Annotated in this window: 105 protein-coding genes, 40 tRNA genes, 4 rRNA genes, 1 pseudogene, 1 riboswitch and 1 other annotated feature (2 of these 152 only partly in view); of the genes and pseudogenes, 40 read left to right on the top strand and 110 right to left on the bottom strand. The window is 38.4% G+C overall.

All coding sequences use genetic code 11. The features are described from left to right. Positions 1 to 2,101, bottom strand: partial view of a leucine--tRNA ligase gene (gene leuS / locus MKY08_RS16680; RefSeq protein ID WP_069513881.1) — the 5' portion only. 317 nt of this gene lie to the left of the window's left edge; only the first 2,101 of its 2,418 coding nucleotides appear in the window; its start codon is at positions 2,099 to 2,101; its stop codon lies off the left edge, out of view. 91 nt (positions 2,102 to 2,192) lie between these two features. Continuing rightward, positions 2,193 to 2,412 (bottom strand) — a binding site (T-box leader). A gap of 251 nt (positions 2,413 to 2,663) precedes the next feature. Between leuS and MKY08_RS16685 the strand changes: the two genes are divergently transcribed. Further along, the gene (locus MKY08_RS16685) at positions 2,664 to 3,248 is read left to right on the top strand and encodes a transposase (protein WP_069513884.1); all 585 of its coding nucleotides are present in this window, start codon (positions 2,664 to 2,666) and stop codon (positions 3,246 to 3,248) included. Positions 3,249 to 3,299: 51 nt separating this feature from the next. Here the strand turns inward: MKY08_RS16685 and sulP are convergent, their stop codons facing one another. The 3 genes from sulP to MKY08_RS16700 all read right to left on the bottom strand — a co-directional run bounded on the left by sulP (position 3,300) and on the right by MKY08_RS16700 (position 6,779). Then, positions 3,300 to 5,039, bottom strand: coding sequence for a sulfate permease (gene sulP, locus MKY08_RS16690; protein WP_069513887.1), 1,740 nt, complete (start codon positions 5,037 to 5,039; stop codon positions 3,300 to 3,302). A 75-nt stretch (positions 5,040 to 5,114) separates the two neighbouring features. Beyond that, positions 5,115 to 5,462, bottom strand: a complete 348-nt coding sequence (locus MKY08_RS16695; protein WP_069513889.1) for a metalloregulator ArsR/SmtB family transcription factor — start codon at positions 5,460 to 5,462, stop codon at positions 5,115 to 5,117. A 144-nt stretch (positions 5,463 to 5,606) separates the two neighbouring features. Next, on the bottom strand, positions 5,607 to 6,779 hold the full coding sequence (locus tag MKY08_RS16700; RefSeq protein WP_069513892.1) for an MFS transporter: 1,173 nt from the start codon (positions 6,777 to 6,779) through the stop codon (positions 5,607 to 5,609). A 292-nt stretch (positions 6,780 to 7,071) separates the two neighbouring features. Between MKY08_RS16700 and MKY08_RS16705 the strand changes: the two genes are divergently transcribed. Then, positions 7,072 to 8,028, top strand: a complete 957-nt coding sequence (locus MKY08_RS16705; RefSeq protein ID WP_069513893.1) for a TIGR01212 family radical SAM protein — start codon at positions 7,072 to 7,074, stop codon at positions 8,026 to 8,028. Then, positions 8,025 to 8,651 carry a class I SAM-dependent methyltransferase gene (locus MKY08_RS16710; RefSeq protein ID WP_069513896.1) on the top strand — a complete coding sequence of 209 codons (627 nt, stop codon included), beginning with the start codon at positions 8,025 to 8,027 and terminating at the stop codon, positions 8,649 to 8,651. Before MKY08_RS16705 ends, MKY08_RS16710 begins: the two co-directional genes overlap by 4 nt. A 41-nt stretch (positions 8,652 to 8,692) precedes the next feature. Here the strand turns inward: MKY08_RS16710 and MKY08_RS16715 are convergent, their stop codons facing one another. After that, positions 8,693 to 10,201, bottom strand: coding sequence for an alanine/glycine:cation symporter family protein (locus tag MKY08_RS16715; protein WP_069513899.1), 1,509 nt, complete (start codon positions 10,199 to 10,201; stop codon positions 8,693 to 8,695). A gap of 129 nt (positions 10,202 to 10,330) precedes the next feature. Further along, positions 10,331 to 11,137, bottom strand: coding sequence for an alpha/beta hydrolase (locus MKY08_RS16720; RefSeq protein ID WP_069513902.1), 807 nt, complete (start codon positions 11,135 to 11,137; stop codon positions 10,331 to 10,333). 135 nt (positions 11,138 to 11,272) lie between these two features. On the opposite strand from MKY08_RS16720, the gene MKY08_RS16725 reads away from it, so the two are divergent. Further along, positions 11,273 to 11,785 carry a gamma carbonic anhydrase family protein gene (locus MKY08_RS16725; RefSeq protein ID WP_024363704.1) on the top strand — a complete coding sequence of 171 codons (513 nt, stop codon included), beginning with the start codon at positions 11,273 to 11,275 and terminating at the stop codon, positions 11,783 to 11,785. Positions 11,786 to 12,140: 355 nt separating this feature from the next. Here MKY08_RS16725 and metK read toward each other — a convergent pair whose 3' ends face one another. Further along, positions 12,141 to 13,337 (bottom strand): methionine adenosyltransferase, encoded by a 1,197-nt coding sequence (gene metK / locus MKY08_RS16730; protein WP_025220354.1) that lies wholly within the window; start codon positions 13,335 to 13,337, stop codon positions 12,141 to 12,143. Between the two features lie 257 nt (positions 13,338 to 13,594). Continuing rightward, positions 13,595 to 13,713: riboswitch (SAM riboswitch) on the bottom strand. A gap of 202 nt (positions 13,714 to 13,915) precedes the next feature. Here metK and pckA point away from each other — a divergent pair. Next, complete coding sequence (gene pckA, locus MKY08_RS16735; RefSeq protein WP_069513905.1) at positions 13,916 to 15,502, top strand: phosphoenolpyruvate carboxykinase (ATP); 1,587 nt, start codon at positions 13,916 to 13,918, stop codon at positions 15,500 to 15,502. 76 nt (positions 15,503 to 15,578) lie between these two features. Here pckA and MKY08_RS16740 read toward each other — a convergent pair whose 3' ends face one another. From MKY08_RS16740 to MKY08_RS16750, 3 genes are read right to left on the bottom strand one after another with little or no spacing between them, the layout of a single operon-like run. Next, complete coding sequence (locus MKY08_RS16740; protein ID WP_069513908.1) at positions 15,579 to 16,355, bottom strand: prolyl oligopeptidase family serine peptidase; 777 nt, start codon at positions 16,353 to 16,355, stop codon at positions 15,579 to 15,581. Then, positions 16,339 to 16,806 carry an NUDIX domain-containing protein gene (locus MKY08_RS16745; RefSeq protein WP_069513911.1) on the bottom strand — a complete coding sequence of 156 codons (468 nt, stop codon included), beginning with the start codon at positions 16,804 to 16,806 and terminating at the stop codon, positions 16,339 to 16,341. Before MKY08_RS16745 ends, MKY08_RS16740 begins: the two co-directional genes overlap by 17 nt. 58 nt (positions 16,807 to 16,864) lie before the next feature. Then, the gene (locus tag MKY08_RS16750; protein WP_024363699.1) at positions 16,865 to 17,425 is read right to left on the bottom strand and encodes an XRE family transcriptional regulator; all 561 of its coding nucleotides are present in this window, start codon (positions 17,423 to 17,425) and stop codon (positions 16,865 to 16,867) included. Between the two features lie 227 nt (positions 17,426 to 17,652). Here MKY08_RS16750 and MKY08_RS16755 point away from each other — a divergent pair, with 227 nt between their 5' ends. After that, the gene (locus MKY08_RS16755) at positions 17,653 to 19,119 is read left to right on the top strand and encodes an L-lactate permease (RefSeq protein ID WP_069513914.1); all 1,467 of its coding nucleotides are present in this window, start codon (positions 17,653 to 17,655) and stop codon (positions 19,117 to 19,119) included. 48 nt (positions 19,120 to 19,167) lie between these two features. Here the strand turns inward: MKY08_RS16755 and MKY08_RS16760 are convergent, their stop codons facing one another. Further along, positions 19,168 to 19,485 (bottom strand): hypothetical protein, encoded by a 318-nt coding sequence (locus tag MKY08_RS16760; RefSeq protein ID WP_024363697.1) that lies wholly within the window; start codon positions 19,483 to 19,485, stop codon positions 19,168 to 19,170. 133 nt (positions 19,486 to 19,618) lie between these two features. Here MKY08_RS16760 and ytzI point away from each other — a divergent pair, with 133 nt between their 5' ends. The 4 genes from ytzI (at position 19,619) to MKY08_RS16780 (ending at position 21,404) form a co-directional block, all read left to right on the top strand. After that, a complete protein-coding gene (ytzI, locus tag MKY08_RS16765; protein ID WP_103976058.1) occupies positions 19,619 to 19,765 on the top strand; it encodes a YtzI protein in 147 nt (48 codons plus the stop codon). 70 nt (positions 19,766 to 19,835) lie between these two features. Then, positions 19,836 to 19,997, top strand: a complete 162-nt coding sequence (locus tag MKY08_RS16770; RefSeq protein ID WP_162832724.1) for a hypothetical protein — start codon at positions 19,836 to 19,838, stop codon at positions 19,995 to 19,997. Further along, positions 19,994 to 20,227, top strand: coding sequence for a membrane protein insertion efficiency factor YidD (gene yidD / locus MKY08_RS16775; protein ID WP_069513917.1), 234 nt, complete (start codon positions 19,994 to 19,996; stop codon positions 20,225 to 20,227). Before MKY08_RS16770 ends, yidD begins: the two co-directional genes overlap by 4 nt. 106 nt (positions 20,228 to 20,333) lie before the next feature. After that, positions 20,334 to 21,404 (top strand): zinc ABC transporter substrate-binding protein, encoded by a 1,071-nt coding sequence (locus tag MKY08_RS16780; protein WP_069513920.1) that lies wholly within the window; start codon positions 20,334 to 20,336, stop codon positions 21,402 to 21,404. A gap of 22 nt (positions 21,405 to 21,426) precedes the next feature. On the opposite strand, the gene MKY08_RS16785 is transcribed toward MKY08_RS16780, so the two are convergent. From MKY08_RS16785 to MKY08_RS16810, 6 genes are all read right to left on the bottom strand, one after another. Continuing rightward, complete coding sequence (locus MKY08_RS16785) at positions 21,427 to 22,602, bottom strand: transglutaminase domain-containing protein (RefSeq protein ID WP_069513923.1); 1,176 nt, start codon at positions 22,600 to 22,602, stop codon at positions 21,427 to 21,429. Positions 22,603 to 22,893: 291 nt separating this feature from the next. After that, on the bottom strand, positions 22,894 to 24,333 hold the full coding sequence (locus tag MKY08_RS16790) for an o-succinylbenzoate--CoA ligase (protein WP_069513926.1): 1,440 nt from the start codon (positions 24,331 to 24,333) through the stop codon (positions 22,894 to 22,896). Between the two features lie 334 nt (positions 24,334 to 24,667). After that, on the bottom strand, positions 24,668 to 25,486 hold the full coding sequence (gene menB / locus MKY08_RS16795; RefSeq protein ID WP_024363692.1) for a 1,4-dihydroxy-2-naphthoyl-CoA synthase: 819 nt from the start codon (positions 25,484 to 25,486) through the stop codon (positions 24,668 to 24,670). A 63-nt stretch (positions 25,487 to 25,549) separates the two neighbouring features. Further along, complete coding sequence (menH, locus tag MKY08_RS16800) at positions 25,550 to 26,359, bottom strand: 2-succinyl-6-hydroxy-2,4-cyclohexadiene-1-carboxylate synthase (protein WP_069513929.1); 810 nt, start codon at positions 26,357 to 26,359, stop codon at positions 25,550 to 25,552. Continuing rightward, complete coding sequence (gene menD, locus MKY08_RS16805; RefSeq protein WP_069513932.1) at positions 26,347 to 28,071, bottom strand: 2-succinyl-5-enolpyruvyl-6-hydroxy-3-cyclohexene-1-carboxylic-acid synthase; 1,725 nt, start codon at positions 28,069 to 28,071, stop codon at positions 26,347 to 26,349. The genes menH and menD overlap by 13 nt, the downstream gene beginning before the upstream one ends. Continuing rightward, the gene (locus MKY08_RS16810; protein ID WP_069513937.1) at positions 28,064 to 29,449 is read right to left on the bottom strand and encodes an isochorismate synthase; all 1,386 of its coding nucleotides are present in this window, start codon (positions 29,447 to 29,449) and stop codon (positions 28,064 to 28,066) included. Before MKY08_RS16810 ends, menD begins: the two co-directional genes overlap by 8 nt. A gap of 353 nt (positions 29,450 to 29,802) precedes the next feature. Here MKY08_RS16810 and MKY08_RS16815 point away from each other — a divergent pair, with 353 nt between their 5' ends. After that, complete coding sequence (locus MKY08_RS16815) at positions 29,803 to 30,723, top strand: 1,4-dihydroxy-2-naphthoate polyprenyltransferase (protein ID WP_069513940.1); 921 nt, start codon at positions 29,803 to 29,805, stop codon at positions 30,721 to 30,723. A gap of 172 nt (positions 30,724 to 30,895) precedes the next feature. Here MKY08_RS16815 and MKY08_RS16820 read toward each other — a convergent pair. From MKY08_RS16820 to MKY08_RS16955, 28 genes and pseudogenes are all read right to left on the bottom strand, one after another. Next, positions 30,896 to 31,822, bottom strand: a pseudogene (locus MKY08_RS16820) (dipeptidase). Positions 31,823 to 31,877: 55 nt separating this feature from the next. Next, positions 31,878 to 32,327, bottom strand: a complete 450-nt coding sequence (locus tag MKY08_RS16825) for a TraR/DksA C4-type zinc finger protein (protein ID WP_069513943.1) — start codon at positions 32,325 to 32,327, stop codon at positions 31,878 to 31,880. A gap of 73 nt (positions 32,328 to 32,400) precedes the next feature. Then, entirely contained in the window at positions 32,401 to 33,162 is a 762-nt protein-coding gene (locus MKY08_RS16830; protein WP_069513946.1) for a MerR family transcriptional regulator, read from the bottom strand. 180 nt (positions 33,163 to 33,342) lie between these two features. Then, positions 33,343 to 34,116: a hypothetical protein gene (locus MKY08_RS16835; RefSeq protein ID WP_069513949.1), complete on the bottom strand. Its 774-nt coding sequence runs from the start codon at positions 34,114 to 34,116 to the stop codon at positions 33,343 to 33,345. Positions 34,117 to 34,250: 134 nt separating this feature from the next. Then, positions 34,251 to 34,481, bottom strand: a complete 231-nt coding sequence (locus MKY08_RS16840; protein WP_069513953.1) for a S8 family serine peptidase — start codon at positions 34,479 to 34,481, stop codon at positions 34,251 to 34,253. A 346-nt stretch (positions 34,482 to 34,827) separates the two neighbouring features. Then, positions 34,828 to 36,039, bottom strand: a complete 1,212-nt coding sequence (gene dpaL / locus MKY08_RS16845; RefSeq protein WP_069513956.1) for a diaminopropionate ammonia-lyase — start codon at positions 36,037 to 36,039, stop codon at positions 34,828 to 34,830. 169 nt (positions 36,040 to 36,208) lie between these two features. Next, positions 36,209 to 36,280, bottom strand: a tRNA-Glu gene (locus tag MKY08_RS16850). Between the two features lie 2 nt (positions 36,281 to 36,282). Beyond that, positions 36,283 to 36,373: transfer RNA gene (locus MKY08_RS16855), tRNA-Ser, on the bottom strand. Positions 36,374 to 36,386: 13 nt separating this feature from the next. Continuing rightward, positions 36,387 to 36,463: transfer RNA gene (locus tag MKY08_RS16860), tRNA-Asn, on the bottom strand. A 4-nt stretch (positions 36,464 to 36,467) separates the two neighbouring features. Next, positions 36,468 to 36,544: transfer RNA gene (locus tag MKY08_RS16865), tRNA-Ile, on the bottom strand. Between the two features lie 2 nt (positions 36,545 to 36,546). Continuing rightward, positions 36,547 to 36,620: transfer RNA gene (locus MKY08_RS16870), tRNA-Gly, on the bottom strand. Positions 36,621 to 36,625: 5 nt separating this feature from the next. After that, positions 36,626 to 36,701: transfer RNA gene (locus MKY08_RS16875), tRNA-Phe, on the bottom strand. Between the two features lie 28 nt (positions 36,702 to 36,729). Continuing rightward, positions 36,730 to 36,805: transfer RNA gene (locus MKY08_RS16880), tRNA-Asp, on the bottom strand. A gap of 3 nt (positions 36,806 to 36,808) precedes the next feature. Then, positions 36,809 to 36,883, bottom strand: a tRNA-Met gene (locus MKY08_RS16885). Between the two features lie 53 nt (positions 36,884 to 36,936). Next, positions 36,937 to 37,029, bottom strand: a tRNA-Ser gene (locus MKY08_RS16890). Positions 37,030 to 37,044: 15 nt separating this feature from the next. Further along, a tRNA-Ile gene (locus MKY08_RS16895) sits at positions 37,045 to 37,121 on the bottom strand. Positions 37,122 to 37,128: 7 nt separating this feature from the next. Next, positions 37,129 to 37,202: transfer RNA gene (locus tag MKY08_RS16900), tRNA-Met, on the bottom strand. 26 nt (positions 37,203 to 37,228) lie between these two features. Then, a tRNA-Ala gene (locus MKY08_RS16905) sits at positions 37,229 to 37,304 on the bottom strand. Between the two features lie 22 nt (positions 37,305 to 37,326). Beyond that, positions 37,327 to 37,403: transfer RNA gene (locus MKY08_RS16910), tRNA-Pro, on the bottom strand. 9 nt (positions 37,404 to 37,412) lie between these two features. Continuing rightward, positions 37,413 to 37,489, bottom strand: a tRNA-Arg gene (locus MKY08_RS16915). Positions 37,490 to 37,498: 9 nt separating this feature from the next. Next, a tRNA-Leu gene (locus tag MKY08_RS16920) sits at positions 37,499 to 37,587 on the bottom strand. Between the two features lie 4 nt (positions 37,588 to 37,591). Continuing rightward, positions 37,592 to 37,666: transfer RNA gene (locus tag MKY08_RS16925), tRNA-Gly, on the bottom strand. Positions 37,667 to 37,713: 47 nt separating this feature from the next. Then, a tRNA-Leu gene (locus tag MKY08_RS16930) sits at positions 37,714 to 37,798 on the bottom strand. A gap of 23 nt (positions 37,799 to 37,821) precedes the next feature. Then, a tRNA-Lys gene (locus MKY08_RS16935) sits at positions 37,822 to 37,897 on the bottom strand. 6 nt (positions 37,898 to 37,903) lie between these two features. Continuing rightward, positions 37,904 to 37,979, bottom strand: a tRNA-Thr gene (locus MKY08_RS16940). Positions 37,980 to 37,982: 3 nt separating this feature from the next. Next, positions 37,983 to 38,058, bottom strand: a tRNA-Val gene (locus MKY08_RS16945). A 10-nt stretch (positions 38,059 to 38,068) separates the two neighbouring features. Beyond that, positions 38,069 to 38,184: ribosomal RNA gene (gene rrf / locus MKY08_RS16950) — 5S ribosomal RNA — on the bottom strand. A 628-nt stretch (positions 38,185 to 38,812) separates the two neighbouring features. Then, complete coding sequence (locus tag MKY08_RS16955) at positions 38,813 to 39,901, bottom strand: cysteine desulfurase family protein (RefSeq protein ID WP_069512164.1); 1,089 nt, start codon at positions 39,899 to 39,901, stop codon at positions 38,813 to 38,815. Between the two features lie 99 nt (positions 39,902 to 40,000). On the opposite strand from MKY08_RS16955, the gene nadB reads away from it, so the two are divergent. The 3 genes from nadB to nadA are packed head-to-tail and all read left to right on the top strand — an operon-like array spanning position 40,001 to position 43,494. Beyond that, on the top strand, positions 40,001 to 41,587 hold the full coding sequence (gene nadB, locus MKY08_RS16960) for an L-aspartate oxidase (protein ID WP_069512159.1): 1,587 nt from the start codon (positions 40,001 to 40,003) through the stop codon (positions 41,585 to 41,587). Continuing rightward, positions 41,544 to 42,404 carry a carboxylating nicotinate-nucleotide diphosphorylase gene (nadC, locus tag MKY08_RS16965; RefSeq protein WP_069512160.1) on the top strand — a complete coding sequence of 287 codons (861 nt, stop codon included), beginning with the start codon at positions 41,544 to 41,546 and terminating at the stop codon, positions 42,402 to 42,404. The genes nadB and nadC overlap by 44 nt, the downstream gene beginning before the upstream one ends. Beyond that, positions 42,391 to 43,494 (top strand): quinolinate synthase NadA, encoded by a 1,104-nt coding sequence (gene nadA, locus MKY08_RS16970; RefSeq protein WP_069512162.1) that lies wholly within the window; start codon positions 42,391 to 42,393, stop codon positions 43,492 to 43,494. The genes nadC and nadA overlap by 14 nt, the downstream gene beginning before the upstream one ends. 101 nt (positions 43,495 to 43,595) lie before the next feature. Here the strand turns inward: nadA and MKY08_RS16975 are convergent. The 24 genes from MKY08_RS16975 to MKY08_RS17090 all read right to left on the bottom strand — a co-directional run bounded on the left by MKY08_RS16975 (position 43,596) and on the right by MKY08_RS17090 (position 51,693). After that, positions 43,596 to 43,667: transfer RNA gene (locus MKY08_RS16975), tRNA-Glu, on the bottom strand. A gap of 2 nt (positions 43,668 to 43,669) precedes the next feature. Further along, positions 43,670 to 43,760 (bottom strand) — tRNA-Ser (locus tag MKY08_RS16980). 13 nt (positions 43,761 to 43,773) lie between these two features. Beyond that, positions 43,774 to 43,850 (bottom strand) — tRNA-Asn (locus MKY08_RS16985). A 4-nt stretch (positions 43,851 to 43,854) separates the two neighbouring features. Then, positions 43,855 to 43,931 (bottom strand) — tRNA-Ile (locus MKY08_RS16990). Positions 43,932 to 43,933: 2 nt separating this feature from the next. After that, positions 43,934 to 44,007 (bottom strand) — tRNA-Gly (locus tag MKY08_RS16995). A 5-nt stretch (positions 44,008 to 44,012) separates the two neighbouring features. Next, a tRNA-Phe gene (locus MKY08_RS17000) sits at positions 44,013 to 44,088 on the bottom strand. A gap of 28 nt (positions 44,089 to 44,116) precedes the next feature. After that, positions 44,117 to 44,192 (bottom strand) — tRNA-Asp (locus MKY08_RS17005). A gap of 3 nt (positions 44,193 to 44,195) precedes the next feature. Then, positions 44,196 to 44,270 (bottom strand) — tRNA-Met (locus tag MKY08_RS17010). 53 nt (positions 44,271 to 44,323) lie between these two features. Continuing rightward, positions 44,324 to 44,416 (bottom strand) — tRNA-Ser (locus MKY08_RS17015). 15 nt (positions 44,417 to 44,431) lie between these two features. Continuing rightward, a tRNA-Ile gene (locus tag MKY08_RS17020) sits at positions 44,432 to 44,508 on the bottom strand. A 7-nt stretch (positions 44,509 to 44,515) separates the two neighbouring features. Next, a tRNA-Met gene (locus MKY08_RS17025) sits at positions 44,516 to 44,589 on the bottom strand. A gap of 26 nt (positions 44,590 to 44,615) precedes the next feature. Next, a tRNA-Ala gene (locus tag MKY08_RS17030) sits at positions 44,616 to 44,691 on the bottom strand. A gap of 22 nt (positions 44,692 to 44,713) precedes the next feature. After that, a tRNA-Pro gene (locus tag MKY08_RS17035) sits at positions 44,714 to 44,790 on the bottom strand. 9 nt (positions 44,791 to 44,799) lie between these two features. Beyond that, positions 44,800 to 44,876, bottom strand: a tRNA-Arg gene (locus MKY08_RS17040). Between the two features lie 9 nt (positions 44,877 to 44,885). Continuing rightward, positions 44,886 to 44,974, bottom strand: a tRNA-Leu gene (locus MKY08_RS17045). 4 nt (positions 44,975 to 44,978) lie between these two features. Next, positions 44,979 to 45,053, bottom strand: a tRNA-Gly gene (locus MKY08_RS17050). A 47-nt stretch (positions 45,054 to 45,100) separates the two neighbouring features. Then, a tRNA-Leu gene (locus tag MKY08_RS17055) sits at positions 45,101 to 45,185 on the bottom strand. A 23-nt stretch (positions 45,186 to 45,208) separates the two neighbouring features. Continuing rightward, a tRNA-Lys gene (locus MKY08_RS17060) sits at positions 45,209 to 45,284 on the bottom strand. Positions 45,285 to 45,290: 6 nt separating this feature from the next. Continuing rightward, positions 45,291 to 45,366, bottom strand: a tRNA-Thr gene (locus MKY08_RS17065). A gap of 3 nt (positions 45,367 to 45,369) precedes the next feature. After that, positions 45,370 to 45,445 (bottom strand) — tRNA-Val (locus tag MKY08_RS17070). Positions 45,446 to 45,455: 10 nt separating this feature from the next. After that, positions 45,456 to 45,571: ribosomal RNA gene (gene rrf, locus MKY08_RS17075) — 5S ribosomal RNA — on the bottom strand. A gap of 109 nt (positions 45,572 to 45,680) precedes the next feature. Next, positions 45,681 to 48,608: ribosomal RNA gene (locus MKY08_RS17080) — 23S ribosomal RNA — on the bottom strand. 364 nt (positions 48,609 to 48,972) lie between these two features. Beyond that, positions 48,973 to 50,524 (bottom strand): 16S ribosomal RNA (locus MKY08_RS17085). The 16S, 23S and 5S rRNA genes sit together here with 20 tRNA genes alongside, the layout of an rRNA operon. A 269-nt stretch (positions 50,525 to 50,793) precedes the next feature. Next, positions 50,794 to 51,693 carry a DMT family transporter gene (locus MKY08_RS17090; RefSeq protein WP_069509707.1) on the bottom strand — a complete coding sequence of 300 codons (900 nt, stop codon included), beginning with the start codon at positions 51,691 to 51,693 and terminating at the stop codon, positions 50,794 to 50,796. A gap of 131 nt (positions 51,694 to 51,824) precedes the next feature. On the opposite strand from MKY08_RS17090, the gene MKY08_RS17095 reads away from it, so the two are divergent. Together MKY08_RS17095 and MKY08_RS17100 are read left to right on the top strand one after the other, a co-directional pair. Next, the gene (locus MKY08_RS17095) at positions 51,825 to 52,547 is read left to right on the top strand and encodes an MgtC/SapB family protein (protein ID WP_069509711.1); all 723 of its coding nucleotides are present in this window, start codon (positions 51,825 to 51,827) and stop codon (positions 52,545 to 52,547) included. A 12-nt stretch (positions 52,548 to 52,559) separates the two neighbouring features. Continuing rightward, on the top strand, positions 52,560 to 53,543 hold the full coding sequence (locus MKY08_RS17100; protein WP_069509716.1) for a cation diffusion facilitator family transporter: 984 nt from the start codon (positions 52,560 to 52,562) through the stop codon (positions 53,541 to 53,543). A 61-nt stretch (positions 53,544 to 53,604) separates the two neighbouring features. On the opposite strand, the gene MKY08_RS17105 is transcribed toward MKY08_RS17100, so the two are convergent. The 7 genes from MKY08_RS17105 to pruA form a co-directional block, all read right to left on the bottom strand. Beyond that, positions 53,605 to 54,294, bottom strand: a complete 690-nt coding sequence (locus MKY08_RS17105) for a hypothetical protein (RefSeq protein ID WP_069509719.1) — start codon at positions 54,292 to 54,294, stop codon at positions 53,605 to 53,607. A gap of 202 nt (positions 54,295 to 54,496) precedes the next feature. Next, the gene (locus MKY08_RS17110) at positions 54,497 to 55,660 is read right to left on the bottom strand and encodes an iron-containing alcohol dehydrogenase (protein ID WP_069509722.1); all 1,164 of its coding nucleotides are present in this window, start codon (positions 55,658 to 55,660) and stop codon (positions 54,497 to 54,499) included. Between the two features lie 67 nt (positions 55,661 to 55,727). Then, entirely contained in the window at positions 55,728 to 56,840 is a 1,113-nt protein-coding gene (locus MKY08_RS17115; RefSeq protein ID WP_069509725.1) for a response regulator, read from the bottom strand. Next, a complete protein-coding gene (locus tag MKY08_RS17120; protein ID WP_069509729.1) occupies positions 56,837 to 59,884 on the bottom strand; it encodes an ATP-binding protein in 3,048 nt (1,015 codons plus the stop codon). Before MKY08_RS17120 ends, MKY08_RS17115 begins: the two co-directional genes overlap by 4 nt. Before the next feature lie 713 nt (positions 59,885 to 60,597). Continuing rightward, positions 60,598 to 61,842 (bottom strand): Glu/Leu/Phe/Val dehydrogenase, encoded by a 1,245-nt coding sequence (locus tag MKY08_RS17125; RefSeq protein ID WP_069509732.1) that lies wholly within the window; start codon positions 61,840 to 61,842, stop codon positions 60,598 to 60,600. Between the two features lie 82 nt (positions 61,843 to 61,924). Continuing rightward, positions 61,925 to 63,118 (bottom strand): ornithine--oxo-acid transaminase, encoded by a 1,194-nt coding sequence (locus tag MKY08_RS17130; RefSeq protein WP_069509735.1) that lies wholly within the window; start codon positions 63,116 to 63,118, stop codon positions 61,925 to 61,927. Positions 63,119 to 63,349: 231 nt separating this feature from the next. Further along, complete coding sequence (pruA, locus tag MKY08_RS17135; protein WP_069509738.1) at positions 63,350 to 64,894, bottom strand: L-glutamate gamma-semialdehyde dehydrogenase; 1,545 nt, start codon at positions 64,892 to 64,894, stop codon at positions 63,350 to 63,352. 148 nt (positions 64,895 to 65,042) lie between these two features. On the opposite strand from pruA, the gene MKY08_RS17140 reads away from it, so the two are divergent. Then, the gene (locus MKY08_RS17140) at positions 65,043 to 66,350 is read left to right on the top strand and encodes a sigma 54-interacting transcriptional regulator (RefSeq protein WP_069509741.1); all 1,308 of its coding nucleotides are present in this window, start codon (positions 65,043 to 65,045) and stop codon (positions 66,348 to 66,350) included. 52 nt (positions 66,351 to 66,402) lie between these two features. Here MKY08_RS17140 and yugI read toward each other — a convergent pair whose 3' ends face one another. From yugI to MKY08_RS17155, 3 genes are all read right to left on the bottom strand, one after another. Continuing rightward, positions 66,403 to 66,780, bottom strand: coding sequence for a S1 domain-containing post-transcriptional regulator GSP13 (gene yugI / locus MKY08_RS17145; RefSeq protein WP_069509744.1), 378 nt, complete (start codon positions 66,778 to 66,780; stop codon positions 66,403 to 66,405). An 88-nt stretch (positions 66,781 to 66,868) separates the two neighbouring features. Continuing rightward, the gene (locus tag MKY08_RS17150; RefSeq protein ID WP_069509748.1) at positions 66,869 to 68,527 is read right to left on the bottom strand and encodes a hypothetical protein; all 1,659 of its coding nucleotides are present in this window, start codon (positions 68,525 to 68,527) and stop codon (positions 66,869 to 66,871) included. Continuing rightward, entirely contained in the window at positions 68,520 to 69,068 is a 549-nt protein-coding gene (locus tag MKY08_RS17155) for a sigma-70 family RNA polymerase sigma factor (RefSeq protein ID WP_069509750.1), read from the bottom strand. The genes MKY08_RS17150 and MKY08_RS17155 overlap by 8 nt, the downstream gene beginning before the upstream one ends. Before the next feature lie 244 nt (positions 69,069 to 69,312). On the opposite strand from MKY08_RS17155, the gene MKY08_RS17160 reads away from it, so the two are divergent. Further along, positions 69,313 to 70,653, top strand: a complete 1,341-nt coding sequence (locus tag MKY08_RS17160) for a sodium-dependent transporter (RefSeq protein WP_069509753.1) — start codon at positions 69,313 to 69,315, stop codon at positions 70,651 to 70,653. 109 nt (positions 70,654 to 70,762) lie between these two features. Here MKY08_RS17160 and MKY08_RS17165 read toward each other — a convergent pair whose 3' ends face one another. Next, positions 70,763 to 71,023, bottom strand: a complete 261-nt coding sequence (locus MKY08_RS17165) for a DUF1871 family protein (protein ID WP_081327878.1) — start codon at positions 71,021 to 71,023, stop codon at positions 70,763 to 70,765. Positions 71,024 to 71,096: 73 nt separating this feature from the next. Between MKY08_RS17165 and MKY08_RS17170 the strand changes: the two genes are divergently transcribed. Continuing rightward, on the top strand, positions 71,097 to 72,266 hold the full coding sequence (locus MKY08_RS17170) for a MalY/PatB family protein (RefSeq protein WP_069509758.1): 1,170 nt from the start codon (positions 71,097 to 71,099) through the stop codon (positions 72,264 to 72,266). Between the two features lie 146 nt (positions 72,267 to 72,412). Here MKY08_RS17170 and MKY08_RS17175 read toward each other — a convergent pair whose 3' ends face one another. Further along, positions 72,413 to 72,622 (bottom strand): hypothetical protein, encoded by a 210-nt coding sequence (locus MKY08_RS17175; RefSeq protein ID WP_025220379.1) that lies wholly within the window; start codon positions 72,620 to 72,622, stop codon positions 72,413 to 72,415. Between the two features lie 24 nt (positions 72,623 to 72,646). Continuing rightward, positions 72,647 to 73,234, bottom strand: a complete 588-nt coding sequence (locus MKY08_RS17180) for a peptidylprolyl isomerase (RefSeq protein WP_024364876.1) — start codon at positions 73,232 to 73,234, stop codon at positions 72,647 to 72,649. Between the two features lie 348 nt (positions 73,235 to 73,582). Here MKY08_RS17180 and MKY08_RS17185 point away from each other — a divergent pair, with 348 nt between their 5' ends. Next, complete coding sequence (locus MKY08_RS17185; protein ID WP_069509762.1) at positions 73,583 to 75,433, top strand: transglycosylase domain-containing protein; 1,851 nt, start codon at positions 73,583 to 73,585, stop codon at positions 75,431 to 75,433. Between the two features lie 147 nt (positions 75,434 to 75,580). On the opposite strand, the gene MKY08_RS17190 is transcribed toward MKY08_RS17185, so the two are convergent. After that, complete coding sequence (locus MKY08_RS17190; RefSeq protein ID WP_069509765.1) at positions 75,581 to 76,144, bottom strand: DUF5366 family protein; 564 nt, start codon at positions 76,142 to 76,144, stop codon at positions 75,581 to 75,583. 154 nt (positions 76,145 to 76,298) lie between these two features. On the opposite strand from MKY08_RS17190, the gene MKY08_RS17195 reads away from it, so the two are divergent. From MKY08_RS17195 to mnhG, 7 genes are read left to right on the top strand one after another with little or no spacing between them, the layout of a single operon-like run. Beyond that, positions 76,299 to 78,716 (top strand): Na+/H+ antiporter subunit A, encoded by a 2,418-nt coding sequence (locus MKY08_RS17195; RefSeq protein WP_081327879.1) that lies wholly within the window; start codon positions 76,299 to 76,301, stop codon positions 78,714 to 78,716. After that, entirely contained in the window at positions 78,703 to 79,125 is a 423-nt protein-coding gene (locus tag MKY08_RS17200) for a Na(+)/H(+) antiporter subunit B (protein WP_024364872.1), read from the top strand. Before MKY08_RS17195 ends, MKY08_RS17200 begins: the two co-directional genes overlap by 14 nt. Continuing rightward, positions 79,125 to 79,466, top strand: a complete 342-nt coding sequence (locus MKY08_RS17205; RefSeq protein ID WP_069509767.1) for a Na(+)/H(+) antiporter subunit C — start codon at positions 79,125 to 79,127, stop codon at positions 79,464 to 79,466. Before MKY08_RS17200 ends, MKY08_RS17205 begins: the two co-directional genes overlap by 1 nt. Beyond that, positions 79,459 to 80,946: a Na+/H+ antiporter subunit D gene (locus MKY08_RS17210; RefSeq protein ID WP_069509770.1), complete on the top strand. Its 1,488-nt coding sequence runs from the start codon at positions 79,459 to 79,461 to the stop codon at positions 80,944 to 80,946. The genes MKY08_RS17205 and MKY08_RS17210 overlap by 8 nt, the downstream gene beginning before the upstream one ends. 4 nt (positions 80,947 to 80,950) lie before the next feature. Beyond that, entirely contained in the window at positions 80,951 to 81,430 is a 480-nt protein-coding gene (locus MKY08_RS17215; protein ID WP_069509773.1) for a Na+/H+ antiporter subunit E, read from the top strand. Next, positions 81,427 to 81,708 (top strand): Na(+)/H(+) antiporter subunit F1, encoded by a 282-nt coding sequence (locus tag MKY08_RS17220; protein ID WP_024364868.1) that lies wholly within the window; start codon positions 81,427 to 81,429, stop codon positions 81,706 to 81,708. The genes MKY08_RS17215 and MKY08_RS17220 overlap by 4 nt, the downstream gene beginning before the upstream one ends. Next, positions 81,692 to 82,060, top strand: coding sequence for a monovalent cation/H(+) antiporter subunit G (gene mnhG, locus MKY08_RS17225; protein WP_024364867.1), 369 nt, complete (start codon positions 81,692 to 81,694; stop codon positions 82,058 to 82,060). The genes MKY08_RS17220 and mnhG overlap by 17 nt, the downstream gene beginning before the upstream one ends. 414 nt (positions 82,061 to 82,474) lie before the next feature. On the opposite strand, the gene cysC is transcribed toward mnhG, so the two are convergent. The 4 genes from cysC to MKY08_RS17245 are packed head-to-tail and all read right to left on the bottom strand — an operon-like array spanning position 82,475 to position 86,026. Next, a complete protein-coding gene (gene cysC / locus MKY08_RS17230) occupies positions 82,475 to 83,068 on the bottom strand; it encodes an adenylyl-sulfate kinase (protein ID WP_069509776.1) in 594 nt (197 codons plus the stop codon). Continuing rightward, positions 83,065 to 84,204, bottom strand: coding sequence for a sulfate adenylyltransferase (gene sat / locus MKY08_RS17235; RefSeq protein WP_069509778.1), 1,140 nt, complete (start codon positions 84,202 to 84,204; stop codon positions 83,065 to 83,067). The genes cysC and sat overlap by 4 nt, the downstream gene beginning before the upstream one ends. Positions 84,205 to 84,246: 42 nt before the next feature. Further along, positions 84,247 to 85,311 (bottom strand): inorganic phosphate transporter, encoded by a 1,065-nt coding sequence (locus tag MKY08_RS17240; protein WP_069509782.1) that lies wholly within the window; start codon positions 85,309 to 85,311, stop codon positions 84,247 to 84,249. A gap of 13 nt (positions 85,312 to 85,324) precedes the next feature. Beyond that, positions 85,325 to 86,026, bottom strand: a complete 702-nt coding sequence (locus MKY08_RS17245) for a phosphoadenylyl-sulfate reductase (RefSeq protein ID WP_069509786.1) — start codon at positions 86,024 to 86,026, stop codon at positions 85,325 to 85,327. A gap of 514 nt (positions 86,027 to 86,540) precedes the next feature. Between MKY08_RS17245 and MKY08_RS17250 the strand changes: the two genes are divergently transcribed. From MKY08_RS17250 to MKY08_RS17265, 4 genes are read left to right on the top strand one after another with little or no spacing between them, the layout of a single operon-like run. Further along, complete coding sequence (locus tag MKY08_RS17250; RefSeq protein ID WP_069509789.1) at positions 86,541 to 87,593, top strand: sulfate ABC transporter substrate-binding protein; 1,053 nt, start codon at positions 86,541 to 86,543, stop codon at positions 87,591 to 87,593. Between the two features lie 11 nt (positions 87,594 to 87,604). Continuing rightward, positions 87,605 to 88,438, top strand: coding sequence for a sulfate ABC transporter permease subunit CysT (gene cysT, locus MKY08_RS17255; protein WP_069509792.1), 834 nt, complete (start codon positions 87,605 to 87,607; stop codon positions 88,436 to 88,438). 9 nt (positions 88,439 to 88,447) lie between these two features. Then, a complete protein-coding gene (cysW, locus tag MKY08_RS17260; RefSeq protein ID WP_081327880.1) occupies positions 88,448 to 89,323 on the top strand; it encodes a sulfate ABC transporter permease subunit CysW in 876 nt (291 codons plus the stop codon). Positions 89,324 to 89,338: 15 nt separating this feature from the next. Continuing rightward, entirely contained in the window at positions 89,339 to 90,409 is a 1,071-nt protein-coding gene (locus MKY08_RS17265) for a sulfate/molybdate ABC transporter ATP-binding protein (RefSeq protein ID WP_069509795.1), read from the top strand. 151 nt (positions 90,410 to 90,560) lie between these two features. Here the strand turns inward: MKY08_RS17265 and cysI are convergent, their stop codons facing one another. From cysI to MKY08_RS17300, 7 genes are all read right to left on the bottom strand, one after another. After that, positions 90,561 to 92,282, bottom strand: coding sequence for an assimilatory sulfite reductase (NADPH) hemoprotein subunit (gene cysI, locus MKY08_RS17270; protein ID WP_069509798.1), 1,722 nt, complete (start codon positions 92,280 to 92,282; stop codon positions 90,561 to 90,563). A gap of 16 nt (positions 92,283 to 92,298) precedes the next feature. Next, positions 92,299 to 94,083: an assimilatory sulfite reductase (NADPH) flavoprotein subunit gene (locus MKY08_RS17275; protein ID WP_069509802.1), complete on the bottom strand. Its 1,785-nt coding sequence runs from the start codon at positions 94,081 to 94,083 to the stop codon at positions 92,299 to 92,301. Between the two features lie 28 nt (positions 94,084 to 94,111). Further along, complete coding sequence (locus MKY08_RS17280) at positions 94,112 to 94,261, bottom strand: YezD family protein (protein ID WP_080653410.1); 150 nt, start codon at positions 94,259 to 94,261, stop codon at positions 94,112 to 94,114. Continuing rightward, positions 94,261 to 95,010 carry a sirohydrochlorin chelatase gene (locus MKY08_RS17285; RefSeq protein ID WP_069509805.1) on the bottom strand — a complete coding sequence of 250 codons (750 nt, stop codon included), beginning with the start codon at positions 95,008 to 95,010 and terminating at the stop codon, positions 94,261 to 94,263. The genes MKY08_RS17280 and MKY08_RS17285 overlap by 1 nt, the downstream gene beginning before the upstream one ends. Positions 95,011 to 95,022: 12 nt before the next feature. After that, entirely contained in the window at positions 95,023 to 95,799 is a 777-nt protein-coding gene (gene cobA / locus MKY08_RS17290) for a uroporphyrinogen-III C-methyltransferase (RefSeq protein WP_069509809.1), read from the bottom strand. Between the two features lie 305 nt (positions 95,800 to 96,104). After that, positions 96,105 to 96,323, bottom strand: coding sequence for a uroporphyrin-III methyltransferase (locus MKY08_RS17295; RefSeq protein WP_069509812.1), 219 nt, complete (start codon positions 96,321 to 96,323; stop codon positions 96,105 to 96,107). A 65-nt stretch (positions 96,324 to 96,388) separates the two neighbouring features. Then, positions 96,389 to 97,897 (bottom strand): leucyl aminopeptidase, encoded by a 1,509-nt coding sequence (locus MKY08_RS17300; protein WP_069509815.1) that lies wholly within the window; start codon positions 97,895 to 97,897, stop codon positions 96,389 to 96,391. A gap of 124 nt (positions 97,898 to 98,021) precedes the next feature. Here MKY08_RS17300 and MKY08_RS17305 point away from each other — a divergent pair, with 124 nt between their 5' ends. Further along, on the top strand, positions 98,022 to 98,504 hold the full coding sequence (locus MKY08_RS17305; protein ID WP_036205676.1) for a divergent PAP2 family protein: 483 nt from the start codon (positions 98,022 to 98,024) through the stop codon (positions 98,502 to 98,504). 63 nt (positions 98,505 to 98,567) lie between these two features. On the opposite strand, the gene MKY08_RS17310 is transcribed toward MKY08_RS17305, so the two are convergent. The 3 genes from MKY08_RS17310 to MKY08_RS17320 form a co-directional block, all read right to left on the bottom strand. Beyond that, positions 98,568 to 98,897, bottom strand: a complete 330-nt coding sequence (locus MKY08_RS17310) for a YuiB family protein (protein WP_024364851.1) — start codon at positions 98,895 to 98,897, stop codon at positions 98,568 to 98,570. A gap of 139 nt (positions 98,898 to 99,036) precedes the next feature. Then, positions 99,037 to 99,534, bottom strand: coding sequence for an NUDIX domain-containing protein (locus MKY08_RS17315; protein ID WP_069509818.1), 498 nt, complete (start codon positions 99,532 to 99,534; stop codon positions 99,037 to 99,039). A gap of 132 nt (positions 99,535 to 99,666) precedes the next feature. Next, a complete protein-coding gene (locus MKY08_RS17320; RefSeq protein WP_256093132.1) occupies positions 99,667 to 100,116 on the bottom strand; it encodes a MarR family transcriptional regulator in 450 nt (149 codons plus the stop codon). A gap of 144 nt (positions 100,117 to 100,260) precedes the next feature. Here MKY08_RS17320 and MKY08_RS17325 point away from each other — a divergent pair, with 144 nt between their 5' ends. Together MKY08_RS17325 and MKY08_RS17330 are read left to right on the top strand one after the other, a co-directional pair. Next, positions 100,261 to 100,752 carry a CarD family transcriptional regulator gene (locus MKY08_RS17325; RefSeq protein WP_069509824.1) on the top strand — a complete coding sequence of 164 codons (492 nt, stop codon included), beginning with the start codon at positions 100,261 to 100,263 and terminating at the stop codon, positions 100,750 to 100,752. A gap of 272 nt (positions 100,753 to 101,024) precedes the next feature. Then, on the top strand, positions 101,025 to 101,588 hold the full coding sequence (locus MKY08_RS17330) for a hypothetical protein (RefSeq protein ID WP_069509827.1): 564 nt from the start codon (positions 101,025 to 101,027) through the stop codon (positions 101,586 to 101,588). 294 nt (positions 101,589 to 101,882) lie between these two features. On the opposite strand, the gene MKY08_RS17335 is transcribed toward MKY08_RS17330, so the two are convergent. Beyond that, entirely contained in the window at positions 101,883 to 102,968 is a 1,086-nt protein-coding gene (locus tag MKY08_RS17335) for an SH3 domain-containing protein (RefSeq protein ID WP_069509830.1), read from the bottom strand. Positions 102,969 to 103,335: 367 nt separating this feature from the next. Here MKY08_RS17335 and MKY08_RS17340 point away from each other — a divergent pair, with 367 nt between their 5' ends. Then, positions 103,336 to 103,734 (top strand): hypothetical protein, encoded by a 399-nt coding sequence (locus tag MKY08_RS17340; RefSeq protein ID WP_081327882.1) that lies wholly within the window; start codon positions 103,336 to 103,338, stop codon positions 103,732 to 103,734. A 95-nt stretch (positions 103,735 to 103,829) separates the two neighbouring features. Next, positions 103,830 to 104,183: a hypothetical protein gene (locus MKY08_RS17345; protein ID WP_069509833.1), complete on the top strand. Its 354-nt coding sequence runs from the start codon at positions 103,830 to 103,832 to the stop codon at positions 104,181 to 104,183. 335 nt (positions 104,184 to 104,518) lie between these two features. Here the strand turns inward: MKY08_RS17345 and MKY08_RS17350 are convergent, their stop codons facing one another. Next, a complete protein-coding gene (locus MKY08_RS17350; RefSeq protein WP_069509836.1) occupies positions 104,519 to 104,893 on the bottom strand; it encodes an iron-sulfur cluster assembly accessory protein in 375 nt (124 codons plus the stop codon). Positions 104,894 to 105,075: 182 nt separating this feature from the next. Here MKY08_RS17350 and MKY08_RS17355 point away from each other — a divergent pair, with 182 nt between their 5' ends. Continuing rightward, entirely contained in the window at positions 105,076 to 105,768 is a 693-nt protein-coding gene (locus MKY08_RS17355; RefSeq protein WP_069509839.1) for a DUF2225 domain-containing protein, read from the top strand. A 51-nt stretch (positions 105,769 to 105,819) separates the two neighbouring features. Here the strand turns inward: MKY08_RS17355 and MKY08_RS17360 are convergent, their stop codons facing one another. Beyond that, positions 105,820 to 106,056 (bottom strand): NifU family protein, encoded by a 237-nt coding sequence (locus tag MKY08_RS17360; RefSeq protein WP_024364841.1) that lies wholly within the window; start codon positions 106,054 to 106,056, stop codon positions 105,820 to 105,822. Positions 106,057 to 106,140: 84 nt separating this feature from the next. On the opposite strand from MKY08_RS17360, the gene MKY08_RS17365 reads away from it, so the two are divergent. Then, on the top strand, positions 106,141 to 106,476 hold the full coding sequence (locus tag MKY08_RS17365; RefSeq protein WP_025220399.1) for a YuzD family protein: 336 nt from the start codon (positions 106,141 to 106,143) through the stop codon (positions 106,474 to 106,476). Between the two features lie 89 nt (positions 106,477 to 106,565). Here MKY08_RS17365 and MKY08_RS17370 read toward each other — a convergent pair whose 3' ends face one another. Then, positions 106,566 to 107,633 (bottom strand): NAD(P)/FAD-dependent oxidoreductase, encoded by a 1,068-nt coding sequence (locus tag MKY08_RS17370; protein WP_069509842.1) that lies wholly within the window; start codon positions 107,631 to 107,633, stop codon positions 106,566 to 106,568. A gap of 383 nt (positions 107,634 to 108,016) precedes the next feature. Between MKY08_RS17370 and MKY08_RS17375 the strand changes: the two genes are divergently transcribed. After that, a complete protein-coding gene (locus MKY08_RS17375; RefSeq protein ID WP_024364838.1) occupies positions 108,017 to 108,253 on the top strand; it encodes a YuzB family protein in 237 nt (78 codons plus the stop codon). Positions 108,254 to 108,353: 100 nt separating this feature from the next. On the opposite strand, the gene MKY08_RS17380 is transcribed toward MKY08_RS17375, so the two are convergent. Together MKY08_RS17380 and MKY08_RS17385 are read right to left on the bottom strand one after the other, a co-directional pair. Then, complete coding sequence (locus MKY08_RS17380; protein WP_069509845.1) at positions 108,354 to 109,106, bottom strand: TIGR01457 family HAD-type hydrolase; 753 nt, start codon at positions 109,104 to 109,106, stop codon at positions 108,354 to 108,356. Next, positions 109,103 to 109,555, bottom strand: a complete 453-nt coding sequence (locus MKY08_RS17385) for a DUF86 domain-containing protein (RefSeq protein ID WP_069509848.1) — start codon at positions 109,553 to 109,555, stop codon at positions 109,103 to 109,105. The genes MKY08_RS17380 and MKY08_RS17385 overlap by 4 nt, the downstream gene beginning before the upstream one ends. An 88-nt stretch (positions 109,556 to 109,643) precedes the next feature. On the opposite strand from MKY08_RS17385, the gene MKY08_RS17390 reads away from it, so the two are divergent. Beyond that, positions 109,644 to 109,910 carry a DUF3055 domain-containing protein gene (locus MKY08_RS17390; RefSeq protein WP_069509851.1) on the top strand — a complete coding sequence of 89 codons (267 nt, stop codon included), beginning with the start codon at positions 109,644 to 109,646 and terminating at the stop codon, positions 109,908 to 109,910. A 155-nt stretch (positions 109,911 to 110,065) separates the two neighbouring features. Here the strand turns inward: MKY08_RS17390 and MKY08_RS17395 are convergent, their stop codons facing one another. The 7 genes from MKY08_RS17395 to yunB all read right to left on the bottom strand — a co-directional run. Continuing rightward, positions 110,066 to 110,245: a hypothetical protein gene (locus MKY08_RS17395; protein WP_069509853.1), complete on the bottom strand. Its 180-nt coding sequence runs from the start codon at positions 110,243 to 110,245 to the stop codon at positions 110,066 to 110,068. Between the two features lie 60 nt (positions 110,246 to 110,305). Beyond that, on the bottom strand, positions 110,306 to 110,830 hold the full coding sequence (locus MKY08_RS17400) for an HAD family hydrolase (protein ID WP_069509884.1): 525 nt from the start codon (positions 110,828 to 110,830) through the stop codon (positions 110,306 to 110,308). A 489-nt stretch (positions 110,831 to 111,319) separates the two neighbouring features. After that, positions 111,320 to 111,502: a hypothetical protein gene (locus MKY08_RS17405; protein ID WP_069509855.1), complete on the bottom strand. Its 183-nt coding sequence runs from the start codon at positions 111,500 to 111,502 to the stop codon at positions 111,320 to 111,322. 155 nt (positions 111,503 to 111,657) lie between these two features. Then, on the bottom strand, positions 111,658 to 112,395 hold the full coding sequence (locus tag MKY08_RS17410) for a hypothetical protein (protein WP_256093133.1): 738 nt from the start codon (positions 112,393 to 112,395) through the stop codon (positions 111,658 to 111,660). Positions 112,396 to 113,205: 810 nt separating this feature from the next. After that, a complete protein-coding gene (locus MKY08_RS17415) occupies positions 113,206 to 113,559 on the bottom strand; it encodes a YutD family protein (RefSeq protein WP_069509858.1) in 354 nt (117 codons plus the stop codon). A 34-nt stretch (positions 113,560 to 113,593) separates the two neighbouring features. After that, a complete protein-coding gene (gene lipA / locus MKY08_RS17420) occupies positions 113,594 to 114,517 on the bottom strand; it encodes a lipoyl synthase (RefSeq protein ID WP_069509861.1) in 924 nt (307 codons plus the stop codon). A 115-nt stretch (positions 114,518 to 114,632) separates the two neighbouring features. Continuing rightward, positions 114,633 to 115,343, bottom strand: partial view of a sporulation protein YunB gene (gene yunB / locus MKY08_RS17425; RefSeq protein ID WP_256093134.1) — the 3' portion only. 60 nt of this gene lie beyond the right edge of the window; only the last 711 of its 771 coding nucleotides appear in the window; the start codon falls outside the window, past its right edge — the gene reads right to left on this strand; its stop codon occupies positions 114,633 to 114,635.

Below are 115,343 nucleotides of genomic sequence, written 5' to 3' on the forward strand. Positions count from 1 at the left end.
CTTCAGCATAGGCTGTTGGAAGTACTTCTGCTTTGTAGCAGTCATTAATAAATACCATCATTTGTGAAATAGCAGTATTGAAGCGAATACCTTCATAGTCTTCTGTCACTTTTTTCACTGTTTGGTGATATGATTTTTCTAAAAACGTATCATCTGAAGTTTGAACTTTCGCTGATAGCGTACCTTCTTCTTCGTTGACAAACAAACGCCAGATGCGGTCTAAGAAACGACGAGCTCCGTCCAAACCATTAGTAGACCATGCAACTGAAGCCTCTAATGGACCCATGAACATTTCATAAAGTCGTAGTGTATCTGCACCGTGTGACTCTATGATTTCATCAGGGTTCACGACATTGCCTTTTGATTTAGACATTTTTTCATTACCTTCACCAAGAATCATACCTTGGTTAAATAATTTTTGGAATGGCTCTTTTGTGTGCACTATCCCTAAATCGTATAGTACTTTATGCCAGAAGCGCGCGTATAGTAAATGCAATACTGCATGCTCTGCTCCACCAATATAAATATCAACTGGTAACCAACGTTTTAGCAACTCTGGATCAGCAATCGCTTCTTTGTTGTTAGGGTCAATATAACGTAGGAAGTACCAGCTAGAACCTGCCCATTGTGGCATTGTATTGGTTTCACGACGACCTTTTTTGCCTGTTTCAGGGTCTACAACATTTACCCAATCCGTAATATTCGCTAATGGTGATTCCCCTGTGCCAGATGGACGAATATTATCCGTTTTTGGAAGCATTAATGGTAACTCTGCTTCTGGCACTGGAGTTGTTGTACCATCTTCCCAATGGATCATTGGGATTGGCTCACCCCAATAACGTTGACGAGAGAATAACCAGTCACGAAGACGATAAGATATCTTTTTCTCCCCTACACCTTTTTCCTCTAACCATTCAATCGCCTTAGCAATACCATCTGCTTTATTTAAACCATCAAGGAAATCAGAGTTAATGTGTTGACCGTCACCTGTAAATGCTTCTTTGTCAATATCGCCACCTTCAAGCACAGCAACGATGTCTAAACCAAACTCTTTAGCAAATTCATAATCACGTTCGTCATGCGCAGGAACAGCCATAATCGCACCAGTTCCGTAAGTAGCTAACACATAATCAGCAATCCAAATCGGTACTTTTTTGCCGTTAATCGGATTTACCGCATAAGCGCCTGTAAATACGCCTGTTTTTTCTTTGGCTAAATCTGTACGCTCTAAGTCTGATTTCATTTTTACTTTTTCAAGATATGCATCGACAGCAGCTTGTTGTTCAGCTGTTGTAATTTCAGCCACTAGTTTGTGCTCTGGCGCAAGCACTGTATATGTTGCACCGAATAGTGTATCAGGGCGTGTTGTAAATACCGTAAAGTTTTTGTCCGATCCTTCAATGCTAAATGTTACTTCTGCACCCTCTGAACGGCCAATCCAATTACGTTGCATGTCTTTAATAGATTCTGGCCAATCTACATCTTCTAAATCGTCAATTAAACGATCCGCATACGCTGTAATTTTAAGCATCCATTGTTTCATTGGACGACGTTCTACTGGATGTCCGCCACGTTCAGACTTTCCATCAATCACTTCTTCATTCGCTAGCACTGTACCTAAAGCTGGGCACCAGTTTACCGCCACTTCATCTACATAAGCTAAGCCCTTTTTATATAATTGAATGAAAATCCATTGCGTCCATTTGTAGTATTCTGGATCTGTTGTGTTAATTTCACGATCCCAATCATAGCTAAAGCCTAACTCTTGAATTTGACGTTTAAATGTTGCAATATTTTTTGCTGTAAATTCTGCTGGGTCATTCCCAGTATCAAGTGCATATTGCTCTGCAGGTAATCCGAAGGCATCCCATCCCATCGGATGTAGAACATTAAAGCCTTGCATACGTTTGAAACGTGAAAGGATATCTGTTGCTGTATATCCTTCTGGATGCCCTACGTGAAGTCCCGCTCCTGATGGGTACGGGAACATATCAAGCGCATAAAATTTCGGTTTATCCGTTTCATTTTCTGTTTTGAATGTTTTGTTGACATCCCAATACTGTTGCCACTTTTTTTCAACTTGTTGATGATTAAAGCTCATTATTTTTCCTCCTTATATATGTGCAGTACCACTTATCGTAAGAATTGACAAAATATTTAAAAAATAAAAAAACTCGCCCCTTCCTTTGTCAGAAAGGGACGAGAGTATTCTTAACTCCCGCGGTACCACCCAAATTAGTGATTACACTCGGCTCAAGCTTCCTTAACGCGGAAATAACGGCAAACGTAACAATTACATATTACGTATGCAGACTCAGCAGGCGAGTTCAACTTGCATCCTTACTAGCTTCCACCAACCGCTAGCTCTCTAAAAAGAACCACAAATTTACTATTCCTCATCAATGTCTTTACATGTATTGCATTTATTCTAATGGAAAGTTCTAAAAAGCACAAGCATCTTTTTATGGTGCCTGACACGCACACAATTTCCACACAATTATTAAAAAAAATTTTTTATGATTATTTTCACCAACAATTTTTCATTTCAACCTTCTATGCAGATGAAAAATAAAAATAGTCATTACTTTCGTAACTCCCGTCTAATTGACGTTCTTTACATGCTTTTTTATGCTAAAGAAAAAAGCTAAAGGAGGCAATAGCGTGTGCCAAGAAAAAAACGGCTTTGGTCCCCAGATCATTATCATCATGTAGTAGTGCGCGGTAATAATCGTCAAACTATATTTCACAATGTTGCAGATTACGATGCTTTCTTTCGTGTATTGCAATATGCTTATCATAAATATTCGTTTAAGATTGTTACCTATTGCGTTATGTCTAACCACTATCACCTGCTGATTCGTTCACCCAAAGTACCACTAGGCAAAGTGATGGCCAATGTAAATTGGCGCTACAGCAATTACTTTAAAAAGAAATATCACTATTGCGGTCATCTTTACGAAAGTCGATATTTTGCAGACCTTGTTCCCTCACAACTCGACATGCTTAGTGTTAGTCGCTATATTCACCGCAATCCCATCTCAACGTCTCCCCCTATGGTTGCCAAGATGGAGGACTACCCTTATAGCTCGTATTATTTCTACAAGCATGATATATCTTCAAACTACCCATTCTTTGATACAAGTATTCTCAAAAGTTATTTACTTCAAACCTCACAAGCTCACTCACTATCCTATTGTCAGTATTGCGAGGAACATGAAGGCAAATCATTTAATGTAGCACCCCTATAGAAAAGCTCCACACGACAATCCATCGTGTGGAGCTTCACTCTTCAAAAACTATCAATTGTCAGAATCTTTTCCGTGCCTGTCACTCGAAAAGTCAGCGCATTCATGGAAGGCGAAATGTTTACAACCAAGGCATTTATTCATATCTAAATGTGTCAATGCTCTATTTATAGCTTCTCCTGTATGTTCAAAAAAATGATCTTGTCCAATTTGAGCATATAGTCCATTACGCATTAGCGCTGCTTTTAAGTCCTCTTGTATACCCGTGACGAAGACCTTGCCACCACGCTTTGTAAAGTTCTCCACAATATTGCTAAAATAAGACTCACCTGTGGAGTCCATAAATGGCACTTTCCCCATACGTAAAATCAGGACGCTTGGTTGCTCTTGCATAGAATGCAGTAATGTCTCTTCAAACGTTTGCGCTGCACCAAAAAACAGTGGACCCTCAATCGTATAAATACTAATTTGTGGGCAATCATGCTTTTGATTGACAACATAAGGTTGTACCTTTCCATTCTTTTTTGTATGGTCTGGTAATACTTTATCTACCACCAACTTCTCACTCATTCGTTTAGCAAACAACACAATGGCTAAGCCAAGACCGACTTCAACAGCAATCGTTAGGCTGGCGAAAACGGTAAGCAAAAATGTAATGATTAATACAAGTGAATCTCCAGATTTCGCTTTTACAATATGAGCAAAATGTTTTTGTTCACTCATATTCCACGCAACGACCATTAGTACTGGTGCCATACTTGCTAACGGAATATGCGAAGCAAAGGGCGCTAATAACAATAACGTGACTAATACAAAAACACCATGAATAATACCTGACATTGGTGTTGCAGCACCCGTTTTAATATTGGTTGCCGTACGTGCAATCGCCCCAGTAGCAGGAATCCCTCCGAATAAAGGTGTAATAATATTCGCTATACCCTGTCCTACAAGCTCACGATTACTATTATGTTTCGTATTGGTCATTCCGTCAGCAACAACTGCTGATAAAAGCGACTCAATCCCGCCCAAAATGGCAATCACAAAGGCAGGTCCAATCAATAATTGTAATCGTTCCAAGGTAATTTCTGGTATCGAAAACTTTGGTAACGTATTAGGAATTTGACCATAAGCCGTAGCAATTGTTGCAACTTGTCCTGAAAAAAAGAAGGTAGCGACAAGGGTAGAAACAACAATGCCTACTAATGCGCCAGGTACTTTTGGGAAAAATTTAGGTGTTAAAAGAATAATTACAAGACAAATAATCGCTATGAAAATACTATAATAATTGATTGTTCCTATATGCACGAACAACTCTTTCATATTTGAGATAAAATATTCATGACGTGTAATATTTGTTAAACCTAAAAAATTAGCTATTTGTCCCGTAAAAATGATAACCGCAATACCCGCAGTAAAGCCTATCGTTACTGGGCGTGGAATAAATTTTATAAGAGTACCTAGCTTGAAAAGACCCATTAAACATAGCAGCACTCCCGCCATTAACCCCGCAATTAATAAATTTTCATAGCCATACGATAAGACAATGCCTAAAAGAATTGGCACAAAAGCGCCTGTTGGTCCACCGATTTGGAATTTTGAACCTCCAAATAGCGAAATAAGTATGCCCGCAATACACGCTGTATAGATCCCATATTCCGGTTTTACACCGGAAGCAATGGCAAAAGACATAGCTAGTGGAATTGCAACAATCCCAACAATTATGCCAGATAATAAGTCCTTTTTAAAATGATCAACTGAATACCCTTCAAACCGACCTGTAAACAGTGATTTCATACAATAATCTTCCCTTCGAAATAATTAAGTTTTTCGAATCCAGTTTAGTAAGGGGTGGTAAATGTATTACATCCCCTACATTATCTCTTCGTCATTTTCACTGACGGTCATTTCTTCTAATCTTGAAATTGTATGAATTAAATGGTTGTCAAAGATATCTTTTGCAACACGCAACAATTCAACAATCATTGGATCACTTAAAGAATAGTAAACTTTTTTCCCTTCTTTTGTACCATAAACAATATTTTTTGCCCGTAAAACACTTAACTGCTGCGAAACTGCCGAGCCCTCTTTTTCTAGGCAACTTTGAATCTCATTCACACTTTTCTTGCCATCGACCAATAATTCAAGAATTCTTATCCGTAACGGGTGTGCTAAGGCTTTAAAAAAATCGGCTTTAAACTGTTGTAAGCCTTCTTCCACGTTTATCCCTCCACATCATTCATTTTCACATATTCAAATATTTGAATATGTATGATTGTATCCTTTTGCGTCAACTATTTCAATCTAAAAAAATAAAAAAGCGAATGCTATAACATTCGCTTTAAAGTAAATTGACTTTAATTTTCAGAATTGTTTGCGTGCCTGCCACCCACGGTCATAAATCAGACATGGGAAAATGCCTAGTAATACAATAACTACTAAAATTGAAACAAGGGCAATCATACCAAACTGATCGACCATAATACCGCCGAACAATGGGCCAATCATACGACCTGTTGTAGCCGCACTATTTATAATACCTTGGTAAAAACCTTCGCGTCCCTTTGGTGCAAGCTGATTCGCAATGGTTGGTAAAGCTGGTGTATAAAACATTTCCCCAAATGTTAATACGACCATTGCAGCAGCAAACATTTTAAAATCATCAGCAAATGCTACAATACCAAACGAAGCTGCAATAAGCGTAATGCCAAATACTAATTGACGCTTAAGTTGATGTTCCCAACGGCGCACAAGCGGTGCGATTAGTGGTTGCCCAACAACAATAAGGAGCCCATTAATCGTCCAAAGTAAACTATATTGTTTTAACCCTAAGCCCAAATCTTGCGTATAGGATGAAATGGTTGCACTCCATTGCGAATAGGCAAGCCAGCATAACACGGAAGATGAACTTAAAATTAATAAGGCATAAAATGGTGCCTTATTTGTAATACGTTTACTTTCACTTACTACATTTTTCAATGCAATACTTTCCGCATCTATTCCTCTAAATGTAATCAATGCGATAAAGAAAAATAAAATATACATCGCTAAATTAACGACAAAAACATAATCAAATTGATAATCCGCCACAATCCCAGCTAATGCCGGCCCTACAGCAACACCTAAATTTTGCGCTAAATAAATCGCATTAAACGCCTTACGACCACCCTCAGGCCAAGCCGCTCCCGCTAACGCAAACATCCCTGGAAATACAATTCCTCCACTAAATCCAAGAATGGTTAAAAACCACACATAATGTGGCCAGCCATGCCAGATTGTTAATCCTATTAACGAAGCAACGGTCAATAAAATGCCTAGCATAATCGATTTATAGCCACCAATTCTATCAAATAAAAATCCACCTAATAGATTGCCTAATACACCTGCAGCCGAATTCAACATTAAAACAAAGCCAGCCATTGCAAGTGATTTCCCTAAATAATCATGCATGTAAATGGCATTTAAAGGCCATAAAAAAGAGTTGCCCGTCGTGTTCACAAGCATACCGATAATTAAAAACCAAACACTTTTTGGCATATCCTTGACCCCCATTATTTCGTTTCTCTAAATAGCTAGTTTATGATGAAAAATAAAAAAGTACAAGGAAAATAAATTTACCCTTTGTTCACAAAAAAATTCTTAAATAAACAGTTTTTTCATCCTTTATGCGTTCGTTATAGCAGCCAACAGTTCTGTCGCTTTACCACGGAAATAAATTGTTTATTCAATAAATAAAGCGGCATAACATTTGTCTCTGCATATTTAAATTCTTACTCCATGACGGAACCTTACGCACATGATAAAATATAATGTTAGAGGAGTGAAATACATGACAGAAACAAACTTTCCTTTTCCCACAGAGGGGAAAAGATACTATACATGGAATCGCTATTTACGTGACCACTTCGGTCATAAAGTATTTAAAGTAGCACTCGATGCAGGTTTTGATTGCCCGAACCGAGATGGAACAGTCGCTTTCGGAGGTTGTACATTTTGTAGTGCTGCAGGGTCAGGTGACTTTGCTGGTAATAAAGTTGATCCTATTGATGTGCAATTTGCAGAAATTCGTGACAAAATGCATCAAAAATGGAAAGATGGCAAGTATATGGCTTACTTCCAAGCATATACAAATACCCATGCGCCACTTCCCGTTTTAAAGGAAAAATTTGAGGCTGCGTTAGCACAAGAAGGTGTAGTCGGACTGTCCATTGCCACACGCCCAGATTGCCTACCAGATGATGTTGTTGAATATTTAGCAGAACTAAATGAACGCACCTATTTATGGATTGAGCTGGGCCTACAAACCGTCCATGAAAAAACGGCAAACCTCATTAATCGTGCACATGATTACGCAACCTATGTAGAAGGTGTTGAAAAGCTGCGTAAACATGGGATTCGTGTATGCTCACATATTATCAATGGCCTTCCACTTGAAGATTATGACATGATGATGGAAACGGCACGTGCAGTTGCTAAACTGGATGTCCAAGGCATTAAAATCCATTTACTTCATTTATTAAAAGGGACGCCAATGGTTAAACAATATGAAAAAGGCATGCTAGAATTTTTAGATCAAGATGTCTATACAAAACTAGTTGCAGACCAGTTAGAAATTTTACCACCGCAAATGGTCATCCATCGTATAACAGGTGATGGACCAATTGATTTAATGATTGGACCAATGTGGAGTGTCAATAAGTGGGAAGTATTGAATGGCATTGATGCAGAGTTAGAACGTCGGGGCAGTTGGCAAGGTAAATTTTATAATGCCGAGGTCACAAAATGAAGCTTCAACGCGTCTTACAATATGCACAGCAATTATTAATAGACTCAATACAAGAAGGCGATACTGTTGTCGATGCTACGGCTGGAAACGGTCATGATACATTATTTTTAGCTCAACTTGTTGGTGATAACGGACAAGTTTATGCCTTTGACGTGCAAAAAAATGCAGTCGATGCTACTTTGCACCGTCTGCTAGACAATGCCTTAGAACACCGTGCCCTTGTGTTACATACGGGGCACGAAAATATAGCCAAGCATGTTCAAAAACCAGTTGCGGCTGCTATATTCAATCTTGGCTATTTACCTGGCAGTAACCATGATATCGTAACAAAACCAAATACAACGATTCTAGCAATTCAAGATTTATTACAACTGCTAAAAATCGGCGGTTTAATTGTCCTTGTCATTTACCATGGGCATCCAGGCGGCAAAGAAGAACGTGACGCAGTCATCGACTATGTTAGTCAGTTACCACAAAAATATATCCATGTGTTAAAATACGAATTTTTAAACCAACAAAACGATCCACCATTTGTCATTGCATTAGAAAAAATGAAAGACTTCCCGGTGCCAGTCACTCAAACAATTCTGAACGCACAAGCAGCCGGTTGCGACGGCAATTAAAATAAAAAATCCTCTCATAATGAGAGGACTTTTTTTATACATTATTTATTTTTGCGTTTATCATTGTAATCAACCCAAAAATCTGCACCTTTAATTCCTAGTTTACGAGGATCAAACACAGGGTCTTTGCCTTCTTTTTTCTGTTTCTCGTAATCTTTTAATGCGAGAATCGCAGGCTTCATAATAATTAAAATGGCAATAACGTTAATCCATACCATTAATCCTAAACCAACGTCACCCATTGCCCATGCAAGGTCAGATGTACGAATCGTTCCATAAAATGTTGCAATTAAAAAGGCGATTTTAGCTATCCAAATGAAAATCTTTTCGGTTTGCCCCGAGAATAAATAGGCCACATTCGTCTCTGCTATATAGTAGTACGCCATAATAGTCGTAAATGCGAAGAAGAATAAAGCGATTGCTACGAAGCTTGAACCAATGCCTGGCAATGAAGATTCCACTGCCCATTGTGTATACGCAGCGCCTTCTTTAATACTTTTCGCAAAGGTAATTTGCTCCTCACCCGTAAGGCCATTTTCATTAAATTCACCAACGTAAATAAACGGATCTGTACCTTCCGCAGCTTTCTCATTCTGTACATTATACATACCTGTAAATAAGATCATAAATGCTGTAGCCGAACAAACTAATAATGTATCAATGTACACAGATGCCGCTTGCACGATACCTTGTTTAGCAGGGTGTGAAACTTCAGCTGCCGCCGCTGGATGTGCACCAGTTCCTTGACCCGCTTCGTTGGAATAAATACCACGCTTAACCCCCCAAGCGATTGCTGAACCAATAATTCCCCCAAATACTTCTTGTGCACCAAAAGCACTTGAAAAAATCAGCGAAAATACAGCAGGTACTTCTGAAATATTCATAAAAATAATAACGATTGCCATTAGAATATAAGCTAAAGCCATGAATGGTACTACTATCTGTGCAACATTTGCAATGGATTTAACCCCACCGATAATAATTGCACCTAATAATACAACAATAATAATACCTGTAATCCAAGATTCCATTCCAAAAGCGTTTTCAACGGCACCTGCTATTGCATTTGATTGAACGCCAGGCATTAGTATCAACATGGCTATTAACGCTGCAATCGCAAAAATGATTGCAAACCACTTCTGCCCCATCCCTTTTTCAATATAAAAGGCTGGACCACCACGATATTCTGTTTCTTTCTCTTCTTTGTATATTTGCGCTAATGTTGACTCCACATAAGCTGTCGCTGCACCGATGAAGGCAATTGCCCACATCCAAAAAATAGCACCAGGTCCCCCCATTGCAATGGCAGTTGCTGTACCAGCAATGTTACCTGTACCAACGCGCCCAGATAATGCAATCGACATTGCTTGGAAAGAAGAAATTCCCTTTTCTGATTTTTCCCCTTTAAACATTAAGACAAACATGTCCTTAATATGTCTTATTTGTAGGAACCGTGTAATAATTGAAAAGAATAAACCGATTAATAAAATACCATAAATAAACCACGGCCCCCATAAAATACTGTTCAGAAAACTAACAATACTTTCCATCTTACCCCTCCCAAAATATGAATATTCGTTCTTTAAGACATTATAGTATTACATTTTTCTGAAAATTACAACATTATTTTTAAGTTACTATACATCTTATTCAACAATATTTTTCGGAGGGGAAACATTCTATCGAATTATATAACCAATTCTACGCAAAGCATTATTAATAAAATCACGGATATAGAAAAAAATCTCATCTCTCTCTATTTCATGGAACAGATTATGGTAGCATTTTGCCCATTCTTTAAATTGGAATTCTGCAAACTCCTGCTGGTGTAACCAATTACGTGTTTGTCTAGTTTCTGTAATGCTATCTCTTTCTCCAGTCATAATAAGCATAGGGGTATTTGGAAACTCTGCTTTCGGCATAATCACTAAATTGCGCATCATCTGTTGTAACTCACGATACCATTTTACTGAGATGACAGACATAAAAGGAAACTCGTCCTTCATTTCATCTCTACCTTCGACACTACGTGATAACTTGTCGAAAGTAATATCATGTGTCATCTTAACACTTGCCGTCAAAGCACTTAAGCTCGTTAATGCATTCGATAATTTTCCAGGCTGTAAGTTCAATTGCAGCCAAGGTGAGGTCAAGACAATTCCTGCACATTCATATTTTCTCTTATGCATTGTATGCAGTATTAACGTTGCTCCTAGTCCATGCCCTATTAAAAATACTGGCAAATTATATGAAAAGGCATTTTCAATTAAATGCCTAGTATACTTGTTGTATTCTTTAAAGTCCTCATCATGGACACGTGATAGTTTCGCATTTGCCCCATGATTCGGTAAATCGCCCATGACTACGTGGAAGCCTTCCATTCTAAGTTTTTCAATCAGCCATGCGTACCAACGGTGGTTTTCATATGCACCGTGAACAATAGCAATCACAGCCTTCGCTTGTCCATCAGCTTCCCATTTCCACATTCACATAGTCCTCCTAAATAATTAGTTACACAATAATTATAACGAAATATTCGTACCATTATAAAATTATATTTGCATAAAATTGCGTATTTGATACGATAATACTACATCAAAGAAAGAAAAGAGGCGATTAGCATGATTTATCCTTTTAAAGACAAAACACCTACAATCGATCCATCAGTTTTTATTGCTGACTATGCAACCGTTACTGGAGACGTAACGATTGGAGCAGAGACAACAATATGGTTTAATACAGTGATTCGAGGCGATGTATCCCCTACAATTATTGGTAAACGAGTAAGCATCCAAGATCTTTGTTGTCTACATCAAAGTCCAAAATATCCATTAATAATCGAAGATGAAGTAACAGTTGGACACCAAGTAACCTTACATAGCTGTACAATTCGAAAAAATGCCTTAATTGGTATGGGATCAATTGTGTTAGATGGGGCAGAGATAGGAGAAGGTGCATTTATCGGTGCGGGTAGTCTTGTCCCTCCAGGTAAAGTCATACCTCCCAATTGTTTAGCATTAGGACGTCCAGCGAAAGTTGTACGTGAATTAAATGCTGAAGATAAAGAAGATATGGAACGTATCGTTAGAGAATACGCGGAAAAAGGACAATATTACAAATCTCTTCAAAAATAATGGTTGCTCAATTCGGGCACATTGCCCCATAGTTGTAGGTGTTTAAATACGAAACAACTCTTTATGAAATAAATTCGCAATTTTCTTCCAACCGCCTACAGTACATCTTGTATGCTAGACGTACGGGAAGAAAGCGAATTTTTTCAATCACTTACGTAAAGTGCGCTTAAGTCTTTCACTTGATTAGAGAGCACTAGTTGCCTTCACAATTTAAATAGAAGGTGCATTTCTCCCCGACCTAGTAGCAGTAAGAAGAAATGCGAAAGGCAAGATAAAAAGGGGCCACTAGCTAGCCCCTTTCAATAAAACATTTACGTTTGTTCATTACCAAATCGAATGTTCTTGATAAAACAAATTATAAACTCGCTTTTTCTCTTAGTGCATCTGCCTTGTCCGTATTTTCCCAAGGTACATTTAAATCTGTCCGGCCAAAGTGACCGTATGCAGCCGTTTGTTTATAAATTGGACGACGTAAATCAAGCATTTTAATGATGCCTGCTGGACGTAGATCGAAAAGTTCGCGAACCCATTTTACGATTTCACTTTCACTTACTCGTCCTGTACCAAACGTATCAACGGCAATCGATACCGGCTGCGCTACACCGATAGCATAAGCAAGCTGTACTTCTGCACGTTCTGCTAAACCAGCTGCAACAATATTTTTCGCTACATAACGAGCTGCATAGGCTGCTGAACGGTCCACTTTCGTAGCATCCTTACCAGAGAATGCACCACCACCATGACGTGCATAACCACCGTATGTATCAACGATGATTTTACGACCAGTAAGTCCAGCATCTCCTTTTGGACCACCAATAACAAAACGACCAGTTGGGTTGATGAAGTATTTAGTCTGTGCATCTAATAACTCACTAGGAACTACTGGAGCAATTACTAATGCTTTTAAATCTGCTTGAATTTGTTCAAGTGTTGCTTCTTCATCATGCTGAGTTGAAATAACGATCGTATCAACACGAACAGGGACATTGTTTTCATCATACTCAATTGTTACTTGCGTTTTACCATCTGGACGTAAATATGCTAATTCACCTGATTTACGTACTTCTGTTAAACGACGAGCCAATTTATGCGCTAAACTAATTGGTAAAGGCATTAATTCAGGTGTTTCATTACATGCATAACCGAACATTAATCCTTGGTCACCTGCACCAATCGCTTCAATATCCGCATCTGTCATTGAACCTTCACGTGCTTCTAATGCTTGGTCTACACCTTGGGCAATATCAGGTGATTGCTCTCCGATTGCGACTAGTACAGCTAAGTTTTCAGCATCAAAGCCATACTTGCCTCGTGTATAGCCGATTTCTGCTACTGTATCACGCACAATGCCTTTAATATCTACATAAGTAGAAGTAGTAATTTCTCCTGCTACTAATACTAAGCCTGTTGTGACTGTTGTTTCACACGCTACACGGGCATTAGGATCTTCTGTTAAAATGGCATCTAAAATAGCATCCGAGATTTGATCACAAATTTTATCTGGATGTCCTTCTGTTACACTCTCTGATGTAAACAATCGACGGTTTGTCATTTGGTTTTCCTCCTATTACTCTTACAAATAGTATTTGCGAAATTAATACGGTACTCATTACCCATGTCAAGTCCGCTCCTAAAGGATTGAACTCTCAAGCCGTTGTTGCTTTTAACATGAGGATTTCGAAAGATCCGTCATTATAATAAGGAAAGAATTGCACATACTTACCTTTACATTCATTTTAAAAATAAAAAAAATCCTTTTCTCACGTGTACTTAACATGAGGAAAGGAATAATGACTGCGTAACCTTTCACTCTTATCGTTCAAGGGGTATCCCCTTGCATCAGGTTGGCACCAACGCATGTCGTGAAATAGTTCATGCAGGTTGCCGGGTTTCACAGGGCCTGACCCTCCACCAGCTCGGGATAAGAGTATCCGTTCAATTCCTCATCTTACGGAAAAGGTAGAACAATGTCAATTATTTTATGTCGTTTTGTTGAAAAGTATTTAAAACTCGAAAATAATTTTTGAATTAGTATAGATTATTAAAGCAATTGTGTTATACTATTTTTGAAATTAAGAAAAACTCCCTCAAACTCAAGGGAATACTATAAAAAAGGATGGTATTTAATCGATGAATTCAGTAGAAATTGCAAACGAACTGAAGGAATTATTAAACGGCGGGAACATTAACGTTCAACTTTCAGTACCACAATTAGCTGAAAAAGCTACATCTCGTGGTGAGGCAATGTTAACAGTAGATGGCGCAGTTCGTGCAGAAACTGGCAAATACACTGGTCGTTCACCTAAAGATAAATATACGGTAGAAGAAGAAAGCACAAAAGATAAAATTGACTGGGGTAAAGTAAACCAACCAATTTCTTCTGAAGTGTTCGATAACTTATATGTAAAAGTAGTTAAATACTTAAAAGAACGTGACGAATTATTTGTATTTAAAGGTTTTGCTGGTGCTGACAAAGATTCACAATTAAGTATTCAAGTAATCAATGAATATGCTTGGCACAATCTTTTCGCCCATCAATTATTTATCCGTCCAACTGAAGAAGAATTAGCTTCTCACGTTGCTGATTTCACAATTATTTCAGCTCCTAACTTTAAAGCAGATCCAGCTGTTGATGGTACAGCTTCTGAAACATTCATCATTGTATCACTTGAAAAGAAAATCATCCTAATCGGTGGTACTGAATATGCTGGTGAAATTAAAAAATCGATTTTCGGTATTATGAACTACCTATTACCGCAACAAGGTATCCTATCAATGCACTGTTCAGCAAACGTTGGAGAAGCTGGTGATGTAGCATTATTCTTCGGTTTATCTGGTACTGGTAAAACGACTTTATCGGCTGATCCTGACCGCAAATTAATCGGTGACGATGAGCACGGTTGGTCTGACAACGGCGTATTTAACATTGAGGGCGGTTGCTACGCAAAAACAATTAACCTTTCTGCTGAAAAAGAACCTGAAATCTACAACGCAATCCGCTTCGGTTCTGTACTAGAGAACGTAGCTGTAGATCCTGAAACTCGTGTTTGCGATTACGATGATGGTTCATTAACAGAAAATACACGTGTTGCTTATCCAATCCAATATATCGAAAATATCGTTGATCCATCTGTTGCAGGTCACCCAAAAACAATCGTCTTCTTAACTGCTGATGCATTTGGTGTTTTACCTCCAATCAGTAAATTAACAAAAGAACAAGCAATGTATCACTTCCTAAGTGGTTTCACATCTAAACTTGCAGGTACTGAACGTGGTGTAACAGAGCCAGAACCAGTATTCTCTACATGTTTCGGTTCTCCATTCCTTCCACTTCCAGCAACTGTGTATGCAGAAATGTTAGGTCAAAAAATCGATGAGCATGGCGCACAAGTATTCCTTGTAAACACTGGTTGGACTGGTGGCGAATATGGTACAGGTAGCCGTATGAAGCTTTCTTATACTCGTTCAATGGTACGTGCTGCTATCGACGGAAAACTAAACAATGTTGAAACAATTCAAGACGCTGTATTTGGCTTAAACATCCCTACAGCAGTTGAAGGTGTACCATCAGAAGTACTGAACCCACGCGATGCTTGGTCAGACAAAGCTGCTTACGATGTGAAAGCTGCTGAACTTGCTGGTCTATTCAACGACAACTTCAAGAAATTCTCAAATGTTTCTGAAGCAATCACTAAACTTGGTGGTCCATTAAAATAATGCATACAAAAAGGGAACGATGTATTCGTTCCCTTTTTTTAGTGTCTTTTTTTAGTGCCAGGCACTCAAACAATTTTCACTGTTTCTTCATCCACTCGCATAATGCACGAACCATTTCACGATTTTGTGCTGGTGGATATTGGTGGGCAAAACGTTGATCATACCAAGTTTCATACACCTTATTGGCATCTTCTAAGTAAAATGCTAACTGCCTTGCATGCTCAATATCTACATTTTCATCCCGATAGCCGTGGATAATTAGCACTGGGGCTGTAATCTTTTCGACTTGAAATAAAGGTGTGCGTGCATCATAGGCTTCTGGTACACGGTTAGGGGTCCCACCAATAATCCGTTTCATCATACGACGCATATCGGTTCTCTCCCAGTATGTAGCAGTGGCATCCGAAACGCCTGCCCAAGTCACAACGGATGTAATATCCTTTCTTAAAATGGCCGTCCAAAGCGCCATAATACCTCCACGTGAAAATCCAAACACATGGATATGATCATTGCAAAATTGTTTTAGTACATCTACCCCATGCACTGCATCAAAACGATCTTGACCTGCAAACTCATCACGACCTTCTCCACCTCTATTCCCTCGATAATAAGGAGCAAAAACGATAAAACCTTGGGCTGCAAATTGTGCAACACGTGCTGGTCTTACCATGCCGATACTTTGCATACCTCCACGCAAATATAAAAAACCGTCATATGTACCTTCTGCTTTAGGCTCTGCTAGCAAGCCTTTGACACGCAATCCAAGGGATAGATACGTAATTTCTGTTAATCGAATAGCTGGATTCGGTGAAGGATATGGACGTTTTTCAACTATTTCACCATTGATTGTCAAAACGCTTCAGCTCCTCTAGCATTTTTTGCATGCCTTCATCTTTCATATGGAAGCTTAAATTTGGATGGCTTGCAAACTCTTCATCAGTTAACCAGACCATACCCGAAGTTTCCAAATCAAAATTTATCTTCTCCTGACTGACAAATTCCGCAGTGAAGACTGTTTTACAAAACAATAGTTCGCCGTGAACAGCATATTCTGCAAACCATTGAAGATTTTTCACATGCACACCCGTCTCTTCAAATACTTCCCGAATGGCAGCTTGCTCTAATGTTTCGCCTGATTCTACCTTCCCTCCTGGCACTTCCACGCCACGACGCTTATGAATCGTACATAGCCATTTCTGTTTATGTTTTAAAAAAACAAGGACATGCTTTGGTTCAACTTGAAACTCCCCTCTTGTAAAGCTTAAATCCACTTGAAATCCATTCAAATCTTGAAATGAAAACATGCCATTCAACTCCTCGTATTATATTGTCACGAATGTATTCATTATGTTATTCGTCTTATTATTTCATGTACTGTGAGGAATCAATCACAAGAAAATAGTGGCATTCGTCATTCGTCATATTGATAAATCTATGCGCTGTATCTGCTTCAAAAAAAAGAGAATCGCCTGCTTCTAATTCTTCAGAAAAAGCACCATGCCCCAATTCAACTCGTAACTTTCCGCTTTTAACAAAAATATACTCTTTTACGCCTGCTTTATGCGCGGGAAATATGCCTGATTCTTTGTTTGGTGGAATAATATTTAACACAAACTCAATACCTCGTGATGGAACGGAAGGTGATAATAAATGTCGTTGAAAACCTGATTTTTCATCAACATAAATGGGTCGTTCATCTTTTCTTATGACGACAACCTCCCTTTTTTCCTGCTGATCTAATAAAGCTGAAAGTGTTGTATTTAAAGCTTCTGCAATTTGACAAGCTACTTGTATTGTTGGATTTTTTTCCTCTCTTTCAATTTGAGATAGCATTGAGGCACTCACATTACTTGCGGCTGAAAGCTCCTGTAATGTCATTTTATTTTTCTTCCTCATTACATTTACTTGCTTTCCAAATCCCATGAATAAAGCTCCTTTCACTACTTTGTTCGCCTACTATTATTTTTACTATAGTGAAATGTAATTAAAAACTTATCTTCGTTAGCCCTTCTACTATGATATTGTACATTATCAATCACAATCAACCAACCTAGAAGATGTTTGAATCATTTCATGCAAGATAAGATATTTACACTTTAGTAAAAATAAAATATACTATAGTGAATAACCAAGTATAGGAGTGTTGTTTTATGTTAAAAGTCGTATTAGCACTATTCCCTCTTGTTAGTATTTTATTTATGATTTTTATTTTAAAGAAATCTTCTATTTTCACTGGCATTTTTGCTTGCCTACTTACAACAGTGATTGCTACTTCTCCTGTTTTTCACCTAAACATCGCATTACTGCCTAAACCTTTTATCAACAGTTTTCTTATAACATTGCCAGTTACCTATGTTTTATTTTTTGGAATATTATTATATCATCTAATGGAAAAATCAGGGTCCATCCAAAAAATAGCTTCTTCTATTGCCACCTCTACTGATAATCGGATTGACCAAGTATTATTATTGGCCTTGGGGCTCTCTCCTTTAATTGAATCCGTTAGCGGCTTTGGTCTAGCGGTCATTGTTATTGCACCTATTTTAATGGCTCTAGGTTTCAATTCCTTACAATCTTCCTTCATTGCATTAATTAGTTTATGTATCATACCTTGGGGCACGTTAGCAATGGGGACAATTATTGGTGCATCATTAGGAAACATTCCTTTAGAGGATTTAGGTGTTGGAAGCGCTATGATGTGCATTCCTATTTATATCTACTTTGCCTTCTTAGTTACATACATAGGCGTCGGAAAAGAAGCAATGCAAAAGAAAAAATGGCGGATACTATCGATGGGGTTAGTTTTAGGTTTAAGCGTGTGGATTTGTAATCGTTTCATCAGTGTAGAACTTGCCGGAGTAGTGGGCTCTTTAACGGTGATGGCGGCTATTTTTATTATGATTTCTTTGCAAAATAGAAACAAACAATATTATTCTAATATCTTTTTAAAAAATATTTCTCCTTATTTATTGTTAATCGCTCTATTAATCGCATCAAGAACTATTAATCCGATTAAAGATTTTTTAACGAGCCTGCTTACCGTAACGATTGCGTCTTATCAATTCCAATTATCGCTTCTTTATTCGCCTGGATTTTTTCTCTTTATAGTTTGTCTCTTTACTTGTACGCTCTTTCGTTTAAATAAGGCATCCATTTTCGATAGTATCAAATTAACAATCAATAAATGTTATCCTGTATTGCTAACAACTTTTTTATATATTGTGGTTTCCGAAATGATGGCAGAGGCCGAGATGATTCAGCTACTATCCGTAACTGCTGCAAACACATTTGGTTCATACTTTGTATTCATAACACCTTTAATTGGCGCAACAGGTGGCTTTTTAACTGGCAGTAATACTGCGTCCAATACTATGTTTATTCGACTACAAACAGAAACTGCTACGCACATAGGTCTGTCACCTACTATACTTGCTTGCATTCAAAATGTTAGTTCTTCGTTCATGACAATGGTCAACCCATCAAGAGTGGCATTAAGTTGTTCAGTTTGTAAAATACATTCATTTGAAAATATTATTCAAAGAAAAATGGCGCTAGTTGGACTAAGTACACTTGCTATTATTTTTCTAGAAATTATTTTTCTATCACGCTTCCACTAGCATAATGTTATTCAGGTTGTGCAAATATAAAAAATGTCTAGCCAATAGCTAGACACGTTTATTGAAATAGGGAAGTTGTTCTACAAATTGCTTTGTATCATCATCCCCATACTCATGTATAAGTGCATAAATTTTCTTCAAACGTAAATCTAACTCGTCATTTTCTCGATCCAAATGATATTGCAAATAAGGCAATTGTGCGCGCCAACCGTTCGCAATTTCTAATAGTTGCATTTGCTGAAATATTTTTTCAAAAACATCTAATGCTTGCCTGTCTACATTAAGTTCGAAATTCCATTGCCCTTCGTAAGGATTTGTATAATACGTTTTATGGGCAAGGGAAAAATAAACACGTTGACGATCCATAGATAACACTCCTTTTTCCATAGTATGGTGGTTAAGTGCTTATTTTATTCGCTGGAATGTCAAACTTCCTTCACAACTAAGTTAGAGCTTCTAATTTATAATAGATATAACGAACAAGAACGGAGTGAATACAATGAGTTTAACCTCGCTAATCACGGTTGCAATCATTATCGTGATATTAGTAACAGTCGCAACCATTCTAAGTGTAAATCGCGCCTATGCTTTTAAACATACGGTCGACGAAAAACCGAAGCAAAATTTTCAGCAGCATGACGAGTAGTTCAAATTTAACCCTTTTATAGCAATATCACTTATAATAACAATATCAAATAGAATTTGGAGTGAAAACAATGGGTGTTCCATTACCAATCATCATTATGATTGCAATGATGATGCTAATGTTTGGTGTTTCCGTAATCGTTATTCTCAAGAAAAAAGGCGATTTTTTTACACAAACAATCGATGCAAAACCAAAACAAAATAATTCACATCACAAGGATGGACAAGCATGAAATATCCCTTTATATGGCTCATTCAGTTATACAGAAAATTTATCTCACCAATGACGCCACCATCGTGTCGCTTCTATCCAACATGCTCTTCTTACGGTCTAGAAGCTTTGCAAAAGCATGGCGCTATTAAAGGTCTAATTTTGACCGTGACACGTATTTTAAAATGCCAACCACTTCATCCTGGTGGCTTTGATCCTGTGCCTGAAAAATGGCCTTCGAAAAAGAAATAATTTTCGAAGGTCATTTTTTCTTGTACTTTTATCCGATGTGCGTTATTATAGAAACTGTTAAAAAAACAAATCGTAATCATTACTATTTGAAAGAGGTATCTATTATATGAAAAAAGTATTTCTATTTTTCTTAGTTGCTGTACTAGCAGTATTTACAGCTGCCTGTGGTGATAAGTCATCATCATCGAAACAGACGGAGAAAACAGATAAATTAACTGTGTACACAACCGTCTATCCTTTAAGCTACTTTACAGAGCGTATTGGTGGCGATTATGTAGAAGTATCTTCTATATATCCTCCTGGTACAAACGAGCATACATTTGAGCCAACGCAAAAGGATATGATGAAATTAGCTGACGCGAATCTATTTTTCTATATTGGCTTAGGCCTTGAAGGTTTTGTAGAAAATACGAAAAAGACATTAGCCAACGAAGATGTCACTATGGTTGCTACGGCATCTCAAATACCTGATGAAAAATTAGCCATTAGCACGGGTCATTCGCATGACGAAGAAGATGAAGCTGATCATGCGCATGAAGCTGCCGCTACGGAAGATGACCACGCATATGACGAGCACGAAGATGCGACTACGGAAGATGATCACGCACATGACGAGGATGCTGATCATGAAGATCATGCTCATGGTAGTGTCGATCCCCATGTATGGCTGTCGCCTGTTATTAGTCAAGATTTAGCATTATCCATTAAAAATGCATTAGTTGAAAAAATGCCAGCTCAAGAAGCGACATTTACAGCAAATTATGAAGCGCTCGTAAAAGAGCTACAAGATTTAGACACTGAATATAAAGCAATGGCTGACACAACGCAAAACAAAACGTTCTTTGTATCGCATGCTGCATTTGGCTACATCGCAGGTCAATACGGCTTAACACAAGTTCCAATTGCAGGGTTAAACTCGCAAAATGAACCGTCTCAAAAGGAATTAACTGCGATTGTAGATAAAGCAAAAGACTTAAATATTCATTATATTTTATTCGAGCAAAATGTTTCATCTAAATTAGCCGAAGTCATTCAAAAAGAAGTTGGCGCTCAATCACTTGTCCTACATAATTTAAGCGTGTTAACAAGTGATGATGTGAAAAATAATGAAACGTATTTTACTCTCATGAAAAAAAATATGCAAACTTTAGAAACAGCTCTAAATGAACACAAGTAAAACAACGATACGAATTACCTGTTTAAGATGAAGAAGGAGGTGCCCCGTAATGCATAAGGGACACCTCCTTTATTATGACGTACTTTTCTTGCGGCATACGCTTTTCAATTTTGCCAAAACTAATAAGCCTCTTCATCCTTGCATTCCCATTTATCTTCGTCTTTACAATAACGGGACGGACTATAAGAGCGCTCTGTAGAACAACTTTATCCTGTTGTTCATAAAAAAAGAATTGATTATACTTGGTGGGAAGTTGAAAGTCATTTGGTAATTGAGCAGACTGTTCTAATAATTGCTTCATTTGAAGTGCATTATTTTCTATCTTGGCTAGCTCACGATTAGGGGTAAAAAGATTAGCTAATGGTTGCGTAAGAACTTCAATCCTACTTTGCTCTTGCCAACCTGCGTATTTTTCACTTGTTGCTGAAGGAAAACTCGCAAAATCCCATGTATGATCTTTTGCTAATTGCTGATCCGAAACGAGAAAATAGTTATAACGTACCTCGCCCTTTCGATCTGGCAATGGATCATCCCATGTCACATCAATATGGTACCATTCATTATCTAAATTCACTAACACCCATGCATGCAATTGTTCGCCTACTTTACCCGGCACATATTGCACCTCAAAACCTAGCATATCTAACATTCGATAAAGCACTAAAGCATAGGCCTGACAGACACCTTTGCCTTCGCTAAGCAATGTGTAAGGCGAATATTGGCTTCCTACACTATCTTTTGAGTACTCTGTTGTTAAAACGATATAATCATGTGCAGCCTGTATTTTTTCTAATTCGCTTAATCCATGCATAGACGCAACAATAGTTGTCAATGTTTGCTCTGTAAATGCCTCCTCTTCCTGTGAAATATGATAAGTAAATTGAAAATGAATGACAATATTATTGGCATAGCCATCATACTTCCATTGGAAGCTGGAAATATTGGCGAAAATATATGGATCTAAAATGGCATGTTTGATAAGCTCTGTTAGTTCGTTTTGTAATTCAGAAGTTTTACCAGTGTAACGAATTTCAAATTCAGTAGACAATTGCATCACTTCTTTCTGAATTTGCTGTTGTAATATTTCGATTGTATTAGCTGTTGCTATATTCTGTGATTCGTAATTTGCGAATACTTGCACATGACTCATTTGTAAAACAAATAATATAATGACAACATTATATATAGTTTTTCTCATATGAGTCATTCTCCTTTACTAAATAGTTTATGCCCCCCATTATTTATTATGTTAAAGAATAATTAATTTAATCAAAAAAATATAATTTCAATAATAGAAGCCTAAAAACGGATAGTGCATGAGCCATTGTGGCACAATACGAAGCTTTAAAATTGTAAGTGACTGGCACATATACTTTATACAATTGTTTGAGAATTGTTTGAGTGACTGGCACACTTGAAGTAAAAAAAATAGCATGCTAGAAGTGACTTCTAGCATGCTATTTGTAAAGGCTTAATCTGTTATTGAAAGTTATTCACTTGAAAGTAACGCTGCTAGTTTTCTTCTTAGCAGCTTATTTGCTCCATTGCGCGGAAGTGTATCGATTATCTTAATTTGTTTGGGAACTTTATATTTAGCCAGTTTCTTTTCACAATGCTGCTTTAAGTTTTCCATCATAACCGCTTCTTTTAAAACAACAAAAGCTATAGGAACTTGCCCCCATGTTTCATCTTCAATGCCACATACCCCTGCTTCCTGAACAGCCGGATGTGCCAATAGCACATTTTCAATCTCTGCTGGATAAATATTTTCACCACCGGAAATAATTAAATCTGCCCGACGATCCACTACAAATAAATAACCTTCCTCATCCATATAGCCAATGTCTCCCGTATGAAGCCAGCCATCCACAGTTGCGCTTCTCTCTGCAAAACGACCTATGTAACCAGGTGTTATATGTGGACCTCGAATACAAATTTCACCTTCACCTTGCGCATTTGGTGCTGAAATTTTTATTTGGTTAAAAAACAATGGCTTGCCTGCTGAACCAATCTTTTTCATCGCATCTTCACTTGCCAGTGTAGCCGTTTGTGATGAAGTTTCTGTCATACCATATGTTTGAGCTACTGCTAAATGCACTGCACTTGCTCGCTCTAGATAATCTACTGGTACAGGGCCACCGCCGGCTAGCATCAATTTAAAGCGTGGTGAAGCCTGCGCCTTGTTTAACTCAAGAGTATTTAAAATGCGTTCTAATGTTACAGCGACCACTGACATATGGGTGACATCACCATCCATAATATTTTGCGTGATAGCATCAACATTAAAGTGCTCATATAGTTGCACTTTATTGCCGTATAACAATGAACGTACTAAAATGGAAAAACCACTTATATGGAATAATGGCATTGCACACAACCAAACATCATCGGCTTGTAAACCTATGTTTAGAACAGAGGCTGTAGCACTTGCCTGATGATTGCCAACTGTTTGACGAACGCCCTTTGGGAAGCCTGTCGTACCAGACGTATACATAATGGATGTTGTTTGATTGAGTGACCATTCTTTTGCAATATCAACATAATGCTCTTTACCTTTTTCTATTGCCGTAAATTGATGATAGGGTACGGATGACGGTAATTTTTCCACATCCTCATCTGCGACTAGCACAATCGTTGCTTGTGAATCTTCTAATTGATATGCGATCTCAGCTTGAGTCAGCCTGCGATTAAGCATCACCATCTCACATTGCAAATGCATACAAGCATACATCATAACGACCAGTGCAGGCGTACTCGGACCCATAATAGCGATACGATGCCCTTGCTGCACCCCAAGTGCTGTTAATTGTCGAGCTCGTTTTAAGGATAGCTCATTTACTTGTTGAAATGTCCAAGTTTGTCCTTCATATGTGAGAGCGCTACGTAATGGCGTAATAGACGCTCGCTGCAAAATCCAATTTGGATACATTGTTTGCTTCCTCCGATCATTTACACTGATATGGTACTGCTTTTAGCCTGTTATAGACAGAAAAAGAGGCTGGGACATAACTAAAAAAATTTAAGGAACAGAGGAAAGGTGTTCATAAATTTTTGCTATATGGCGAACTTCGTTATGGCTTCTGCTCAGAACGCACACCGTAAGACGTGGGTATTCTGCGTGTTAGCAAAGGGTGCAGCTTACGGTGCTAAGCGGAAAGAACCGCCGAAGCGGACAACAACGGCGCAGTAAAAAAGTGTTAGATTGACTGCCATCAATCTAACACCTTTTCACTTTTGTCCCAGCTTCCTTCCAATATTCCGAATCAAGGGAATCTTGGGAATTGACCAAAGTCTGGTTGACGTTTTTCTTTAAATGCGTCACGACCTTCTTTTGCTTCATCAGTAGTGTAGTAAAGAAGTGTAGCATCGCCTGCCATTTGTTGAAGACCAGCTAAGCCGTCTGTATCAGCATTCATAGCTGCTTTTAAGAAGCGTAGAGCTGTTGGAGACATTTGTAGCATTTCTTCACACCATTGCACCGTTTCGTCTTCTAATTGTTCATAAGGAACAACTGTATTGACTAAGCCCATATCAAGCGCTTGCTGAGCATCGTATTGACGGCAAAGGTACCAAATTTCACGCGCCTTTTTATGACCGATAATACGTGCAAGATAGCCTGAACCATAACCAGCATCAAATGAACCAACTTTAGGACCAGTTTGTCCGAAACGAGCATTGTCTGCTGCAATTGTAAGGTCACATACAACATGTAATACGTGTCCTCCACCGATAGCATAACCAGCAACCATCGCTACAACTGGTTTTGGAATTACACGGATTAAACGTTGTAAATCAAGAACGTTTAGACGTGGGATTTCATCTTCCCCTACATAGCCACCATGGCCGCGTACCTTTTGGTCTCCACCTGAGCAAAAGGCTTTTTCGCCTTCACCTGTTAAAATGATAACACCGACATTTTTGTCATCGCGGGCACGAGAAAATGCATCAATCATTTCCATGACTGTTTTTGGTCGAAATGCATTGCGCACTTCTGGACGGTTAATCGTCACTTTAGCGATACCGTTATAAAACTCATACTTAATATCTTCGTAAGTATGTAATGTAGTCCATTGACGTGACATTGAAATACCTCCTAATTATAAAATTCGCCTCATTACTACTAAGAGGCGCTAACGTAAAAAACATTACGTTAAATACTCATTTACTATTGTAGCAAATTCAGCTGGATTTTCCACATGAATTGCATGTCCAGCGTCATTTACTGTCATATGCTTTCCATTTTTTAATAACGCTTTCATTTCCAACGCGATATTACAAAATTTAACATCTAATAAACCGGTCATTAATAGTACAGGCAATTCTAAATGAGTTAAATTATCCCAGTTTGATGGTTGCATGCCTGTTCCAATTCCTCGTAAACTACCTGCCAAGCCCTTTTCACTTTGAGACAATCGTTCTGCTCGAACTGCTTGTTTTACATTTTTAGCTAAACGCTTCTGCGATTCAAATAGCGAAATATTTTCCCACGAATTAACAAAGGACTGTAAACCATTCGTTGTAATCTTCTCCGCTAAAGCATTATCACGTTCGCAGCGCTCCATACGCTCTTTTGCAGTTCTCAAACCAGGTGAAGCACTTTCTAACAGCAACTTGCTGACACGTTGAGGATAAGCGATCGTATAGGATAGTGCAATACGGCCACCCATTGAATAACCGAGCAATGCAAAAGTTTCTAATTGTAACTGACAAAATATTTCCTCTAAATCATGCAATTGTTCAGCCATCGTGAAGCGACTCACTTGCTCCGGTACAGCTGTTTGACCATGACCAATTAAATCAATCGCCACAACTCGCACATGTGGAAGATCCTTTGCTACATTTCGCCATGTAGCAGTACTCCCTGTAAAGCCATGCAGGGCAACTAGTGTTTGCCCCGCTTCTTCATTCCATATATCCACATGTGTCTCAAGCCCACGAATCATTAGCTTTGCCATGCTTTTAACCCTGCATTAATACGATTCCAAAGCGCGCGGTGTGCATAGACATTTTCTTCACGGTTTGTAAAAATCTCAATTAATCGTAACGGATTTTTTTTCAACGTGTTAAATTTCGGCACTAACTGTGCAATATCCTCAACACAAATGTAGTCCATATCGTACATATGCGCAATGTCTTGGAATGCAAGTGCAGTCGGTGTACCAAATAAATCTTCATAATGAGCCTCTACCGTAGATTGCGGTAAATAAGAGAAAATACCACCACCATCATTATTCATGACAATAATGGTCATATTACATGCTTGATAGCGTGACGCAATTAGGCCGTTGACATCATGTAAAAAAGCTAGGTCTCCGATAAGTAAATAGGTTTCACGGTTATTTCCTTGGCTTACGCCCATTGCCGTTGAAACGACGCCATCAATGCCATTAGCTCCACGATTCGCAAAAATTCGAATATCTTTTGACGTTGCCATTAAAAACGTATCGATATCACGAATCGGCATGCTACTGCTAACAAAAATATCACTGCCATTTGGAATGATTTCAAGTAAACGGCTTACCATAGCACCTTCGTCAATTGCGCCTTCTGTATAATGCTCAATATACTCAAGTGCAATATCATTCGCATCTTGCCATTCCGCTAAATATGCCGCCTCTAGCGCAGTTTCAGCAAGGTCTAATTGTACGAGCCATTCGCCAATGCTTGCATGCAGAAAATGGGTGGACACCCCTGTTGAATCACGGAACATCGGATCTTCATCGACAACAATATAAGCTTGAGGCTGTGACTTTGTAATAAATTGCATAATAAATTTCGATACAGGCTGTGCCCCTAAGCGCAGAACTGTTTCAGGTTCTACTAGCGCTTTAAAATCATCGTTTTTCATAATGGCATCATATGTTGTCATAACATATGGCAAACAATCCTTTGGCACGGAAGTTCGCATATTCGATAGACTCTCCACAATGATTGGCCATTTTAATTGGCGCACAAACTCCCACATAACAGTTAAATCTGTCCCGAGCGGAAGCTCCCCAACAACAACAAATCCTTTTTTAGTGTCTCGTAAAATAGATGCTAGTTCTACTTGTGCATCTTTCGGTGGCGTTAACTGTCCAATATGGCTTTGCTTAAATGTAACAGTTGGAAGCTCCTCTCGAAAATCAATGAGCAACGGTTCACGGAACGGTACGTTAAGATGTACTGGTCCAAATGGTGCACTTGTTGCAATAGCTACTGCACGTGCAATATGACGTTCAATAAATGGCAATGTCGGTGCAGCACCATCCGCTAGCGGAAAATCCACACTCCACTTTACATGTGCTCCGTATAAATTCGTCTGATTAATGGCTTGTGGTGCTCCTACTTCACGTAATTCATGTGGACGATCGGCTGTTATAACAATTAGTGGTACTCTTGCATAACTGGCCTCCACAATCGCAGGATAATAGTTCGCCGCCGCAGTACCAGATGTACATAACAAAACGACAGGCTTAGTAGTCGCCTTAGCAATGCCTAGCGCAAAAAATGCAGCAGCTCGCTCATCTACTTGACGGTACATTGTCAATTGCTTTGTTGAGGCAAAAGCATAAGCTAGTGGCGTCGACCGTGACCCTGGGCTTACAACAACATGTTGGACACCTGCCTGTACTAATGATGCAACCATTTTATAAACATAATCAGTCAATATTTTCCGTTCACTCATGTACTTGTCCTCCTAACGCTCGAAGCATTGGACGGAATTTCACTAATGTTTCCTCATATTCAGATTGTGGCTCTGAATCAGCTACAATACCGCCACCTGCATATAAATAAGCTTTATCTTTTAGTAGAGCTGCTGAACGAATCGCAACCGCAAATTCTCCGTTACCCTCCGCATCTAACCAGCCAATAGGTGCAGCGTAAAGACCACGGTTCATTGGCTCGTATTTACGTATAGCGGTCATTGCCTCTTTTCTTGGCACACCGCCCAAAGCAGGTGTTGGATGCAAATGCTTCGTCAACTGCAAAATTGTTGCTTCGTTATTTAGCTGACCTTCAACAGGTGTAAATAAATGTTGGATGTCTCTAATTTTTAGTAAGCGTGGTCCATCAGGTATTTTCATTTCAACGCAGTTTTTTCGGAATGTTTCCGCAATCATATCGACTACATATTGATGTTCTCCACCATTTTTCGGATCATTTAATAAGCTTTGTCCATAGGCTTCATCTTCCTCCGCCGTTTTTCCTCGTTGAATAGATCCTGCAACACATGATGAGTAGGCACGACCATTTTCAACCTTTACAAGACGCTCAGGAGATGCGCCGAAAAATAATAAATCTTGCCACTCCAACCCAAACAAATAGCTTTCAGGCTGTTCGTGAATTATTTGAGCTAATACTTGAGGTGAAGTTACTTGCTCCTTAAATTGCAGCGCAAGGGAACGTGCAATGACAACCTTATCCGCTTTCTTTGCTTTAATTAATGCTGTCACTTGATCAATTGATGCTAAATAAGGATCCTTATAAGGCTCAAAATAATTTGTGATTTCGGGCTTCGCATACATTTTCACTTCTTTTACTTGAGCAGCATGGATTAAATGATTTCGCTCTTTACGCAACGCCTCTAATTGTCCATCTGCCTCAGCAGCATTTGCAATAAGGTGAATGCTTATATAGGCTTTATCATCACGTAAAACAAGCTGATACGTTGCTAAGGCAAAATAAGCCTCTGGAAAGTCCGTCCACTCCCCATCTACATTATTTTGTGGATCAAATGTAAAACCACCAAATAAAATTGGTTGTAGTTCAACTTGACCTTTTACGCAATTTTTCGTTAAGCGCTTCCACTCTGCTTCTACAGCATCAAAGCGGTTATTTTTTTCGTTATTTTGAATTGTGTGAGCGTGTCCTAGCCCAACTAATGTCATTGTTTTTTCTCTATTTTGCCAATAAAATCGTTCACCTTTATAACACTCCTCGCCCGCTGCATAAAATGCTAGAGCTGATAAGCGACTTACTTCGATTGTTTCCATATAAAAATGAAGGTTTTGGCCCAAAGAGTCCACTTCTACTTCTGTGGCTTGGTACCACTTCTGTTGCATGAAAATTACCTCCGTTATTGCAATGTACATATCAATGATGTTTTCGCGTTATGGTACGTGTTGCGTTGTCCTTCACGTACATAACATCCTACGTCTGTCGCTTTGATTTCACACACAAATCCATCTGTGACATCCGTCTTTAGCATTACTTGTTCCGCTAAAATAGCCGTCCTATATGTTTGACGGCTCTGTTCTTTCTACTGCTTAATTTATATTCCCATCTCTCAAATGCATGTACTATTGTATCATTTTTTTAAACATAACAGTATGTAATAAGCTGTGAACCTATCCAATTTCTCTTTCTTCGTATAAAATAAGAAGAGTCTACAATAGTTGAAGGAGAGAAAGACCTTATGACCAAAGTCATTGAAGCTGATAGGGGTTTTAAAGTTTGGTGGCATTTAACTCGTCCACATACTTTAACCGCTTCATTTGTTCCAGTATTTTTAGGAACAGCGATTGCGCTAGCAATTGAAAAAGAAACCATTCATTTTGGACTGTTTTTTGCAATGCTGATTGCCAGTATGCTGATTCAAGCAGCAACAAATATGTTCAACGAATATTATGATTACAAGTTAGGATTAGATAATGAACATTCTGTCGGCATTGGTGGCACGATTGTGCGTCACGGTGTTCAACCGAAAACGATTATGCTGATTGCCTTAAGCTTTTATGCACTAGCTATGCTACTTGGCATCTATATTTGTGCTTCCACTTCTTGGTGGCTTGCTACAGTTGGACTAGTATGTATGCTTATAGGTTTTCTATATACAGGAGGGCCGTACCCTATCGCATATTCACCTTTTGGAGAGCTTGTTTCAGGCGCAGTCATGGGGATGGGTATTGTCTTAATTGCCTTTTACATTCAAACACTTACTGTCACATTAGATGCGGTATTACTTTCTGTTCCGAGTATGATTTTAGTTGGCGCCATTATGCTTTCTAATAATATTCGTGACATCGTTGGCGATACAGAAGGTGGACGTAAAACACTGGCCATTTTAGTAGGCCGCGACCGTGCTATTTCTGTGTTATCTGGCTTTTTCATCGTTTCGTACCTTTGGGTTATCGCATTAGTAGCCATTGATGGGATTACTTTTTGGGCGCTTATCATTTTCCTAAGTGTACCGAAGCCACTCCGAGCAATCCAAATTTTCCGCGATAAAAAAGAAGCCAAAGAAGTAATGCCCGCGATGAAATTTACAGCGCAAACAAATACATTCTTCGGTTTCCTATTAGCAATTGGTTTATTAGTAAATTATTTCTTTTATTAATATGGTTAGTTGATTGCAACGGAGGCAGCGACTACAACGAGCACAACATAAAACGTTAAATGTGGGCGCATCACAGGCAAGTTAGAAAATGGCGACTATCGGTGTGCGTTTGCCTATAGCAGAAATAACTTCGTAGCGATTTTTACTCTGTTGACACGCTAAAGCAGCAACTTTATTTAGTTGCTGCTTTTTTTAAATATTGTTTGAAATTATTATGCGCAATTCCGCGAACTTCTTCATCTGAAAAATGCTCACGTAACATCTCTAATAAATTTTGCGCCTCACCTGCATGTGCAAGACCTTTGATTGTCATATCTATTCCGTCAAAATCAGAACCTACCCCAAGATGCTCTATTCCAACGACACTTGCCAGATGCTTTATATGCTCAATTAAATCATCCATTGTTGCATTGTCGCCAATAAAATGCGGGTAGTAGACTAGATGAATATGCCCCCCATGCTCAACAAGTGCCTTAGCCTGTTGATCTGTTAAATTACGCGGGTGGTCACAAATGGCACGTGCATTGCTATGGCTAGCAATAATATGCTTTGCTAGCGGCAGTACATCCCAAAATCCTTGCTCATTTAAATGGGCAACATCAATGATAATATCCCGCTCATTTAGCATATTAACAACTTCCTTACCAAATGGCTTTAAACCGAGGCTAGCATCTTGCTCAGCTCCATAGGCTACAGCATTCTCTTCATTCCATGTAAGACCTACTAACATAACACCTGCATCCAAAATGGCGGAAAGCTTTGTCAAATCCTCGCCAATTGCACTACAGCCTTCTAAACTTAAGATAGCACCAATTTCATGAGGTGCTAACGTATCGAGTTGTGACCATTCCGTAATATGCACCATGCCCTCTGTTTGTAATACTTGTGTATGAAAGGCTTCAATTTGGCGCATAACCTCTAAAAATTGCATACTTTGAGGTATTTAAGGGTCGATAAAAATGGCAAATACTTGTGCTTTTACTTGCCCTAATTGCAGTCTTTCTTTATTAGCATGTAATCGGCTATCATTTCTAAATTTTGGTTCTTCTAATGTCGTTAACTTTAATAAAACATCACAATGTAAATCAATTATTTCCATGTCAATCACCTCATACAGTTATTATACTGTTTAAGGGAAGAAATGCTCTTATTTTTTACATTTTATCTGATGGTGTATCAGACGAACCAAATTCCTCAAGCTCTTCGAAATCATCTGATTTTGGTAAAGAGGATAACACATCTTCTTCAACTGGTCGCAGTAAATCGTCTCTTTGCTCAGCATGCTCTACACATGTCAATGCATGTGGCATAGCCTCTAAACGGCCTAACGGAATTTCTTCGCCACATACAGCGCACTTACCATATGTGCCATCTTCTATTGCTTGCAGCGCATGCTCGATTTCTTCAGCATGGTCACTGCGATGTTCATCAATGGCCATCTCTGTAAGTTGGTCTGTTAAATCACTTGCATTATCAGCTGGATGGTTATCATAATTTGAGAGCTCTGTTGCCTGCGGTCGCTCTGATTCTTCTAGCTGCTTCTCTAGTTCTTGTAATTCCTGCTGTAATTGGTTTTTAAACTTTTCGATCATTTGTTGATTCAAAAAAATCTCCTCCTCATACTTTCATTTTTTCCTAAATATCTATTTCTAAAACATCTGTATGAGAAGGATTCCATTAGTTTTGTGTGTATTCTCTAATTACATCATGGAGAAATTGAGTAGCACCTTCTGACACATGTTGATCGTAATATGCAGTAAAACGTTCATCTGCTATATACATTTGTGCTAAACCAACATGTGCTTCCTTTGTATATTGCGGCCACGAAAAGCTCAGCCAACGCTTATGCAGTTCTGCCACTTCCATGGCGACATCATTTTTCACGTCGCCTATAGCCATTGCCTCTTTTAATCGTTCAAATAGTTGCTGTTCTAGTTGCTGCATTGCCTTATATTGTTCCTCTGATAAATTCTTAAACTTCGCATTCGATGCATCGACCTTTTCATCGCCATAGTTTGCACGAATTTCTTTACCGTATTGTTTTTCATTTTCCTCAATCAGCATTTCTTTAAAGCCTTCAAATTTCTTTTCGTTCGTCATTGGTTGTTCCTCCTCAATCGATTGAATGGTTTGTTCCACTGTTTTTAATAATTGATCTAGCTGTTTTTTTCGTTGTAATAAAGCATCACGATGTGTTTTTAATGCTGCTATATGTTGAAATTCAGGTGCATGAATAATGTTGTGAATGGTTTCAAGCTTCATATCTAACGCTTTATAAAACAAAATTTGCTGAAGAATATCGACTTCTTGTTGCCCATAAAAGCGATACCCTGCTTCATTTGTTCTTGCCGGCTTTAGTAAATCAATTTCATCATAATACCGCAACGTTCTCGTACTTACCCCTGACAATTTAGCAAGCTGTAAAATGGTATACTCCATTGCTTTCACCTCCATATTTATACTGTAAACCTTTCCGCAGCGTTAAGGTCAAGGGGATATTTATATACGTCTGCCGTAAGGGAAAAAATAAAAGATCTGTGTCCACTTCACCCAGGCACAGATCTTAGAAGTTGCTTATAATATTTGGCTAACTTTTGAGAGTAGCTCAGTACAGTTAGGTTAATCCCCCGCACTTAGATAATATTGATACTTATTCGTATCTATTTTATGTCTTAATTTTTTTTGAAAAAATTGTTGGTTACTCGCTGTAATTGGAAATAACCCGATAACCGGATGAATATTTGAAAGATGCAATATTTCCCTATATTCCTCTATTGAAATGTCAGTTAGTATTTCCTCACCTACTACGGTATCTTCATTAATTGGCGTCCACATTATTATTCTTTCGATGCTCTCTTCATTGATATAAAATGGAGAAACCATTTCTTCTACAAATAAATTGTTTTCCCGAGCAAATTGTAATGGTTCCTCTTGATAATTATTTGTTCCAATAAACATATAATAGTCATCTCCAAAATGCACAAAAAAATCTAAAGTTATGAAATGACAATATATGAAACCTCTTAATACCATTTTAGAAATGAGAGGGATTTGATCAATCGATACCTCTTGATCATCTTTTAATTGAAAATTGTCTAATTTTTCATCATACAATTGATTATATAGAGCACAATTACTATCTACATCAATATAAGTCATGTTAAACATTGTTAATGATTTTATATGATTAACCTCTAAAAACTTCATGATTGTATTAATATATGCTGTTTCGACCTTTAAATATTTTTCTAATGTGAAAGTTTCACCATTAATTGTCTTCCCAATGTGAGCTGGGCTTGTCCATTCCAATTTCTTCGTGTAATGCCCTTCATTATTTCTGAAGTCAGGATTATATTTCGTTATCCTCCATTGATATTTTATATGTTTATTCACTTTTATCACCTCTTTAGTCATATTATTTTATGAATATAATTAAAGAATATAAAATAATATTATAAAAAACAATGAAAGTAAGACATTTTCAAGAGCTTTTTTACTAAATATTCAAAATATTTTTGGAAAGATTTCTATATTATTAATCTCCTATTCTCTTTAAGACAGCATCTCAATTTGGCCACCCCTTTACTATTTAATACTTGTACGTCATATAATTCTGCATCTGGGTTAACACCAATAATGTTATGTGAGTTTTCTTCAGCTGCAATAATAGGAGCAATCATAGTACCATGTCCCAATTCATCTAAAGTCTCAGAATTCTTATTTATTGCATTATAAGTTTCTTTAACTTTCCCTTCCAAAATATCTAGATTACCCCAGTTTTGTTCACATTCTTTAGAAGAAAATGCTATAGAATCTAAGCTAGCTTCCTTAGAACTGCACCCTATGAGAAAAATTGATAATAACAAGAAGATAATAGGATAAAAGTATCTAATTTCTATTAAACCTCCTAACTAATTAAATGTATGAAAATTCTGTTAATTTCAAAGTTAAGTCTACATCTTGTAAACACATATATTTTAATTCCTACTAAAAGCTAGATATTGAGATATTCCGTATATAAGTAAAAATATTTTATAAAATGGAAAAATAATTTGCAAGAATTAATATAAAAAAGCATCTCAATATCCAAGATGCTCACCTTTCCTATTTAGCATACTTCCCATGCCACACTATATTTCTGTAGTTTTCTACGTCTGTGTCTCCCTCTGTACTAACAAACAATATCTTTGACTTTGGATTGAGCTGTAAAGCTACCTTTAAATCATAGTAATCCTCATTTGTTATTAATTCATAAAAACATCCAAATGGCGCTGCTCCTGATTCTCCCGCAACAATACGATTATCCGCGCCAAGTGGATTTCCCAAGACGCGCATACCCGTTGCAGCTACCTTCTCACTACAACTAATACTTACCTTTGTATATGCTTTTAAAATATCCCAAGCGATAGGGTTAGGCTCCCCACATGCTAAGCCAGCCATAATGGTTTGCATTTCTCCACCGACAGTAACAAACTGTCCAGTTCCTCGGTTAAAACTCTCATAAAAGCAATTAGCTGCATCTGGTTCAATTAAAACAAATGTTAGTTGTTGTCCATAATATTGTTGTAAAAAAGCGACTATAGCTCCTGCAAATGAACCTACACCTGCCTGTAAAAATACATGGGTCGGTGCTTCTTGCAAATGGTCAACAATCTCTTTTGCCAATGTTGTATAGCCTTGCATAATCCATAATGGAATCTCTTCGTACCCTTCCCACATTGTATCCTGTATCACTATCCAGCCATTATCCTTTGCAAGCTGTGAGGTATACCTTACCGTTTCATCATAATTCATTGAAGTGATTTCTGCATATGCGCCTTCATTTTTAATATTTTGCAAGCGCTCTTCCGCACTACCAGCAGGCATATAAATTCGCGCCTTACAGCCAAGTTCCCTTGCTGCCCAAGCAACCCCGCGCCCATGATTGCCATCTGTCGTTGAAATAAAGGTACAGTCGCCTAATTTTTCTTTCACTTCAGGTAGTTTTAATTGTTCAAAAGACAATTCATCAATATTTTGATCTAGCAATTTCGCAATATATTTGCCAATCGCATAAATACCACCTAACACCTTAAACGCATTTAAGCCAAAGCGATAGGACTCATCTTTAACAAAAATCTTACTAACCCCAAGATGCAGTGCTAAAGCATCTAAATCATGTATAGGTGTTTTTTCAAAATTTTCATATGTATGATGGAATCTTTCCACACAATTAACCTGTTCTACTGTAAATTTTTGTAGTATATCTTTACCTTGTTCTAAATTCTCTTGTAAATGATATTGTCGATTATACACCCATCTTAAGTTTTCGCTCATTCGTATGATCCCCCTCTATAATTGCTTATACCTATATTACCTAATAATACTAGTAAAGAGAATCATCATTGGATTTATAAATAGACAGTCGGAAACGATGCTCTCTCAAATTTTTAATCTAGCAAAAAAAACGCAGTAAATGTGAAATCACATTTACTGCGTTTTAGTATGACCCCTACGGGATTCGAACCCGTGTTACCGCCGTGAAAGGGCGGTGTCTTAACCACTTGACCAAGGGGCCAATGGCGGAGAAGGAGGGATTTGAACCCTCGCGCCGGTTACCCGACCTACACCCTTAGCAGGGGCGCCTCTTCAGCCTCTTGAGTACTTCCCCATAAATAAAAAAATGGCTCCGAAGGCAGGACTCGAACCTGCGACAACCTGATTAACAGTCAGGTGCTACTACCAACTGAGCTACTTCGGAATAATGGTGGGCCTAAATGGACTCGAACCATCGACCTCACGCTTATCAGGCGTGCGCTCTAACCAGCTGAGCTATAGGCCCATTGGAGCGGGTGATGGGAATCGAACCCACGACATCAGCTTGGAAGGCTGAGGTTTTACCATTAAACTACACCCGCGTATATGGTGGGTCAGGACGGAATCGAACCGCCGACACTTAGAGCTTCAATCTAATGCTCTACCAACTGAGCTACTGACCCATATACTTTGACTGAACCTATTTTAAAATGGCGGTCCCGACCGGGATCGAACCGGCGATCTCCTGCGTGACAGGCAGGCATGTTAACCGCTACACCACGGGACCATTTGGTTGCGGGGGCTGGATTTGAACCAACGACCTTCGGGTTATGAGCCCGACGAGCTACCACTGCTCCACCCCGCGATAATATGTTTATTCACTTCGAGTTTTTTGTACACCATTTCTAAAATTAAAACTGGAGGAGGTAGAGGGATTCGAACCCCCGCGCGGTGTTACCCGCCTGTCGGTTTTCAAGACCGATCCCTTCAGCCAGACTTGGGTATACCTCCGTACTATTATATAAATGGTGGACCTTGCAGGACTCGAACCTGCGACCGGACGGTTATGAGCCGTCTGCTCTAACCAACTGAGCTAAAGGTCCTTTAAGATGGCGGCAGAGGGGATTGAACCCCCGACCTTACGGGTATGAACCGTACGCTCTAGCCAGCTGAGCTACGCCGCCAGGATCTTTATACTGGTTATAAATTATGGTGGAGCCTAGCGGGATCGAACCGCTGACCTCCTGCGTGCAAGGCAGGCGCTCTCCCAGCTGAGCTAAGGCCCCATAAGTTACAAGTTTTTGAAAATGGTCGGGAAGACAGGATTCGAACCTGCGACCCCTTGGTCCCAAACCAAGTGCTCTACCAAGCTGAGCTACTTCCCGTTCATTTATTGGCGCGCCCGGCAGGAGTCGAACCCACAACCTTCTGATCCGTAGTCAGACGCTCTATCCAATTGAGCTACGGGCGCTTGATAAAATGGTGCCGAGGGCCGGAATCGAACCGGCACGGTAGTCACCTACCGCAGGATTTTAAGTCCTGTGCGTCTGCCAGTTCCGCCACCCCGGCACATTGGAGCGGAAGACGAGGTTCGAACTCGCGACCCCCACCTTGGCAAGGTGGTGTTCTACCACTGAACTACTTCCGCATGTGCATAAGATTATTTATCCTGGCAATTATCAAATTCAAATAAAATGGTGCGGGTGAAGGGAGTCGAACCCCCACGCCTTGCGGCGCTAGATCCTAAGTCTAGTGCGTCTGCCAATTCCGCCACACCCGCATCTTATTGTTGGCAATTAAAAATGGTGAGCCATGAAGGACTCGAACCTTCGACCCTCTGATTAAAAGTCAGATGCTCTACCAACTGAGCTAATGGCTCAAAAAATGGTGCCGGCTATAGGAATCGAACCCACGACCTACTGATTACAAGTCAGTTGCTCTACCTGCTGAGCTAAACCGGCATATGGTGGAGGATGACGGGCTCGAACCGCCGACCCTCTGCTTGTAAGGCAGATGCTCTCCCAGCTGAGCTAATCCTCCTGGGTATTATGCCTAGCGACGTCCTACTCTCACAGGGGGAAGCCCCCAACTACCATCGGCGCTAAAGAGCTTAACTTCCGTGTTCGGTATGGGAACGGGTGTGACCTCTTTGCCATCATCACTAGACTATGTTTCGACTTTCAATCCAAAGTATTACTGCATTAGCTTCATGTGTTCGGTCAGTTACATACTAGAGTACGCTTCTTCCTTCTCTCAACCACTTTTGCGAATAGCTTTTATCTCGAAACTTTTATGTATTTCGTTTTGAAGTTATTTACCTGTCCTTCAAGACAAGAATTATTGTATAACGTTTATCTAGAGAATGCAACACTTTTTTATAAAAAAAAGAAATTATTACTTTTTGAAGATATTTTTGCTATGTGAGAGAATTTATCGCTCTACTAACCATTATAGCAATTGTTTTTCCAAAAGAAAACATTTTATTTACACAAATAAATAAAATAGTTAGATTGTCGACAAAAGGACGTATATTTTTTAACAAACACTACTACTGTTTCTTTAATGGTCGTGCTAGTTTACATCCCTATCGTAGAGGTAGTTATTACTTCTTTGCAACAATAAATTTTAGATGTTACCGCTTTTGAGTTATCACTTAAAGCTCATGCTTATACTAGTAACGTCAAGAAGCAATTTATCAGAACCGAGAAGCCTTTAATTTCCACAGGAAGTAATAATTATAAGTTAAAATTAAAGGCTTTGTTCAATACAGTTCTAACGTATATCCTACTTTATTTTAGAATTTTACAATATTAGACAACACAAAGGTTAATTGATCAATTTCTTCAAATGTTGTTGTTGGTCCAAATGATATTCTAAAAAACTGTCGTGCTTCCTCCACTGTATAACCCATTGATATAATTGCTTTTGTGCCAGATTCACTGTGTATATCACAAGCACTACCAGTTGAAATACAAATCCCGGCTTCGTTTAATTTTAGTAACACGTATTGACCTTCCACTTTGTCCATCATCAAACCACATATATTAGGTAGTTGCTCCACACACTCAATTAATCGACAAGCTGGTGGTAAATGGCTTTGTAAATATTTGCGCAACAATTCATAATGTTGACGCTCAAAATGATAGTTTTCAATGGCTGTCGCAAACGCTACAATGGCAGGTGTATCTAATGTTCCCCCACGTAAACCACGTTCATGTGTCACGCCAGGTGTTAAAGATGGCACTCGAATTTGAGGATTTATAAATATAGCTCCACATCCTTTTGGCCCCCCTATTTTATGGGCAGAAATGGTAATTGCATCTACACTTGCACAAAAAGAAGTAGTTGGAAGCTTACAAAAGGACTGTACACAATCTACATGAAAAAATATATTTTGACTGTTTGCTATTAAAGCAATTTCTTCCACTGGTTGGATAGAGCCTATTTCAGAATTTACATGTTGAATTGTTATTAATGCTGTATCCTCTCTTATAGCCTCTCGTACCTGATTGACTTGAATACACCCATCCAGTTGTAAAGGTAATTTTGTAACGGAATAACCCATTTTCTCAAGTGTATTTAATGCTGCATGGACAGACGTATGCTCAGCTTGCGATGAAATTATATGCTTGCCTTTTTTTGAAGCTAAAGCCAGTGATAAAATCGAGAGTAAATTCCCTTCTGTTCCGCTTCCAGTAAAAATAATCCCATCACTTTTAACGCCAAGCGTTCTTGCTACAATAGCTCTCGCCTGTTCTACAAAGTAATTTGCTTGTCCTCCTAAATCATGTAAACTCGCACTATTTCCATAATAACGTTTTGCTACTTCACAATAAGCCTCAAGTGCTTTATTCGACATTGGGGATGTTGCTGCATAATCCATGTAAATCATCTAATTCTCCCTTTCCAGTCATCAAGTCTTGTTTTCCTTTTTATTTTATGTAAAGATATGTGTCAAGACAACTGTAAAGAAGGTAGACCTATGGATGTAAAGACAGACATACTCATTATTGGTAGTGGCATTGCATCACTTCAAGCAGCACGACTACTTGGACAGCATTTTCAAGTACAGATTGTTACGAAATCCTCCGTTAAAATGAGTAGCTCTTATCGTGCACAAGGAGGCATAGCTGCCGTTACTAGTCCTGAAGATCATACAAATTTGCATATTGCTGATACATTAGCTGCCGGTGAATTCCATCATGAGGAAAAATTTGTTGAAACACTTATAAAGGATGGTTCTACCATTATGAGACAATTTCTCTTAGAGGGATTGCCCATCGATCGGCAAGAAACCGGTGAACCAGCACTTGGCTTAGAAGGAGCTCATAGTCATCATCGTATTTTACATGCTGGGGGCGATAGGACTGGTCAAATATTGATTGATTACTTACTTAAACACCTACCGCCAAACATTTCTATTCATTGCAATGAATTGGCTTATGAATTGATGTTAAACAGCAATGGCGCGTGTATTGGCGTCCTAACAAAGGGTGAAGAAGGATTGAAACGTTACTTTGCCCATCATGTCATTCTTGCTACAGGTGGTGCAGGTGCTCTTTATCCAAGCACTTCTAACTATGCCACGAATACGGGAGATGGTATTGCATTAGCATATCGCGCAGGCGCTGCCATCAGTGATATGGAATTTATGCAATTTCATCCAAGTTTATTATGGTGTGATGGAGAGGCTAAAGGATTAGTTTCTGAAGCTGTTCGAGGCGCTGGAGGTATTTTTGTTAATGCACAACGTGAACCTATTATGGCAGGTGTACATCCACTGCTTGATTTAGCACCACGTCATATTACTGCCCACACATTATATATAAAGCGCGCATCTGGGCAAGAAACATTTATTGATATTACAAGCATTCAGCACTTTGAAGAGAAATTCCCTACGATTACAAAACTTTGCATTGACAACGGTATTGATTTACAAAATGGTCTAATCCCTGTAGCACCTGGAAGTCATTTCTTAATGGGGGGCGTTATAGCTGATGACATAGGAAGAACTACGATTGCTAACCTGTATGCTGTTGGCGAAGTTGCTTGTACGGGCGTTCATGGGGCAAATCGTTTAGCTAGCAATTCATTACTGGAAGGCATCACATTCGGCCAAAAGATGGCTCAATATATTATACAAACTGGTTGCAACCAAACGAATTTCACGCTTGCTGATGCAAAATATCATCAGTCGATGCCCCCATTATTACCGAAAGAGCAATTACAACAAACAATGATGCATACATTAGGCATCGTTCGAAACCCTATCGCTATGCAACATTTTGCAGAGCAATTGCCTGCATTACAAGATTTACTTCAAGTGAATGTGATGAATTTCAATGCACAGCATCTTGAACTCTACATGATGCATATTGTTGCTTCGCTGATGGTGCATGCAGCTCTTACACGAACAGAAACTCGTGGCGCTCATATTCGCAACGATACGCCTAACAGTGATACAGACTGGGCACGGCGCTGGATTATTTTTCAACAAGGACAAATGAAAGTGAGGAATTCATTGTATGAATATCATCAAGCTCGAGGAAATGCTCAAGCAATTTTTTAATGAGGACATAGGAGATGGGGATTTATCAAGCGAACTTATCTTTTCAGTTGAGCAAACAGGTTCCTTTTCCTTTTATGCAAAAGATAGTGGTATTTTTTGTGGAACACCTATTATCGAACATGGTTTTCGGTTACTCGATCCTTCCATGCAGATCACAATGCATAAAAATGATGGTGATGCCGTGAACTATGGTGATATTCTTGCAGTTATTAAAGGACCACTACAGAAATTATTAATAGGAGAACGGGTGATTTTAAATCTTATTCAGCGCATGTCTGCTATCGCCACGGCAGCCAATAGAGCAGTTCAGGAAACTGCAGGAACTACTGCAAAAATTTGCGATACGCGTAAAACGATTCCAGGCTTAAGAATGCTTGATAAATATGCTGTACGTATAGGTGGTGCTTATAATCATCGAAGTGGCTTATACGATGCGATTATGCTCAAGGATAATCATATTGCTTTTGCTGGTAGTATTACAGAAGCTGTACAAACCGCTCGTAAAAAAATTGGGCATACGGTAAAAATCGAGGTAGAGATTGAAACGAAAACTCAATTAGATGAGGCCATTGCAGCAGGTGCAGATATTATTATGTTCGATAATTGTACGCCTGAAGAAATAGCAGCTTGGATTCAATCCGTTCCATCACATATTGCTACTGAAGCTTCTGGTGGTATTACAATAGAAAATTTACATGCTTATGCAAAGTCAGGTATTCAATGGATTTCACTAGGTGCACTAACTCATTCAGTAAAAGCCTTTGATATAAGTGCACTTGTACAAATGAAAGGAGAGCATACACTTGTCCATCACTAGTCTACTACAACAAACTTCATTACTTCCTGAGCATTACCGCACATTATCAACGACCGAAATGGAGTCTCGAATTTTAGCTATTAAAAAGAAACTAGGTAAGAAGCTTTTTATTCCTGGACATCACTATCAAAAAGATGAAGTGATTCAATTTGCTGATGCCACAGGAGATTCCTTACAGCTTGCTCAAATTTCTGCTGCTAATACAGAAGCAGAACATATCGTTTTTTGTGGAGTACATTTTATGGCCGAGACGGCTGATATGCTCACTACTGAAAGACAGCATGTTTATTTACCTGATATGCGTGCAGGTTGTTCTATGGCAGATATGGCGGATATTTATCAAACAGAGCAAGCTTGGCCTATTTTACAACAACTTTTTGGCAATACAATATTGCCGTTAACATATGTAAATTCGACTGCAGCCATTAAAGCATTTACTGGTCGTCACGGTGGAGCTTGCGTAACCTCCTCTAATGCTAAAGAAATGGTAAAATGGGCTTTTTCACAAAAGCAGCGTATTTTATTTTTACCAGATCAGCATTTGGGTAGAAACACTGCTTTTGACTTAGGTGTTCCACTAGAAAGTATGGCGGTTTGGAATCCTCATACAAATACACTTGAAACAGACCAATCACCAGAAAAAATCAAAGTCATATTGTGGAAAGGACACTGTTCGGTGCATGAAGGTTTTACAGTACAACATACTGCTAAGGTTCGTCAAACATATCCAAATATGCGCATTATTGTTCATCCTGAATGTAGCCGTGAAGTGGTAGCTGCTGCAGATGATGCAGGCTCTACAAAATATATTCTCTATACGATTAATAACGCCCCAAGCGGCTCGGCGTGGGCAATCGGAACAGAAATGAATCTAGTAAACCGCATTATTCAACAACATCCTGATAAACATATAATCTCTTTAAACGAAAACTTCTGCCCTTGTCTTACAATGAATCGAATCGACCTTCCACATTTACTTTGGTCACTTGAAAGTATTGAGCAAGGCAAGCCACATAATCGCATTCAAGTGGATGCGTCAACGGCTGAAGAAGCTCGTAGCTCTCTTGAAAGAATGCTATCACGTAGTTAAGCAAAAAATCGTCTACCGATTTAATGGTAGACGATTTTTAAAATGATCTAGACAAAAAAAACACAGTCGCTATGATTGCTCATATCGACTGTGTTTTAGTATGACCCCTACGGGATTCGAACCCGTGTTACCGCCGTGAAAGGGCGGTGTCTTAACCGCTTGACCAAGGGGCCAATGGCGGAGAAGGAGGGATTTGAACCCTCGCGCCGGTTACCCGACCTACACCCTTAGCAGGGGCGCCTCTTCAGCCTCTTGAGTACTTCCCCATAAATAAAAAAATGGCTCCGAAGGCAGGACTCGAACCTGCGACAACCTGATTAACAGTCAGGTGCTACTACCAACTGAGCTACTTCGGAATAATGGTGGGCCTAAATGGACTCGAACCATCGACCTCACGCTTATCAGGCGTGCGCTCTAACCAGCTGAGCTATAGGCCCATTGGAGCGGGTGATGAGAATCGAACTCACGACATCAGCTTGGAAGGCTGAGGTTTTACCATTAAACTACACCCGCGTATATGGTGGGTCAGGACGGAATCGAACCGCCGACACTTAGAGCTTCAATCTAATGCTCTACCAACTGAGCTACTGACCCATATACTTTGACTGAACCTATTTTAAAATGGCGGTCCCGACCGGGATCGAACCGGCGATCTCCTGCGTGACAGGCAGGCATGTTAACCGCTACACCACGGGACCATTTGGTTGCGGGGGCTGGATTTGAACCAACGACCTTCGGGTTATGAGCCCGACGAGCTACCACTGCTCCACCCCGCGATAATATGTTTATTCACTTCGAGTTTTTTGTACACCATTTCTAAAATTAAAACTGGAGGAGGTAGAGGGATTCGAACCCCCGCGCGGTGTTACCCGCCTGTCGGTTTTCAAGACCGATCCCTTCAGCCAGACTTGGGTATACCTCCGTACTATTATATAAATGGTGGACCTTGCAGGACTCGAACCTGCGACCGGACGGTTATGAGCCGTCTGCTCTAACCAACTGAGCTAAAGGTCCTTTAAGATGGCGGCAGAGGGGATCGAACCCCCGACCTTACGGGTATGAACCGTACGCTCTAGCCAGCTGAGCTACGCCGCCAGGATCTTTATACTGGTTATAAATTATGGTGGAGCCTAGCGGGATCGAACCGCTGACCTCCTGCGTGCAAGGCAGGCGCTCTCCCAGCTGAGCTAAGGCCCCATAAGTTACAAGTTTTTGAAAATGGTCGGGAAGACAGGATTCGAACCTGCGACCCCTTGGTCCCAAACCAAGTGCTCTACCAAGCTGAGCTACTTCCCGTTCATTTATTGGCGCGCCCGGCAGGAGTCGAACCCACAACCTTCTGATCCGTAGTCAGACGCTCTATCCAATTGAGCTACGGGCGCTTGATAAAATGGTGCCGAGGGCCGGAATCGAACCGGCACGGTAGTCACCTACCGCAGGATTTTAAGTCCTGTGCGTCTGCCAGTTCCGCCACCCCGGCACATTGGAGCGGAAGACGAGGTTCGAACTCGCGACCCCCACCTTGGCAAGGTGGTGTTCTACCACTGAACTACTTCCGCATGTGCATAAGATTATTTATCCTGGCAATTATCAAATTCAAATAAAATGGTGCGGGTGAAGGGAGTCGAACCCCCACGCCTTGCGGCGCTAGATCCTAAGTCTAGTGCGTCTGCCAATTCCGCCACACCCGCATCTTATTGTTGGCAATTAAAAATGGTGAGCCATGAAGGACTCGAACCTTCGACCCTCTGATTAAAAGTCAGATGCTCTACCAACTGAGCTAATGGCTCAAAAAATGGTGCCGGCTATAGGAATCGAACCCACGACCTACTGATTACAAGTCAGTTGCTCTACCTGCTGAGCTAAACCGGCATATGGTGGAGGATGACGGGCTCGAACCGCCGACCCTCTGCTTGTAAGGCAGATGCTCTCCCAGCTGAGCTAATCCTCCTGGGTATTATGCCTAGCGACGTCCTACTCTCACAGGGGGAAGCCCCCAACTACCATCGGCGCTAAAGAGCTTAACTTCCGTGTTCGGTATGGGAACGGGTGTGACCTCTTTGCCATCATCACTAGACTATATTCGACCTCCAATACACGGCGTATTACTGTGTCTTGAAGCTCTCTTTTTAGAAAGATTGTTCTTTCAAAACTGGATAAACGGTTCATTGAATGTTTCAAACTTTTTGGTTAAGTCCTCGATCGATTAGTATTCGTCAGCTCCATGTGTCACCACACTTCCACCTCGAACCTATCTACCTCATCGTCTTTGAGGGATCTTACTTACTTGCGTAATGGGAAATCTCATCTTGAGGGGGGCTTCATGCTTAGATGCTTTCAGCACTTATCCCGTCCACACATAGCTACCCAGCGATGCCTTTGGCAAGACAACTGGTACACCAGCGGTGTGTCCATCCCGGTCCTCTCGTACTAAGGACAGCTCCTCTCAAATTTCCTACGCCCACGACGGATAGGGACCGAACTGTCTCACGACGTTCTGAACCCAGCTCGCGTACCGCTTTAATGGGCGAACAGCCCAACCCTTGGGACCGACTACAGCCCCAGGATGCGATGAGCCGACATCGAGGTGCCAAACCTCCCCGTCGATGTGGACTCTTGGGGGAGATAAGCCTGTTATCCCCGGGGTAGCTTTTATCCGTTGAGCGATGGCCCTTCCATGCGGAACCACCGGATCACTAAGCCCGTCTTTCGACCCTGCTCGACTTGTAGGTCTCGCAGTCAAGCTCCCTTGTGCCTTTACACTCTACGAATGATTTCCAACCATTCTGAGGGAACCTTTGGGCGCCTCCGTTACCTTTTAGGAGGCGACCGCCCCAGTCAAACTGTCCGCCTGACACTGTCTCCTGCCCCGCTAAGGGGCATGGGTTAGAATTTCAATACAACCAGGGTAGTATCCCACCGACGCCTCCTTCGAAGCTGGCGCTCCGAGATCTCTGGCTCCTACCTATCCTGTACAAGTTGTACCAAAATTCAATATCAGGCTACAGTAAAGCTCCACGGGGTCTTTCCGTCCTGTCGCGGGTAACCTGCATCTTCACAGGTACTATAATTTCACCGAGTCTCTCGTTGAGACAGTGCCCAGATCGTTACGCCTTTCGTGCGGGTCGGAACTTACCCGACAAGGAATTTCGCTACCTTAGGACCGTTATAGTTACGGCCGCCGTTTACTGGGGCTTCAATTCGCAGCTTCGCTTGCGCTAACCACTCCTCTTAACCTTCCAGCACCGGGCAGGCGTCAGCCCCTATACGTCACCTTACGGTTTTGCAGAGACCTGTGTTTTTGCTAAACAGTCGCCTGGGCCTATTCACTGCGGCTCTCATGCGCTTGCACGCTCAAGAGCACCCCTTCTCCCGAAGTTACGGGGTCATTTTGCCGAGTTCCTTAACGAGAGTTCTCTCGCACACCTTAGGATTCTCTCCTCGACTACCTGTGTCGGTTTGCGGTACGGGCACCTCTCACCTCGATAGAGGCTTTTCTTGGCAGTGTGAAATCAGGAACTTCGTCCATACGGACTCGCCATCACAGCTCAACGTTACAGTGTGCGGATTTGCCTACACACACGCCTTACTGCTTGGACGCGCACAACCAACGGCGCGCTTACCCTATCCTACTGCGTCCCCCCATTTCTCAAACGGTGAGGAGGTGGTACAGGAATATCAACCTGTTGTCCATCGCCTACGCCTATCGGCCTCGGCTTAGGTCCCGACTAACCCTGAGCGGACGAGCCTTCCTCAGGAAACCTTAGTCATACGGTGGACGGGATTCTCACCCGTCTTTCGCTACTCATACCGGCATTCTCACTTCTAAGCGCTCCACCAGTCCTTCCGGTCTGACTTCAACGCACTTAGAACGCTCTCCTACCACTGACATCGTAGATGTCAATCCACAGCTTCGGTGAATCGTTTAGCCCCGATACATTTTCGGCGCAGCGTCACTCGACCAGTGAGCTATTACGCACTCTTTAAATGATGGCTGCTTCTAAGCCAACATCCTGGTTGTCTGTGCAACGCCACATCCTTTTCCACTTAACGATTACTTTGGGACCTTAGCTGGTGGTCTGGGCTGTTTCCCTTTTGACTACGGATCTTATCACTCGCAGTCTGACTCCCGTGTATAAATATCTGGCATTCGGAGTTTGTCTGAATTCGGTAAACCGGGATGGCCCCCTAGTCCAAACAGTGCTCTACCTCCAGTATTCTCATCACGAGGCTAGCCCTAAAGCTATTTCGGAGAGAACCAGCTATCTCCAAGTTCGATTGGAATTTCTCCGCTACCCACACCTCATCCCCGCACTTTTCAACGTGCGTGGGTTCGGGCCTCCAGTAAGTGTTACCTCACCTTCACCCTGGACATGGGTAGATCACCTGGTTTCGGGTCTACGACCACGTACTAATTCGCCCTATTCAGACTCGCTTTCGCTGCGGCTCCGCCTTCTAAAGCTTAACCTCGCACGTAATCGTAACTCGCCGGTTCATTCTACAAAAGGCACGCTATCACCCATTAACGGGCTCTAACTACTTGTAGGCACACGGTTTCAGGATCTCTTTCACTCCCCTCCCGGGGTGCTTTTCACCTTTCCCTCACGGTACTGGTTCACTATCGGTCACTAGGTAGTATTTAGCCTTGGGAGATGGTCCTCCCGGATTCCGACGGAATTTCACGTGTTCCGCCGTACTCAGGATCCACTCTGGAGGGAATAAACTTTCGACTACAGGGCTTTTACCTGCTCTGGCGGACCTTTCCAAGTCGCTTCATCTAACTCATTCCTTTGTAACTCCGTATAGAGTGTCCTACAACCCCAAGAGGCAAGCCTCTTGGTTTGGGCTCTTCCCGTTTCGCTCGCCGCTACTCAGGGAATCGATTTTTCTTTCTCTTCCTCCAGGTACTTAGATGTTTCAGTTCCCTGGGTCTGCCTTCAAGACGCTATGTATTCACGTCAAGATACTACGCGATTAAACGTAGTGGGTTCCCCCATTCGGAAATCTCCGGATCAAAGCTCACTTACAGCTCCCCGAAGCATATCGGTGTTAGTGCCGTCCTTCTTCGGCTCCTAGTGCCAAGGCATTCGCCGTGCGCCCTTAATAACTTAACCTGCAGCTTCCGATATACATCGTAATCCAGCGTCAGCTTCATTCGTTCGGTCAGTCACGTACAGAGGTACGCTCCTTCTCTCACTCAATCGCTTCCTTGTCTTACTCGTATCTCGAAACCTTCATTTGTTATTAAGCCTATAAAAAACTTAAAAAATAAATGTGTTTGTTACAATTTCAATGTCGTTTTATCCAGTTTTCAAAGAACAAATTCACTACCTGTTTCTACTTCTTCGCAAATTTGCGACGAAAGCGTAGCGACAGGAGCACAGTTTTGAAGTATTTCATCGTAATGATGAACCTTCAAAACTGAACGCAAAACGTAATCTTACAAACCCAAGGTTTGTATTCCGAAAATATCCTTAGAAAGGAGGTGATCCAGCCGCACCTTCCGATACGGCTACCTTGTTACGACTTCACCCCAATCATCTATCCCACCTTCGGCGGCTGGCTCCAAAAGGTTACCTCACCGACTTCGGGTGTTACAAACTCTCGTGGTGTGACGGGCGGTGTGTACAAGGCCCGGGAACGTATTCACCGCGGCATGCTGATCCGCGATTACTAGCGATTCCGGCTTCATGTAGGCGAGTTGCAGCCTACAATCCGAACTGAGAACGACTTTATCGGATTAGCTCCCTCTCGCGAGTTGGCAACCGTTTGTATCGTCCATTGTAGCACGTGTGTAGCCCAGGTCATAAGGGGCATGATGATTTGACGTCATCCCCACCTTCCTCCGGTTTGTCACCGGCAGTCACCTTAGAGTGCCCAACTAAATGATGGCAACTAAGATCAAGGGTTGCGCTCGTTGCGGGACTTAACCCAACATCTCACGACACGAGCTGACGACAACCATGCACCACCTGTCACCGTTGTCCCCGAAGGGAAAACCATATCTCTACAGTGGTCAACGGGATGTCAAGACCTGGTAAGGTTCTTCGCGTTGCTTCGAATTAAACCACATGCTCCACCGCTTGTGCGGGCCCCCGTCAATTCCTTTGAGTTTCAGTCTTGCGACCGTACTCCCCAGGCGGAGTGCTTAATGCGTTAGCTGCAGCACTAAGGGGCGGAAACCCCCTAACACTTAGCACTCATCGTTTACGGCGTGGACTACCAGGGTATCTAATCCTGTTTGCTCCCCACGCTTTCGCGCCTCAGTGTCAGTTACAGACCAGATAGTCGCCTTCGCCACTGGTGTTCCTCCAAATCTCTACGCATTTCACCGCTACACTTGGAATTCCACTATCCTCTTCTGCACTCAAGTCTCCCAGTTTCCAATGACCCTCCACGGTTGAGCCGTGGGCTTTCACATCAGACTTAAGAAACCACCTGCGCGCGCTTTACGCCCAATAATTCCGGACAACGCTTGCCACCTACGTATTACCGCGGCTGCTGGCACGTAGTTAGCCGTGGCTTTCTAATAAGGTACCGTCAAGGTACAGCCAGTTACTACTGTACTTGTTCTTCCCTTACAACAGAGTTTTACGAACCGAAATCCTTCTTCACTCACGCGGCGTTGCTCCATCAGGCTTTCGCCCATTGTGGAAGATTCCCTACTGCTGCCTCCCGTAGGAGTCTGGGCCGTGTCTCAGTCCCAGTGTGGCCGATCACCCTCTCAGGTCGGCTACGCATCGTCGCCTTGGTGAGCCGTTACCTCACCAACTAGCTAATGCGCCGCGGGCCCATCCTATAGCGACAGCCGAAACCGTCTTTCAGTATTGTCCCATGAGGAACAATAGATTATTCGGTATTAGCCCCGGTTTCCCGGAGTTATCCCAAACTATAAGGTAGGTTGCCCACGTGTTACTCACCCGTCCGCCGCTAACGTCAAAGGAGCAAGCTCCTTCTCTGTTCGCTCGACTTGCATGTATTAGGCACGCCGCCAGCGTTCGTCCTGAGCCAGGATCAAACTCTCCATAAAAGAAATTTGATTAGCTCAAATTGTTTTGCTGGCATCAATTTTGATGTCCAAAATTTTGTTTCGTTCACTAACGAAGTTAGCTAGTAAAAACTATATTGATTACGTTTTGCTTGTTCAGTTTTCAAGGTTCATTTGTTGCCGCTTGTTTTCAGCGACTTTATTATCATAACTTGTATTCAACAAGAAGTCAACAACTTTTTAATTCTTTATTTTCAAGTCGTCCTTCTTGTTAAGGACAAGTAATAATATATAATATACCAATATAAAAATCAAGCTTTTTTCATAAAAAACTTTAAAATCTTTTTATCATCCACTACAAATAGTAGAATCCCTGCTATTACAATGCATCCACCAATGATTTGTGTAGCGATTAAATACTCTTTAAAAATAATAAAAGCTAATACTGCCGCTCCGATTGGTTCAAATAATATAGCAATTGATACAACATTCGTACTAACATATTTAATAGACCAATTAAATAAAGTATGTCCTAATAAATTAGGGACAATTGCTAATAAAATAAACCACATCCAATCCATAGACGAATATGGACCAAATGATTCCCCTTTTAATAAAACATAGAAATACAATGTAATCGTACTTACTGAGTAAACAATCATTGTATAAGTCACAAGAGATAATCGTTTTCGTACATCTTGGCCAAATAATAAGTATATTGTAATAAGTGCACAAGCAATTAGAGCAAGCATATCCCCATAAAACGCAGATCCACTTAGTTTAAAATCACCCCAGCTTATTAATACACTTCCAACAATGGCAATAGCCCCTGCAAAAATAGTTTTTACAGTAATCGCCTCTTTAAAGAAAAAGTATGTACCTACAAACGCAAAAAGTGGTTGAAGTGTCACAAGCACAGTTGAGCTTGCAACAGATGTGTAATTTAGTGACTCAAACCACAAAATAAAGTGAAAAGCTAAAAAAACACCCGCTATAGAAGAAAAACACCAATCTCGAATAGATAGCTGTTTTAATTCATTGGTATATTTCCAAAAAAATAGTGGTGCCATGATTATGACAGAAAACAGCATACGATAAAAAGCAATAACACCAGCATCCGCAGTTGCTAATTTCACAAATATAGCTGATAAAGATACTGAAATAACACCTATAAAAATTGGGATATATGGATGAATATTTGGTTCGTTCATTGAATCCACCTCCATAAAAAAAGCTTATACTTCATTACTTGCGTGATGTACAATACAAAAAAGTAATGTACATATAATAATGACAGCTTGCATATCTCTTAGCAATACGAAATAACAATGGAGGGTTGCGTTTGGAAACATTATTGGAGAATATGATTACATATGAAGTTGGAATAAAATTAGTGATTGCAGCCACATTAAGTTTAGTAATCGGTATTGAAAGGGAATTAAAAAAGAAGCCTGTTGGATTAAAAACTAGTTTGGTGATTGCTACATTTAGCTGCTTACTTACCATTATTTCTATCGAAACTGCATACTCAACACCTCCAAGAGGAGATATAAATATTACAATGGATCCCCTTCGTTTAGCAGCACAAGTAGTTAGCGGCATCGGATTTCTTGGAGCAGGTGTCATTTTAAGACGAGGTAATGATAGTATTTCTGGCTTAACTACTGCAGCTATGATTTGGGGAGCTGCTGGTATTGGGATTGCTGTTGGTGCAGGCTTCTACATGGATGCAACACTTGCAGTAATTATCATTGTTTTCGGCATCGAAGTTTTATCTCCTTTTCTTATGAAAATCGGACCAAAACGAATTCGGATGCGAGAAGTATCATTAAAGGTTCAGATTGATAATGATGACCATACAGAATCATTTCTTCTTTTTTTAAAAGAAAACAACATTGTAATTGAAAATATTCGTATTAAAGATATACCAATAGCGAATGATCAAGTATTACACGAATTAGATTTCCGTTTATCGTTAATTGTCTCAGATAACTTACTGTCGTTTTATCGTTCATTACGTACCTTACCTTATATTGAAAAAATAGAAATGGAAATCTTAAACTAGTTGGAGGACTCTATGACAGAAATATTAAAACTATTAAAAGACGGTAATAAACCCTCCCTGATGGCTGCATTTGTAAACGCCTTTTTAGGAATCATTAAAGGGATTGCTTTTTTCTTCACAGGCAATGTGGCTATGTTTGCCGAAATGATGCACTCCCTTGGTGATGCTGCAAACCAATTTTTCGTCTATATCGGCTCCGCCCTTTCGAAAAAAGCACCTACAAAGCAATTTCCAGGAGGCTTTGGGCGAATTGTTAATCTTGTTTGTTTATTCGCCGTAATTATTGTAGCCATCCTATCTTATGAGACGATTAAGGAAGGCTGGCATCATTTTATGCATCCTTCAGGTGAATCGAAAGGAATGTTTATTGCACTCGGTGTGTTGTTTATTGGGATTGTATTAGAAGGTACGGTTCTTGCAAAAGCAGCAGTCGAGGTGCTACATGAGGCTGGACAAGAAAAAGCTGGCCTCGCTTCTATCGCAAAAGCATTTACGTATTTAAATCGTGCAAAACCTGCAACTAAATTAGTTTTTATGGAAGATCTAGTAGCTACAGGTGGTAACGTTTTAGCCTTTGCCGCAATCCTTATTGCGCATTTTACTGGTTGGGCGAGAATTGAAGGACTTGTGTCAATCATTATTGGCTGTATGATGTTTTATGTAGTTGGCAAGGTATTCCTAGATAACGCACGTGGTGTTATTGGTGAAACGGATGAGGAAATGCTGAATCATATTGCTCATCTTGTAATGGATAACTCAAATATTAAAGATATCGTGCGTTTAGAAGTAATTAAAGAAGGAGAATTTTTACATGTAGAGCTTGTGGCAGAAGCTGACCCGAATCTATCCCTTGCATATTTGGATGATGTACGCGACCATTTAACAGAAGTACTACTAAGTCAAAAAGGCGTTTCAAAAGTAGCTATTTTATTTGATGAGGATGATGGTAGATTAAATTGGCAGCATGTTGGGGAACGACCTACAAAAGAACAATAACAAATAGCCAATTGCCAGCTAGGCAGTTGGCTATTTAATATAAAATACGTAAAAAAGTCTATCATTTACAAATGCATTCAAGTTTCTGTGAGACAATTACATAATCTGTAATCATAAAAGTTAGAAGCATTCTTAAACAAATCATTTTTTGTACGCCACCCTGTTGAATCATAATTTTCGAAAATTCTAATGTAGCCAGACGATTGGCTAATTCAAATTCTTCAGCATTTGTTAACGGCTCTCCGTTTGGATGACAACCTAAAACAAAATTACCTGCATAGGAATCTTTCAGTACATTCGGATGCATCGATATATAATGCACTTCGGTAATGGCATCTTCATCATTCATAAGATTATGCGCTACTAAATAGTGTTTCAAAGCCCCTTTTAAATCAATTGCAATCGCCGTTTCAGCTAAAATCGTTCGATAATATACTAGCACGATTTCAGCATCTTCTAAATTCGGCGTTACCTCCAGCATCATTTCTCCAGAAGGACGAACATAAAGGTGCACAATCGCTTCCCTTTGACCATCAGTTAATGTGATCGTCGTTTGTCCATATCGCATGCTTTTAAAAAATATACGATTGTCGACTACATATCCTGCGGCAATTTGATCATTGTCCATTCGTAACGCAGTCGCTTCAATTCCTAATACTTCGATACAATTTTTCAGTTCGTAAATATTCGGCTGAAAAAAATGACTCTCACAGTGCATCGTAATATGGTTTTCAATCAATTGTTTTAACATTCTCTCTACATCCCCTGTCAATTCAAAAATGATTACATTCATTTTAAAAAAATTACCTGAACAAATTCTGAACATTTTTGACAATTAACCCAAATAATCGACAGTTGTTTGTAGTCGGTTTTATGTAATGAGTAAAAGAAAAAAGATGTATCAAAAGTGATAATCTCACTCTTTGATACATCCTTATCTGTCACACTATAACCTAGCGTGCATTTTGTAAAATTGTACGTACATCTTCTTCTTGTAACTTATTGAAGTTGCCAAAAGGTCCATTTTCCATGGCATGTTCAACTATTTGGTCGAATTTTGCATCATCAATATCATAATCGGCTAAACGATTTGGTGCACCTAAAGATGTCCAAAATGCCGATAGACGATCAATCCCCTCATGGGCAACTTCCTCTGTTGTCTTTCCAGTTGCATCAACACCAAAGACGCGTGTCGCAATACCCGCAAAGCGCTCAGGATTAACCGATACATTTAGACGCATCCAATGTGGTTGCAATATTGCTAAACCACCTGCATGCGGTATATCATAAATGGCTGATACGGCATGTTCAATATTGTGCGAAGCCCAATCCCCTTGGGAACCAATTGATAAAAAGCCATTTAAACCAATTGTTCCTGCTAGTAAAATCGTTTCCCGTAATGTCACATTCTCTAAATCTTCGATAAGTTTAGGGGCCGTGCTAATTACTGTTCTTAGTACACCTTCACACATTTCATCAGTAATGGGTGTGTTGGTTGCATTATGAAAGTATTGTTCAAAGACATGGGACATCATATCCACTATACCGTAGACTGTATGATTTTTTGGTACAGTCACTGTGTATGCTGGATTTAAAATAGAAAACTTAGGGAAGACAGCAGGACTACCCCAACTGAATTTTTCTTCTGTTGAAGCGTTCGTAATGACCGAACCGGAATTCATTTCAGAGCCCGTTGCAGCTAGTGTTAACACCGTTCCTAACGGTAGGGCATCTTTCACCACAAATTTTCTTTTGACAATATCCCATGCGTCCCCGTCGTATTTAGCCCCAGCTACTATTAATTTGGAACAGTCAATAACAGAACCACCTCCGACAGCGAGCACAAGGTCAATCCCTTCCTTTTTACAAATCTCTATGCCTAGACGAGCTGTCTCTACACGTGGATTGGGCTCAACACCACTCAATTCAAAAATGGTCTTGCCCGCTTCTTGTAATTTTTCAATGACAGCATTATACACACCATTCTTTTTAATACTACCTCCGCCATAAACAACTAGCACTTTCTGACCGAACTGCGCTAATTCTTTCGGTAATTTCTCTAACGCATCTTCACCAAAATGTAACTTCACTGGATTATAAAATGTAAATGAATTCATGGAAATCGCCCCTTTCTAGTTGGATTTTCTCATATTTCTAGAGTAGAAAGCAAAGATTTATGCACCATTATACGCGCATACAATAATCCGCATATGCCCTATGTATTTTTTTAGGCACAGGTACACCTAATTCATCTTGTAATTTTCTCTGTATTTCATCGTAGCAAAGGATGCATTCTTGTTTTTTATTTTGCTTGATTAAAAATTGCAACAGTAAAAACATATACTGTTCATTAAATTCATCTAGTTCAAGCATTTTTTGTAGACAATTTAATTGTAAGAGCGGATTTATTTCCTTCGTATTCGCAATATACGTTTCAAGCAAATGGAGTACACCTTGTTTTAAACGGAGCTGCATTTGAATCGCCCAAGAATATTCTTCCTCTGCTAAAAAATCACCTTCGTAGCAATTTAACACTTGTTGAATTGTTTGTTCACTGTGATGTTCTCGTTCAAGTAATTGACCCAGTTCTTCAAAATCACTATCAATTTCAACATTTAGTTGGTAATGATTATTGACTAACTGAATCGGGTCCTCAAAACCATTTTCTTTTAAAATTTTTCTTAATTGATAGACAGACGTATGCAAATTACTTGCGGCCTTTTCAAACTCTAATTCTGGCCATAATTCCTCTAGAATAACCACATTTAATAAGGGTCTCTTTCGATGAAACCATAAATATAGAAACAACTCTCGAACTTTTCTAGTACGCCATTTCACCATCTCTTTCTGCGCATCTAGTAAATAAAAACTACCGAGTGTATGAGCATACAATGGGCTTACTCTTTTATCTCTAGTTGTTTCTTTTTGTAATTGCCACTTTTGCTGTGCCTTCATTATCGCTTTGCTAAGTCGTTTCTCATGAACAGGCTTTAACAAATAATCAGTAGCCTCAATGTCGAATGCATCCACCGCAAACTGTGCATGCGCTGTGACAAAAATTATTTGCAAAGATGGTTGTTTTAACAATAGCTGTTTTGCAACTTGTAAACCGTGCATATCTATCATTTCTATATCTAAAAAGGCAAGATCAATTGTTTCTTTTTCAAGTAAAATAAGGGCATCAGCCATAGTAGTAAATGCCCCTTTTATAGAAATCTGAAATTGCATAAGTCGCCCTAACATAATACTTAATACATCTATGCCCATCTTTTCATCATCGATAATGATTATATTCATGCTCCATCACCTTCTGGTAATAATATTAAAATGGTTGTACCCTTACCTTCTTCACTATATAATCGGAGACTTGCATTTTTCATTAACTTAAATTTTTTCAATGGATTTGTAAAACCAATACGAGAGCTTTCTTCGTTTAATAATTGTTGTAATTTATCATCTGGTATTCCGACACCGTTATCGTATACTTTAATACGAACAAATTGCCCCTCTCGCTTGACGCTCACTTCAATTGTACCGCCCTCCCTTTTTTTTGAAATCCCATGAAAAACAGCATTTTCTACTAATGGCTGAATTGACAAGGCAGGGATAAGCAGTTGAATGGATTCGTCCAAATCATATTTAACAATCAAACGATCACCAAAGCGCATTTTTTCAATATAAAGATAAGCTTTAACAAGTTCCATTTCTTCTTCAATCGGCACCATACTATTGCGATAATGGACATTCAGCTTTGCCCGAAAATACGTTGCTAAACAGTAGAGTGCTTCTCTAGTATTTTCCACATCTACATAACTTAATCCAATAATCGTATTCAGCGTGTTGTAAACAAAGTGAGGTGTCACTTGCGTATATAAATAATTCATCTCATCTTCAATAGCATCTAATGATGATTGCCGCACAGCTAACAATGACTCAATGCGAATAAACAATTCATCCATGGCAACTGGCTTTCGTAAATAATCATTGGCTCCTCCTTGTAATGTTAACACTAAATCTGAATGTTTCATGATTGCAGTTAAAACAATAATCGGTAATTCCAACATGTCATATTGTTTACGTACTTGTCTACATAATTCATAGCCCGACATGCCGTTCATCATCAGGTCAATTAACATGCAATCCACTTTTTGCGATTTAATATATTCCATCGCCTCAAAGCCATTATCTACCCCAATAACCGTATAGCCTTTTTGCATAAGTGCATCTGCTAATACTTTGATATTCAAGTGATTGTCATCTACAACAAGGATTTTTTTGTCATTTCCTTTATAAAGTAGCGGTAAATCGAGACGCAACGCTTGTGCATCTGAAACAAGCGTAAGTTGTTTTTCTTTGTTACTATCTACTGCCATTGCTAGGGGCATTGTAAATGTAAAAGTAGTTCCTTTATCAAGGATACTTTCTACAAAAATTTCACCTTGCAATTTTTCTACGATATTTTTTGCAATGCTTAACCCCAAGCCGAGACCTTCTTTTTTATGATCGATATTCACCTGATAGAAAGCATTAAAGATGCGCTCTAATTCATGATGTGGAATGCCAGATCCTGTGTCACTTACGGCAATGACCATATGATTATCATCTATACGAGCAGTTACTGTAATTTGTCCAACTTCCGTATGCTGTATGGCATTATGTAATAAATTGTATAGCACCTGTTTAAAGCGTAACTCATCTGTATACATTGCTGGCAAGGTCGAATCAACCTTACTGATTAAACGTACATTTTTATCATGCGGCATCACGCTATGCATTTCTTCTATCATTTCATTAATAACCATTACCGGAACCACACGAGGTGAAACACGCACTTCTCCAATCATATGGTTCGAGGAAAATAATAAATCTTCAACTAAATAGCCTAAACGTTGTGTGACATGATGAATTAAAATCACATGCTCCTGCTGTGCACGCTTTAATGGTCCCTGTACGCCTTCCATTAACGATTTTGACAGATTTAAAATTCCATCCAAAGGTATGCGTAACTCTTGGGAAGTTTTCAGCAGAAATTCATCTTTCATTTTGTTATGTGCAAACAGCTCCTCCGATAATGTTTGCACTTTTATAAATGCTGTATTAAAACGGAAATTTAACAATGAGGCGAATCCCAATAGTACAAGTAAAAATAAGATGATTTCCGTATAATCAATTGGGAAACCCGTTAAAAAATTAAAGATTAATAACGTTGCATAACAGCAAAGAGAGGCAAAAACGATTAAAATATATTGTGCCCCTTCGATACGCTTCATCATAATACGGATAAGAATCCACACATTATAAAGTACAACCGGAGCTATTACTGCAATATAAATAATTTTTCTAGTCGTTAGAGCTTGTGCAGAGGTAGCTCTCTGAGTAAATGGATTATAAATTCCATAAATAATAAAAACGATACTAAGCAAAATAACCAATGCATAAATAACTCTTTTTTTCGCCAACTGCGGATACAAAAAATAAATAAAAAGTGTTAAACAAATAAGCGCAAGCGGTAAGATGCCTAATTGTAAACGAATTTGGTAGATTGTTAAAATATCGGGGATTAATAAGAAAAATAATTTTTGATTGATAAATGACATATAGCACCCTAATAATATCGTAAACAAACCAAAAAGCAGTTCTTCCTTGCGCTGACGGTTTTGCGCATACGATATGATATAAATAATGCCAAAAATAATATACCCCATACTAACCAAAGCATCTGCCAAAACTTTAACTCGATAGTGATGTTCGATGGCTTCTATTGTGCCAAATTCTATCGGGTAAATAATACCCGCCTGTGGATAATTAAAATTGCTTACATGTATCACGATATCAAGTACACTGTTGTCACTTTGTGCAAAGACCGTATATTTATCATCATTTTCCGTACGAAAATCAGTTCTTTCTGTACTTGGATTGCCCCTTGCGCCTACTTCCGTGCCATTAATAAATACACGGCTCGACTGGCGTATTGTCCGTATGTATAAGCCATACTGTCCGTCAACTGGTACTTTTACTTTGACATGATAAGTTCCAACTGTGATCCCTTCTGTATTTCGCTGAACATAGTCATGCCAATTTGCAGGTACAGTAATAGGAATTCTTTTACTTTCATAACTAGAAAGGGACTCCCACGATGGAATTAATACATTTGGATAGAAAGCCCATGTCCCTTCTAGTTTTACAGTCTTATGTTTTTGTAATTGTTCTGCATCAATTGTGACAGCACCATCATGGACAATTTGCGGGTTATCTACAAAAAAGTAATGACGATTACCGATGAAAAACACGACCATAAATAGCATGATAATAGTTACGATAATTCCAATATTTTTTTTCATTATCACGCCTCCTTAATTTTTAATTCCCTTTTTGCATTTGCCACATTTCCCCTTCTAGTTGGATAGTCGCTGTATATAAGTAATTAAAAGAAATCGAATCAACTAAATTCTACTATTGATTTAAGCGTTCTCAGATTCAATCTACCTTTTATTTTTAACAGCCTCAATACTTAATAATTAGAGTGAGAGTAAACGATCGCCTTTGGTTCTTCAAAATTATTATTTTTAATTAGTATCCTACCATACATAAGTTGAACAAAAACTGAACCGTTGTAACAGAGTTTATTTTACAAAAAATTTCTTGCCGTTTTCTTATGAACAATAAGAATTTTTGGTAGTTAGTTTTTAACAAACAAATATTCAATAATGAACGCTTCCTAACGAGTAAGGTGTAGCTGTTCAGATTTTGTATAGACATACTTTATATAGTTAAGCTATTACATCCTAAAGGAATTTTGTTTATGCTTATTAGTGCAATCATTGGATGCGGAATTATATTGGGGAGCTTGCTAGTATTGCGAATAATGCAATTAAGAAAGAGGCGCGTGGAAAAGAAAAAAGTGTTGGAGCAACGGCTCGAACATCTCATACTTACAAACAAAAAAAATCTCCGTAAAATAGTTTTGTTAGCATTACCTTTTGCTAAAGGGCAAACGGCTTCATTCTATACAAAAAAGAGTCGCTCCAAATTGGAGACGACCCTTTTTGATAGATTAAACCCATCCGCGGAAGCGTGATGCTTCTGCAGTACGACGTACACCAACCATATATGCAGCTAAGCGCATATTGATGTTACGTGTAGTGGCAGTTGTATAAACATTGTCAAATGCTTCAACCATTTTTTTGTAAAGGCGTTCTTCTACTTCTTCTTCTGTCCAGTAATAACCTTGGTTATTTTGTACCCACTCGAAGTAAGATACTGTAACACCACCTGCAGATGCTAATACATCTGGTACAAGTAAAATACCACGCTCTGTTAAAATTTTAGTTGCTTCTGCTGTTGTTGGACCGTTTGCTGCTTCTACGACAATGTTTGCTTTAATATTATGCGCATTGTCAGCAGTAATTTGGTTTTCAATTGCGGCAGGAACTAAAATATCACAATCAAGCTCTAAAAGATCTTTATTTGAAATTGTGTTTTCGAATAATGTTGTTACAGTTCCGAAGCTATCACGACGATCTAATAAGTAGTCGATATCTAAACCTTCAGGATCATGAAGTGCACCATATGCATCTGAAATACCAATTACTTTGGCACCTAAATCATTCATGAATTTAGCTAAGAAGCTACCTGCGTTACCAAATCCTTGAATAACAACGCGAGCACCTTTAATATCAATACCACGTTTTTTTGCAGCTTCTTCGATAACGATTGTAACACCTTGAGCAGTTGCACGATCGCGACCTTGAGAACCACCAAGTACAAGTGGCTTACCTGTGATGAACCCTGGAGAGTTGAATTCGTCCATACGGCTATATTCATCCATCATCCATGCCATAATTTGTGCATTTGTAAATACGTCTGGCGCAGGAATATCTTTTGTTGGTCCTACGATTTGACTTACTGCACGTACATAACCACGGCTTAGACGTTCAATCTCACCCATAGACATTTGACGTGGGTCACAGATGACACCGCCTTTACCTCCGCCATACGGTAGATCAACGATTCCACATTTCAATGTCATCCACATTGAAAGCGCTTTAACTTCCTCTTCTGAAACAGCTGGGTGGAAACGTACGCCACCTTTTGTTGGTCCTACTGCATCATTGTGCTGAGCACGGTAACCAGTAAATACTTTTGTAGTACCATCATCCATTTTAACTGGAATGCGTACTTGTAGCATACGAAGCGGTTCTTTCAGTAATTCATACATTGCTTCGTCATAGCCTAGTTTATTAAGAGCTTCTTGAATAACATCTTGAGTTGATGTGAACAGATTTAAGTTTTCAGACATATTAAATCGCCTCTTTGTTTTTATAATGATAGTATATCGGCATCATTGTAACACACTTCCGAAATAAAATGTGAACATTTTGTTAAAGTTTAAATACTTTTTCAATTTGAGCAATTGACCAATCTAAATCTTCTTGAGAAATAACTAATGGTGGTGCAAAACGAATAACAGTATCATGTGTTTCTTTACATAATAAGCCTAATTCTTTTAACTTTTCACAATATGGACGAGCTGCCTCTGTTAATTCCATACCGATAAATAAACCACGACCACGAACATCTTTAATCACAGGGTTGTTGATTTCACGTAGTTTCCCTTTGAAATATTCACCTAGTTCTTGTGAACGCTCTGCTAATTTTTCATCTAATAATACTTTAATAGATGCGATTGACACAGCACATGCTAGAGGATTTCCTCCAAAAGTTGAACCGTGTGAACCTGGGTTGAAGACACCTAAAATATCGCGGTTAGCAGCTACACAAGAAATTGGGAATACACCGCCACCTAATGCTTTACCTAAGATGTACATATCAGGCTCTACTTCTTCCCAATCACATGCAAACATTTTACCTGTACGAGCTAACCCAGCTTGAATTTCATCCGCAATAAATAATACATTGTTTTCACGGCATAGTTCACGTGCAGCTTTTAAGAAACCTTCTGGTGGAATCACAATACCAGCTTCCCCTTGAATTGGCTCAATTAAAAATGCTGCTGTATTTGGTGTAATTGCTGCTTTTAATGCTTCTAAATTACCATAATCAACAAGTTTAATATTTGGTAACATCGGTCCGAAACCGCGGCGATATTCTTCATCAGATGATAAAGATACAGCTAGCATCGTACGTCCGTGGAAGTTTCCGTTACAAGCGATTAGTTCTGCTTTCCCTTCTTCGACACCTTTTACGTCATAAGCCCAACGACGAGCTGCTTTAAATGCAGTTTCCACTGCTTCTGCACCCGTATTCATAGGTAAAACCATTTGTTTATTTGTTAATTTTCCTACTAGCTCATACCATTCACCTAAGTTTTCACTGTAAAATGCACGAGAAGTTAATGTTACTTTATCAGCTTGTTCTTTTAATGCAGCAATAATTTTAGGATGACGATGTCCCTGATTTACTGCAGAATATGCTGATAACATATCTAAGTATTTGTTTCCTTCTGGATCTTTAACCCAAGCACCCTCAGCCTCTGCAATAACGATTGGCAGTGGATGATAGTTTGCAGCACCGTAATTTTGTGTTTGTTCAATAACTTGTTGTGATTTTGTCATAAAGCACTCTCTCCCTACTAACTCATAATAAAAATCTATGAAAGATAGGACTGCATAGTAGAGCTGAAAAAGGAGCTATATAATAGAAACAAAAAATTTTAGTTCACCTTAATGCGGTTAAGTCGCACACCTCGAAGGTTTTATTTTCTACGAGGTGTTGCTAACTTTTTCTACTTACTAGAACAGTCTATCTTTGAACATGTGGTGCGTTCCACATTAAATCAGTAAAAATTAAAGCATTTCTGAAGTTGTTTTTGCTTGCATATGAAGTTGTAGGTAGTCTGGGCCACCAGCTTTTGAGTCAGTACCAGACATGTTGAAGCCACCAAATGGTTGGTAACCAACGATAGCACCTGTACAACCACGGTTGAAGTATAAGTTACCAACGTGGAAATCTTCACGCGCTTTTTCTAGGTTCATACGATTATTTGTAATAACTGCACCTGTTAAGCCGTATTCTGTGTCGTTTGCAATTTCAATCGCTTCATCGAAATCTTTTGCTTTTGCAATTGCTACAACTGGTCCGAAAATTTCTTCTTTCATGATGCGAGCAGAAGGGTCTACGTCTGCAAACACTGTTGGATTGATGAAGTAACCAACTGAATCATCTGCTGTACCGCCTGCTACAAGGCGTCCTTCTTTTTTCCCGATTTCAATGTATTCAGTAATTTTATTGAAAGCTGCTTGGTCGATTACTGTTGCCATGAAGTTACTGTTGTCAGCTGGGTCACCAATTGTTAATTCATTAGTAAGCTCTGCTACACGGTTCACTACTGTATCATAAACATCTTCTACGATAACAGCACGAGAGCATGCTGAACATTTTTGACCTGAGAAGCCGAAAGCTGATTTTACAATTGATTGTGCTGCAAGCTCTAAGTCCGCTTCTTTATCAACAACAATTGTATCTTTACCGCCCATTTCAGCGATAACACGTTTAATCCAAATTTGACCTTCGTTATGTGTTGCTGCACGTTGGTTAATACGTAAACCTACATCGCGAGAACCTGTGAAGCTAATAAAGCGCGTTTTCGGATGATCTACTAAGTAATCCCCTACTTCTGCACCAGAACCTGGTACGTAGTTAACGGCACCTGCTGGTAATCCTGCTTCTTCTAAAACTTCGATAAATTTATATGCAACAACTGGTGTAGTTGAAGCTGGCTTTAATAATACTGTATTCCCTGTTACTAAAGCTGCTACAGTAGTACCCGCCATAATTGCAAATGGGAAGTTCCATGGTGAAATAACAATACCGATTCCTAATGGGATGTAATCATAACGGTTGTATTCACCTGGACGACTTTCTACTGGTTGGCCGTCTTTAATACGTAACATTTGGCGACCATAGTATTCTAAGAAGTCAATTGCTTCTGCTGTATCTGCATCCGCTTCATTCCATGGCTTACCAGCTTCTTTTGTTAATAATGCTGAAAACTCATGTTTACGACGACGGATAATTGCTGCCGCTTTGAATAACACATCAGCGCGAATCGCTGGGTCTACTTTTTTCCATGTTTTAAATGTTTCGTCAGCTACTTGCATTGCTTTTTCAGCTAATTCTCTGCTTGCTTTTGAAACGCGACCAATCACTTGTGTTTTTTTAGCTGGGTTATATGAAATGATTTTATCTTCTGTAGTAATGCGCTCTCCACCAATAATTAATGGATAGTCTTGACCTAAATAACTTTCGACTTTATTTAATGCCTCTAAATATGCGTTGTAATTTGCCTCTTGAGAAAAATCTGTAAATGGTTCATGTTTGTATGGAATCATACTATATCCTCCTTTTGTGAGCTGTAAATATTTAGTATGCAAAAACTATTGACGCAAAATATTTTTGCGTATAAAATATTCTTACACTTATTATAATGCAAAATTTCGTTGCATATTTCAAGTAAAAAATTTTTGAGGTGCACATTTTATGAATAATTCTGAACCATTACTACCCTTTTATGAGTTTATTGCAACTAATGTATCCGTTGGTATACATGCGATTGACATAACGGGTAAAACAATTATCTATAATTCAAAAATGAAAGAAATCGAAGGATTTCATTTTGATGAATTAGCAGATCGTTCAATTATTGAATTGTTTTCCTTCCGTCAACATGAAAGTACTTTAATGCGGGTGTTACAAACCGGTTTACAAGAAATGAATGTGAAACAAACCTATTGGAATAAAAACGGTCATGAAATTACAACCATTAACGATACATTCCCACTTTTCAAAAAAAATAAATTAATTGGTGCTATAGAATTTGCACGTGATATCACATCTTTAGAAAAATTAGTCTATCAGCCGCTACGACGTTATGGTGAGCCTTTAACTTTTGATATGATTACGGCAGTGTCTGAAGCAATGCAGCAAGTTATTGTCAATGCTAAAAAAGCGGCTGCAGTAAAATTACCTGTTTTACTTATCGGAGAATCTGGTACAGGTAAAGATTTAGTTGCAGAAGGTATTCACCATGCAGCATCTACTGATCCAGAAGCCTTTGTTACACTATTTAGTCGTCGTTCTGCAAAATCCGTGCTCGATAAGGTGCAAGAACTTTTACAAGATGATAAAGCCTATACTTTTTTCTTTGAACGTATTGATTTTTTAAGCCTTCCTATTCAGGAACAGCTACTCGAGTTATTGCAGTCATTACCACCATCCAAATATATGCTAATCGGCAGTGTCGGCAGTGACCCAATTACGCTTATTGCAGAGAATAAACTTTCTAAGTCTCTCTATTATTTCTTTGCAACAATGTCCATTACTATTCCAAATTTAACAGATCGCAAAGAAGATATTTTACCGTTCGTGGCAGATTATTTTAGTCGTCATCGTGAGCGATTTGCGTCAAACGTGGCAGAACTTGCACCGGATGTCCAAGCATTATTCTTACAATATGATTGGCCTGGAAACCTAAAGGAACTCGAACTATTGCTAGATGAAATCGTTTCGTTTATGACAACGGAATCAACCGTTACATTTGATTTACTACCTGTTCATTTTCGATTTAAAGTGCAAAGCCAAGACACATCTGACCATGAACCTGAATTTTTCATGTTCCACCAGCAAAACGATGTCATGCCCCTCGATGCTTATTTACGAGAAGCCGAATCCTATTATGTGCAAAATGTCTTAAATCTATATGAAGGCAATATAACGAAGGCTGCTGGTGCTCTCGGTATGAGCCGGCAAAACCTGCAATATCGCATACGGAAGATGAAAAAGGGCTAAAATGATTAATAATAAAAAAGAGAATGCCTTCACATGAAGGCATCCTCTTTTTTTAGTGTCCTGACTGTTCGATCCAGTCCTGTAATTTATCTTTTAAGGAATTAAAACCATTCGCATCGGATTCATCTACACGATCCTGTAATGATTTTCGGGGTGGTGCGTCTTTTTTTCTTGTTGCTGCAGGGCGCTCTTGTAAGGCACGAATCGATAAACTAATTTTTTCGGCCGCTTCATCGATCTCAAGTACCTTTACTTCAACCTCTTGCCCTACTGATAAAAACTCACTGACGTCTTTTACAAAGCCGTACGTAATTTCAGAAATATGCACGAGCCCTTGTGTATCGTCATCAAGTGCTACAAATGCACCGTACGGTTGAATACCTGTAACTTTTCCGGTCAATACGTCTCCTAATTCATATTTTTTTGCCATAACCTTTGCCCACTTTCTATATGTTTGCTACGTATATATCACGATAAATTATAACATACGTCAATAAGTGGGGCAAAAAATCATCCCATCAATCCATGATTGCTGTGATACGATAATAACCTTCCTCTGATTTTGAAAACTTGATGAGGAACTGCCTTCCGTACTTTTCCTGACTCCCTATAGCAACGCGAGCAGCGACGGTAGGAATAATTCCATTATATTCGCCTAGCTGACTAAAAACATCAAGACTCTGTATGGTTTGTAACATACTTGCATCCACTTCGGCATCTGGTGTTAACAAAGCATTTTGCATTTCCTTATCGTCTATGGTCACGGCGTATAAGTAAAGTGAGGCAATATTGATTGGGTGTAGTTGATTGATGATTGCTTCATCATTATTGTTTTTATATTGTTCATATATTCCTTTTATTTGTGCAATACGAGACTCATTCATATCGACAACATTAAAGTCACTGTCGTTAATAGTACCTGCTGTTTCTTGCCGTGTTTGTAAAAGTATTGTCCAAATATCATAAGGTGTGAGTTGTGATAATGTAGCGGAGTGTTGCGTTTGCTGTAATTCTCCTAAAATTGTAGCAGCGGTCTTTTGCATTACTTCACCATACTTTCCACTAGCTACTTCCTCTAAAAATTTCATATAGTCCCGATTAGGTTGCCCGTCATTTGCTATGGCAGGATATTGTTTTGTACCTAGCAATAAGACCACCCACGTATTTTTATAGGTTTCCTGTAATAGCTTGTAATCGGTAGAATCCGCATTTACATCTGCAAGTAATGTACGTTCCATTATTTTAAGTGAGCGCGCCGTTTCTTCTCGCGTATATCGTAAGTCATCAGCCAATAATAAGTAACCCATTTTTAAATATTCGAAATACCCGAAAACATCCGGATGTAATTGGTTGATATACTGCGGAGCAAATTCCCCATCGATTGGATTTGCTTTAAAGTAAAATACGCCATTTCCATCCGTTTTCAACTCCATATATTGATTATTTGCCGCTTCAATAATAGCTTGTAAATCAGATGGATATTGTTTTACATCATCTTTTTCCTTTAATTGCTGTTGATAAGGCTCAAGAAGCTTGCTATAAAAACGCTCCAATTCCTCTACCGAAATAACGTAGTTACTATAAACTGCAAACGATTCCTCAAAGCTTAAATTTCTAAAGGTTTTTATCTTTTCTAACGACCGCTTAGGAGTTATTAAACGATTCATTATATTTTCTTCCATAATTTCAACGTAGTTTTCATCCGTTAATTTCAAATGCAAATTAGTCGTTAGATAAAAATCTAACATTGAATTTGCGTTTTTAATAAAATCAAACGCTTCTAGCTCATCTTTAGTCACTTTTAATTCCTTTCTAATATCCTCCTTTTTACTATTAAATTTTTTCGTTAAGTAATCTGCTACCTCTTCCTCAACTGCCTTTTCATCAGGTATATCTTGTGTTTGTTCACTGTGTGTATTTTCCTGTTGATTCAATGTATAGAACGACACTAACAGACCAACTAGCAACACACTTGCAACGCTTGCTATCCATACTGCTGGCTTCTGCCATTTTAAGGCGTGTTTTTGTTGTGCGGTATTCGATTGCTTAGGTAGTGCTTCTTCATCTTTTTCTTCTTCGATTTGCTTGAAAACATTGTCGGGATTTAATTGAAGTTCCATTCGGTCGTATGATTTTTTCAACAGTGCCATGCGCTTGTCAAATTGTTGATCATCCATTCTCAACACTCCCTTCCTGTGTCAAAGCTAGTTTAAGCTTTTCTTTTGCGCGCAATATGCGTACTTTGACAGTGGATAACGAAATGCCAAGTACCTCGGCAATTTCTTCATACTTCAACTCATGAAAGTAATATAAGACGAGCGGATAGCGATATTTTTCATCAAGTGCTTGAATGCTGTGATGCAATACGCGGTCTTCCTCAAAATTAAGGACATGCTTTTCAGCTGAAGGACTTGGGACTTGTCGCTGTGCGCTTAATAGCTCCTCCTTTGCTTGTTCACGTCGTTCTTTTCGATAATAATCACGGGTAGCATTAAGTGTGACTTTATAAAGCCATGTCGTAAATCGATCCTGCTTAAATTGATGTAAAAAACGGTATAGCTTAACAAAAACTTCTTGTGAAACATCCGCTAAATCACTACTATGTACGCCACATTGAAAGGCAAATTTTTCAACTGTTCGCTGATGGATGCGAATTAGTTCAATATAAGCTTCTTTGTCACCTTGTTGTGCTCGCTCGATTAATTCCGTTTCACTCACTCATTACCCCTCCTTTTCTATGTAACGACCTGTTCTTCCCAATTGTTACATTAATTTTAAATGACGAATAGCGCATGTGGAAGTCGCTAAAATTGATAGTACATCATGCATTGTCGCTCCAAAACTCACTTGTATTAAGACGTTGGTACGTAAAAAGTATTTATAATCAATTTTCAGAAATTTGCCTTGTGTTATGCCGTATTTGCGGTAAAATAGAACTTTAGTATAAGGAGGCTTTATTTTCGTGTCATCTAGAGATCAATTTTCAACAAAAATTGGATTTATTTTAGCTGCTGCTGGTAGCGCCATAGGATTAGGCGCTATTTGGAAATTCCCCTATATGGCGGGAACCAACGGCGGAAGTGTATTTATTTTATTATTCATTTTATGTACATTTTTCATCGGTTTACCAGTGTTAATTGCAGAATTTATGATTGGACGTCGTGGGCAAAAGGATGCTGTCACGTCATTCAAACAACAAGCCCCAGGAAAACCATGGTTTTTAATAGGTTGGGGCGGCATGATTATTGCGGGTTTAATACTATCCTTCTATAGTGTAGTAGGCGGATGGATTTTAAGTTATTTAGGACGTTCATTAACGTTTCAATTAACGAGTGATGGTCATAACGGGAATTATGCTGATTTGTTTGGCAGTATTATCTCTAGTCCATTTGAAGCGGTACTTGTGCAAGGGTTATTTTTACTGTTAACGATTGCTATCGTATCTGGAGGCATTAAAGGTGGGATTGAAAAAGCAAGTACGTGGATGATGCCATTACTATTTATTTTCTTTATTGTGTTAGTAATCCGTTCCTTAACACTTGATGGTGCAATGGAAGGTGTAAAATTTATGTTTGTACCTGACTGGTCTTACTTAAATGCCGAAACATTTTTAAAAGCGCTTGGACAAGCGTTCTTCTCCTTAAGTGTTGGTATAGCTGTTATGATTACGTACGCATCTTATCTCCCTAAAACCGAAAAAATCGGTAATTCAGCCATTAATGTAGCATCTATGAATATTATTATTTCGCTTCTTGCAGGTTTAGTTATTTTCCCAGCTGTATTCGCACTAGGCTATACACCCGACCAAGGGCCAGGGCTTGTTTTTATTATCTTACCTGCCGTTTTTGAGCAATTGCCACTTGGGGGCCTTTTCCTAACGATTTTCTTTATTCTTTTACTGTTTGCTACCGTGACTTCTTCGATTTCAATGTTAGAAATTGTAGTAGCTATCGCCATTGGAGACAAACCCGAGAAGCGTAAAAAAATCGCATGGATTGGTGGACTTATTATTTTCATCTTCGGTATACCGAGTGCCCTATCTTTCGGTATTCTATCAGATGTCAAAATATTAGATCGTTCCATTTTTGATTTTGTAGACTTTATTACAAATAGTGTCGGCATGCCAATCGGTGCCTTACTGATTTCTATTTTTGCAGGCTATTATTATACGAAGGATATTTCCCGCAAAGAGCTTGCTTCCTCAAGTCTACTGTTTAACACTTGGTATATTTTAATTCGTTATGTGTCACCTATTGCGATTTTGCTTATTTTTATCCAAGGTATTTTGCCGTTATTTAAATAAGAAAGTGAGGTTGTCTAAACACAGAAGACAACCTCACTTTTATAAGGAAGCAGCTTTCGTGCAATCATTTGCACTCAAACCTTTCCAATAAAAAAACACTATATGTCGATTAAATAATACATTTTGCTTGAAACTTAATGGCCAGTAGTTTATATGAAATGGCAACACAATCTTCAATTGGAATCCACTGTTCAAACGAGTGCTCGTAGGTTTCTTGAATGACCTTTGCAAGAGCAGATGGGTCATCAATACTTTGTAGTGCTGCAACAACATCCGCTGTTTCTGTATCATAATGCTCAGCACCTAAGTGGAATGGATCCCACTCTGCTAGCAAATGCACGGCTGTTCGATTCATTTTTATATTATCCAAAATACTCACCTATTATCCTTTAATCTTAATAGGTATGATACCATAGTAAAAAAAAAAGAAAAGAGGGATTTGCTTGTCGATTTTCGATCAAACTTTAAATCGTCGCTGTACTAACTCAGTAAAATGGGACACAATGGAGAAAGTTTATGAATTAAGCGATACAACAGATATATTACCAATGTGGATAGCGGACATGGACTTTGCTCCACCCTCTGCCGTTTCAAAAGCACTACAAAAACATGCTGAAGAAGCGATTTTTGGCTATAGCTATGTAGGCGAGGAAGCAAAACAAGCAATAGTAGATTGGCAAAAAAAACGATACAATTGGCATATTGAGAAAGAATCTATTTCATTTAGCCACGGTGTCCTATCAGCTTTGGCAAATATTTTGACTGCACTGACTCAGCAAGGAGATAAAGTACTTATTTCTACCCCCTTCTATCCGCCATTTTTTAGCATTCCTAAAAGCAATGACCGTGAAGTGGTTACTTGCCCTTTAGTCGCGCAAGATGGAACATATGTCTATAATTTCGAGGCTTTTGAACAGGCACTTGCCCAAAACGTTAAAGCTTACATATTGTGTAATCCACATAATCCAGGAGGCTATGTATGGGATGAAGCCACATTAAAAGAAATTATTCGTTTATGTGCAAAATATGATGTGCTCATTATTTCAGACGAGATTCATGCTGATTTAATGTTAGATGGTGCACAACATACTCCGCTTGCAAAATTGGCAGGAGATGAAATTAATCGTGTTATTACCTGTATGGCACCGACAAAAACATTTAATCTTGCAGGAATTCAAGTTGCTTATATTATTACGACTGATAAGAAAAAGCAAATGCTTTTAGAGGCGGTTAATATGGCTAGCGGGCAAGGTTCATTGAATAGCTTTGCTCCTGTAGCACTGCAAGCAGCCTACGCAGAAGGATTGCCATGGCTAGAAGAGTTACTTCTATATATTTCAAATAATATGAATTATGTTATAGCCGAGTTAACGCAATTGCCTGGCATACACATTGCCAAGCCTCAAGGTACGTACTTACTGTGGATCGATTGCCGCCAACTAGGTCTCAATGAAAAAGAATTAATGCAACGTTTGCTTGAAGTTGGAAAACTTGCACTAGAACCTGGTTCAAAATATGGTGAAGAAGGTCGTGGCTTCCTGCGCATGAATGTAGCTTGCTCCTTTGATACGGTAAAAGATGCCGTTGCTCGTTTTAAGCTCGCATTGTCATAAGTGCCAGTCACTCACACAATTTTGAATTTTCAAACTGTGGCTTACACTGTGCCTGCTGTCGGGATGTATATAAAAAGACTACAGACAAACTCGGGAAATCTCAAGTTTGTCTGTAGTCGGAGGCACTCTTTTGCAGAGTGCTTTTTTTAATTGTGTCTATTGTTCGTGCTGTTTCTTTCAGCTAAAATACGTGCTTCGATTTCCTTAGATTTTAATTCCTGCTTTTTAGAAATTTTACGGAAAATCATAAATACGCCTATACATAAAATAAGCATAATTAAAAATTCAAAAGCTGCTGGAATATACGCTGATTTATCTTCAGGGAAATATAAAAATTGATACATCAAATGTTCCATATTTTCTACACGTCCTTACAATAATTATTCAAAAACTGTAATTGACTCGATTTTCACATCTTCAACAGGTTTATCACGGAAGTCTTTTTCTACTTCAGCAATTTTATCAACGATATCCATACCTTCTACAACATGACCAAATACAGAATGTTTATGGTCTAACCATGGTGTTCCACCATTTTGTGCATATGCCTCAATAATTTCTTCTGGGAAACCAGCACCTTGTAATTGGCGAAGCATATCACTTGGAAGGTGCTTCATTTGTACGATAAAGAATTGAGAACCGTTTGTGTTTGGACCAGCATTTGCCATTGATAATGCACCACGTAGGTTAAATAATTCATCAGAAAACTCATCTTCAAATGAGTTACCCCAAATTGACTCTCCACCCATACCTGTACCAGTAGGGTCACCGCCTTGAATCATAAAATCTTGAATAACACGGTGGAAAATAATACCATCATAATAACCTGATTTTGCATGCCCTAAGAAGTTTTCAACTGTTTTTGGTGCTTGTTTTGGGAACAATTTAATTTTTAATGCACCTAACGTTGTTTTCATTTCTACTAGTACTTCGCCTTCTTGTACTTCAGTTGTTAATTGTGGAAACATTGGAGTCTCTCCTTTAAATGTAAATTTCAGTTTCAACGAAAATGATTATACCTCATCATTTCTGACCTCATATTAGTCTAACATACTTCCTAGCTGTTTTCTCCACCAAAGTATTGACGAATTTTGCAATTTTACAATCGTTTAGTCAATTATGATTGCGAAAATCTAGAAACTTCTGTGTAGTACCAATGGTAGTATAACCCAAAATCATGTTGGAATGACAGACGACCTCAAGGCAATTCTTATTTTGTAATTTAGTATTGTGTAAATAGGTCTGAACGAGTATTTGGAATACATCCAAAATATGCTATTCTGATGAAAGACTTATTTTCAAAGTTGGAGGCATGTATGAAAAAAGTGTTTGGTTTTATTATTGTAACGCTATGTTTACCTACCATTTGGTGGATTGGTACAAATATACGAGCAGAGCTGAATACAGCACAAGCCCACGAACAACAAATTCAGGAGAAAATCGAGGTGCCTGAAGTACAGGTACAGCTTCCAGTCACACTAGTTGATCAGAACGGCCAAACCTTTAGTGAGGAATATGTCGAATGGCGACAGCCTTTAACTTTACAAGAAATCCCACAAATTGCCCAGGAAATTTTTATTGCCAGTGAGGATGCAGACTTTTATAATCATGTCGGCTTCGATCTTAGTGCTATCCTACGCGCGGTTGTCGCTAACTCAAACACCAATTCAGCTTCACAAGGAGGTAGTACCATTACCCAACAGCTTGTTCGTATGCGTTATTTATCTGATGAAAAAACATACGAAAGAAAACTGACGGAGCTATTTTATGCCTATGAACTTGAAAAGAAATATGATAAAGATGCCATTTTAACGATGTATTTAAATGAATCCTATTTTAGCAATCAAGTTTATGGAATAGGTAGTGCAGCAAGCTATTATTTTCAAAAGCCTATCCAAGAATTATCGATTGCACAGATAGCGTTTATTTCAGCTATTCCTAACAATCCTTCTCTTTATAACCCTCTAAAACATTTTGATGATACCAAGGCAAGACAAGAGCGTCTCCTTGATACACTCGCTACAAGTGGCGTTATTACAAAAGAAGATGCAATGACGTATAAAGCAGAAGCAATCACATTAAATGTTAAGAACAAGGTACAAAGTTATCCGATGTATAGTACTTACGTTCTTCAAGAGTTACGCTGGCTAGTAGCCGAGAAGGAAGGCTATACAGATCGACTGCTAAACACGCAAAGTGAAGAAGAAAAGAAAACCATTCAAGCACAACTAGACAATCGGCTTAATACTTTATATCAGAATGGTTTAACTATTTATACTGCACTGGACCCAGTTAAACAGAATCATGATGAAGAGCGTATGACTGCTATTTTAGGCAATGGTCAATTACAGGCGGCGGGTGCTGTTATTAACAATTCGTCTCGTGAAGTCGTCAGCCTTTATGCTGGAAAAAATTACGAAAAATTTGATTATCATCGAGCCTATCAAGGTCCGCGACAGCCAGGGTCAGCCTTTAAGCCACTTGCTGTCTATGCACCCTATTTTGAAACAACAACCCATACCCCAGATTCTATTGTCAATGGTGGTAGCTATTGTGTCGGTTCTTTCTGTCCACAAAATTATGGAGGATATCAATACGGTGATGTGTCAATTCATACAGCATTCCGGAATAGTTACAATACGTCCGCTCTTCGCATTTTTAACGCTGTGGGGGTGGATACAGCTTTCAGTTATCTTGATCGCTTCCATTTCCGTTCCATGGTGGCAAAGGATCATACTTATGCTGCTTCATTAGGTGGATTAACATATGGCGTCACGGCTCTTGAGCTTGCAGATGCCTATACAAGCTTTATCGATGGCTCTTATGTGCTAGCCCACAGTATTCGAAAAGTAACCGCTAATGATGGCACTGAGCTATATAGTTGGGACAAGGCACGTGACCAGATTTGGTCGCCTAAAACCGTAAAATATATGCGTGGGCTACTTGCTGAAGTTGTCTCAAATGGGACAGGGCAAGGGGTTTATAGCAATAGTAGCTATGTTGGGGCTAAAACAGGTACAACAAATGATTACCGTGATTACTGGCTAGCAGGTTTGAATGATCAATATACGGCTGCCGTGTGGCTTGGTTACGATAAACCTCAGCCAATGGAAAAACTAGAAGCGTACAAAATCCATCACAAACTCTTTAATGTTTTACTAGAGTAACTTTCTATTATCAGCGCAAATTGTTTCAGTGACTGGCACTAGCATAAAAACCCACTTCACTATCTGCGGGCATTTCGTAAGCCTTCGCAGGAGTCAAAGTGGGTTTTTACTTAGAAAAAATTCAGAATTGTTTGGGTGACTGGCACTTTATTTGGCAAATGGGAGACTTGCTAGTACGCCGTTGTACAATTTTAAAATGACATAAACTAATAACGAGAATAGTAATGTCCACATGAACAGCTCAAATATGAGTAATCCAATTGTTCCGCCCATAGACATATAAAGGCTCATTTTATAAATACGATAAATGAAATATATAAAAACCGTTAATACAAAAATACCTGCCAATACATAGATAGATTGAATTGCAAAGGCAGAACACATTGCACCAATAAATAAAATGACATAGCCTCCACGTGCTTGGCTCACCGCAGCCCCTTCATTGTCCTTCGAAAAAAACAACATTCCTAGTTCATGAATTGTTTCTCCAACTAATTTAAGTGCTGAAAACGCCATAAAAAAAATAAGAGCAAATACAACGAGTAACAATACACGTAATTCAAAATCCGATAAAAATTCACGCATTCCTGAATAAACACCGATTGCTTGAAACAACTGTAATGCTTCACCTACGGCATACATGCCGAACGTTAAACTAAATAATAAAATTGTAATTAATGGTAAATAACCATATATGTAAGGGTTCCTCATAAAAAATTTTTTTCCTCATTTTTTTTTGATAACTTCCTATTTATAATATAGCTAAAATTCTCCTTGTATCCAAGCTAAATCCTACTAGTCGATATGCATTCCCTACAAAAGTACGTTATAATTATTACACTTACCTGCATAAAGGAGGATTTTTTTGTTACAAGTACTCTATATTTTCATCCCGATGCTTGCTGCAATTTTTGTGCCTTTTATATATAAAAGCATTAAAAATATTCACACAGGCTGGTTTGTTCTTGCAGTACCTGCTACACTCGCTGTGATTTATGCTACTTATATAGCGAGAGTTGCTCAAGGCGAAGTATTTTACGATGGGATTCCTTGGATACCATCACTTGATATTTCTGTTGTATCTTATTTAGACGGACTTAGTTTATTATTTTCATTACTAATTACTGGAATTGGCTCACTTGTTGTGCTTTACTCCATTTTCTACTTAGATAAACATAAAGAAAAACTACATAATTTTTATGTTTACTTATTACTATTTATGTCCGCAATGCTCGGTGTTGTACAATCAGACCATTTAATTACTTTGTACTTTTTCTGGGAATTAACATCTATTTCATCTTTCCTATTGATTGGTTATTGGTACACACGCGATGCTTCTCGCTTCGGTGCACTAAAATCGATGATGATTACCGTTTTTGGCGGATTAATGATGTTAGGAGGATTTATCCTTCTTTATTTAATGGGTGGAACATATTCAATCCGTGAACTTATTGCTATGGCGCCAAACTTAGTGCAACATCCGTTATTCATTTGGGCCCTTATATTATTGCTGTTAGGGGCGTTTACGAAATCTGCACAATTCCCATTTTATATTTGGTTACCTGATGCAATGGAGGCACCGACACCTGTCAGCGCATATCTTCACTCTGCAACAATGGTAAAAGCAGGTATTTACTTAGTTGCTCGCTTCACACCTATTTTTGCAGCTTCTGAACTTTGGATTTGGCTTGTTACAGGGGTTGGTCTGCTAACGCTCTTCTGGGGTTCGTTCTTTGCAGTAAAGCAAACCGATTTAAAAGGTATTCTTGCTTTTTCTACTGTCAGTCAGCTTGGGCTAATTATGTCATTATTAGGGGCTGGTGCAGTTGCATTTCATGTAAATGGAGCAGCTGATTCGGTGTTTAAATATGCAGCTTTTGCAGCCATTTTCCACTTGATTAACCATGCAACATTTAAAGGTAGCTTATTTATGATTGCAGGGATTATCGATCATGAAACAGGTACACGTGATATACGTAGACTTGGAGGATTAATGAGCATTATGCCTCTTAGTTTTACGGTTGCGGCTATCGGTAGTTTTTCAATGGCCGGTTTACCACCATTTAACGGCTTCCTAAGTAAGGAAATGTTTTTAACGGCGATGTTATCACTTCAGAATTTCGAATTTTTCGGCTTTGATACATGGGGTGTGCTGTTCCCAATTGTCGCTTGGATTGCGAGTATATTTACGTTTATTTATAGCTTTTATTTTGTATGTAGAACATTTACAGGAAAATATAAACCAGAACTTTACGCTCATAAACCACACGAAGCTCCGATAGGCATGCTTATATCGCCGATGATTTTAGCATCATTAGTCGTGATTATTTTCTTCATTCCGAATCTTATTGGTGATACGTTTGTGAAGCCGGCTGTACAAGCTATTCAGCCGTTTTTATACAATGCACCTGAAGATATCAACATTCACGTGTCCGCTTGGCATGGCGAAATCACACCAGAATTAGTTATGACAGTTGGCATTGTTATTATAGGCGTCTTATTATTTGTTGCCTTACCTAAATGGAAAGGCATCTACAACCTATTCCCGCGTGCTCTAACGTTCAATAATGCCTATGACAAAATGATGCTTGCTTTAGATGTAGGGTTAAATCGTGTATCACGTCTTTATATGACGGGGTCTATGCGTCACTATCTACTGTATATGTTTAGTGGCATTACCGCGATTTCAATTGGAACCTTATTTGTAAAAGATGCCTTTTCATTATCTTTTGAAGGTGCAGCACCAATTCGCTCATACGAACTAATTTTAATTGTCGTGTTAATGATTGGAACAGCAATCACAATTTTTGCAAAATCACGACTGACAGCAATTATTGGACTAGGCTCTGTCGGTTATACTGTTGCATTATTCTTTGTTATTTTTAATGCACCTGATTTAGCGTTAACTCAACTAGTTATTGAAACCATTTCGGTTGCGTTATTTTTATTGGCGTTTTATCATCTTCCGAAGCTTGGCAAGCGCGAAGAACGCATGCGCTTTCAATTAAATCGGGCGATTATTTCAATCGCAGTTGGTGTGATGGTGACACTTATCGCATTATCTGCACATTCGCAAAAACTTGTGCCGACCATCTCAAAATATTATGAAGAAACCGTCTATTCTAAAGCGGGTGGCGGTAATATTGTCAATGTGATTTTAGTAGACTATCGTGGCTTTGATACATTATTTGAAATTACAGTATTAGGTATTGCAGGTATGGCAATTTTAGCAATGATTAAGCTGCGTATGAATAGAAAGGAGAAACCACATGAAAACAAATGATGTGATTATACAATTTACAGCTAAAATTGTATTCTTCATTATTTTCTTCTTCTCCATTCATATCTTCCTAGCTGGACATTATACACCAGGTGGCGGCTTTGTCGGGGGGCTTTTAACATCCAGTGCCATTGTCCTGTTAGTCCTTGCCTTTGATTTAAATACAGTGCGAAATGTTTTACCGATAAACTACACGTATTTAACGGCTACAGGCTTATTATTGGCATTTGCGACAGCCGCATTCCCGATGTTTTTAGGAAAACCATTTTTTACACATTTCTTTGATTATTTCGAATTGCCGCTTCTAGGTAAGCAATCTTTGCACACAGCAATGCTTTTTGACAGCGGTGTTTACTTGGTTGTTGTTGGCGTTACGATGACCATTATTCAAACGATTGGAGAGGATGAATAATGGAAATAATTATGGCGTTTGTCATTGGCTTTCTGTTTATGGCAGCGGTTTATTTAATATTATCGAAGAGCTTATTACGCATTATTATTGGTACTGGACTTTTAAGTCATGGTGCACATTTACTTATTTTAACAATGGGTGGATTAACAAGTGAGGCACCTCCTGTTTTAAAAGAAGGAGCCAAAACGTTTGCTGATCCTTTACCGCAGGCATTGATTTTAACGGCGATTGTTATTAGCTTCGGGGTAACGGCTTTCTTCCTAGTACTCGCATATCGCTCCTATCAAGAGCTTGAGACAGATGATATTAGCTTAATGAGAGGAAGTGATGAGGATGAATAACTTCCTTTTACTGCCGATTATCATTCCGTTCTTCTTCGGTATGATTTTAATGTTTGGGCAAAAAAATTTAAAATACCAGCGTTCGTTTGCTTTACTAGGCATCCTACTTGCTTTTGTTTCAGCCGTTTCGCTGTTACTAAAAGTTAAAAATGATGGCATTCAGAAAGTCACTTTTGGCAATTGGCCAGTACCATACGGTATTACAATGGTTTCTGATATGATGTCAGCACTGTTAGTAACTACATCGCTACTCATTGCATTCTTTGTTGTATGGTACGGGTTTGGCTCTATTACAAAAGAGCGTGAACGCTTTTTCTATTACCCTGGTATGATGTTTATTTTAACTGGTGTAAATGGTGCCTTTACGACAGGAGATATTTTCAACTTATTTGTATTCTTTGAAGTACTCTTAATGGCGTCATATTTACTAATTGTGCTAGGTGGAGAAAAAGGACAACTGAAAGGCTCCATTAAATATATTTTAATTAATGTTATTTCTTCTGCTTTGTTTGTTATTACGGTAGCCTACCTTTACTCGGTTGTGGGTACACTAAATATGGCAGACATCGCAGTAAAGATTAGCGACATTAATCAGCCAGGTATTATAACCGTAATTGCTGTTATGTTTTTAATGGTTTTCGGACTAAAAGCGGCCATATTCCCGCTTTACTTCTGGCTTCCAACCTCTTATGCTGCTGCGCCTATTCCCGTGTTAACACTTTTCGGTGCACTGCTAACAAAGGTTGGCGTTTATGCGATTACGCGCACATACACATTATTTTTTGTCCACGATTTATCGTATACACATGATTTACTAATGGTGCTAGCCATTGGAACAATTATTGCTGGCTGTATCGGCGCACTAGCCTATTTCGATGTCAAGCTCATTATTATTTACAACATCGTGATTGCAGTAGGTGTCATTTTGTTTGGTGTTTCCCAAATGAATGAAATGGCGCTAAAGGGCGCAATGTTCTATTTGATTCATGACATGCTTATAAAAGCAGCACTCTTTATGTTAATTGGTATTGTCATCTACATTACCGGTACATCAGATTTACGTAAAATGGGCGGTCTTATGAAAACATATCCTGCTCTTGGATGGTTCTATTTAATTGCTGCCTTTGGTTTAGCAGGGATTCCCCCGCTTAGTGGTTTCGTTGGAAAGCTATTAATTGTGCAAGGGGGCTTTGAGGCTGGCAGTATGTGGAGCAGTATCTTTATTTTAGCCTCCTCTTTACTTGTATTACTGTCGGTTATCCGTATTTTCCTATATGCCTTTTGGGGAGAGGAAAAGGCAACTAAAGGAACTGTCGATAAAAAAGTCTATACTACACTTTTTGCGCCGACTGTCCTATTAGTGCTTATTACTGTTGCCTATGGTGTTGGTTCGGAATGGATAACACCATTTATGAATGATGCTGCAAAACTATTAAATGACCCATCTATTTATATAGATGCTGTAATGAAGGGGGATTAGAGCTATGGCATTTCAAATTATTTTAAATTTTGCTCTTGCCTTCGTTTGGATGTTCCTTTCATCTAATTACACAGCAACAGGCTTTATAGTAGGCTTCATCCTTGGTATTGTATTGCTCGTCATTATGAGAAGATTTTTCTTTACACGTCTCTATGTATTTCGAGTATGGGCAATTATTAAACTCACTGTTCTCTTTTTCAAGGAATTACTATTAGCCAATATTCAAGTATTGAAAGTTGTATTAAAGCCCAAACTGGACATGCAACCTGCCTTCTTTGCTTACCCAACTGTATTGAAAGAAGACTGGGAAATTACATTACTATCAAGTCTCATTACATTAACACCTGGGACTGTTGTAGTGCATGTTTCAGATGATGCTAAAACATTGTTTGTTCACGCTATTGATATTAGTGATGTAGATGATGCCATTGCATCCATTCGCGACTCTTTTGAAAAAGCTATTTTGGAGGTGAGTAAATCATGATGACGTTTATTATTGCAGCGATCGTAGTGATTTGCTTATCAATGATTGCAGTGATTTACCGTATGGTGAAAGGACCCTCTGCATCAGATCGTGTCGTAGCACTTGATTCCTTAGGTGTATCACTTATTTCTTTAATCGCATTATTTTCAGTTTTAGTGGAAACAAGCTTCTTCCTAGAAATTGTTTTATTATTAGCGATTTTATCATTCATCGGTACTGTTGCTTTCTCTAAATTTATAGAGAAAGGAGATATCATTAAACGTGACAATTCTCGCTAATACGTTAGTTATTTTATTTATTTCGATTGGTGTACTATTTATCGTTGTAACAGCTATTGGGCTGATTCGATTACCTGATTTGTACACACGGGCACATGCCGCATCTAAAAGTGCCACACTTGGTGTAATGTGTGTGTTGGTAGGTGTATTCTTTTATTTTTGGCTGATTGAGGATCATTTTAACCCACGTATTTTATTAGGTATTTTGTTTCTATTCATAACTGGACCTGTCGGAGGACATATTATGACTCGTTCCTCCTACATAGCAGGTGTTAAGCCATGGAAAGGAACCGTACGTGATGAGCTAGGACCAGAAATTGAGAAAATGAAAAAAGAACAAGGTATCAAATAACCCAAGTTGAGACAAAAATGAAAAAGTGTTAGATTGACTACAATCAATCTAACACTTTTTTGCTACACCGTTATTGTCCGCTTCGGCGGTGCTTTCCGCTCAGCACAGTAAGCCGCAACCCTCGCTAACGCGCAGAATGCCCGCGTCTTACGCTGTGTGCGTTCTGAGCAGGAGTCACCGCCTCCGCTACCAACAACTAGTGAACCCTTCTAATTTTTTCTTTATTGCAAAAGCAAGAATAGCTAAGTTCTCCATATAGCAAAAATTTATGAACACCTTTCCTCTGTTCCTTAAATTTTTTTAGTTATGTCCCGTCACTTTTTTGCTATATCTTTGTCTGTTACGGTGGCGGTTTCTCTTGCCCAATCATTGCTCTAAGGCAATCATTGAAATTGTTTGAATGCCTGGCACCCTTTATATATAGCCTTTATCTGTTAAAAATGTTGTTAACTGCTCTACACATTCCTCAATAGAATAGAGTTCGGTATCCAAAATAAATTCGGGATGTTCAGGTTCTTCATAGGGCGCACTAATACCTGTAAAATTAGCAATTTCCGCATTGCGCGCTTTTTTATATAGACCTTTTGGATCGCGCTGTTCACATGTTTCTACGGAGCATCTTACATACACTTCTAAAAATTCTCCCTCTTCCACTAGCTGTCGAACGACTTGACGATCTTGTCGATAAGGTGAAATAAAGGCCGTAAGCACAATTTGACCACTCTCCACAAAAAGCTTAGAAACTTCCCCGATACGTCTTATATTTTCCTTACGGCTTCCTTCGTCAAAGCCCAAATCATTATTTAATCCATGTCTTACATTATCACCATCTAATACGAACGCCTGATTACCTCGCTCAAATAATGTACGTGCAAAGGCGTTTGCTACGGAAGATTTTCCTGATGCCGATAATCCTGTAAACCATAAAATAAAGCTATGATGGTTGTTTTGCGTGCGACGCTCTGTTTTCGTAATAGAAGCTTCATGCCATACGATATTGAAACTCATTTTAATACCTCCTTACGCATGCCTTTTATTAGTACATCGACAACCTCTTGACGGCTAAAGGTACTTGGAGGCACTTCTCCATTACGGAGCATTTCCCGGACTTTCGTTCCTGATAATATTACATGTGATGCACTATCATGCGGGCAAGTTTTTGTAGTTGCCATGCCTTCACATCGAGTGCAATAGAAACTATGTTCAAACTTTAAAGGCACAATGCCAAGTTCATCTTCGGTAAATTGTTCAAAGATTTTTTGCGCATCATATGTGCCATAATAGTCTCCTACACCTGCATGGTCACGTCCTACAATAAAATGGGTACAGCCGTAATTTTTCCGCACTAGTGCATGGAAAATGGCTTCCTTAGGCCCTGCATAGCGCATAGCCGCTGGGAACACACCTAACTGCACACGACTTTGAGGATAGTAATTTTCCAAAAGCACTTCATAACTTTCCATACGTATAGCGGCTGATACATCATCCGACTTCGTTTCACCGACTAATGGATTTAAAAATAAGCCATCAATTGTTTCTAATGCCGCCTTTTGAATATATTCATGCGCACGGTGAACAGGATTACGCGTTTGGAAGCCAACAATTGTTTGCCATCCTTTGTCTTTAAACAACTGTCTTGTTTCTGTTGGATCAAATGAATACGTAGGGAATGGTTGCTCTAGACGCTTAATTAACGTAATTTGACCACCAACATATATCGCCTGCCGTTCATGTAACTTTTTCACACCAGGATGGGCTAAGTCTTGTGTACCGTAAATAAGTAGTGCCTCTTTTTGCTTGTCTGGTTCATATATATCCGCGATATGAATAACACCATAGACATCGTTACCATATATTAATTTTGCTTCATCCCCTGGTTGTAAAGTTGCTGCTACTGCCTGATCAACAGGAAGTGTAATAGGGATACTCCACACAACGCCAGAGGCCAACCTTGTATGTTCAACAACAGATTCATAATCTTCTTTAGTTAAGAAACCGTCGATTGGGCTATACCCTCCAATTGCGATTAATTCTAAATCGCTTAACGCAATGGTATCTAAAACAATCTCCTTCTTAATATGTACTACTGATTTTTGTGGATTATAAGCTTGCACTAAAGTGCCGCCATGTGGTTGTAAACTCATTCAATATTCCCCCTAATTTTATTTGAATACTATGTTTTATATTTAAATGCCTTCACCAGCATCGTATATGGATTGTTCTTCTTCACGCATTGTTCGCATTAAACTAATAGCACCAAGCGTTCCGATTATAACGCTCCCCATAATGACGATGGCATATAAATCTTTCTCCATAAATAACTGAATCAGACTATAAGAAATCGCTAATGAAAAAATAGGTGATACAATCCAAATACACATAATTTTCTTTACAATATGTTTATGAAAAATTTGTTTACCGCTTTTCGCCATTCCGATACCAATAATAGAAGAGGAAGTTACTTGCGTTAATGGCACAGGTAATCCCAACAAGGAACTAATACCAACAAGCAAGGCACCTGTAGTTGAAATAAGAATGCCTTCAGCTTTTTCAAAACGCACTATCTTTTTGCCATTTGTTTCGAGTACACGTCTTCCTAGCAACAACGCCCCTAGTGCAACAAAAGCACCGCCTAGCCAAATACCCTTTGTCACCGTAATCATACCAGCACCAACAAGTGGGCCTACTGCATTGGCAACATTATTCATACCTGCAGAAAAAGCTTCAAAAAATCCCGCAAATACGAGTAGCACTGTTAAAATAGGGTGATTTGTCAAAAAACTCTTCCCTTGAAATTTATACAGTACTTTGCCAACTATAAAGGCAATAACAAACGCAATAACGGGAACGATTACCCAAAAAGACATAATCACGAGCAATGATTTGACATATAGCACACGGTAGGCAATTCCTACACCTACAACAGCTCCTACGGTCACTTCACTCGTCGATAAGGGGATGCCTAACAAATTGGCAAGAAACAACGCACTTGTCGCAGAAATTAATATAATGATGACGATTTTCACAGTAATATACTGTTGTGGCATAATACCTGAACTGATAGTCTTGACAACTTCACCGCCACCCAATATAGCGCCTGCCAAAACCCCTATCGCACAAATTAACAATGCGTGCCTTGCTTTTTTTATAGCTCCTGCCCCATAGGCAACACCCATTGACGCTGCTGCACCACTTGCCCCAATATTCATTGCAAAAAATAAACTTATGGCTAATGCAATATATTCTAGCATGATTTAAACGCCCCTATTCATGTAACCCACATTCAGTTTTACCCGTTCCTTGCCATCTACCTGCACGTAAATCATCCAACGTAAATGCAGGTTGTGTGCAGTGTTCACAGCCAATACTCGGATAGCCTTGATCGTGTAATGGATTGTACGTTAGGTTATGCTTGGAAACATAACGCCATATATCTTTCCATGACCAATGAATAAGTGGACAAATTTTAATGGATTTGAATTTTTCATCCCGATTGATAAAATTTGTCTGTTGCCGAGTTGGCGATTGTTCTCTGCGCAGCCCTGAAATCCAAGCTTTTGCTCCTGATAACGCCTCATGTAATGGCTTTATTTTTCGGATGTCACAGCACTGATTAGGATTGGACTTCCATAATTCATCGCCATATTGTGTCTTTTGCTCTTCAAGTGTCAGCTTAGGCTTTTGCAGTATAATCGTTAGCTGCGGATAGTTTGCTTTTACTCGTTCAATCGTGTCATACGTTTCTTTGAAATGGACATCTGTGTCTAAAAAAACAATCGTAGCATTTGGCTTTACTTTTGAAATCAAATCAATTAACACAATTCCCTCAATACCAAAGCTACACGCATATACAATCTCATCTCCATATTGTGCATAGCTCCAGCGTAACACCTCAAGTGCACCTTTATAGGATTCATCCACTTCAAAATTAGTCGTTGGCTCCTGCCAAGTTGCATACGTTAACATAAAATCCCCCTTTCGGATATAGAAAAAGGCGTTTTAACAACAGATACAATAATGCATTGTATCTTCGTTAAAACGCCTCTAGTTTGACTAGCCAGCATTTATGATGATTGTAAACTAGTAATCTTGTACCTCATTCAACAATCACTTTTCTTATTACCCAATATATACTAAATTACACCTAGTAGTCAACTAGGTTTTGTAAAAATATAAACATATTTAAAGAATGTCGTTTTACACCTTTTAGAACTGTCACTTTCGTTATATACAAATAATTTTATTCATAAAAAGAGTCTTTTGCTACTCGTTACCACACTTAGGGAAAAACCTATCTAAAAATTTCAAATATTTTATAATTCCTTGTTGACTAATAGGAAATATATGTTTAATGTGGTACTAAGCTAAAAAAACAAAACATGCTGATCAGATTATCTGAAGGCCATCTCCTTAACATGTGTTAATACATGTTGAAAGAGATGGTCCTTTTGCATTTTGTAAGAAAAAGGAGCGATTTTCAATGAGAAAAAGAAAGACTATTTTTCAAACAATTGTACTCTTATCGGGGTTAACAATTATGTTAACAGGATGTAATAGCACGTCCAAAGATAACGATACAACTTCGGAAGACACACAAAAAACAGTTGAATTACTAAATGTATCTTATGATCCAACACGTGAGCTTTACGATGAATTTAATCAAGACTTTATCGCAAAGTGGAAAAGCGAAACAGGGCAAGATGTAAAAATTCATCAATCACATGGTGGCTCGGGTAAACAAGGGCGTGCGGTTATTGATGGTCAAGAAGCCGATGTTGTCACATTAGCACTTGCTTACGATATTGATGAAATTGCCCAAGCTCGTAATCTACTAAACAAAGACTGGCAAACAGAATTTGAAAATAATTCTACACCTTATACTTCTACCATTGTTTTTTTAGTAAGAAAAGGGAATCCAAAAGCGATTCAAGATTGGGATGATTTAGTAAAAGACGATGTCTCAGTCATAACGCCAAACCCAAAAACTTCAGGTGGTGCCCGTTGGAATTACTTAGCCGCATGGGGCTATGCAGCGAAATTGTATAACAATGACGAGAAGCAAATAAAAGATTTTATGAAGGCTTTGTATAGCAATGTAGAGGTACTGGATTCTGGGGCTCGCGGCGCAACGACTACCTTTGTTGAAAGAAAAATTGGTGATGTGTTAATTGCCTGGGAAAATGAAGCTTATTTATCACTTAATGAATTAGGGAAAGATGCATTCGAAATCATTACACCTTCTTTAAGTATTTTAGCAGAGCCTCCTGTAGCAATCGTTGACAAAATTGTAGATAAAAAAGGGACGCGTAAAGTGGCAGAAGCATACCTACAACATTTATATAGTGATATTGGCCAAGAGATTGCCGCAAAAAACTACTATCGACCACGCAATGAAGATATATTAGCAAAATACCAAGCACAATTCCCTAAGCTTGAACTTATTTCCATTGAAGACTTTGGGGGTTGGACAGAAGCTCAGACAACACATTTTAAAGATGGTGGTACATTTGATGAAATTTACGTTCCAAAATAAGGAGGCATATGATGACTAGCCTAACATTTAAAAAGAAGCCGGCTCGTGTTATTCCCGGCTTCCACCTTTCACTTGGTTATACGATGCTCTACGTAAGCTTGCTTGTGCTCTTACCTTTAGCCATGATTTTCATTCATACCATGTCGTTAAGCTGGGCAGAGTTTATGGCAATTGTCACCGACCCTCGAGCAATTGCCTCCTACAAGCTAAGCTTTGGCACTGCACTTACTGCTGGTTTAGTAAACGTTGTGTTTGGCACCATTATCGCTTGGGTACTCGTACGCTACCACTTCCCGTTTAAACGTATTATTGACGGTCTTGTAGATTTACCATTTGCTTTACCTACGGCAGTAGCAGGTATTGCTTTAACATCGCTATATACCCCGAATGGCTGGATTGGCCAGTTTTTCGATTTTAAAATCGCCTTTACACCACTCGGTATTATAATTGCTCTAACATTTATTGGTCTTCCATTTGTTGTGCGTACTGTGCAACCTGTTTTACAAAATATTAGTGTGGAAGTTGAAGAAGCCTCAGCAAGTTTAGGGGCAACACGTCTGCAAACTGTATGTAAGATTATTTTTCCTGAACTTGCACCAGCCATTTTGACTGGCTTTTCATTAGCCTTTGCACGTGCATTAGGAGAATACGGTTCAGTTGTCTTTATCGCTGGTAACATGCCGATGAAAACAGAAATTACACCGTTAATCATTATGACAAAGCTTGAACAATATGACTACGCGGGTGCCACGTCTATTGCTGCTGTTATGCTGATTACATCCTTTGTCTTATTATTTACGATGAATCTTATTCAATGGCTAGCAAATCGCCGCTTTATACATTAGGAGGTATTTATGGATCAGTCTACGATTATTGAACCTTTGGCTCCACAAACACGGATTGTAGCAGCAAAGCCCGCTGCCTTACAGGAGCCTCGCTTCTTTCGTTATGCATTAACATTTATTGCACTTGCATTTTTAGCATTTTTTATCGTACTCCCTCTCGTATCGATTTTTATTACAGCCTTTCAAAAAGGGGCAGACGTATACTTTGCAGCAATCACACATCCAGATGCTTTAGCTGCTATTCAGTTGACCTTAACAGTAGTAGCAATTGCCGTTCCTTTAAATGCCATTTTCGGCATTATGGCTGCTTGGGCATTAACGAAATTCAATTACAAAGGAAAAAATTTATTATTGACCGTAATTGACTTACCTTTTGCTGTATCGCCCGTGATTGCAGGTTTAGTGTTTATCTTGCTATTTGGTGCACAAGGGCTATTTGGAGATTGGCTATTTGCTAATGACATTAAAATTGTTTTTGCCTTACCTGGCATTGTGCTTGCGACTATATTTGTAACATTACCTTTTGTTGCACGTGAGCTTGTTCCGTTAATGCAAGCACAAGGAAATGCTGAGGAAGAGGCTTCCATTTCTCTCGGAGCAAATGGCTTTAAAACCTTTTGGTATGTAACATTACCCAATATTAAATGGGGGTTAATTTACGGTTTAATTTTATGTAATGCACGTGCCATTGGCGAGTTTGGTGCAGTTTCTGTTGTCTCAGGTCATATTCGAGGTATGACGAATACAATGCCACTTCATATCGAAATTTTATACAATGAATACCAATTTTCAGCAGCTTTTGCTGTTGCTTCATTGATGAGTGTGTTAGCGATTATTACGCTTGTTATAAAAGATATTGTTGCATGGAAATCGAAATCAATTTAAAGGAGGTATTCTTGCGTGAGCATTCAAATTCAAAATGTTTCTAAGAAATTTGGTTCTTTTCAAGCTTTACAAGATGTATCCATCGATATTCAATCTGGTGAATTGGTTGCGCTACTTGGCCCTTCTGGTTCTGGTAAAACGTCTTTACTGCGCGTGATTGCAGGGCTTGAAGCATCGGATGTTGGCGAAATCTTATTTGACGGCCAAACAATTACCAATCATCACCCGAAGGAACGAAACGTAGGCTTTGTCTTTCAGCACTATGCGCTCTTTCGCCATATGACGGTCTTCGATAATGTTGCCTATGGATTGAAAGTACGACCACGAAAAACAAGACCATCCAAAGCAGAAATCACCGATAAAGTAATGACCCTACTGCGACTTGTTAAACTAGAAAATTTTTCTGATCGCTATCCAACACAGTTATCTGGTGGCCAACGTCAACGGGTTGCACTTGCGCGTGCACTTGCTGTGGAACCTAAAGTCCTTTTACTAGATGAACCATTTGGAGCACTTGATGCAAAAGTGCGTAAGGAATTACGGCGTTGGTTGCGGAAGTTACATGATGATTTTCATATTACAAGTATTTTTGTTACGCATGACCAAGAAGAAGCACTCGATGTCGCAGATCGTATCGTTGTGATGAACAACGGCAAAATTGAGCAAATTGGAAGTCCAGATGAAGTGTACACCCATCCTAAAAGTCCATTTGTTTATGATTTCTTAGGTAATGTTAACCTCTTTAAAGGGCGTTTACATAACGGTAAGTTGACACATGGAGAATTTGCCATTGATGTGCCAGATACGCATACCCATACACAAGAAGATGCAGTAGGCTATGTGCGACCACACGATATACAAATTGAAAAAACAGCGGTAGCAGGCACTGTCCCCGCTTATATAAGCCATATTCATTTGCTTGGACCGATTGTTCAAATTGAACTCCGTCGTTATGACATGGATGAATTTTTAGAGGCAGAACTGACAAAAGAACAATTTTTAAGTCTTCATCTTAAAGTAGGCGACAATGTATTTGTGCGACCAAAGCAATTAAAAGTATTTATCCCAGAAGATTATTCTATTTAAAGCTGGGACAAAAAAGAAAAGTGTTAGATTGACTGCCTTCAATCTAACACTTTTCGCTATGCTGTTGATGTCCGTTTTGCTGGAAGCGTTCTTACCTCTATTGAGTGCCTGGCACTAGTAGAATTCAGAATTGTTTGAGTGCCTGACACCCTCATTCCTTATGGAATTCTCGACCATCAAAGACGGCTGTTACATAACCTGCACGAATGACAAAATCCCCGAAATGCTCGCCCTCTACACGGTCCTTTGCATAGTGCAGCATAATTGGACGTAGTTCGGCTAAAATTTCTTCTTCCCCAATATTTTCGCGATAAATTTTATTTAAACGATTGCCTGTAAAGCTTGCGCCAAGATACATGTTATATTTTCCTGGACCTTTGCCGATAAAGCCGATTTCACCCATTGCAGCACGTGAGCACCCATTTGGGCAACCCGACATACGAATAACGATTTCCGTATCATGTAAACCCGCTTCATCAATAATCGTATCAATTTTCGTAATAAGTGAAGGCAAATAACGTTCCGCCTCTGCCATTGCTAAACCGCAAGTAGGCAACGACACACAAGCAATGGAATTACGGCGCAACGCTGAATAGTGGGCACCGTCTGTTAACTTATACTGCTCAATAAGCGCAGCAATGATTTCCTTCTGCTGTTGCGATACATTGCCAATCATTAAATTTTGATTTGGTGTTAACCGGAAGTCACCCGTATGCACTTTGGCAATTTCTCGTAAACCTGTTAACAGCTCATAATCCTCAAAATCTTTAATGCGCCCATTTTGAATAAATAACGTATAATGCCATTTACCATTTGCACCTTTAATCCAACCAAATTCATCGCCCGTTCGCTCAAATGTAAATGGACGCTCCGCTTGTATTTCCCACCCTAGCCGACGATGTAATTCTGTTTTAAACCAGTCGAGTCCACGTGCATCAATTGTATATTTAAAACGGGCATTTTTACGAATTGAACGATTGCCATAATCACGCTGTATCGTAATAATTTTCTCTGCCGTCTCAAGTAATTTATCTGGCGTAATAAAGCCAATCATACGCGCAAGCTGTGGATACGTTTCATGATCACCATGTGTCATCCCCATACCTCCACCAACGACTACGTTAAAACCTACAAGCTGCTCATCTTCAACAATTGCAATAAAGCCAATATCTTGTGAATAAACATCGACATCATTACTCGGTGGAATCGCAATACCAATTTTAAATTTACGAGGCAAATATTGTGCACCGTAAATTGGCTCGATTTCTTCTTCTTGGCTATCCACTACTTTTTCGCCATCTAGCCATAACTCGTGATAGGCACGTGTTCTAGGCAATAAATGCTCACTTAACTTTGCTGACCAATTGTAAATTTCCTCATGTAATGCTGATTGATTGGGATTGACATTACACATTACATTGCGGTTAACATCCCCACATGCAGCAAGAGAATCTAACAGTACTTCATTTATTTCTTGCATATATTTTTTGACATTCCATTTTAAAATCCCGTGCACTTGGAATGCCTGACGCGTTGTTAATTTTAATGAACCATTGCCATATTTTCTTGCCATCTCATCCATAACAAGCCACTGTGCAGGTGTTGCCGCACCACCAGGTGTACGTACGCGCACCATAAACTGATACGCTGGCTCTAATTTTTGACGTTGCCGTTCATTTCTTAAATCTCGATCATCCTGTAAGTAACTCCCATGAAATTTCATTAAGCGATTATCATCTTCAGGAATACCTGAACTTAAAGGTTCGTTCATTGTTCTTTCTAGTGTCCCACGCAAGTAATTACTATCGCTTTTAATACGCTCGACATCACTTGGTGTTCCAGGTTGTGGGGGTAAAATAATTTTTCCAGTCATTTATCTCGCTCCTTTACTAATAAACGTCACGTTGGTAGCGCTTTTGTTGTTTCAAATCATTGATATATGCTTTCGCTTCTTCAGGCGTTTTGTGCCCTTGCTGCTCAATAATGCGACAGATTGTTTGATCAACATCCGCAGCCATCGATTTTTCATCACCACAAACGTAAATAACAGCCCCTTGCTCAAGCCATTTATAAAATACTTGTGCCTTTTCGAGAATTTTATGTTGGACGTATACTTTTTTATCTGTATCACGTGAGAAAGCAACATCCATTTGAGCCAATGTGCCTGAAGCAAGCCAGCGCTGCCAATCTGTTTGATAAAGGAAATCGGTGACAAAATGTTGATCGCCAAAAATCAGCCAAGAATTTCCTGTTATTCCTACCTCTTCTCGCTGCTCTAAAAAAGCACGATACGGCGCAACACCTGTGCCCGCCCCAATCATAATAATTGGTGTATCTGCTTGTTCTGGCAATCTAAAGTTTGGATTTTTATGGACATAAATCGGTACTGTATCGCCCACTTGAATTCGCTCTGCAATACTGCCCGAACACACGCCTAAACGCTTTCGACCAGCCGTTTCATAACTCACTTTACCAATTGTTAAATGGACTTCATCACTATTGGCCAATTGGCTACTAGCAATGGAATACAATCTCGCTGGAATTTTACGAAGAAGGGCTACAAACTGTTGTGCATCCCAAGTAAAAGGAGCAAAATCTTCAACGACATCAAGTAAATCTCTTCCTCTTGCATAATCCTTCCATGCTGTAGCACTTTCACATAGCTCTGCAAATGCTTTATGCACCGTAAAAGCACTTATTTTTTGTAAAAGAGGCTTCGATAACACTGTAATTTCTAATTTTTTTTGAAGCGCCTCTTTTAATTGCATGGATTCCTCAAACACCGTTACTTCTGTTTGGGGATGAAACTGTAAGGCTGTGATTAATGCATCTACTAAAGATTCATCATTTTCTGGCAAAATACCAATGCTATCTCCAGGCTCAAAATGTAAATTTGCACCTTCAATGGACAACTCAATATGACGTGTTTCCTTATTCGAGCCACGACCATTTAAATTGATATTTTCCAATACTTCGGCATAATACGGATTTTTGCGGGAATATGTAGCCTCTTCTTCTAATAATGGCGTTGCTTTTGAGACAATCGCTGTATCGCTTTGCTGTAATAATGCCTGTTGAACAGCTGTAAACCATTTGGCTGCTGGCTCATCGTAATCAACATCACAGTCTGTACGTGAAACGATGCGTTTCGCACCTAACTTTTCAAATTGTGCGTCAAAATCCTGCCCAGTTTTACAGAAAAATTCATATGAGCTATCTCCTAATGCCAAAACGGAAAAGTGCAGATGTTCTAATTTAGGTGCACGTTTACTGTGCAAAAATTCATAGAATTGAATTGCTTGATCGGGTGGTTCCCCTTCACCATGCGTACTCACTACGAGCAAAAGATTCGTTATTTTCTTCAAATTATTTGGCTTAAACTTTGCTAAAGATGTGACAGTCACCTCAATATCATTTGCTTTTAATGCAGCTGCATATTTTTCAGCGAGTCCTTGGCTATTTCCTGTTTGTGAGCCATATAATAGCGTCACCATTTTCGTCTCAGGTACTACCGACAATACTGCTTCTTCTACAACGGTATCTACTGTTGTTAGTGGAGCACTTAAGTATCCATTCAACCATATTTTTTGTTCTCCAGTTAATTTAGGTAGAAGTTCATTTAATAGCTTCACCTGTTCCTCATTAAAAGGACTGTTAATTACTTGCAGTTTCAACTAAGCCACCTCACGTATCATTATTAAATTATCTAAGACGTATTTTTTCTTTCTTTTCAATTTGTACAACGTAAAAGTTTTGAACAGTTAATGTAATCGAGCCATGATTAACTGTATTTAAAATTTGTCGGACATTATCTAATGCTAGATTTATATTTTCTTTTCTTTTATCTACCATTACGAAAAACACCCTTCCTCCAAATAATTTCGTTTTATTAAATCGATAATACGTTCCACTAATACTTTTCTTACATTATCGTCATAGCCCAAGCTATTACATAAAATCATGTTTTTTACCTCATATCCTTGTAAACGCTTGGCAATACTTTGACGTAAAATGCCTGTAAACAATAAATACGGCACAATAAATACCTGCTCATTGTCTTGTTTTCTTTGTGCTAACCATTCCTCCAAATTAGGACCCGCTCCGTATAAAAAGCACGTATCGACCTTTCCATAACCATATTTATCGCGTAATCTTAATGCAATTTTTGTTAAATCCTCTCTTACTGCTTGATCACTACTGCCACGTCCAATCAGTAATACACTTGCATTGTTAGAATGGAGTTGTGTTTCTAAAATTCGTTTTTGAAGTGTATCAATTAATAGTTCATGTACGCCGAGTGGTTCACCATATGTAAAATGCACTGTTGGATATCGCTTTTGTGCTTTTTCAATTTCCTTTGGAATATCATGCTTGGCATGCTGCGCGGCTAACAACAAAATTGGCATAATCGCAATGGCTGTTGCTCCTTGGCGGAAGCAGTTTTCTATACCTTGTGCAATCGTCGGCTCGGCTAGTTCCAAAAAACAAATTTCTTGTATTGGTAATGCAATGTCCTGTTGCACGCGTTGTAGAAATGCAACTGCTTGCTCTACACCAGCTTTCACACGACTGCCATGTGCTACATATAAAATCGCTTGCATCAAAACACTTCCTTATACTGACATCTCTTTGAAAGGCATTTGTGGACAAACTTCCTCAAACCATTGGATTTTTTCCCTTAATGTCACCACCTTACCAATTACAATCATGCTCGGATTTTGAATTTTTTCTTGTTGTACGACATCCACAATAGTTGCTAATGTACCTAGCACCGTTTTTTGTTGTGCACATGTTCCCCAATGAATAAGTGCGACAGGCGTTTGCGCATCACGTCCATATCGCAGTAACTGCTGTTGAATATAAGGTAAATTGCCAACACCCATATAAATCGCAAGTGTATCAATCCCTTTAGCAAGGCTTTCCCATTGAATACCATCATCTTTTCCTTCTCGCATATGCCCTGTGACCATTGCAAAGCTTGAACTCAAATCCCGATGTGTAACAGGAATACCCGCATAGGCAGGTGCAGCTATACCAGATGTAATACCAGGTATGACCTCAAATGGTATATGATGTTGTGCCAGTACTTCAGCTTCCTCCGCCCCTCTACCGAAAACGAATGGGTCACCTCCTTTTAACCTTGTGACGATAAAACCTTGTTGAGCATAGCTTACAAGCGAATGATTAATATGCTCTTGAATCATGGCATGCCGATTTGGTAATTTACCGCAAAATATTAACTTGGCACCTTTTTTCGCATAGGCTAATAAATCCTTATTGACCAGTCTGTCATATAAAATGACATCCGCTTGTTCAATGCAGCGCAATCCACGCACTGTAATCAAATCAACATCTCCAGGACCCGCTCCTACTATGAACACTTTCCCCATGTCGTTGCACTCCTTTCCATCGATAAAAAAAGAGACTCATACTATCCATAGACACAGTCCTGCCTTTGGATAATAAGAGCCTCTAGTTTGCTAGTCAGCTTTTATTTTTAATTCTTAGTAATATAATAAGAATAATAAATAATTTAGTATATTCTGTCAACAGTTGTTTTATTCATTTTACAAGTCAACGAAGAAACCAATCGTTACAAGACGCAAAAAAATATGCTAGGAGCGAATACTCCTAGCATACTTTTTTACTTTTTAATGAGCCAACTGTTAAACTGCTGGCCCCCATTTAAATCACATTAATAAGGTCTACGATACCTCGGGTATGGTCTACCTGGCGGGTAAAATGGACCTGGTGGGTATGGACGATAGTTTGGATAATTAGGGTAGTTTGGATAGTTTGGATATTGATTAAATTGTGATCCAAGTAGACCGCCTAAAAATCCTCCAAAAAATGGTGCGCCAATTGGCCAAAAGAAGCCACCGAAGCCTCCTGGATATCCTCCGAAATTCCGCATATGCTACCTCCCTTTTTCTCTATCGTATGAAGGGAGGTACATATACCGCAAGTCCTTTGCCTACTCTATTTCTCTTCACCTAAACGTTGCACAAAGTTTGCTAATGTTCGCACCATGACACCTGTACCGCCTTTTGGTCCTAAATCATGTGCAGAGACTGCATCCGATGTACCTGCAATGTCTAAATGAATCCATGGTAAATCCCCAACAAACTCACCTACGAAGCCACCTCCGAAAATCATATGGCCATCGCGACCAGGAGAGTTGTTTAAATCTGCAATATCTGATTTCCGAATTCGCTTTTTATCACTTTCTGTTAACGGCATACGCCATACAAACTCATCTGTCTCTTGTGCTGCCTCCATAAAACTCGCATAGAATTCATCGTTATTAGAAAGCGCACCCGTTTTATCTAAACCAAGAGCTGTAATAACACCACCAGTTAAAGTGGCAACGTCGATTAGCGCAGTTGCACCTTGTTGTTTAGCATATGTAGTAGCATCTGCCAGTACTAAACGACCTTCAGCATCAGTATTTAAAATTTCAACCGTTTTACCGCTATACGTTGTAATCACATCATCAGGTTTAAAGGCTGTATCCGAAACCATATTGTCTGTAGAACCAATAACGGCTACGACGTTTTTATTAGGGCGTAATTCACCAATAATTTTCATAGCGCCAAGCACAGCTGCTGCACCACCCATATCGCCCTTCATTCCAACCATCGAATCTTTAGGTTTTAGAGAATAGCCCCCTGTATCATACGTTACACCTTTACCGACAAGGCCAATCGGATCAGTGAAATCTTCTGTTGCTTTATACTTTAAAGTGATAAGGCGAGGTTCCTCATATGAGCCTTGATTTACACTTAAAATACCACCCATTCCCAGTTCCTCTAGTTGGGCTTTATCTAAAATTTCCACTTCAAAATCATAGTCAATAGCAAGGGACTGTGCATAATTTGCTAAGTCTGTCGCTGTTAATAAATTTGGTGGAAGATTAATTAAGCTACGTGCTTCATTTACGGCATCTGCATAAATAATTCCAACCTCAAAGCTAGCCACAACATTATCTAAATCTTCAGCAGTAGTCAAGAAATGTACAGCTTCAATGCGCTTATCCACTTCATTTGAAGTTGTTTTATAATGCGGAATCGTATAATAGCCTAGCGTTGTGCCTTCTCCTGCTAAAAATGCTACATCATCTACCGTTATTGTTTCTGTTGTAAATGATTCTAACCAAATGGAATACTCTTTCACTTTTAAAGTATTTAGCTCTTTGCCGACTAAACCAAAGGCTGCACGCAAATCGCCTTCCGTTAAGTTTTTACGTTCATCTAAGCCAACAAATAAAATTCGTTTTAGATGGGCATGCTCCTTCATAAATGGCAATTTTGTAATGGCTTTTAGTTCAGTCGAAACATCACCTGCACTAAGCCAACTATTCAGAGCTTCTCCGTAAAAAGTCGAAAAACTTGCCCAATCTTGCATTTGTTCACGATGTTTTGTGACCCCCACCACTAATACTTCTGTAGAAATCGTTTCAAATGTTTTTGCTTCTTTAACAATATGCATAAATATTCCTCCATTCAATATTTCTATTATACCTAACTTTCAGAAATGCACGTAATATTTAGCTATTTCTTCTTTTAGAAAATAATGAATGTTATAATAAAAGTAATTACAAGTGAAGGTTGTGATGAATATGTCGATACTTCAAAATACGCCTCTACTCGTCGCCCTCTTTTCCGTTCTTTTTGCACAGTTTGTTAAAATCCCCATTCACTTTTTAATGACCAAACAATTGAAATGGGGACTATTCACATCTACTGGAGGCATGCCTAGCTCACACTCCGCTTCTGTTACAGGGTTAACAACGTCAATCGCTTATGAAACAGGCTTAGATTCTCCCATTTTTGCCATAGCGGCTATGTTTTCTTTTATTGTCATGTATGATGCAAGTGGTGTTCGATACCAAGCAGGACAACATGCCGTTGTTTTAAATCAATTGCGCAAAGATTTTCAAACATTGCTACGTGATATTAAGGATTGGCCACAAATGGATGGGCAAGAAAAAATGGAAGAATTAAAAACCTTGCTTGGGCATAAGCGTAGTGAGGTATTTTTCGGAGCATTGACTGGCATCTTTATCGCCATCATAGCCTATCAATTTATTCAATAAAAAAAGAGTTGGTTCACATCCTCGAACCAGCTCCTTTCACAATTACATTGTGTCTTGTAAATATTAAAACATTCGATATCCACTTTTACGTAAATAAATCATCACAATTCCTGCTACAATCGCTCCTGCGAAGCCGCCAGATAAAATAGCAATATCTACTGTTTGAAGTGCTTGCAATTTCTCTAACAGCGCTGGGAAAGCTGAACCAGGTTTAAAAATATAGTCTAAAAAGCTTACTTCATCGACAATAAAAACAACAACAATTGGATATACAATTGCCATTAACCATGTCATTCGCAGTAACATATTCAATAAGAATCCGATACCAAAAAACATGACGAAAAATAACACAATTGAAATGATTAACTGTACTAATGAAACTGAACCACCCATGTATGTATAACCTCCGTTTTCCTCTCATTAGTTTACATGATTATGAGAGTGCTTTCAATGAAGACATCCTTCATTTCGCATGTTCGTCATATTTTAGTAAATCGTCAACTTTCAGTCAATATACTTGCTGTTCCTTGCATTATTTTTTAAAGAATAAACGGTAAGAAGTGTAACCGAATACCTCTCCTGGATTGATACCCTCAATGGCATCTAATTGATGCTGTTCAAACTGATTAGAAACCATTTCCTTTAACATGACCGATGTCATTTCATCCTGTGCCAATTCCCATGGATATAACCATTTTGCCTCTAACAATTCATTTTCTTGAATACACAGCTTTTGTCGCTCGTCTTTCATCTTACAATAAAAAATAGCCATATTATCACTAACTTCACCGTGAATCACACCTGTACGAAAGCCTATTAAGCCCGACACATAACAATCTAAACCTGTTTCTTCTTGTAATTCCCGGACAATCGCCTCATCCACTGTTTCACCTGCATTTACAAAACCTGCTGGTAATGACCAGCGCCCCTTTAAACCGCTATACGCCTTTTTGACAACAAGCCATTGTCCAAGCTCATTGACAGTACAACCCGCGACTCCTAACCAAACTTTGCCTCGATCCTTTTTCATATCCATTCACCTCTATGTCCATATTATAGCGTTAAGCTTTCTATAGGTAGAAATTTTAATTGTAGAAAAAAGACGATATCGTTGCAGAAGAAGCCTTAAACTCAGCACACTCGTCCTGCGCAATAGAAATATTCAGAATTGTTCCGGTGACTGGCACTCCATCCAATTAAGTTGTAAGATATTTTTTAATTTCGCTACTTGCTCTTCTCCGATAGTACGAACTAATTGCTGTTCAATTTCTGCTTTATTACGTTCATTTTGCTCATAGCATATTTCACCGAAGCTCGTCATTCGAATTACTTTGTGCTTTTTACTATTCTCAGCATTGCTCACTTCCACCAAACCTTTAGCTGCTAAACTTTTAATAAATTTATGAGTGGCTTGGCGAGAAAAATCCACAACTTTTGTTACTTCTGAAATAGTCGGTTGGTTTTTATAAATTTTGCTTAAAATATGCCATTCTGAGTTGGATATATGGACTGTATTATGTTTATTCCATTTCTCTTCAGCAAGTCGTCGAAGTATTTCATGACGTTCGCTCAACAAATCAATGACATCTCGATTTTGCAATTCGTCCTTCAACTCGTTCACCTTCATTCCATAATTTTCGTAATTACTATACAAAAAAACGAAGCCATCGTCAACTAAGTTGACAAAAGTTCCTTTATTGTTTACAATTAATTTAGTCAACCAAGTTGACAATAATGTTTGATGGAGGGAATATACATGTATAATGTTGGCGATGTAGTCATTTATTCATCACATGGACTTTGTTCAGTTGAAGATATTTGTGAACAAACCTTTAGCGACATTACTAAAACTTACTACGTTTTACAACCACTAAACGATTCAAAATTAACGATACGTACTCCTATTGACAATGCAAAAAAACAGCTTAGAGATGTTATAAAAAAAGAAGAAGCCATTCAAATTTTACAATCCTTTACGTCTCCTGGTGTGGAATGGATTGAACAAAACACACATCGTATGAGATTTCACGTAGAAATTATTAAAACCGGCGATCGACAAAAGCAAGCTAACCTCTTAAATACTCTGCTACGCAAAAAGATTGAATATGAAGCGAACGAAAAAAAATTCCCAAATCAAGAAGAAAAATTACTGCACTCTTTACAAGAAATTATATTTTCGGAGTTCTCCATTGCACTCGATAAACCTTCAGAAGAAATTTATGATTATGTAGTAGCGAAACTTAGCTAACCATCTTTTACCGGTACATAAAGAAGCCGCAAATATCTCTATTTAAGAAGATATATCGCAGCTTCTTTCTTACTTGTACGAATATCCCCTTTCACCAAAATCAAAGTAAACTTATCTACAACACCCTGCTCACCCTATGCCCCTAAAAATTTACATAACCATTTATTTATTACTTTTATATGTTATTATTTGTAATAGATATATTTTAGTTAACAAATAAGCAACAATACTAAAATTATTTATCATAAATAAAATCGGGGAGTAGGCAATTAATGGGGTTCTTTAATAGATTTTTAAAAAAAGTTGAAGAGGTTAATAAAGCAGAAGCTGATATTTCTGAACTTGAGTCTGCGTTTACTCTACTGTCACCATTAGATGAGGCAAATGACTTTTGGAAGGAAATTGCACAAAATATTATCGTAAACGCAGTGAAGGCGACTGACAACACAGTAGAACGTGCCTTTATTTTAATAGATATGGGTGTACAGCCATCTTTCCATATTTTTTACCAAATTGATGGGCATCTAATGAAGTGGCATGAGCTTGAAAATCCTACAATTATAGAAAAAATTCAAAATGAGTTACTACCTCAAGCTTCTAACGTTTCTAAAGCAGTAAATGATAAATTTATTCAAGTGAACCATCCTAAAATTTCATTTGCTGAACTGCAATTTGAATGGGCAACAGGAGCTTGGTTTTCTCATATAATCTGGGAAGATAATGACGATATCAATCTCAAAGCAGAAGAAATTTCACGTCAATGGTTTAATACTTTGAGTGAGGAAATAAAAAATAAACCATTAGATAGTGATGCTAAACTTTCTTGGTATCCTTAACATCTTAATAGGATTATATATTTTCAAAGAAATACTTTTGTGAAGGCTTGTGCGTCGAACGACGATTCAGCACAAGTCTTTTTATGCTACTTTCTCAATCGCTACTGTAGATTTACATTACAACAATGTGAGGCTTTTTTATAAATACAACCAGATCACTAACACTGAATATTCATTCTCCATTGCAATTTTCACCTTCTTTAAAACCATACAAAAAAGCCTTTTAAATTAATTATGCTTTTGCAAGCACCAACTTAAAAGGCTTTATATCTAATAGTTCTAACTATATGAATTTTATTTACGATAATATATTAACTTTGCCGTTGTATAAAGATAGTTATCGTGCACTGTTAGCAATGCCTTGTAACCACTCTTTTCCCAAGTTGTATATAAACTATTATATTTCTCATATGTGAATTGATAGTCATTACCAAATTCTTCAACTCCTTTTCTATGCAGAATATCATGTAAAACAGACATTTCATCCCATGTATGATAACTATTTTGATCTGGATAGAAATCATAGCTAATATACTCTAATTGCCCACCTATAAAAATGTACGTTAACTCTGCAAAATAGCCATATTTTTTCGTCTCATAAATTAAATAAGTTTCTCTATCGTCTTGAATTTTTTGAATAAACGTTGATTTTTCATTTCTCTCTACATCACGAATAGTCAATTTAAAGTTAATATTATTGAAAGGTACAACAGGTTTCTTTGTCGATAAAAATGAATCCACTACATACCCTTTAACATTACCAGCCGTTACATAAGACCACCCTACTAATGTAGAATGTACTGTTACTTGTGTACCATTGCTTAATGAACCTACTGAAGCTCCAGATTGACTGGCAATATTGCGAACAACAACTCCACTACTTGTATTTACATACTTAGTCGATGTTTTAGTCTTTCCCATAAAATCCGATTTAACATAGCCTATCACATTACCATATTGCACATAGGACCATCCATTCCCTACCGAACCATAATCTTCAACGACCATATTGTACTTCAATGTCGCTAATGTGGCTGCCGATAGTGATGGCGTAGATTTTACAACAAGACCACTTTTAGAATTTGCAATTTTTATTGTTGAAGGTGGAACGCTTAAAAATGAAGTATTAACGTATCCCTTAACATCACCAGCTTGAATGTGAGACCAACCATTAGAAGTAGAAAACTCTATTACAAATTGGTTCTTATCTAGATTACCAACCGAATTTGCTGTATCACTCGGCGACTCTCTGACAATTAAGCTGGAGCCACTCACAACTTTTACTGTTCGATAGTCTGCTGCTTCGGCTACTTGGTGCTGAAAACTAAATAACATAATGAGTACAAAGGCTGCAACAAACCATTTCTTAAGTATATTCAATCAAATGACCTCCTTTTAATCTTCACTATTCTACCATTTTTACTATTGACTGTATATATTTCCATAATAAATTTTACCTATTTTTAAAGCTGAACATATATGAATAAACAAGTAATGAAATCCTCTTTCATTGCTTCGACTGTGCACAACCTCGATATATTTTAAATGAGCTTCAAGGCGTTCTAGAAAATACCTTAGTCTTTCTTTATAAATATGTGTATATATTCACTCAGTTTTATCAAATCAATAAGGTAAGCAACATGCACAATATTATGTTTTAAATTGAAACTTTCGCCAATATATATCGTTAAACTTAGTATTGATATTTTTTCAAAATATGTAATTTATTTATAAAGGAGGGGTAGAAGTGTTAAAAAGAGCTATGCTTTCAGGAATTGTTTTTAGTTCAATTTTGTTAGTTGGCTGCAATAGAGAGGAAATTATAGATATTACGGGAAACAAGGAAAATGATGCAAATGTAATGTCAGAATCTAAAGAATTAAATTTAGTTTCAGAATTTAAAACAGAAATAATGGCATCTATAACAGAACAAACGGAATTGGATAATGAGTTAATAGAAGGAATAATGGTAAATGGTAGTCCAGTTAAAGGAATTATTGATATATCAATAAGCTTTTCGAAGGATATAAAAGTTTATGATAAGATGATTAAACAAATAATTAAAGATTCTATAAAGAAAGTATCTGAAACAGAAAACATCACAATTAGCGAAGAAAATATAACAATAAAAATTGAGAAACTCTAGCGGAGAAGTTCTAAGTTGCTTTCTAAGATTGTATAAGGAAAAATTATAAAGAAATATGTTATTAGTTCAAACTACATTCAGATGGAGGTTTTTATATGAAAGGGAAGTTAGTCTTCACTATTGGTTTAACAGGCGTTTTAGCATTCACAATTGGTTTTTCAAAAGACTTGCAAAGCAATATAGTATCAGCTGAAGAACAAACAGACATTACTACGGTTATAACAAAAGAAGAACAAAAAATAGTGGAAAATATGTCCGTTAAAGAAGGATTTGTACAGCAAGAAAATGGAACAGGTTTCTTTTTTATTAAAGGTGAGCCAACTGAAAAAAAGGATGTTACCGCTGTAATTACAGCAGATGAACAAAACACTATAGAAAAAATGTCCATTAAAGAAGGATTTATACCACAAGAAAATGGAACAGGTTTCTTTTTTATAAAAGAAAAATAAGATTGGTTTCCTGTTATAAGAAGGAAAACTTTTCACTTACGCAGTTACAATAGTAAGAATAGGAAGCCCATCTGCACTTTTAGCAGAAACCACAAGGTCAATTGATTGTTCTAAGTTTTTGGATATTCTTTCTACATTGCAATCTTTCCACTGTTTGTTTACTCTTTTTTAACCATACAAAAAAGCCCTTTCAATTTGTGATGCTTTCCGCAACAGACAAATCAAAAAGGCTTGGTATTCACAGCCCTAACGACACTAATTTAGGGTTGTGTTTACTTATAATCGGGAGTGTATAGACCTATACAACCCTTCTTCAACATTTATATCACGTTTAATTATTCACAAACTTCAGGCGTACCTTCACGTTTTGCCGCTTTAAAGCTTGTGCCACAGCCGCAAGATGCGATGGCATTTGGGTTGTCGATGGTGAAGCCACCGCCCATTAACGATTGTTTATAGTCAATTTTTGTTCCCATTAAAATAGGCGCATCTTCGCGGGAAACAAGAATCGTTAAACCATGTTGTACATCTTCAAAATCGTCTTCTTTTTTCTCTTTATCGAAATGCATGCCATACGATAGACCACTACATCCGCCACCATTAACAGCTACGCGTAAAAAAGAACCTTGCTCCTCATTATGCTCCATCATTTCATTAATATGAAATGCAGCCGCTTCAGTCACTTCTATTACTTGCTTTAAACTTGTCATCCCAATCACCTTCCTTCTTACTTATCATATCAATTTTGACTATTGTATGACAAACATTCAGCTTCAAGTAGATTATTAGCAAAATTCCCGATATTTTCACTTAATTAGTATTTTTTATTCATGTGTTAAATGCATCTATTGGTATAATAGTTATAATTACATCGATGAAAGAGGTATATATTATGGAGATTTCCCCGTATTACGAAAAAAAAATCCAATGTCTTAATTGTAAAAAAGAATTTCCAACATTAAAAGTACGCTCTAAATTCATAAAAGTGGATCATACAGAAACCGATTTTCAGCCGATTTATGCAGACGATGTTAATGCTCTTTACTACAATGTATTTGTTTGTGAGCATTGTGGCTTCTCCTTTACAGAGGACTTTACAAAATATTTTGCCCCTGGCGTACAAGATGAGCTAAAGACACAAATTACAGAAAAATGGGTTCACCATGATTTTAAAGGTGAACGTACGGTCTTCCAAGCGATTCAAGCCTATAAATTAGCATTTTTATGCGCTACCATTAAAAAAGAAAAATTCGTTGCTACTGCTGGTCTGACTTTACGCCTTGCGTGGTTATATCGTTCATTAAAAAATGAAGGACAAGAGCAGCGTTTTATGAAAATGTCGCGAGATCTTTATATGGATTCCTATTCAAATGAGGACTACAGCACAACTCAAATGTCCGATGTACGCATTATGTATATGATTGCCGAGCTATCACGACGTATCGGTGATATCGAAAATGCAACACGCTTCTTTTCTAAGGTTATTGAGAAACAAAGCCTTGGTGGCGAAGCAAAAATTATCGATATGGCAAAGGAACAATGGACACTGATTCGGGAGGAAAAGGAAAAATCTCGACAAGTGTAAATTAAAAAAGTTCTAGCCTGATGCAGCTAGAACTTTTTTTGTACGTAAATGTTAGAAAACTTGTTCTACTTCAATAATTCCTGGTACTTCTTCTAATAAAGCACGTTCGATACCTGCTTTTAATGTAATCGTAGAACTAGGGCAACTACCACATGCACCTAATAAACGTAATTTTACAACGCCATCTTCCACATCTACTAATTCACAGTCTCCACCGTCACGTAATAAGAATGGACGTAATTTATCTAATACTTCTTGAACTTGGTCGTTAATTGTTGCTTCTGCCATTTGTCTCGACTCCTTTCCTTATAATGATTATAATGTTAGCAACAGAAAAAATCCAATATAGAATCACAAGGGAGAATAAATACTATGGGTCAAACAAAACCAATTATCGAAATTTACGGCACTGCGGTCATCTGTGCTAGCTGTGTCAATGCACCATCTTCTAAGGATACATATGAGTGGTTGCAAGCCGCTATTGATCGTAAATATCCAGACCAAGCTTATGCTATTCGCTATGTCGATATTGAAGGTCCAATTGAGAATGAACGTGATTTGGATTATGCTAGACGTATTCAAGAAGATGAATTTTTCTATCCACTCGTGCTCATCAATGATGAAGTAGTAGGAGAAGGTTATGTCCAATTAAAGCCGGTCTTTAATGCCCTTGAAAACCTTGGGTTTACACCAGACGAAACCGTTTAATAATAAATGAAAGGGATTGTTCACAAGTTTACCTTTGAGCAATCCCTTTTATTATTTAATAGTATGCTCAAAAGAACGTGAGCAACGCATTAATCATTTTGATATTTGTACATCCATAGTAATCCAGATTTCATTAAACGTGCAATACGACCAGTAACAGTTGTATCCGCTAAGTAAGCAAAACCTTGTTTTTTACCTAATGATCCCATGAAACCTTTTAGTTTAATATCAGGCATTTTTTCTGGTAAATGCTCACCTTTCCAACGCATACGTAATACTTTCACGATATGCTCTGCCTGCTCTTCTGCTAATTGTGCACTAGGAGAAAAGTCAGAAGAAGCGCAGTCACCAACAACGTATACATGCTCATCATCCAACACATTAAAGTATTGAGTGACAATCGGACGACCTTGACGATCCTTTTCAACATCCATTTCACGCACAAGTTTAACAGGCTGCACACCAGCAGTCCAAACTACTGCATCCAGTGGTATTTCCTCTTCATGGTTAAAAATTTTACCTGGTTCTACTTTTGTAATATTAGAATTCGCAATAACATCTACATTATGTTTTGTAAACCAATCTTTCACATATTTGCTAAGCTTCTCTGGGAAGTCTTTTAAAATACGTGAACCTCGGTCAAACAATTTTACTTTTAAATCAGCACGGCTTTCTCGTAGCTCACTCGCCAACTCAATACCGCTTAAACCAGCACCGACAATGCCGACAGTTGAGCCTGCTGGTAAACCACATAACGCTTGGAATGTTGCACGTGATTTTGCCATCGTCTGAATGCTGTATGTGTACTCTTCTGCACCTGGTACACCATGGTATTTGTCCTCACAGCCTAGACCAATAACTAAATCGTCATATTCAATACGTTGCCCATCCTCTAGAATGACTACTTTTTCAGCACGGTTAATCTCAACGGCTTCACCATACACAGCCGTTAAACGCTCGTGCTCTGGGAAACTTACACGAATTTCTTTATCTGTTGAAGTCCCTGCTGCTAATGCATAAAATTCTGTTTTTAAACTATGGAAAGGTGCTCTATCTACTAACACGATTTCCGTGTCCAAAGGTAAGTTGTTTGGTAAAAGTCGAAGCATGACACGCATATTGCCGTAGCCGCCACCTAAAAGTACTAATTTCCCCATAATAGTCTCCTTTAATGTATCTAATAATAATTGTTCACAAAGTATCCACAAATGAGTATAACCGATTGTGAGAAGTTTCACAATATAAGATTGCATTTTTGTGAAAGATTTCACAATATCGATCACTTCTTTGCGTTTTTACACAACAATTATGCCAAAGTCAATTATATCTCGGCATAATTTGTACCCTGTGGTTACAAGCCGACTTGAAAAGTTCAACTTAAAATTTATACCATTCAAAAGTATCCTTCAATAATTTGCATTCCTACTGAATGTAAATGCCTAGTAGCATTCCTATAAATGTGAAGGTCTTCAGCTCAATCAATTTAAATGATTGACGAACGTTTCAAAAGCTAGTAGCATATCAATGGTGAGGTGAACATATGAATCCAATGGTTGAATTTTGTGTAAGTAATTTAGCAAATGGCTCACAAAAAACTTATGAAATACTCGAACGCGATCCAAATATCGACGTTTTGGAATATGGCTGCCTTAGCTACTGTACAAAGTGTTCTGAATCTTTTTACGCGATTGTAAATGGTGAATTAGTGGAAGCTGCTTCACCAGAGGAGCTCACAAAAGCTATATATCAATTTATTGATGAAAATCCATTATGGTAATTGTTCGTCAAAGTTTGAGTCCCAACAAAATAAAGTTACACATATGAAAAGGATGTTATACCAAAATCGGCATAACATCCTTTGTTAATTTATACCTCATTTAAAGTAGCGTTTCCATTAAATAAGTAGGTTGCTGTTCTTTTGTTAATACTTCGCTTGTTGGTGTTACACCTGTATTGACATGAATGGTATCACAGCCAAAATGAATACCACACATAATGTCCGTATCATAGTTATCACCAATCATAACCATCTCATCTTTTGTCAAACGATGCTCTAACGCAATAATGTCGAGCATTGCAGCAGACGGCTTCCCGATGTAGATTGGTTCAACCCCAGCAACCTCTCCTACTAGGCGCGCAAATGAGCCATTTCCAGGTAAAAATCCATATTCTGTTGGAAATTTAATATCTTGATTAGTTGCAATAAAGGCCGCACCATTTTGTACAGCAATTGTAGCCTTTGCTAGTGCCATATAATCTAATGTGCGATCGATTCCCATAACAAATACATCTGGCTCATTGTCTACAGGTTCAATTCCTTCATTTAACAACGCCAATCGAATACCGTCAGCGCCCATCATCGCTACTTTTTTATCTGGATAATTTATAGCAACATATTTTGCGGTTACTAAAGCACTTGAATAAATATGATGAAGTGGTGCTTCTACGCCAATTGCGTATAATGCTTCTTGTAACTGCTCTCTCGTTTTAGAAGAATTATTCGTTACGTAAAACGGCTCGATCCCTTGCTGCTGTAATTGCTGTATAAAAGCAACCGCAGAAGGAATACCTTCCTTTCCGCGGTAGACAGTACCATCTAGATCAAAGCAATAAGCCTTATAGGTTTTCATTGATGATCCTCAGGTAAAAATGCTGATACGGGACCTAGCTCATTTGTTAAGTAGTTATTCACTGCTGGTCCAAACTGCTTTAAAGCAGGTAAGCTTGCTGTTAAAACCGTCACAACTTCTGAAATATCTACAGATGCGAATTCACGAACGAGCATTTTACGTAAGCCTACAACAGCTTTTAACGATGCTTCCATATCAGTCGATACGACTTTTTCGTCGATTAAAATATCAATAATATCCTCATAGCTACCTGGATCACGCATAATGAAACCGTCAATCATCAAGTTCCCTACATCCATCATTGATTCCATCACATTATGACCAATACGTTCAATCGCTAATTTCTTAATATCATTTTGTAGCCAGTTTTCCTCTGTCTCCAAAATAGCTAATAGTTTATCTAAGTACTGTAAGTTTGTTGTGATTTTATTTCGATCTACAAAATACACAAGGAAAGCCCCCATTCAAATCATTTAAAGTTGATAGTCTTTTCTCTTCTATAGTACCATATCTATAGGACTGGAAGGAGATTAAAAGATGGAACGTTTTTTCTTATATGATGATGTAGAAGATACAAAAACACGCTTTGTTAGTTTTGCAGGACAGAAACTACGCTACGATTTAGCCATTTTACAATCTGGCCGCTTCTTTGGCAAAGTACTTGTGATGGATATCCAATTTGGCCGCTTTGCGATTATAGGACCAGATGACATAGAAGAACCTGGCTATCTTGAACACGTATACAACCGTTCTGAAGAAGAGACAGTCGAACTGCGTGAATACTTACGGGAATTACTAAACTAATACTGTTAAAAGATTTAAATAAAAAAATTTCGCTAATCCATTTGCTCGGGACTGCAATAGACCCTTTGGTATATAGCGAAATTTTTTTGTCAAAATCCCATCATGTCAATTTATTATTTGAACCAATTACACTAAATAGAATCCCTTACGTATCATTATTTATTTAAAGTGGAAGGGTTATCTTTATTATGGGGCTTGTTTTTGTTTTCATTATCATTTTGTTTTTTCGCTTGTTTATTTTGCCCAATAACAGCTAAATCATCTACACTAATATCAAAGCCATATCCGTACTCTTCACGGTCTAATTGCTTTTTCTTTTGCTTTTCGTTAGCCAAAATTATCACCTCCACTTTATAAACTTTCCTTTTTTAAATGATTTATACTTATACAAAAAACTAATGTGCATCCTCAATCATCCAGTCAACAGCACTTATTAAATCTGGGAATACGGCATCCGCAAGTGGATCATAGCTACCTAAAAAAACACCTTTTGTACCAGCTCGTTTCCCTGCAATAATATCTGTATCTGTATCTCCCACCATATAAGATTTTGATAAATCCACATTATATTTTTCAGCGAGGTCTACAATTAACTTGCTATTTGGTTTCCGACAATCACAACCAGCTTTTGGTTTATGGGGACAATATACGACTTCATCGATAATTGCTCCCTGTTTTTTTAATTCATTTGTCATATGCGTGTGTATTTTTTTGAGCTGACCTTCTTTCATAAATCCTAAGCCTACACCACCTTGATTTGTTACAACAAAGACAAAATCAAACGAGTCGTTTAATTTTTTAATCGCTTCTGGCACACGTGGTAAGAAAAACAGTTGCTGCGGTTTATTCACAAATTTAACTCTTTTCGTCAACACTTCGTTAATTACCCCATCTCGATCCAAAAATACTGCTCTTTTTATATCAATCACACCTTTAATAAGAATCAATTATATCGTGCCCCATTGTAATTCAACTTATATATACACATCGAAAAATACATTTCATTTTAGTAGGAAAAGCATTTCACAAAAAAGACTAGTTAGTCACTGGCAATAGCAGCGTATGTCCATCATACCTTCTTTTCTTTATATTACAGTTTATATTGCGAAACATATAAAAAGACTTTTCTATTTTTCATAGAAAAGTCTTTAGACTATAGCCCCATAGTTGAATAATTATTACACTACCAATTATGTAAAAATTTATAAATATTTTTTTAACTCTTGAATCCCTAACAGTCATTTTTATAAGGCTAATTCATATCCTTATAGACGCTCTTACCTTTTTGATGGCTGCTTTTAAATCTACCATTACCTATGTTTAATTTCATTGCTTATTAAAACTTGACTATCAATTTAAATATTATTAAAAAATTAAAAATATCCAATCCTTTGGTACCTCTATAGTTCCTATATGTTCTTTTTCTTCTTCATTTTTTCAATCCCATCAATTAGAATACCTATGCCAAATAACATAAACCCTATCTCAAATGAATATTTAAAATAAATAAAGCTATTATAGCCGAGTTTGTAAACTAGACCAATCAAAATGAGGACAACACCTATAATAATAGTGCTATTCCCAATATTCATTAACACTCCTCCTTCTTAAATAACTCCGAAAAAGCATATAATTTCTTCAACAGATATCTGTATTATTTTTTTAGTAAAGTTAGTTGTTGATTTGCTGAATTTTTCTCTGTAATTTCAATAAAGAAAACGCTGATATATCAGGTTTTCTTTATAATTTACCACTTAGAAATTTGTGTACCTGAATAAATTGGTGTGAGATTTCTATCGAAAGCTTCTTTATTATTCCATATTGTAGTTTTTACATGAAGACCACTTTCACTATACCAAGTTTCAACTTTATAGTATTGCCCTACTGCTTTAGGTGGGAATCCTGATACTACTCCAATCGAAGTAAATGCATAATAAGTGGTAAATCCTGCATAAAGCGTTTTTGTTATGAAACCAATAGTATTATTTTTTAAAAACTTCACACCAACACCAAGACCACCGATTACAAAATATTCAGCTAAGGCATTTGCTCTCGAAACTGTGTAGTATTCAGTTACTACTTGACCTGATGGATAATTGTAAAATGTCCCAAGCGATTTTGATTCTGAATATCTTTTATTAAATTTCGCAACAACATATTGTGTACCGATAATATTAATCCGAGGCCTAGGTATAGTAAGAGTATGGAAACCAACTGTATTAGCTACTGTAACACAAGTACTATCTGACAACCTATATTGGCTAGGCCATTCATAGCCTATACAGACACCTGTATTACCAGCATTTCTTATTTTCACATGGTAATAAACTCTTATAGTTCCATCACTATAATCTTTAACTATATTAGAAACACTAATATAACTATCAACAAGAGGCGTAGAACCTTTAAAAGAAGTAGCAGCTTTAGCACTATCATTTAATTTAAGAAACGATAGTGCTGAGATTAATAGAACACAAACTACCATTTACTTATTTTTCTCATAATACTAAATATTCTCCCTTTTCTTAATTATTAATTAACATTAAATACTTTTTAAACAAAAATAGATTTTTTTAGAATAAAAGTAATAACATTTTTCAATTTTCAGAAAGTAGAATAAATAAATAGAAATCTTTTAGCAATTGATAAGGCATTACAGAAGTTTTTATACAACATTCGGAAATTAATAAGGTATGCTCGAGGAACAAAAAGATTAATTATCTAATAAGAAGAAGTGTTGAAAATAAGCCAGCAGCTCAGACGAAGGGGGAAAAGAAGCTCCTCAAGTCTTTATGGATTATAAGTGTTAATTATTCTTTACTATGTAAAACATTAAAATGGCTGATTCTTAAATTAATTTCATTTTAGTATGATATAAAAGATATTTCAAGAATAAAATGATATTTTCAATCTATATATTTGCATTTTTCCTGTAATTCACCTAAAAAATACAGTCATACTACAGAAAATAATATTAAGAACGTTTCTTTATTACCAAGCTTATTTCACCTTCTATTTTTGGTGATTGATAATACAAATGATAACGAGCTCCATGACTTAAACTAGATTCCGTCATTTGATAATCAATAGCATATTTATTAAAAGAGAGCTTTAATTAGATTAAAAAGTGCCATAGTTGTTCTTCTCCTTCTTCAAAAATTTTTAAAATAGTAGGTAGTTATTATACATTATAATAATTGCACTCTAAATTAGTTGAATGCTCTTAAATATTTTATAACCCCTATAAAATAAATATAAAAAAACCTGATGCACATTTGGCATCAGGTCGTTATAGCTATTCTACTATTTGTTCATTGTCATTTGGTTTTGTCACTTCGGTAGCTTCATTTATTACAACGTCTGGCTGCAAAATAGCTTTACCGGATTTACGCAATACAAAATAAGCACAGCCAAAATTACAATACTCATATAAGTAATCTTGTAGCGTACTGATTTTTGTATCAAAGGTAGATTTCTGATTTTTATCATCAAAAAAACCTTTTAAACGCAATTGATTATAGCCCCAGTCGCCTACAATATAATCATATTTGACTAAAATGTCTGAGTACCGCTCCTTAAAGGCTTCTTCCTGAAAAGCTTCACGGTAATCTTCAACAACTTCGTATTCATATCCTTCAATAATGATCAAAGTGACACCACCTTTCTAGATCTACTAAATTATATTACACTTCGGCCTGTAATTGACGCTCTTTTGTTGCGGCATTGACTTGCTCGTCTGCGTGATAACTACTGCGTACAAGTGGGCCTGCTTCACAATGCTTGAAGCCTTTTTCCATTGCAATTTTGCGAAGTTTACCGAATTCAATCGGTGAATAATATTTTTTTACAGGTAAATGTTTTTTAGTTGGTTGTAAATATTGACCAATTGTCATAATATCCACGTTATTTGCACGTAAATCGTCCATTACTTCTAAAATTTCTTCATGCGTTTCACCTAAACCGATCATTAAAGATGATTTTGTTGGAATGTCTGGTTGCATCTCTTTTGCTAAACGAAGAAAGTCTAAAGAACGTTCGTATTTTGCACGTGCACGTACTCTTGGCGTTAAACGTCGTACTGTTTCAATATTATGATTTAAAATATCTGGTCTTGCATCCATTAGAAGTTGAAGATTTTCCTTAATACCTCCAAGGTCAGAAGGCAATACTTCTACTGATGTTAAAGGGCTTTTACGACGAATAGCGCGCACCGTTTCCGCTAACACTTCTGCACCACCATCTTTTAAATCATCACGTGCTACCATGGTGATAACAACATGCTTTAAGTTCATAATTGCCACTGAATCAGCCACACGTTCTGGTTCTGCAAGGTCTAACTCATTTGGTAAACCCGTTTTGACCGCACAGAAACGACATGCACGTGTACAAACTGAACCCAAAATCATCATTGTCGCTGTTCGGCGCTCACCCCAGCATTCATGAATATTTGGACAACGTGCTTCTTCGCATACTGTATGAAGATTTTTTTCACGCATAAGCTTTTTAAGACCCTTATATTCATCGTTCGTGTTTAGTTTAATTTTAAGCCAATCAGGTTTTCTTACATGTTCTTCTTTTTCATTGCTAGTAGGTTTACAGGATGTCATACAATTTCGCCCCTATCAAAGTAATCTTTTGTTGAATATGATCTACCATCACTGTTGTCAATGTATCATATTACACGAACTGCAACAACTAACATTTACTCTCAACTTAACATTTCTATTGATATGGCACCGGCACTTCTATAGATGGCTGTACCGCATCTGTGCCATTCGTATAAATATTTGGTACTGGTCCTCTCGTTAACCCCATAGCTACAGGAATATCCTGTGATACCGTCGTTGACTTACTGGCAAATGGCACGATTATTTGGACATTCACTTCTATATGAATGCCAACTTCGACATACGCACTATTAATACCAAATTCTCTAATATCTGCTGTAACATTACTATGGACATTGCCAATTACATGAAAACGTATTGGTATTTTAGGCCCTAAATTACCGAGCAAAGGAATATCTGCCGCCTGTGCAAGTGGGACGAAAAAGACAATACCATCTCCTTGTTGAATTTTATTGACATCATATTCGACATTATCTAAATCTGGTAAGTGGGACAATTCTCCATGTTCAGCTTGTTCTAAATACATTTTCACAAGTTCAAGTGTTTCAGCACGCACTCTATTAATAATTTCTGTATTAAATTTTGTGGTCACTGACGTACCAGATGGTACATCTTCGATTATATCATTAACGTCCAATACGTTAGAAGTACGTGAGTTAATGGCTTTACTCACAACATACGACGCAATTTTATTTGTCTGCACTTCTGCATATTCTAAATATGTGGGTTTAAGACGCTCATTTAAAAAATACAGAAAAAATGCTATACAAATAATACTTGCAACGATTAATAAGGTTAAACGATT

This window comes from Lysinibacillus sp. FSL M8-0337 (genome assembly GCF_038593855.1).
GTDB classification, from domain to species: domain Bacteria; phylum Bacillota; class Bacilli; order Bacillales_A; family Planococcaceae; genus Lysinibacillus; species Lysinibacillus sphaericus_D.

Excerpts from the sequence above, each read along its gene's own strand:
- sulP (WP_069513887.1), bottom strand. The coding sequence starts at position 5,039 with ATGAAATCACTGTTTACAGGTCGGTTTGAAGGGTATTCAGTTGATCAT.
- MKY08_RS16700 (WP_069513892.1), bottom strand. The coding sequence starts at position 6,779 with ATGCCAAAAAGTGTTTGGTTTTTAATTATCGGTATGCTTGTGAACACG.
- MKY08_RS16705 (WP_069513893.1), top strand. The coding sequence starts at position 7,072 with ATGACAGAAACAAACTTTCCTTTTCCCACAGAGGGGAAAAGATACTAT.
- MKY08_RS16710 (WP_069513896.1), top strand. The coding sequence starts at position 8,025 with ATGAAGCTTCAACGCGTCTTACAATATGCACAGCAATTATTAATAGAC.
- MKY08_RS16715 (WP_069513899.1), bottom strand. The coding sequence starts at position 10,201 with ATGGAAAGTATTGTTAGTTTTCTGAACAGTATTTTATGGGGGCCGTGG.
- MKY08_RS16720 (WP_069513902.1), bottom strand. The coding sequence starts at position 11,137 with ATGTGGAAATGGGAAGCTGATGGACAAGCGAAGGCTGTGATTGCTATT.
- MKY08_RS16725 (WP_024363704.1), top strand. The coding sequence starts at position 11,273 with ATGATTTATCCTTTTAAAGACAAAACACCTACAATCGATCCATCAGTT.
- metK (WP_025220354.1), bottom strand. The coding sequence starts at position 13,337 with ATGACAAACCGTCGATTGTTTACATCAGAGAGTGTAACAGAAGGACAT.
- pckA (WP_069513905.1), top strand. The coding sequence starts at position 13,916 with ATGAATTCAGTAGAAATTGCAAACGAACTGAAGGAATTATTAAACGGC.
- MKY08_RS16745 (WP_069513911.1), bottom strand. The coding sequence starts at position 16,806 with ATGTTTTCATTTCAAGATTTGAATGGATTTCAAGTGGATTTAAGCTTT.
- MKY08_RS16750 (WP_024363699.1), bottom strand. The coding sequence starts at position 17,425 with ATGGGATTTGGAAAGCAAGTAAATGTAATGAGGAAGAAAAATAAAATG.
- MKY08_RS16755 (WP_069513914.1), top strand. The coding sequence starts at position 17,653 with ATGTTAAAAGTCGTATTAGCACTATTCCCTCTTGTTAGTATTTTATTT.
- MKY08_RS16760 (WP_024363697.1), bottom strand. The coding sequence starts at position 19,485 with ATGGATCGTCAACGTGTTTATTTTTCCCTTGCCCATAAAACGTATTAT.
- ytzI (WP_103976058.1), top strand. The coding sequence starts at position 19,619 with ATGAGTTTAACCTCGCTAATCACGGTTGCAATCATTATCGTGATATTA.
- MKY08_RS16770 (WP_162832724.1), top strand. The coding sequence starts at position 19,836 with ATGGGTGTTCCATTACCAATCATCATTATGATTGCAATGATGATGCTA.
- yidD (WP_069513917.1), top strand. The coding sequence starts at position 19,994 with ATGAAATATCCCTTTATATGGCTCATTCAGTTATACAGAAAATTTATC.
- MKY08_RS16780 (WP_069513920.1), top strand. The coding sequence starts at position 20,334 with ATGAAAAAAGTATTTCTATTTTTCTTAGTTGCTGTACTAGCAGTATTT.
- MKY08_RS16785 (WP_069513923.1), bottom strand. The coding sequence starts at position 22,602 with ATGAGAAAAACTATATATAATGTTGTCATTATATTATTTGTTTTACAA.
- MKY08_RS16790 (WP_069513926.1), bottom strand. The coding sequence starts at position 24,333 with ATGTATCCAAATTGGATTTTGCAGCGAGCGTCTATTACGCCATTACGT.
- menB (WP_024363692.1), bottom strand. The coding sequence starts at position 25,486 with ATGTCACGTCAATGGACTACATTACATACTTACGAAGATATTAAGTAT.
- menH (WP_069513929.1), bottom strand. The coding sequence starts at position 26,359 with ATGGCAAAGCTAATGATTCGTGGGCTTGAGACACATGTGGATATATGG.
- menD (WP_069513932.1), bottom strand. The coding sequence starts at position 28,071 with ATGAGTGAACGGAAAATATTGACTGATTATGTTTATAAAATGGTTGCA.
- MKY08_RS16810 (WP_069513937.1), bottom strand. The coding sequence starts at position 29,449 with ATGCAACAGAAGTGGTACCAAGCCACAGAAGTAGAAGTGGACTCTTTG.
- MKY08_RS16815 (WP_069513940.1), top strand. The coding sequence starts at position 29,803 with ATGACCAAAGTCATTGAAGCTGATAGGGGTTTTAAAGTTTGGTGGCAT.
- MKY08_RS16830 (WP_069513946.1), bottom strand. The coding sequence starts at position 33,162 with ATGGAGTATACCATTTTACAGCTTGCTAAATTGTCAGGGGTAAGTACG.
- dpaL (WP_069513956.1), bottom strand. The coding sequence starts at position 36,039 with ATGAGCGAAAACTTAAGATGGGTGTATAATCGACAATATCATTTACAA.
- MKY08_RS16955 (WP_069512164.1), bottom strand. The coding sequence starts at position 39,901 with ATGGATTATGCAGCAACATCCCCAATGTCGAATAAAGCACTTGAGGCT.
- nadB (WP_069512159.1), top strand. The coding sequence starts at position 40,001 with ATGGATGTAAAGACAGACATACTCATTATTGGTAGTGGCATTGCATCA.
- nadC (WP_069512160.1), top strand. The coding sequence starts at position 41,544 with ATGAATATCATCAAGCTCGAGGAAATGCTCAAGCAATTTTTTAATGAG.
- MKY08_RS17090 (WP_069509707.1), bottom strand. The coding sequence starts at position 51,693 with ATGAACGAACCAAATATTCATCCATATATCCCAATTTTTATAGGTGTT.
- MKY08_RS17100 (WP_069509716.1), top strand. The coding sequence starts at position 52,560 with ATGACAGAAATATTAAAACTATTAAAAGACGGTAATAAACCCTCCCTG.
- MKY08_RS17105 (WP_069509719.1), bottom strand. The coding sequence starts at position 54,294 with ATGTTAAAACAATTGATTGAAAACCATATTACGATGCACTGTGAGAGT.
- MKY08_RS17110 (WP_069509722.1), bottom strand. The coding sequence starts at position 55,660 with ATGAATTCATTTACATTTTATAATCCAGTGAAGTTACATTTTGGTGAA.
- MKY08_RS17115 (WP_069509725.1), bottom strand. The coding sequence starts at position 56,840 with ATGAATATAATCATTATCGATGATGAAAAGATGGGCATAGATGTATTA.
- MKY08_RS17120 (WP_069509729.1), bottom strand. The coding sequence starts at position 59,884 with ATGAAAAAAAATATTGGAATTATCGTAACTATTATCATGCTATTTATG.
- MKY08_RS17125 (WP_069509732.1), bottom strand. The coding sequence starts at position 61,842 with ATGTCTGAAAACTTAAATCTGTTCACATCAACTCAAGATGTTATTCAA.
- MKY08_RS17130 (WP_069509735.1), bottom strand. The coding sequence starts at position 63,118 with ATGACAAAATCACAACAAGTTATTGAACAAACACAAAATTACGGTGCT.
- pruA (WP_069509738.1), bottom strand. The coding sequence starts at position 64,894 with ATGATTCCATACAAACATGAACCATTTACAGATTTTTCTCAAGAGGCA.
- MKY08_RS17140 (WP_069509741.1), top strand. The coding sequence starts at position 65,043 with ATGAATAATTCTGAACCATTACTACCCTTTTATGAGTTTATTGCAACT.
- yugI (WP_069509744.1), bottom strand. The coding sequence starts at position 66,780 with ATGGCAAAAAAATATGAATTAGGAGACGTATTGACCGGAAAAGTTACA.
- MKY08_RS17150 (WP_069509748.1), bottom strand. The coding sequence starts at position 68,527 with ATGGATGATCAACAATTTGACAAGCGCATGGCACTGTTGAAAAAATCA.
- MKY08_RS17175 (WP_025220379.1), bottom strand. The coding sequence starts at position 72,622 with ATGGAACATTTGATGTATCAATTTTTATATTTCCCTGAAGATAAATCA.
- MKY08_RS17180 (WP_024364876.1), bottom strand. The coding sequence starts at position 73,234 with ATGTTTCCACAATTAACAACTGAAGTACAAGAAGGCGAAGTACTAGTA.
- MKY08_RS17185 (WP_069509762.1), top strand. The coding sequence starts at position 73,583 with ATGAAAAAAGTGTTTGGTTTTATTATTGTAACGCTATGTTTACCTACC.
- MKY08_RS17190 (WP_069509765.1), bottom strand. The coding sequence starts at position 76,144 with ATGAGGAACCCTTACATATATGGTTATTTACCATTAATTACAATTTTA.
- MKY08_RS17200 (WP_024364872.1), top strand. The coding sequence starts at position 78,703 with ATGAAAACAAATGATGTGATTATACAATTTACAGCTAAAATTGTATTC.
- MKY08_RS17205 (WP_069509767.1), top strand. The coding sequence starts at position 79,125 with ATGGAAATAATTATGGCGTTTGTCATTGGCTTTCTGTTTATGGCAGCG.
- MKY08_RS17210 (WP_069509770.1), top strand. The coding sequence starts at position 79,459 with ATGAATAACTTCCTTTTACTGCCGATTATCATTCCGTTCTTCTTCGGT.
- MKY08_RS17215 (WP_069509773.1), top strand. The coding sequence starts at position 80,951 with ATGGCATTTCAAATTATTTTAAATTTTGCTCTTGCCTTCGTTTGGATG.
- MKY08_RS17220 (WP_024364868.1), top strand. The coding sequence starts at position 81,427 with ATGATGACGTTTATTATTGCAGCGATCGTAGTGATTTGCTTATCAATG.
- cysC (WP_069509776.1), bottom strand. The coding sequence starts at position 83,068 with ATGAGTTTCAATATCGTATGGCATGAAGCTTCTATTACGAAAACAGAG.
- sat (WP_069509778.1), bottom strand. The coding sequence starts at position 84,204 with ATGAGTTTACAACCACATGGCGGCACTTTAGTGCAAGCTTATAATCCA.
- MKY08_RS17240 (WP_069509782.1), bottom strand. The coding sequence starts at position 85,311 with ATGCTAGAATATATTGCATTAGCCATAAGTTTATTTTTTGCAATGAAT.
- MKY08_RS17245 (WP_069509786.1), bottom strand. The coding sequence starts at position 86,026 with ATGTTAACGTATGCAACTTGGCAGGAGCCAACGACTAATTTTGAAGTG.
- MKY08_RS17250 (WP_069509789.1), top strand. The coding sequence starts at position 86,541 with ATGAGAAAAAGAAAGACTATTTTTCAAACAATTGTACTCTTATCGGGG.
- cysT (WP_069509792.1), top strand. The coding sequence starts at position 87,605 with ATGACTAGCCTAACATTTAAAAAGAAGCCGGCTCGTGTTATTCCCGGC.
- cysW (WP_081327880.1), top strand. The coding sequence starts at position 88,448 with ATGGATCAGTCTACGATTATTGAACCTTTGGCTCCACAAACACGGATT.
- cysI (WP_069509798.1), bottom strand. The coding sequence starts at position 92,282 with ATGACTGGAAAAATTATTTTACCCCCACAACCTGGAACACCAAGTGAT.
- MKY08_RS17280 (WP_080653410.1), bottom strand. The coding sequence starts at position 94,261 with ATGGTAGATAAAAGAAAAGAAAATATAAATCTAGCATTAGATAATGTC.
- MKY08_RS17285 (WP_069509805.1), bottom strand. The coding sequence starts at position 95,010 with ATGCAAGCGATTTTATATGTAGCACATGGCAGTCGTGTGAAAGCTGGT.
- cobA (WP_069509809.1), bottom strand. The coding sequence starts at position 95,799 with ATGGGGAAAGTGTTCATAGTAGGAGCGGGTCCTGGAGATGTTGATTTG.
- MKY08_RS17295 (WP_069509812.1), bottom strand. The coding sequence starts at position 96,323 with ATGCGGAATTTCGGAGGATATCCAGGAGGCTTCGGTGGCTTCTTTTGG.
- MKY08_RS17300 (WP_069509815.1), bottom strand. The coding sequence starts at position 97,897 with ATGCATATTGTTAAAGAAGCAAAAACATTTGAAACGATTTCTACAGAA.
- MKY08_RS17305 (WP_036205676.1), top strand. The coding sequence starts at position 98,022 with ATGAATATGTCGATACTTCAAAATACGCCTCTACTCGTCGCCCTCTTT.
- MKY08_RS17310 (WP_024364851.1), bottom strand. The coding sequence starts at position 98,897 with ATGGGTGGTTCAGTTTCATTAGTACAGTTAATCATTTCAATTGTGTTA.
- MKY08_RS17315 (WP_069509818.1), bottom strand. The coding sequence starts at position 99,534 with ATGAAAAAGGATCGAGGCAAAGTTTGGTTAGGAGTCGCGGGTTGTACT.
- MKY08_RS17325 (WP_069509824.1), top strand. The coding sequence starts at position 100,261 with ATGTATAATGTTGGCGATGTAGTCATTTATTCATCACATGGACTTTGT.
- MKY08_RS17330 (WP_069509827.1), top strand. The coding sequence starts at position 101,025 with ATGGGGTTCTTTAATAGATTTTTAAAAAAAGTTGAAGAGGTTAATAAA.
- MKY08_RS17345 (WP_069509833.1), top strand. The coding sequence starts at position 103,830 with ATGAAAGGGAAGTTAGTCTTCACTATTGGTTTAACAGGCGTTTTAGCA.
- MKY08_RS17350 (WP_069509836.1), bottom strand. The coding sequence starts at position 104,893 with ATGACAAGTTTAAAGCAAGTAATAGAAGTGACTGAAGCGGCTGCATTT.
- MKY08_RS17355 (WP_069509839.1), top strand. The coding sequence starts at position 105,076 with ATGGAGATTTCCCCGTATTACGAAAAAAAAATCCAATGTCTTAATTGT.
- MKY08_RS17360 (WP_024364841.1), bottom strand. The coding sequence starts at position 106,056 with ATGGCAGAAGCAACAATTAACGACCAAGTTCAAGAAGTATTAGATAAA.
- MKY08_RS17365 (WP_025220399.1), top strand. The coding sequence starts at position 106,141 with ATGGGTCAAACAAAACCAATTATCGAAATTTACGGCACTGCGGTCATC.
- MKY08_RS17370 (WP_069509842.1), bottom strand. The coding sequence starts at position 107,633 with ATGGGGAAATTAGTACTTTTAGGTGGCGGCTACGGCAATATGCGTGTC.
- MKY08_RS17375 (WP_024364838.1), top strand. The coding sequence starts at position 108,017 with ATGAATCCAATGGTTGAATTTTGTGTAAGTAATTTAGCAAATGGCTCA.
- MKY08_RS17380 (WP_069509845.1), bottom strand. The coding sequence starts at position 109,106 with ATGAAAACCTATAAGGCTTATTGCTTTGATCTAGATGGTACTGTCTAC.
- MKY08_RS17390 (WP_069509851.1), top strand. The coding sequence starts at position 109,644 with ATGGAACGTTTTTTCTTATATGATGATGTAGAAGATACAAAAACACGC.
- MKY08_RS17405 (WP_069509855.1), bottom strand. The coding sequence starts at position 111,502 with ATGAATATTGGGAATAGCACTATTATTATAGGTGTTGTCCTCATTTTG.
- MKY08_RS17410 (WP_256093133.1), bottom strand. The coding sequence starts at position 112,395 with ATGGTAGTTTGTGTTCTATTAATCTCAGCACTATCGTTTCTTAAATTA.
- lipA (WP_069509861.1), bottom strand. The coding sequence starts at position 114,517 with ATGACATCCTGTAAACCTACTAGCAATGAAAAAGAAGAACATGTAAGA.